This is a genomic window from Brevibacterium litoralis (assembly GCF_040212315.1).
Classification (GTDB): domain Bacteria; phylum Actinomycetota; class Actinomycetes; order Actinomycetales; family Brevibacteriaceae; genus Brevibacterium; species Brevibacterium litoralis.
Window position 1 is genome coordinate 1 of record NZ_JBDIUY010000035.1, and the last position, 115100, is coordinate 115100.

The 115100-nt window shown below is 69.1% G+C and carries 104 protein-coding genes, 3 pseudogenes and 1 riboswitch (1 of these 108 running past the window's edge); of the genes and pseudogenes, 63 read left to right on the forward strand and 44 right to left on the reverse strand.

The window, feature by feature from the left end:
• Window positions 1-112: 112 nt before the first annotated feature.
• From AAD496_RS11995 to AAD496_RS12005, 3 genes and pseudogenes are all read right to left on the reverse strand, one after another.
• Window positions 113-397 (reverse strand): annotated as a pseudogene (locus AAD496_RS11995) (GntR family transcriptional regulator); the annotation flags it as partial.
• 112 nt (window positions 398-509) lie between these two features.
• Window positions 510-830 carry a protealysin inhibitor emfourin gene (locus tag AAD496_RS12000; RefSeq protein WP_349829010.1) on the reverse strand — a complete coding sequence of 107 codons (321 nt, stop codon included), beginning with the start codon at window positions 828-830 and terminating at the stop codon, window positions 510-512.
• Window positions 817-1872 carry a M4 family metallopeptidase gene (locus tag AAD496_RS12005; protein WP_349829012.1) on the reverse strand — a complete coding sequence of 352 codons (1056 nt, stop codon included), beginning with the start codon at window positions 1870-1872 and terminating at the stop codon, window positions 817-819. The genes AAD496_RS12000 and AAD496_RS12005 overlap by 14 nt, the downstream gene beginning before the upstream one ends.
• Before the next feature lie 173 nt (window positions 1873-2045).
• Here AAD496_RS12005 and ectA point away from each other — a divergent pair, with 173 nt between their 5' ends.
• The 5 genes from ectA to AAD496_RS12030 all read left to right on the forward strand — a co-directional run bounded on the left by ectA (window position 2046) and on the right by AAD496_RS12030 (window position 5570).
• Window positions 2046-2564 (forward strand): diaminobutyrate acetyltransferase, encoded by a 519-nt coding sequence (ectA, locus tag AAD496_RS12010; protein WP_349829014.1) that lies wholly within the window; start codon window positions 2046-2048, stop codon window positions 2562-2564.
• A 110-nt stretch (window positions 2565-2674) separates the two neighbouring features.
• The gene (gene ectB, locus AAD496_RS12015; protein WP_349829015.1) at window positions 2675-3952 is read left to right on the forward strand and encodes a diaminobutyrate--2-oxoglutarate transaminase; all 1278 of its coding nucleotides are present in this window, start codon (window positions 2675-2677) and stop codon (window positions 3950-3952) included.
• A gap of 44 nt (window positions 3953-3996) precedes the next feature.
• Complete coding sequence (locus AAD496_RS12020) at window positions 3997-4395, forward strand: ectoine synthase (protein WP_349829016.1); 399 nt, start codon at window positions 3997-3999, stop codon at window positions 4393-4395.
• 250 nt (window positions 4396-4645) lie between these two features.
• Complete coding sequence (locus AAD496_RS12025) at window positions 4646-5173, forward strand: metallophosphoesterase family protein (protein ID WP_349829017.1); 528 nt, start codon at window positions 4646-4648, stop codon at window positions 5171-5173.
• A 103-nt stretch (window positions 5174-5276) separates the two neighbouring features.
• Window positions 5277-5570, forward strand: a complete 294-nt coding sequence (locus AAD496_RS12030) for a hypothetical protein (RefSeq protein ID WP_349829018.1) — start codon at window positions 5277-5279, stop codon at window positions 5568-5570.
• Window positions 5571-5640: 70 nt separating this feature from the next.
• Here AAD496_RS12030 and AAD496_RS12035 read toward each other — a convergent pair whose 3' ends face one another.
• The gene (locus AAD496_RS12035; protein WP_349829019.1) at window positions 5641-6435 is read right to left on the reverse strand and encodes an ATP-grasp domain-containing protein; all 795 of its coding nucleotides are present in this window, start codon (window positions 6433-6435) and stop codon (window positions 5641-5643) included.
• A gap of 188 nt (window positions 6436-6623) precedes the next feature.
• Here AAD496_RS12035 and AAD496_RS12040 point away from each other — a divergent pair, with 188 nt between their 5' ends.
• The 4 genes from AAD496_RS12040 to AAD496_RS12055 all read left to right on the forward strand — a co-directional run bounded on the left by AAD496_RS12040 (window position 6624) and on the right by AAD496_RS12055 (window position 9970).
• On the forward strand, window positions 6624-7484 hold the full coding sequence (locus AAD496_RS12040; RefSeq protein ID WP_349829020.1) for an enoyl-CoA hydratase-related protein: 861 nt from the start codon (window positions 6624-6626) through the stop codon (window positions 7482-7484).
• Window positions 7481-8383, forward strand: coding sequence for an SDR family oxidoreductase (locus AAD496_RS12045; protein WP_349829021.1), 903 nt, complete (start codon window positions 7481-7483; stop codon window positions 8381-8383). The genes AAD496_RS12040 and AAD496_RS12045 overlap by 4 nt, the downstream gene beginning before the upstream one ends.
• A gap of 157 nt (window positions 8384-8540) precedes the next feature.
• Window positions 8541-9167: an RNA polymerase sigma factor gene (locus AAD496_RS12050; RefSeq protein ID WP_349829022.1), complete on the forward strand. Its 627-nt coding sequence runs from the start codon at window positions 8541-8543 to the stop codon at window positions 9165-9167.
• Window positions 9167-9970: a methylated-DNA--[protein]-cysteine S-methyltransferase gene (locus AAD496_RS12055; RefSeq protein ID WP_349829023.1), complete on the forward strand. Its 804-nt coding sequence runs from the start codon at window positions 9167-9169 to the stop codon at window positions 9968-9970. Before AAD496_RS12050 ends, AAD496_RS12055 begins: the two co-directional genes overlap by 1 nt.
• Before the next feature lie 130 nt (window positions 9971-10100).
• On the opposite strand, the gene AAD496_RS12060 is transcribed toward AAD496_RS12055, so the two are convergent.
• Window positions 10101-11330, reverse strand: coding sequence for an alpha-hydroxy acid oxidase (locus AAD496_RS12060; RefSeq protein WP_349829024.1), 1230 nt, complete (start codon window positions 11328-11330; stop codon window positions 10101-10103).
• A 181-nt stretch (window positions 11331-11511) separates the two neighbouring features.
• Between AAD496_RS12060 and AAD496_RS12065 the strand changes: the two genes are divergently transcribed.
• From AAD496_RS12065 to AAD496_RS12075, 3 genes are all read left to right on the forward strand, one after another.
• Window positions 11512-13008 (forward strand): L-lactate MFS transporter, encoded by a 1497-nt coding sequence (locus AAD496_RS12065; protein ID WP_433913767.1) that lies wholly within the window; start codon window positions 11512-11514, stop codon window positions 13006-13008.
• A 141-nt stretch (window positions 13009-13149) separates the two neighbouring features.
• Window positions 13150-15570 (forward strand): FdhF/YdeP family oxidoreductase, encoded by a 2421-nt coding sequence (locus tag AAD496_RS12070; RefSeq protein WP_349829026.1) that lies wholly within the window; start codon window positions 13150-13152, stop codon window positions 15568-15570.
• 331 nt (window positions 15571-15901) lie between these two features.
• Entirely contained in the window at window positions 15902-16207 is a 306-nt protein-coding gene (locus AAD496_RS12075; RefSeq protein ID WP_349829027.1) for a helix-turn-helix domain-containing protein, read from the forward strand.
• Between the two features lie 163 nt (window positions 16208-16370).
• Here AAD496_RS12075 and AAD496_RS12080 read toward each other — a convergent pair whose 3' ends face one another.
• From AAD496_RS12080 to moaC, 5 genes are read right to left on the reverse strand one after another with little or no spacing between them, the layout of a single operon-like run.
• Entirely contained in the window at window positions 16371-16724 is a 354-nt protein-coding gene (locus tag AAD496_RS12080) for a hypothetical protein (RefSeq protein ID WP_349829028.1), read from the reverse strand.
• A gap of 7 nt (window positions 16725-16731) precedes the next feature.
• The gene (locus tag AAD496_RS12085) at window positions 16732-17706 is read right to left on the reverse strand and encodes a formate dehydrogenase accessory sulfurtransferase FdhD (protein ID WP_349829029.1); all 975 of its coding nucleotides are present in this window, start codon (window positions 17704-17706) and stop codon (window positions 16732-16734) included.
• Window positions 17706-18803 (reverse strand): ThiF family adenylyltransferase, encoded by a 1098-nt coding sequence (locus tag AAD496_RS12090; protein WP_349829030.1) that lies wholly within the window; start codon window positions 18801-18803, stop codon window positions 17706-17708. The genes AAD496_RS12085 and AAD496_RS12090 overlap by 1 nt, the downstream gene beginning before the upstream one ends.
• Window positions 18804-18817: 14 nt before the next feature.
• Window positions 18818-19933: a molybdenum cofactor biosynthesis protein MoaE gene (locus AAD496_RS12095; protein ID WP_349829031.1), complete on the reverse strand. Its 1116-nt coding sequence runs from the start codon at window positions 19931-19933 to the stop codon at window positions 18818-18820.
• Window positions 19930-20478 (reverse strand): cyclic pyranopterin monophosphate synthase MoaC, encoded by a 549-nt coding sequence (gene moaC / locus AAD496_RS12100; RefSeq protein ID WP_433913768.1) that lies wholly within the window; start codon window positions 20476-20478, stop codon window positions 19930-19932. The genes AAD496_RS12095 and moaC overlap by 4 nt, the downstream gene beginning before the upstream one ends.
• A gap of 190 nt (window positions 20479-20668) precedes the next feature.
• Here moaC and modA point away from each other — a divergent pair, with 190 nt between their 5' ends.
• From modA to AAD496_RS12145, 9 genes are all read left to right on the forward strand, one after another.
• A complete protein-coding gene (gene modA / locus AAD496_RS12105; protein WP_349829184.1) occupies window positions 20669-21622 on the forward strand; it encodes a molybdate ABC transporter substrate-binding protein in 954 nt (317 codons plus the stop codon).
• Between the two features lie 198 nt (window positions 21623-21820).
• Window positions 21821-22951, forward strand: coding sequence for a GTP 3',8-cyclase MoaA (moaA, locus tag AAD496_RS12110; RefSeq protein ID WP_349829033.1), 1131 nt, complete (start codon window positions 21821-21823; stop codon window positions 22949-22951).
• A 5-nt stretch (window positions 22952-22956) separates the two neighbouring features.
• The gene (locus AAD496_RS12115) at window positions 22957-23253 is read left to right on the forward strand and encodes a MoaD/ThiS family protein (RefSeq protein WP_349829034.1); all 297 of its coding nucleotides are present in this window, start codon (window positions 22957-22959) and stop codon (window positions 23251-23253) included.
• Window positions 23246-25138, forward strand: coding sequence for an NTP transferase domain-containing protein (locus AAD496_RS12120; RefSeq protein ID WP_349829035.1), 1893 nt, complete (start codon window positions 23246-23248; stop codon window positions 25136-25138). Before AAD496_RS12115 ends, AAD496_RS12120 begins: the two co-directional genes overlap by 8 nt.
• Before the next feature lie 85 nt (window positions 25139-25223).
• Complete coding sequence (locus tag AAD496_RS12125) at window positions 25224-26267, forward strand: putative oxygenase MesX (RefSeq protein ID WP_349829036.1); 1044 nt, start codon at window positions 25224-25226, stop codon at window positions 26265-26267.
• A gap of 79 nt (window positions 26268-26346) precedes the next feature.
• Window positions 26347-27375 carry a methionine synthase gene (locus AAD496_RS12130; protein WP_349829037.1) on the forward strand — a complete coding sequence of 343 codons (1029 nt, stop codon included), beginning with the start codon at window positions 26347-26349 and terminating at the stop codon, window positions 27373-27375.
• 242 nt (window positions 27376-27617) lie between these two features.
• Window positions 27618-28262, forward strand: coding sequence for a MogA/MoaB family molybdenum cofactor biosynthesis protein (locus tag AAD496_RS12135; protein ID WP_349829039.1), 645 nt, complete (start codon window positions 27618-27620; stop codon window positions 28260-28262).
• A 154-nt stretch (window positions 28263-28416) separates the two neighbouring features.
• Window positions 28417-29853 (forward strand): molybdopterin molybdotransferase MoeA, encoded by a 1437-nt coding sequence (locus tag AAD496_RS12140; RefSeq protein WP_349829040.1) that lies wholly within the window; start codon window positions 28417-28419, stop codon window positions 29851-29853.
• Entirely contained in the window at window positions 29850-30635 is a 786-nt protein-coding gene (locus AAD496_RS12145; RefSeq protein ID WP_349829041.1) for an ABC transporter permease, read from the forward strand. Before AAD496_RS12140 ends, AAD496_RS12145 begins: the two co-directional genes overlap by 4 nt.
• A 265-nt stretch (window positions 30636-30900) precedes the next feature.
• Here AAD496_RS12145 and AAD496_RS12150 read toward each other — a convergent pair whose 3' ends face one another.
• The 4 genes from AAD496_RS12150 to AAD496_RS12165 form a co-directional block, all read right to left on the reverse strand.
• Window positions 30901-31653: an IclR family transcriptional regulator gene (locus tag AAD496_RS12150; protein ID WP_349829043.1), complete on the reverse strand. Its 753-nt coding sequence runs from the start codon at window positions 31651-31653 to the stop codon at window positions 30901-30903.
• Between the two features lie 203 nt (window positions 31654-31856).
• On the reverse strand, window positions 31857-34040 hold the full coding sequence (locus AAD496_RS12155) for a malate synthase G (RefSeq protein ID WP_349829044.1): 2184 nt from the start codon (window positions 34038-34040) through the stop codon (window positions 31857-31859).
• A gap of 37 nt (window positions 34041-34077) precedes the next feature.
• Window positions 34078-34509 carry a GlcG/HbpS family heme-binding protein gene (locus AAD496_RS12160; RefSeq protein ID WP_349829046.1) on the reverse strand — a complete coding sequence of 144 codons (432 nt, stop codon included), beginning with the start codon at window positions 34507-34509 and terminating at the stop codon, window positions 34078-34080.
• Window positions 34506-35936, reverse strand: coding sequence for an FAD-binding oxidoreductase (locus AAD496_RS12165; protein ID WP_349829047.1), 1431 nt, complete (start codon window positions 35934-35936; stop codon window positions 34506-34508). The genes AAD496_RS12160 and AAD496_RS12165 overlap by 4 nt, the downstream gene beginning before the upstream one ends.
• Before the next feature lie 341 nt (window positions 35937-36277).
• Between AAD496_RS12165 and AAD496_RS12170 the strand changes: the two genes are divergently transcribed.
• The 6 genes from AAD496_RS12170 (at window position 36278) to narI (ending at window position 46693) form a co-directional block, all read left to right on the forward strand.
• Window positions 36278-38080 (forward strand): L-lactate permease, encoded by a 1803-nt coding sequence (locus tag AAD496_RS12170; RefSeq protein ID WP_349829048.1) that lies wholly within the window; start codon window positions 36278-36280, stop codon window positions 38078-38080.
• Window positions 38081-38449: 369 nt separating this feature from the next.
• On the forward strand, window positions 38450-39490 hold the full coding sequence (locus tag AAD496_RS12175) for an MFS transporter (protein WP_349829049.1): 1041 nt from the start codon (window positions 38450-38452) through the stop codon (window positions 39488-39490).
• Window positions 39487-43350 carry a nitrate reductase subunit alpha gene (locus tag AAD496_RS12180; RefSeq protein ID WP_349829050.1) on the forward strand — a complete coding sequence of 1288 codons (3864 nt, stop codon included), beginning with the start codon at window positions 39487-39489 and terminating at the stop codon, window positions 43348-43350. The genes AAD496_RS12175 and AAD496_RS12180 overlap by 4 nt, the downstream gene beginning before the upstream one ends.
• A gap of 95 nt (window positions 43351-43445) precedes the next feature.
• Window positions 43446-45056 (forward strand): nitrate reductase subunit beta, encoded by a 1611-nt coding sequence (gene narH, locus AAD496_RS12185; RefSeq protein ID WP_349829051.1) that lies wholly within the window; start codon window positions 43446-43448, stop codon window positions 45054-45056.
• A 14-nt stretch (window positions 45057-45070) separates the two neighbouring features.
• Complete coding sequence (gene narJ, locus AAD496_RS12190; RefSeq protein WP_349829052.1) at window positions 45071-45922, forward strand: nitrate reductase molybdenum cofactor assembly chaperone; 852 nt, start codon at window positions 45071-45073, stop codon at window positions 45920-45922.
• A gap of 42 nt (window positions 45923-45964) precedes the next feature.
• Complete coding sequence (narI, locus tag AAD496_RS12195) at window positions 45965-46693, forward strand: respiratory nitrate reductase subunit gamma (RefSeq protein WP_349829053.1); 729 nt, start codon at window positions 45965-45967, stop codon at window positions 46691-46693.
• 10 nt (window positions 46694-46703) lie between these two features.
• Here the strand turns inward: narI and AAD496_RS12200 are convergent, their stop codons facing one another.
• Both AAD496_RS12200 and AAD496_RS12205 read right to left on the reverse strand, forming a co-directional pair.
• Window positions 46704-47417, reverse strand: a complete 714-nt coding sequence (locus AAD496_RS12200) for an NUDIX hydrolase (RefSeq protein ID WP_349829054.1) — start codon at window positions 47415-47417, stop codon at window positions 46704-46706.
• Window positions 47418-47597: 180 nt separating this feature from the next.
• Complete coding sequence (locus tag AAD496_RS12205; protein ID WP_349829055.1) at window positions 47598-48542, reverse strand: HpcH/HpaI aldolase/citrate lyase family protein; 945 nt, start codon at window positions 48540-48542, stop codon at window positions 47598-47600.
• 304 nt (window positions 48543-48846) lie between these two features.
• On the opposite strand from AAD496_RS12205, the gene AAD496_RS12210 reads away from it, so the two are divergent.
• From AAD496_RS12210 to AAD496_RS12230, 5 genes are all read left to right on the forward strand, one after another.
• Window positions 48847-49305 (forward strand): MaoC family dehydratase, encoded by a 459-nt coding sequence (locus AAD496_RS12210; RefSeq protein ID WP_349829056.1) that lies wholly within the window; start codon window positions 48847-48849, stop codon window positions 49303-49305.
• Between the two features lie 114 nt (window positions 49306-49419).
• Window positions 49420-50586, forward strand: a complete 1167-nt coding sequence (locus tag AAD496_RS12215) for an acyl-CoA dehydrogenase family protein (RefSeq protein ID WP_349829057.1) — start codon at window positions 49420-49422, stop codon at window positions 50584-50586.
• Between the two features lie 79 nt (window positions 50587-50665).
• Window positions 50666-51412, forward strand: a complete 747-nt coding sequence (gene fabG, locus AAD496_RS12220; RefSeq protein ID WP_349829058.1) for a 3-oxoacyl-ACP reductase FabG — start codon at window positions 50666-50668, stop codon at window positions 51410-51412.
• A 431-nt stretch (window positions 51413-51843) separates the two neighbouring features.
• Window positions 51844-52542 carry a type II CRISPR-associated endonuclease Cas1 gene (gene cas1 / locus AAD496_RS12225; protein ID WP_349829059.1) on the forward strand — a complete coding sequence of 233 codons (699 nt, stop codon included), beginning with the start codon at window positions 51844-51846 and terminating at the stop codon, window positions 52540-52542.
• A gap of 524 nt (window positions 52543-53066) precedes the next feature.
• The gene (locus tag AAD496_RS12230) at window positions 53067-53660 is read left to right on the forward strand and encodes a hypothetical protein (protein WP_349829060.1); all 594 of its coding nucleotides are present in this window, start codon (window positions 53067-53069) and stop codon (window positions 53658-53660) included.
• Window positions 53661-54862: 1202 nt separating this feature from the next.
• On the opposite strand, the gene AAD496_RS12235 is transcribed toward AAD496_RS12230, so the two are convergent.
• The gene (locus tag AAD496_RS12235; protein WP_349829061.1) at window positions 54863-55150 is read right to left on the reverse strand and encodes a DUF4913 domain-containing protein; all 288 of its coding nucleotides are present in this window, start codon (window positions 55148-55150) and stop codon (window positions 54863-54865) included.
• A gap of 115 nt (window positions 55151-55265) precedes the next feature.
• On the opposite strand from AAD496_RS12235, the gene AAD496_RS12240 reads away from it, so the two are divergent.
• The gene (locus AAD496_RS12240; protein ID WP_349829062.1) at window positions 55266-55784 is read left to right on the forward strand and encodes a hypothetical protein; all 519 of its coding nucleotides are present in this window, start codon (window positions 55266-55268) and stop codon (window positions 55782-55784) included.
• 184 nt (window positions 55785-55968) lie between these two features.
• On the opposite strand, the gene AAD496_RS12245 is transcribed toward AAD496_RS12240, so the two are convergent.
• Together AAD496_RS12245 and AAD496_RS12250 are read right to left on the reverse strand one after the other, a co-directional pair.
• Window positions 55969-57081 carry a hypothetical protein gene (locus tag AAD496_RS12245; protein ID WP_349829063.1) on the reverse strand — a complete coding sequence of 371 codons (1113 nt, stop codon included), beginning with the start codon at window positions 57079-57081 and terminating at the stop codon, window positions 55969-55971.
• 198 nt (window positions 57082-57279) lie between these two features.
• Window positions 57280-58227 carry a sulfite exporter TauE/SafE family protein gene (locus AAD496_RS12250; protein WP_349829064.1) on the reverse strand — a complete coding sequence of 316 codons (948 nt, stop codon included), beginning with the start codon at window positions 58225-58227 and terminating at the stop codon, window positions 57280-57282.
• A gap of 304 nt (window positions 58228-58531) precedes the next feature.
• Here AAD496_RS12250 and AAD496_RS12255 point away from each other — a divergent pair.
• Window positions 58532-58687: pseudogene (locus AAD496_RS12255) on the forward strand (DUF1016 N-terminal domain-containing protein); the annotation flags it as partial.
• Between the two features lie 114 nt (window positions 58688-58801).
• Here AAD496_RS12255 and AAD496_RS12260 read toward each other — a convergent pair.
• The 5 genes from AAD496_RS12260 to AAD496_RS12280 all read right to left on the reverse strand — a co-directional run bounded on the left by AAD496_RS12260 (window position 58802) and on the right by AAD496_RS12280 (window position 61645).
• Window positions 58802-59080 carry a CopG family transcriptional regulator gene (locus AAD496_RS12260; protein ID WP_349829065.1) on the reverse strand — a complete coding sequence of 93 codons (279 nt, stop codon included), beginning with the start codon at window positions 59078-59080 and terminating at the stop codon, window positions 58802-58804.
• Window positions 59077-59355: a hypothetical protein gene (locus tag AAD496_RS12265; RefSeq protein ID WP_349829066.1), complete on the reverse strand. Its 279-nt coding sequence runs from the start codon at window positions 59353-59355 to the stop codon at window positions 59077-59079. Before AAD496_RS12265 ends, AAD496_RS12260 begins: the two co-directional genes overlap by 4 nt.
• A 153-nt stretch (window positions 59356-59508) precedes the next feature.
• Window positions 59509-60624, reverse strand: a complete 1116-nt coding sequence (locus tag AAD496_RS12270) for a LuxR C-terminal-related transcriptional regulator (RefSeq protein ID WP_349829067.1) — start codon at window positions 60622-60624, stop codon at window positions 59509-59511.
• Window positions 60625-60736: 112 nt separating this feature from the next.
• A complete protein-coding gene (locus AAD496_RS12275; RefSeq protein ID WP_349829068.1) occupies window positions 60737-61042 on the reverse strand; it encodes a hypothetical protein in 306 nt (101 codons plus the stop codon).
• Between the two features lie 234 nt (window positions 61043-61276).
• The gene (locus AAD496_RS12280) at window positions 61277-61645 is read right to left on the reverse strand and encodes a hypothetical protein (protein WP_349829069.1); all 369 of its coding nucleotides are present in this window, start codon (window positions 61643-61645) and stop codon (window positions 61277-61279) included.
• A 251-nt stretch (window positions 61646-61896) separates the two neighbouring features.
• Here AAD496_RS12280 and AAD496_RS12285 point away from each other — a divergent pair, with 251 nt between their 5' ends.
• The 5 genes from AAD496_RS12285 (at window position 61897) to AAD496_RS12305 (ending at window position 67280) form a co-directional block, all read left to right on the forward strand.
• A complete protein-coding gene (locus AAD496_RS12285) occupies window positions 61897-62601 on the forward strand; it encodes an SDR family NAD(P)-dependent oxidoreductase (protein WP_349829070.1) in 705 nt (234 codons plus the stop codon).
• Between the two features lie 72 nt (window positions 62602-62673).
• Entirely contained in the window at window positions 62674-63534 is an 861-nt protein-coding gene (locus AAD496_RS12290; protein WP_349829071.1) for a CPBP family intramembrane glutamic endopeptidase, read from the forward strand.
• A 122-nt stretch (window positions 63535-63656) separates the two neighbouring features.
• Window positions 63657-64622, forward strand: coding sequence for an ABC transporter ATP-binding protein (locus AAD496_RS12295; RefSeq protein WP_349829072.1), 966 nt, complete (start codon window positions 63657-63659; stop codon window positions 64620-64622).
• Window positions 64619-65809 (forward strand): ABC transporter permease, encoded by a 1191-nt coding sequence (locus AAD496_RS12300; RefSeq protein WP_349829073.1) that lies wholly within the window; start codon window positions 64619-64621, stop codon window positions 65807-65809. The genes AAD496_RS12295 and AAD496_RS12300 overlap by 4 nt, the downstream gene beginning before the upstream one ends.
• A 109-nt stretch (window positions 65810-65918) precedes the next feature.
• A complete protein-coding gene (locus AAD496_RS12305) occupies window positions 65919-67280 on the forward strand; it encodes a hypothetical protein (RefSeq protein ID WP_349829074.1) in 1362 nt (453 codons plus the stop codon).
• 4 nt (window positions 67281-67284) lie between these two features.
• On the opposite strand, the gene AAD496_RS12310 is transcribed toward AAD496_RS12305, so the two are convergent.
• Window positions 67285-69033 carry a hypothetical protein gene (locus tag AAD496_RS12310; protein WP_349829076.1) on the reverse strand — a complete coding sequence of 583 codons (1749 nt, stop codon included), beginning with the start codon at window positions 69031-69033 and terminating at the stop codon, window positions 67285-67287.
• A gap of 205 nt (window positions 69034-69238) precedes the next feature.
• The gene (locus AAD496_RS12315; RefSeq protein ID WP_349829077.1) at window positions 69239-69472 is read right to left on the reverse strand and encodes a putative antibiotic biosynthesis monooxygenase; all 234 of its coding nucleotides are present in this window, start codon (window positions 69470-69472) and stop codon (window positions 69239-69241) included.
• 173 nt (window positions 69473-69645) lie between these two features.
• Between AAD496_RS12315 and AAD496_RS12320 the strand changes: the two genes are divergently transcribed.
• A complete protein-coding gene (locus tag AAD496_RS12320) occupies window positions 69646-69783 on the forward strand; it encodes a hypothetical protein (protein WP_349829078.1) in 138 nt (45 codons plus the stop codon).
• A gap of 31 nt (window positions 69784-69814) precedes the next feature.
• Here AAD496_RS12320 and AAD496_RS12325 read toward each other — a convergent pair whose 3' ends face one another.
• Window positions 69815-71191: a DUF418 domain-containing protein gene (locus tag AAD496_RS12325; protein ID WP_349829080.1), complete on the reverse strand. Its 1377-nt coding sequence runs from the start codon at window positions 71189-71191 to the stop codon at window positions 69815-69817.
• A gap of 365 nt (window positions 71192-71556) precedes the next feature.
• Between AAD496_RS12325 and AAD496_RS12330 the strand changes: the two genes are divergently transcribed.
• From AAD496_RS12330 to cls, 4 genes are all read left to right on the forward strand, one after another.
• Window positions 71557-71916, forward strand: coding sequence for an SdpI family protein (locus tag AAD496_RS12330; protein ID WP_349829081.1), 360 nt, complete (start codon window positions 71557-71559; stop codon window positions 71914-71916).
• 355 nt (window positions 71917-72271) lie between these two features.
• Window positions 72272-73330 (forward strand): molybdopterin-dependent oxidoreductase, encoded by a 1059-nt coding sequence (locus AAD496_RS12335; protein ID WP_349829082.1) that lies wholly within the window; start codon window positions 72272-72274, stop codon window positions 73328-73330.
• A 160-nt stretch (window positions 73331-73490) separates the two neighbouring features.
• Entirely contained in the window at window positions 73491-73703 is a 213-nt protein-coding gene (locus tag AAD496_RS12340; RefSeq protein ID WP_349829083.1) for a hypothetical protein, read from the forward strand.
• Window positions 73704-73787: 84 nt separating this feature from the next.
• Window positions 73788-75281, forward strand: a complete 1494-nt coding sequence (gene cls, locus AAD496_RS12345) for a cardiolipin synthase (RefSeq protein ID WP_349829084.1) — start codon at window positions 73788-73790, stop codon at window positions 75279-75281.
• Here the strand turns inward: cls and AAD496_RS12350 are convergent.
• From AAD496_RS12350 to AAD496_RS12365, 4 genes are all read right to left on the reverse strand, one after another.
• Window positions 75262-76278 (reverse strand): helix-turn-helix transcriptional regulator, encoded by a 1017-nt coding sequence (locus tag AAD496_RS12350; protein WP_349829086.1) that lies wholly within the window; start codon window positions 76276-76278, stop codon window positions 75262-75264. The two genes, cls and AAD496_RS12350, sit on opposite strands and share 20 nt — an antisense overlap.
• A 122-nt stretch (window positions 76279-76400) precedes the next feature.
• Window positions 76401-77555, reverse strand: coding sequence for an acyl-CoA dehydrogenase family protein (locus AAD496_RS12355; RefSeq protein ID WP_349829087.1), 1155 nt, complete (start codon window positions 77553-77555; stop codon window positions 76401-76403).
• A 5-nt stretch (window positions 77556-77560) separates the two neighbouring features.
• The gene (locus tag AAD496_RS12360; protein ID WP_349829088.1) at window positions 77561-78346 is read right to left on the reverse strand and encodes an acyl-CoA dehydrogenase family protein; all 786 of its coding nucleotides are present in this window, start codon (window positions 78344-78346) and stop codon (window positions 77561-77563) included.
• 3 nt (window positions 78347-78349) lie between these two features.
• Window positions 78350-78841, reverse strand: coding sequence for an acyl-CoA dehydrogenase family protein (locus AAD496_RS12365; RefSeq protein WP_349829090.1), 492 nt, complete (start codon window positions 78839-78841; stop codon window positions 78350-78352).
• A gap of 316 nt (window positions 78842-79157) precedes the next feature.
• Between AAD496_RS12365 and AAD496_RS12370 the strand changes: the two genes are divergently transcribed.
• Complete coding sequence (locus AAD496_RS12370) at window positions 79158-79748, forward strand: mycothiol transferase (protein WP_349829091.1); 591 nt, start codon at window positions 79158-79160, stop codon at window positions 79746-79748.
• A gap of 95 nt (window positions 79749-79843) precedes the next feature.
• Window positions 79844-80701, forward strand: a complete 858-nt coding sequence (locus AAD496_RS12375) for a DUF308 domain-containing protein (protein ID WP_349829092.1) — start codon at window positions 79844-79846, stop codon at window positions 80699-80701.
• Window positions 80702-80820: 119 nt separating this feature from the next.
• On the opposite strand, the gene aceB is transcribed toward AAD496_RS12375, so the two are convergent.
• A complete protein-coding gene (gene aceB, locus AAD496_RS12380; RefSeq protein WP_349829093.1) occupies window positions 80821-82488 on the reverse strand; it encodes a malate synthase A in 1668 nt (555 codons plus the stop codon).
• A gap of 432 nt (window positions 82489-82920) precedes the next feature.
• Between aceB and AAD496_RS12385 the strand changes: the two genes are divergently transcribed.
• On the forward strand, window positions 82921-84483 hold the full coding sequence (locus AAD496_RS12385) for a helix-turn-helix domain-containing protein (RefSeq protein ID WP_349829094.1): 1563 nt from the start codon (window positions 82921-82923) through the stop codon (window positions 84481-84483).
• Between the two features lie 19 nt (window positions 84484-84502).
• Here AAD496_RS12385 and AAD496_RS12390 read toward each other — a convergent pair whose 3' ends face one another.
• Window positions 84503-87571: an FAD-binding and (Fe-S)-binding domain-containing protein gene (locus AAD496_RS12390; protein ID WP_349829095.1), complete on the reverse strand. Its 3069-nt coding sequence runs from the start codon at window positions 87569-87571 to the stop codon at window positions 84503-84505.
• Between the two features lie 299 nt (window positions 87572-87870).
• On the opposite strand from AAD496_RS12390, the gene AAD496_RS12395 reads away from it, so the two are divergent.
• Window positions 87871-88179, forward strand: coding sequence for a hypothetical protein (locus AAD496_RS12395; RefSeq protein ID WP_349829097.1), 309 nt, complete (start codon window positions 87871-87873; stop codon window positions 88177-88179).
• 31 nt (window positions 88180-88210) lie between these two features.
• On the opposite strand, the gene AAD496_RS12400 is transcribed toward AAD496_RS12395, so the two are convergent.
• From AAD496_RS12400 to AAD496_RS12420, 5 genes are all read right to left on the reverse strand, one after another.
• A complete protein-coding gene (locus AAD496_RS12400) occupies window positions 88211-89266 on the reverse strand; it encodes an inositol monophosphatase family protein (protein WP_349829098.1) in 1056 nt (351 codons plus the stop codon).
• A 32-nt stretch (window positions 89267-89298) separates the two neighbouring features.
• Complete coding sequence (locus AAD496_RS12405) at window positions 89299-90054, reverse strand: iron ABC transporter ATP-binding protein (protein ID WP_349829100.1); 756 nt, start codon at window positions 90052-90054, stop codon at window positions 89299-89301.
• Window positions 90051-91493, reverse strand: coding sequence for an iron chelate uptake ABC transporter family permease subunit (locus tag AAD496_RS12410; RefSeq protein ID WP_349829101.1), 1443 nt, complete (start codon window positions 91491-91493; stop codon window positions 90051-90053). Before AAD496_RS12410 ends, AAD496_RS12405 begins: the two co-directional genes overlap by 4 nt.
• A complete protein-coding gene (locus AAD496_RS12415) occupies window positions 91486-92493 on the reverse strand; it encodes an ABC transporter permease (protein ID WP_349829102.1) in 1008 nt (335 codons plus the stop codon). The genes AAD496_RS12410 and AAD496_RS12415 overlap by 8 nt, the downstream gene beginning before the upstream one ends.
• Before the next feature lie 158 nt (window positions 92494-92651).
• On the reverse strand, window positions 92652-93689 hold the full coding sequence (locus AAD496_RS12420; protein WP_349829103.1) for a siderophore ABC transporter substrate-binding protein: 1038 nt from the start codon (window positions 93687-93689) through the stop codon (window positions 92652-92654).
• A gap of 276 nt (window positions 93690-93965) precedes the next feature.
• Here AAD496_RS12420 and AAD496_RS12425 point away from each other — a divergent pair, with 276 nt between their 5' ends.
• The 7 genes from AAD496_RS12425 (at window position 93966) to AAD496_RS12455 (ending at window position 105329) form a co-directional block, all read left to right on the forward strand.
• Window positions 93966-95759, forward strand: coding sequence for an amidohydrolase (locus AAD496_RS12425; protein WP_349829104.1), 1794 nt, complete (start codon window positions 93966-93968; stop codon window positions 95757-95759).
• Window positions 95760-95830: 71 nt separating this feature from the next.
• Window positions 95831-97174 carry an NtaA/DmoA family FMN-dependent monooxygenase gene (locus AAD496_RS12430; protein WP_349829106.1) on the forward strand — a complete coding sequence of 448 codons (1344 nt, stop codon included), beginning with the start codon at window positions 95831-95833 and terminating at the stop codon, window positions 97172-97174.
• A gap of 63 nt (window positions 97175-97237) precedes the next feature.
• Window positions 97238-97329: riboswitch (glycine riboswitch) on the forward strand.
• Between the two features lie 162 nt (window positions 97330-97491).
• Window positions 97492-100458, forward strand: a complete 2967-nt coding sequence (gcvP, locus tag AAD496_RS12435; RefSeq protein ID WP_349829107.1) for an aminomethyl-transferring glycine dehydrogenase — start codon at window positions 97492-97494, stop codon at window positions 100456-100458.
• A 1-nt stretch (window position 100459) separates the two neighbouring features.
• Window positions 100460-101635 carry a glycine cleavage system aminomethyltransferase GcvT gene (gene gcvT, locus AAD496_RS12440; protein ID WP_349829109.1) on the forward strand — a complete coding sequence of 392 codons (1176 nt, stop codon included), beginning with the start codon at window positions 100460-100462 and terminating at the stop codon, window positions 101633-101635.
• A 151-nt stretch (window positions 101636-101786) separates the two neighbouring features.
• A complete protein-coding gene (gene gcvH, locus AAD496_RS12445) occupies window positions 101787-102176 on the forward strand; it encodes a glycine cleavage system protein GcvH (protein WP_433913769.1) in 390 nt (129 codons plus the stop codon).
• A 130-nt stretch (window positions 102177-102306) separates the two neighbouring features.
• Window positions 102307-103830: an L-serine ammonia-lyase gene (locus tag AAD496_RS12450; RefSeq protein WP_349829111.1), complete on the forward strand. Its 1524-nt coding sequence runs from the start codon at window positions 102307-102309 to the stop codon at window positions 103828-103830.
• A gap of 296 nt (window positions 103831-104126) precedes the next feature.
• Window positions 104127-105329 (forward strand): serine hydrolase domain-containing protein, encoded by a 1203-nt coding sequence (locus AAD496_RS12455; protein ID WP_349829113.1) that lies wholly within the window; start codon window positions 104127-104129, stop codon window positions 105327-105329.
• A 47-nt stretch (window positions 105330-105376) separates the two neighbouring features.
• On the opposite strand, the pseudogene AAD496_RS12460 reads toward AAD496_RS12455, so the two are convergent.
• Both AAD496_RS12460 and AAD496_RS12465 read right to left on the reverse strand, forming a co-directional pair.
• A pseudogene (locus tag AAD496_RS12460) lies at window positions 105377-105538 on the reverse strand (IS3-like element ISGmo1 family transposase); the annotation flags it as partial.
• A gap of 319 nt (window positions 105539-105857) precedes the next feature.
• Window positions 105858-106256: a hypothetical protein gene (locus AAD496_RS12465; RefSeq protein WP_349829115.1), complete on the reverse strand. Its 399-nt coding sequence runs from the start codon at window positions 106254-106256 to the stop codon at window positions 105858-105860.
• A gap of 150 nt (window positions 106257-106406) precedes the next feature.
• Here AAD496_RS12465 and AAD496_RS12470 point away from each other — a divergent pair, with 150 nt between their 5' ends.
• From AAD496_RS12470 to AAD496_RS12490, 5 genes are all read left to right on the forward strand, one after another.
• Entirely contained in the window at window positions 106407-107816 is a 1410-nt protein-coding gene (locus AAD496_RS12470; protein WP_349829116.1) for an MBL fold metallo-hydrolase, read from the forward strand.
• A 116-nt stretch (window positions 107817-107932) separates the two neighbouring features.
• Window positions 107933-108532 (forward strand): rhodanese-like domain-containing protein, encoded by a 600-nt coding sequence (locus tag AAD496_RS12475; protein WP_349829118.1) that lies wholly within the window; start codon window positions 107933-107935, stop codon window positions 108530-108532.
• A 91-nt stretch (window positions 108533-108623) separates the two neighbouring features.
• Window positions 108624-109520, forward strand: a complete 897-nt coding sequence (locus tag AAD496_RS12480; RefSeq protein WP_349829119.1) for a sulfite exporter TauE/SafE family protein — start codon at window positions 108624-108626, stop codon at window positions 109518-109520.
• A 42-nt stretch (window positions 109521-109562) separates the two neighbouring features.
• The gene (locus AAD496_RS12485; protein WP_349829120.1) at window positions 109563-109940 is read left to right on the forward strand and encodes a thioredoxin family protein; all 378 of its coding nucleotides are present in this window, start codon (window positions 109563-109565) and stop codon (window positions 109938-109940) included.
• Window positions 109941-110095: 155 nt separating this feature from the next.
• Entirely contained in the window at window positions 110096-110371 is a 276-nt protein-coding gene (locus AAD496_RS12490) for a metal-sensitive transcriptional regulator (protein ID WP_349829122.1), read from the forward strand.
• A gap of 80 nt (window positions 110372-110451) precedes the next feature.
• Here the strand turns inward: AAD496_RS12490 and AAD496_RS12495 are convergent, their stop codons facing one another.
• From AAD496_RS12495 to AAD496_RS12510, 4 genes are read right to left on the reverse strand one after another with little or no spacing between them, the layout of a single operon-like run.
• Window positions 110452-110778, reverse strand: a complete 327-nt coding sequence (locus AAD496_RS12495) for a DsrE family protein (protein WP_344310349.1) — start codon at window positions 110776-110778, stop codon at window positions 110452-110454.
• Between the two features lie 37 nt (window positions 110779-110815).
• On the reverse strand, window positions 110816-111793 hold the full coding sequence (locus AAD496_RS12500; RefSeq protein ID WP_349829123.1) for a M56 family metallopeptidase: 978 nt from the start codon (window positions 111791-111793) through the stop codon (window positions 110816-110818).
• On the reverse strand, window positions 111790-112179 hold the full coding sequence (locus tag AAD496_RS12505; RefSeq protein ID WP_344310354.1) for a BlaI/MecI/CopY family transcriptional regulator: 390 nt from the start codon (window positions 112177-112179) through the stop codon (window positions 111790-111792). The genes AAD496_RS12500 and AAD496_RS12505 overlap by 4 nt, the downstream gene beginning before the upstream one ends.
• Window positions 112176-112784 carry a hypothetical protein gene (locus AAD496_RS12510; RefSeq protein ID WP_349829124.1) on the reverse strand — a complete coding sequence of 203 codons (609 nt, stop codon included), beginning with the start codon at window positions 112782-112784 and terminating at the stop codon, window positions 112176-112178. The genes AAD496_RS12505 and AAD496_RS12510 overlap by 4 nt, the downstream gene beginning before the upstream one ends.
• 170 nt (window positions 112785-112954) lie before the next feature.
• On the opposite strand from AAD496_RS12510, the gene AAD496_RS12515 reads away from it, so the two are divergent.
• The 3 genes in view from AAD496_RS12515 to AAD496_RS12525 are tightly spaced (at most 6 nt apart) and all read left to right on the forward strand, a layout consistent with a single transcriptional unit that may run on beyond the window.
• Window positions 112955-113647 (forward strand): DsbA family protein, encoded by a 693-nt coding sequence (locus AAD496_RS12515; RefSeq protein ID WP_344310357.1) that lies wholly within the window; start codon window positions 112955-112957, stop codon window positions 113645-113647.
• Window positions 113648-113653: 6 nt separating this feature from the next.
• Complete coding sequence (locus AAD496_RS12520; RefSeq protein ID WP_349829125.1) at window positions 113654-114538, forward strand: cytochrome c biogenesis CcdA family protein; 885 nt, start codon at window positions 113654-113656, stop codon at window positions 114536-114538.
• Window positions 114535-115100, forward strand: partial view of a hypothetical protein gene (locus tag AAD496_RS12525; protein WP_349829126.1) — the beginning only. It continues 646 nt past the right edge of the window; the window shows 566 of its 1212 coding nt (coding positions 1-566); the start codon lies at window positions 114535-114537; the stop codon falls past the right edge of the window. The genes AAD496_RS12520 and AAD496_RS12525 overlap by 4 nt, the downstream gene beginning before the upstream one ends.

Genomic DNA, 115100 nt, shown 5'->3' on the forward strand with positions numbered 1-115100 from the left:
CGGCTCCGGTGACAACACCCCCCGGATCATGAATGACTGGGGGCAGACATCATGCCGGAGCCGGCTGGCTCCTACCCCTGATCATCGCTGATCAACGGGCCACGAAAAAGGTAACGGGGGCGACGTAGCGCTCGGCGAAGGCCTCGCGACGTCCGGCCAGGACCCGCTCACGGGCGCCGGGTGCGACGAACATGCCGATCCCGCGGCGCTTGTACAGGACGGACCTGTCCACGAGCAGGTTCACTCCCTTCGCGGCGGTCGCGGGGTTGATCCGGTAGAAGGCCGCGAGTTCGTTGGTCGAGGGTGCTTTCGACTCCTCGGCCAGCGTGCCGTCGACGATCTGGTCCTCCACCTGTTCGGCGATCTGCACGAACAGCGGTTTGCCCTCGTCGAACATGCGTGCTCTCCCGGCTGCCGGATCGGTGCTGCTGTATCGGTTAGTTACTCAACTTGGTAACCATTCAAGGCGTGCGGGGGTCAAGGGCGGTCGGCATGATGCTCGACCGGTGTCAGTCCCCGGACTCCTCCTGGACGCGGGTGACGAGTTCTTTCCAGGCGCCGGTGAGCGCGGTCTCGGGCAGTTCCGCCTCCCGCCGGATCGTCGCGATCCGCACCACGATGTGCCAGACGAACCGATCACGACCGGCGGTGTCCTCCGGGCAGTCGTCCCAGGGGCATGCCTCGACGAGGGGGAGCCAACGGTCCTCCTCGTGGTCGACCGCCGCCGTCCAGACGCGCCGGAGCCCCGCGAACCCGCCGGAGCGGACCACCTCGATGAGCGCGGAGTCGTGTCCGTCCTTCCGTGGAGGGTCCTCCTCATGCGGTGGCATCGACGTCCACCCCCACTCCCGTCCAACCGTCCCGGACCGCGGCCACTTCTGGGGAGTCGGGACCGTGGGCCGCCTCGGCGGCGGCGATCGTCGCGGCAGCGAACCCCGCGAAATCCGTGTCCGGGGCGAGCCCCGACACCAGCGCGGCGTACCAGATGCGGCCGGCCCGTTCCCAGGCGTACCCACCGAGAGCCGTGGCGGTCAGGTGGAATGCCCGGTTCGGGATGCCCGAGTTGAGGTGCACGCCGCCGTTGTCCTGGGTCGTCTCGATGAAGTCGTCCATGTACCCGGGCTGGGGGTCGGTGCCGAGCACCGGGTCGTCATAGGCGGTTCCGGGCGCGGACATGGATCGCAGGGCGACACCGTCGACCCGGTCGGTGAACAGCCCCTCGCCCACGAGCCAGCTCGCGCTCTCCACGTCCTGCCGGAGCAGGTACTGCTCGACGAGGACGCCGAACACGTCCGAGACCGACTCGTTGAGGGCTCCCGGCTGATCGCGGTAGACGAGCTCGGCCGTGTGCTCGGTGATGCCGTGTGCCAGTTCGTGCCCGATGACCGACAGCGACGCCGTGAAGCGGCGGAAGATCTCGCCGTCCCCGTCGCCGAACACCATGCGCTCGCCGTTCCAGAACGCGTTCTCGTAGTCCCGGCCGTAGTGCACGGTCGCCAGTAGCGGCATGCCCGCGCCGTCGATCGAGTTCCGCCCGTGGACTTCGGAGAACAATGTGTACGTGGCACCGAGACCGTCGTAGGCCTCGTCGACGGCGGCGTCGCCGGTGGCCGGTTCACCCTCCGTGCGCACGGTGGTGCCGGGCAGGGTCTCGTCCTGTCGTGCATCGCCGATCGTGCGGTGCAGCCCGGTGCGTGGAGCGGACACACCCGCCGAGGCGCCCCGCCGTCCGGTACGCCCCACACGCCCCGCGCGGAAGTCGGGGTCCTGCAGGAGGGTGCGCCGTGCGGCGGTGGCAGCCCGTGCGTAACGGCTGTCGTCGAGACGGGCGATGCGGTCGAGCAGATGCGGGGGAACGATTCCGGTGACCATGCGCCCACGCTACGCCGGGCCTCGGACACCGAATCGTGGTACGGACCCGAGTGGAACCTGTGAGTCCGACCCCGAATCCGTGAATGCGGTTGGAATCAGCCGGTTGTCGATAACACATCACGTGCCTGATCGGAAGGGTTGTCCTCCTCGCTCAGATCGCTATCGTCCGGGGCATGTCGGCCAAGGAGGACCCGGTGGAGGAACACGTGGAGATCCGCGCCCCGCGGATGTCCGATGGCGGCGGGATGTGGCGGGTGGCCCGGGACTCCCGGGTCCTCGACCTCAACTCGTCCTATGCCTACGTCCTCTTCGCCCGTGACTTCGCGGACACCTGCCGGGTCGCCGTCGAGGGCGAACAGGTCGTCGGGTTCGTGCTCGGCTACCTCCGCCCGGACGCACCGGACCGTGTGTTCGTCTGGCAGGTCGCCGTCGACGCGGACCAGCGCGGCCGTGGCCTGTCCGGGCGGCTGCTCGACGATCTCGTCGACGGACTGCGACAGGGCGCCTCGCCCGTGGAGTGGTTGGAGACGACGATCACCGACGACAACGCGGCTTCCCGGCGTCTGTTCGCGTCCTTCGCCCGGCGCCGGCACGCGACCGAGAGGATCGAGCCACTGTTCGCTGCGGACCACTTCCCGGACGGCCACGATCCCGAACCCCTGCACGTGATCGGTCCGCTGAGGACGACCTGAGTCCCGATCGGGCGGACCCGAGCGTGCCCGAGTCCGGAGCCGAGAGCTCCGGCCGCGCGGACGCACCGCGCGACATGCCCCACCAGGGGCGAGACCACGAGGAGACACCGATGTCAGTCACCGACGAAACGTCCATCTCCACCTTCGACTCCCAGGAATCCGGCGTACGCAGCTACTCGCGTTCCTGGCCCGTCGTGTTCGACCGCGCGCAGGGCGCGCACCTGTACGACACGGACGGCAACGCATACCTCGACTTCTTCGCCGGGGCCGGGGTGCTCAACTACGGGCACAACCACCCGGCCTTGAAGAAGGTCCTCATGGACTACGTGGCGGGCGACCACATCATCCACTCGCTCGACATGTTCACCGAGGCCCGCCGCGACTTCCTCGACACCTTCGGCGAGCGGATCCTCGATCCCCGGGACCTCGACTACCGCGTGATCTTCCCCGGTCCCGGCGGGGCGAACGCGGTCGAGGCGGCCCTCAAGCTCGCCCGCAAGGTCACCGGCCGGGAATCGGTCGTGAACTTCACGAACGCCTTCCACGGCATGACGCTCGGGGCGCTGTCGGTCACGGGCAACTCCCTCAAGCGCGGGGGCGCGGGCGTGCCGCTCGTCCACGCGACACCCATGCCCTACGACGACTACTTCGACCGGGACTACCCGGACTTCTTCTACTTCGAGAAACTGCTCACCGACGCGGGCAGCGGGCTCAACAAGCCGGCGGCCGTGATCGTCGAGACGGTGCAGGGCGAGGGCGGCATCAACACCGCCCGCGCGGAGTGGCTGCGCGGCCTGGAGAAGCTGTGCCGCGCCCACGACATCCTCCTCATCCTCGACGACGTGCAGATGGGCTGCGGGCGCACCGGCGAGTTCTTCAGTTTCGAGGAAGCGGGCATCACCCCGGACTTCGTGTGCCTGTCCAAGTCGCTCTCCGGCTACGGCCTGCCCATGGCCATCACCCTCGTGAAGCCCGAGTACGACGTGTGGGAGCCCGGCGAGCACAACGGGACCTTCCGCGGGGTGGCCCCGGCCTTCGTCACCGCCGCCGAGGCGCTCCGCACCTTCTGGGCGGACGATTCCCTGGCGACCTCGACCCGGGAGAAGGGCGCCTACGTCGAGAGTCGGCTCAACGCGCTGGCCGCCGAACACCCGGACGCGGACCTGGTCCCGAAGGGCCGTGGTCTGGCCCGCGGTCTGCAGTTCGCCGACGGGGAGACGGCCGGCCGGGCCGCCGCGGCGGCGTTCGAGCGGGGTCTGCTCGCGGAGACCTCCGGGCCGGAGGACGAGGTCCTCAAACTGCTCCCGCCACTGACCGTCACCGACGAGGAACTGGGCCGCGGGATGGACCTCGTCGCCGAGGCGACCGCCGCGGCACTCGCCGGCTGACCCCACCTGTCCCACGCACCACCCGACGAACCGAGGAGACCCGCATGATCGTGCGCACCCTGGACGAGATCAACGACACCGAGTCCGACATCCGGTCGGAGAACTGGCGCTCCCGGCGCATCGTGCTCGCGAAGGAGGGCGTCGGTTTCTCCCTCCACGAGACGACGCTCTACACCGGTACCGAGAGCTACTTCTGGTACGCCAACCACATCGAGGCCGTGTTCATCACGGAGGGCGAGGGGGAGATCGAGGACCTCGCGACCGGTGAGGTGCACCAGCTGCGCCCCGGCTCCATGTACCTGCTGAACGAGAACGACAAGCACAAGGTGCGCGTGCGCGAGGAGATCCACTGCGTGTGTGTCTTCAACCCGCCGATCACCGGCCGCGAGGTGCACGACGAGAACGGCGTCTACCCCCTCGTGACCGAGGAGCAGGTGGGCTGACCCGCCCCCGAGGCGCCCCGGCCCGAACCCGGATCCGACCGGACCCTCACGGCCCGGTCACCGCGCCGGAGGCGCCCCGCCGCGGGCCGCCGGACCCGGGTGCCGGGCCGGGGCCCGCGGTGGCGGCGACAGCGGGAATTCACGCGTCGTCGGTGGAGTTCACGTCGGGTTCCCCTGTGGGAAGGTTCGGTGACGAACGGGGGCGATTCAGGCCACGTCCGCGTCACCTCGGGTGCCTGGCCTCGGCGCCATGACGAACAATGAGACCCATCCCGACACCACTCCCACCACCGGACTCGGTCGCCGCGGCGTGCTCGCGGGCGCCGGCGCGGCCACCGTGGCCGGCCTTCTCGGCGCGACGATGGCCGCCACCCCGGCAGGCGCCTCGGCGAAGAAGGCGAAGCCGAACACCGCGATGCCCGTGCAGTTCGGCGCCGACGGCAAGCTGCGTATCGTCCAGTTCAACGACACCCAGGACACCCACCTCACCGACAAGCGCACCATCGAGCTCATCGAAAAGACGCTCGACACGGAGGAGCCCGGTTTCGTGGTCCTCAACGGCGACGTCATCAACGGGGTTCCCTCGACCGCGACGCAGGTGAAGCAGGCCTACAACAACGTGCTCGCACCGACGCCCCGAAGCTCTACGGCCACTCCGACGGGCAGCTGCTGTTCAATTCCTCGACGTCGAACGACCCGGCCGTCGGTGTCTGGCTGCTCGACTCCAACCGTTACGCCGACGGCACCATCGGTGGCCAGAGCCGTGACGGGCTCATGAATTACGACTGGATCCACACCGATCAGGTCCAGTGGTACCGGGAGACGTCGATCGCCACCGAGGACCGGTTCGGTCGGAAGATCCCCTCCAGGAGTGTGGTGACGTGCGCGGCGTCTTCGTCGGCCACGACCACATCAACACCTATGTCGGCAACTACTTCGGTGTCGAGGTCGGCAACTACTTCGGTGTCGAGCTCGGCTACGGACCGGGTACCGGCTACGGCACCTACAGGCTCGGTGGAGCCGACCAGCACCGCCTCCGCGGCGCCCGCGTGTTCGAACTCGACGAGAACGTCGAGGGTGTGTACGTCGGGTCCCGCGCCGTGTTCGCCGCGGATCTCGGCATCGACACGACCCCGGGCAACCAGCGCATCACGGAATCTGCGCCCCTTCCCTGATCGGGCACCGCCGTGATCGAGTACGGCACTGATCGAGCATTGACCTGATCGGGTGGTGTCCTGATCTCGTCTACCCGTGCCGGGCGTGGTCGAGGAGGTGGGCGGTCACGAGGGCGGGAGCATCGGCCACGCCCCGGAAGCCGGGAAATGCGTTGACGTCGACGACCACCGGCCCTGTCGGCGTCCTCACGACGTCGACACCCAGGAGGTGCGCGCCCAGCACGCGGCCGACCTCCAGGGCCAGGTCCGTGAGCTCGGTGTCCGGTGCGAACGGGGTGCCGGTCGTGACGTGGGCATGCGTGAGGGTCGACGGCTTGCGCAGGCCACGGACCGCCTCGCCCGCGACGTAGAGCTTGTGGTCGGTGTCCTCGGCCGGCAGCCGGGCCTCGACCTGGTAGGGGCCGGGGAACGGTGCCTGCGCAGGCAAGGTCGCGCCGGTCCCGGCCATGACGCTCGCTCCACGGCCCGGGCCCGCCAGTGCCTTGACGACGGCCTCCTCGCCGCCCGCGTGTGCGAGAACCTCCGGCCAGCCGTCGACCGTGACCGCTTCCGGCACCGTGACTCCGGCGCGGTCCAGGGCCGCGTGCCAGGAGCGTCGGTCCCGCAGAAGGGCATCGGCCGACCACGGGTTGCACAGCGGGATGCCGCGCTCGTGGGCGGCGGTGAGTGTCGGCGCCACGGAGGCGTGCAGGCCACGGTGGACGACCAGGTCCTCCCCGGTGAGGGAGTCGAGGTCGAGGGGCTCCTGGTGCGGTAGGAGGACCGGCGCCGAGGCGCCTCGGGCTGCGAGCGAATCCCGCACCTCGGCGAGCAGCGTGCCCGGCTTCGGTGGTTTGCCGAGGAGGAAGGTCAGTCGCGGGGCCATGGTCCATTCTCGACGGATCGGTCGCGGGAAGACAAGGGGCGGGGCGCCTCGTTCCACGGGTCCCGGTGAGGACGGTCCGGTCGCGTCGGGATTCGGATCCGGTGCCTCGGCGTCCTGAATCGCCCTGAACGATCGTTCGGTGTCCGGTTAGGGTGGGGGAGAAGCGATCCGTCCTGCAAAGGAGCATGATGACCACACGCACCGCCACGAACGGCACGGTCGTCGTCGACATCGACGACGGCCTGGCCCACGTACGGCTCTCCCGACCGGAGAAACTCAACTCCCTCACCCGCGAGGTCTTCGCCGACCTCGTCGAGATCGGCACCTCGCTCGTCGACGCCGGGGACGTGAACGCCGTCGTCCTCACCGGCGAGGGGCGGGCCTTCTGTGCCGGCCTCGACCTCGGCGAGTTCCAGCGCATGAAGTCCGGCGAACGGGTCGGCGGGACCAAGAACCCGGCCGGTCAGGGTGAGCCCCTCGGAGCGGCGAAAGCCGTCGCGCAGAAAGCCGTCCACGTGTGGTCCCTCGTCCCGGTCCCCGTCATCGCGGGCGTCGCCGGGGTCGCGTACGGCGGAGGTCTGCAGGTCGCGCTCGGCGCCGACGTGCGGATCGTCGGCGAGGACGCGCGTCTGTCGATGATGGAGGCGAACTGGGGCCTGGTCCCCGACATGTGCGGCACCCAACTGCTGCCGCGCCTCGTCGGCCCCTCGCAGGCCAAGCTCCTGATCTTCACCGCCGAGGTCATCGACGGGGCGCACGCCGGCCGGATCGGTCTCGCCGACGAGGTGGTCGCCGATCCCGTCGCCCGTGCCCTCGAGATCGGGCGGGACCTCGCAGGGAAGTCCCGGTCGGCCCTCGTGCGGTCGAAGACGCTCGTCGACCTCGCCGCGGACGGTGCGTCCCTGGCCGACGGGTTCGCCCGTGAGCAGGAGTACATCGGGGAGCTCATGGGCAGCCCCGAACAGATCGCCGCGGTCGAGAAGCGCCAGGCGCTCCTCGCGGCACAGCGGGCCGCCAAGGCCGAGAGCGGGAAGGCAGCGAAGGAATGAGTGCACAGGAGTTCAACACCGATCCGCGGAACAAGGTCCGCAGCGACCTCGACTCCGTCGGCGACGGGACGACCCATGATCCGATCGGTCACCTTTCCCCGGACATGCTCACGGGGCAGGTCGCCTTCATCACCGGCGGCGGGTCCGGTATCAACCTGGGTATCGCCAAGGCTTTCGCCCGCTGCGGCGCCGACGTGGCGATCTGCGGCCGGACCGAGTCGAAGCTCGCCGCCGCGGCCGCGGAGATCGAGGCTCTCGGCGCGAAGGTCGCGTACAAGGCCGCGGACGTCCGCGACCCCGAGGCGCTCGCCGCCGCCGTCGACCACGCCGCCGAACAGTTGGGCGACGTGAGCATCGCCGTCGCCGGTGCGGCCGGCAACTTCTTCGCGCAGGCGGAGAAGATGAGCGCGAACGCCTTCGCGACGGTCGTGAACATCGACCTGCTCGGCGCCTACCACACGGCCCGTGCCGCCTTCCCGTACCTGGAACGGACGAAGGGGTCGATCCTCTTCATCTCCGCAGGCCAGGCGTACAAGGCCAACAAGTTCCAGGCGCACGTGGGTGCGGCGAAGGCCGGGATCGAGATGCTCATGAAGGACCTCGCCCTGGAGTGGGGACCCAAGGGCATCCGGTCGAACTCGCTCGTGCCCGGCCCGGTCAACGGTACCGAGGGGATGGCCCGGCTGGCCGGTCCGACCGGTGCGGAGGAATGGCGTCGCGCCGTCCCGTTGGGTCGCTGGGCGGACAAGGAGGAGCTCGGCGCGATGGCCGCGGTGCTGTCCGGACCGCTCGGGGCCTTCGTCACCGGCTCGCAGTTCGTGGTCGACGGGGGTTCCGGCCTGGCCACGAACCCGGCGATCTCCGACGCCGTCGAGCGGGTGCTGCTCTCCGGCGACTGACCTCGATGCCACCCTGCCGCACCGGCATCCCACCGATGCCCGGCTGAAAAAAGTTCGCCGGTGGACCTCACGAATCGGCCTCCTCGAACGTCTACGGGGTGAAGGGGTCGGAACCGACCCCGGTGACCATCGGACGCCCTGAGCACAGGAGAACACCGTGAGCACCTCCCAGGAGGCCGTCGATCCCGACGGCCGGAGCGCACCCGACCACGGACCGGAGGACGACACCCCTGTCGTCGTACCCGGAGACCCCTTCGACGCCGTCGTGCGGGTCCACGGTCCATCGGTGTTGCGCTTCTGCCTGGCGCTGCACACGGTGTGGGCGGACGCGGAGGACTCCTACTCGGAGACGATGCTGCGCGCGCTCCGTGCCTATAGCAGCCTGGATCCGGACACGAACATCGAGGCGTGGCTCATCACGATCGCCCGGAACACGTGTACGGACGCGATGCGGAGACGTGGGCGGCTGCCCGTTCCCACGGAGGACGCCACACTCGCCGACCTCGTGGAGAACGAGTGGGGGTCCGTCGGGGGTCCCTCGGACGAGCCCCTGGTCCGCGTCGTCGAGCTCCTGCGGGACCTCACCGAACGGCAACGCTCCGTCATCGCCCATCGGTACGTGTGGGCGCTGTCGTTCAAGGAGATCGCCGCGGAACTGGGCGGGACGGAGGCCGCGGCCAGGCGCGCCGCGGCGGACGGGATCGCCCGGTTGCGCGCACGATGGTCGGAGTACGAGGACGAGCCGGCGCTGTCGGCCGAGAGCTGGGGAAAGGCACCGTTCTGATGAATACGGAGCAGCGGTACACGGACCCGTGGAGCGCCACGGATCTCGCGTATGCAGAGGAACTGGCATACGCAGACGAAGCTGCGCGAGAACGAGCAGCCGTGGGCGCGGAGGTAGCCGAGGACACCGAGATCACACCTGTCGACGACAGGGAGTTCCTGGGCGAGATCGAGCGGTCGTTGCTGCTCGGCGGGTCGACGGTGGAGCACCAGATCCTGCGGAAGCTGAACTTGCGGCTGGTCGAGCAGGCCGGGTCGGAAGGTCTGGTGGACGCGCGGTATGCGTTCCTCCAGAGCCCGATGGGAAACCTCCTCGTCGTCGCCACGCCCTTCGGGCTGTTGCGGATCGGTTTCGACACCGAGCACTTCACGACGGTGCTCGACGAGGTCGCTGCGGTCGTCGGTCCGGCGGTCGTCGAGGACCCGGTCGGCATCCGGCACCACCTGGACGAACTTGAGCAGTACTTCGCCGGGGAGCGCCGGACCTTCGACCTGCCGCTCGACATGCGGCTCATGAAGACCGGGGGATTCCGGTCGAAGGTGCAGTTGGCACTGCCGGACATCCCGTACGGGGAGACCTACAGCTACACGCAGATGGCCCTGCACGTGGACAACCCGAAGGCCACCCGAGCGGTCGGGACGGCCTGCGCACAGAACCCCCTGCCCATCGTCCTGCCGTGCCACCGCGTGGTCCGGACGGACGGCAGCTTCGGCAACTACCGCGGCGGGCACGACCGCAAGCAGTGGATCCTCACCTTCGAGTCCACCCAGCTGGAGAAGGAGAGGTCCGCCGCCCCCTTCTGATTCCGAGGCGGAGCGAATCAGTTGTTGGATGGGGTGAGGGTTTCCGAGGGAAACCCTCACCCCACCCAGCAGTTGATTTCACTGGCCGGCGGGATTCCAGCAGCTGATGGGCCGGCGGCGGGGCCGGGGGTCAGCCGCGGGTGAAGCGCTTGAGCTGAGTGACGTGGCCCGGCTCCAGCTCCTCGATGGAGTTCACCTGCAGGAGCTTCATGGTGCGGACGATCTCCTCCGTGAGGATCTCGATCGTGCGGTCCACTCCCTCGCGGCCGCCGGCCATGAGTCCGTACAGGTAGGCGCGGCCGATGAGGGTGAACTTCGCCCCCATCGCGATCGAGGCGACGATGTCCGCACCGTTCATGATGCCGGTGTCGACCATGACCTCGACGTCGTCCCCGACCTCCCGGAGGACCTCCGGCAGCAGGTGGAACGGCACGGGCGCGCGGTCGAGCTGGCGGCCACCGTGGTTGGACAGCACGATCGCGTCGACGCCCAGGTCGGTCAGGCGCTTGGAGTCCTCGACGTTCTGGACACCCTTGATGGCGATCTTGCCCGGCCAGATGTCGCGGATCTCCGCGAGCGCCTCGTAATCGATGGACGGGTCCATCGCGGCGTTGAGGAGTTCGCCGACCGTGCCGCCGGTCGAGGACAGGGATGCGAACTCCAGGGTCGGCGTGGTGAGGAAGTCCCACCACCACCAGGGACGGGGGATGGCGTCGAGCACCGTCCCCACGGTGAGCTGCGGCGGGATGGCGAATCCGTTGCGCTTGTCGCGCAGACGGGCGCCCGCCACCGGGGTGTCGACCGTGAAGTGGAGGGTGTCGAAGCCGTTCTCCCAGGCGCGCTGGGCGAGCCCGTAGGACACGTCCCGGTCGTTCATCACGTAGAGCTGGAACCAGTTGCGGCCGTGCGGGTTCGCGGCCTTCACACCCTCGATCGAGGTCGTGCCGAGTGTCGAGAGGGTGAACGGGATGCCTGCCGCACCGGCCGCACCCGCACCGGCCACCTCACCCTCGGTCTGCATGAGACGGGTGAAGCCGGTGGGAGCGATACCGAAGGGCAGGGCCGACTCGCCGCCCAGGATCCGCGTGGTCGTGTCGACGTGGGACACGTCCTTGAGGATCGAGGGGTGGAACTCGACGTCCTTGAACGCCTGGCGCGCACGGGCGAGTCCGATCTCGCCCTCGGCGGCGCCGTCGGTGTAGTCGAAGGCGGCGGCGGGGGTGCGGCGTTTGGCGATCGCCCGCAGGTCGGCGATCGTGAGCGCCTGGGAGAGGCGACGCTTCTTCGCGTCGAGCTCCGGCTTCTTGAACTGCATGAGTTCGAGCAACTCGGAAGGTTTGGGGAACTGGCGTTGCACCACGGAAGGCTCCTCACAGGTCGGGCGGGTGGCCGGGGGGACTCAGGACACCTTATTCCCTCATACGTGAGCCGGTACACACACCACGCAGCGAGATGGTGATCACCAAATTCGTATCCTGTGATCATTCAGGGGATACCCTGTGCGGGTTCTGTACGCTCTCGCCCTCCGCGTGAAGGAAACCGTGTCCGTACTCGATCGTGAAGCCATCGTCGCGCCCAAGGACTTCAACCGCTGGTTGATGCCCGCCGCCGCGCTCGCCATCCACCTGTGCATCGGCCAGGTCTACGCACTCAGCGTGTTCAAGTCCCCGTTCATGGAGAAGTTCGCCGCCGGAGAGGTCGCCATCGGGTGGATCTTCTCCCTGGCGATCCTCATGCTCGGCCTCTCCGCCGCCGTCGCCGGCTCCTGGGTCGAGAAGGCAGGACCTCGGAAGTCCATGGTCGTCGCCGGCCTCTTCTGGGTCGTCGGGTTCTTCGTGTCCACCCTCGGTATCGCCACCGGGCAGCTGTGGCTGCTCTATGTCGGCTACGGCGTCATCGGCGGTATCGGCCTGGGCATCGGCTACATCTCCCCGGTGTCGACCCTCATGAAGTGGTTCCCGGACAAGCCGGGGCTCGCCTCGGGCCTGGCCATCATGGGCTTCGGTGGTGGCGCGCTCATCGCCTCGCCGGTGTCGAACGCCCTCATGGCCGCCTACGGTGGCGGTTCGGAGCTCGCGGACCTCACCGCCGGTCTGACCCCGACCTTCATGACGCTCGCCGTCGCGTACGCGATCGCGATCGCTGCGGGTGCCTATGTCATCCGTCTGCCGCACCCGGAGTGGAAGCCCGCCGGTTACGACCCGGCCGGGGGCGGCACCGTCAAGGACGTCAGCCACATCAACGTCTCCGTCAACCAGGCGATGAAGACCCCGCAGTTCTGGATGCTGTGGATCGTCCTCTTCACCAACGTGACCGCGGGCATCGGAATCCTGGAGAACGCCTCGCCGATGGTCCAGGACTACTTCCCGGAGATCACCGCCGGTGCCGCCGCCGGGTACGTGGGTCTGCTGTCGCTGGCGAACATGGCCGGTCGGTTCGTGTGGTCCTCGGCCTCGGACTACATCGGGCGCAAGAACGTCTACATCGTCTACCTGGGCGTCGGCCTGCTGTTGTACCTGTTCGTCGCGCTGCTCGGTGGCTCGAACCTCGTGCTGTTCATCCTCGCGACCCTCGTCATCCTGTCGTTCTACGGCGGTGGCTTCGCGACGATGCCGTCCTATCTGCGTGACTACTTCGGTGTGCACAACGTCGGCGCCATCCACGGCCGTGTCCTCACGGCCTGGGCCGCCGCCGGTGTCGCCGGACCCCTCATCGTCAACACCGTCGTCGAGTCCCAGACCCACGCCGGCAAGGAGGGTGCGGCCGTCTACACGCTCGGCCTGTCGATCATGGTCGGTGTCCTCGCCGTCGGTTTCGTCGCGAACATCCTCATGCGTCCGGTCGCGAAGAAGCACTACGCGTCGGCCGACGAGATCGCCGAGGCCAAGGCCGTCATCGCGGAGGCGGCCTCCGCCCGTCCGGCCAACTCCGGCCCGATCCACCGCACGGTGGCCTGGGTCCTGCTCGCCGCCGTGACGATCGGACTGGCCTACGGCCTCATCCAGACGATCGTGAAGGCCGTGCAGATCTTCGCCTGATCCACCCCTCGCCGGGTGGATCCCGGCGGGGAGTCGGGCCCGACACGGGCGGCTCGTGCGCGTGTTCGGCCCGCTTCGGACCCTGTCGGGCACGGCCCGGCGAACGTACCCTGGAACCATCCCCCGAACGGAAGAGCGGTCATGTCTCTCTCAGGTTTCATCAACAAGGCCAAGGACTTCCTGGGCAGCCCGGACGTCCCCGACATCGACGAGTCGCAGCTGCGGGTCTCGGAGCCCGAGCGGCAGGCCGTGGGCGTGCCGGCCGTCGCCCACGCCATGGAACACGCGGTGCGGGAGATGGGCCCCGCCCGGACGGTGCCAATCCTCCTGGGACTCAACCAGTCCAAGGGCTTCGACTGCATGAGCTGCGCCTGGGCCGACCCGGATGCCGCCGAGCGCAGCCCCTTCGAGTTCTGTGAGAACGGCGCGAAGGCCGTGGCCGCCGAGGCGACCCGCAAGAAGGTCGGTGCCGACTTCTTCCGGCAGCACTCGATCTCCGACCTGGCCATGCACGACGACTACTGGCTCAACCGCCAGGGCCGCCTCACCACCCCGATGTTCAAGGACGAGGGGTCGGACCACTACGTGCCGGTGAGCTGGAAGGAGGCCTTCCGCCTCGTCGCCGACGAGCTGAAGTCCCTCGACGATCCCGACCAGGCGGCCTTCTACACCTCCGGCCGGGCGAGCAACGAGGCGGCCTTCCTGCTGCAGCTGCTCTCCCGCGGGTTCGGGACCAACAACCTGCCGGACTGCTCGAACATGTGCCACGAGTCCTCCGGCACGGCGCTCACCGACACGATCGGGATCGGCAAGGGTTCGGTGTCGCTGCGGGATCTGGAGGACGCGAAGCTCGTCTTCGTCGTCGGCCAGAACCCCGGCACCAACCACCCGCGCATGCTCTCCGCCCTGGAGAAGGTCAAGGAGAGCGGCGGGACGATCGTCGCGGTCAACCCTCTGCCGGAGGCCGGTCTCATCAAGTACCGGAACCCGCAGACCCCCAAGGGTGTGGCGGGCAAGGGTACCGAGATCTCCGATCACTTCCTGCAGGTCCGCCTGGGCGGCGACATGGCACTGTTCCGCGGCTTCGGCAAGGTGCTGCTCGAAGCCGAACGGGCCGGCGAGCACACCATCGGCATGAAGTCCGTCTTCGACCACGCGTTCATCGAGCGCTACGCCGAGGGCTTCGAGGACTGGACCTCCTCCCTCGACGCCACGAGCTGGGCCGACATCGAGGAGGCGACCGGTCTCCCCGAGGCGCGCATCCGCGAGATCGGCCGCCTGCTCCTCGACTCCGACCGCACCTGCGTGTGCTGGGCCATGGGGCTCACACAGCACGTGCACTCGGTGCCGACGATCAAGGAGGTCGTCAACGTCGTCCTCGCCCAGGGCAACATCGGTCGCCCCGGCGCCGGCCTGGTGCCGGTCCGCGGCCACTCGAACGTGCAGGGCGACCGGACGATGGGGATCTTCGAGAAGATGCCCCCGGCCTTCCACGACGCCCTCGACTCCCACTTCGACTTCGTCAGCCCGCGTGAGCACGGCACGGACTCCGTCGAGACGATCCGCCGCATGCGCGACGGGAAGATCCGGTTCTTCCTCGGCCTGGCCGGCAACTTCGTCAAGGCCGCGCCGGACACCCTCGTCACCGAGGCGGCCCTGCGCAACACGGACATGACCGTCCACATCTCGACGAAGCTCAACCACTCGCACTTCGCCACCGGCAAGCGCGCGCTCATCCTGCCCACCCTCGGCCGGACCGACCTGGACTACCAGCGTTCGGGCCTGCAGAAGGTGACCGTCGAGGACTCGATGAGCATGGTCCACGCCTCGACCGGCAAGTTGCAGCCGCCTGCCAAGGACCTCCACTCGGAGCCGGCGATCATCGCGCACATCGCCGCCGAACTCTTCACCGACGGGGACGGGAACCGCCTGCCGGGCACCCCGGACATCGACTGGACGGCCTGTGTGGACGACTACGCGGTGATCCGCGAGCACATCGAGGCCGTCATCCCCGGTTTCGAGGACTTCGAGCGGCGGATCCAGGAGCCCGGCGGGTTCAAGCTGCCGCACGGCCCGCAGGACTCCCGGACCTTCACGACTCCCTCGGGCAAGGCCGTCTTCACCGACGCCCCGCTCGAGTGGCTGCCGGTCCCCGAGGGCCGGGTCATGCTCCAGACCCTGCGCTCGCACGACCAGTTCAACACGACGATCTACGGCAAGGACGACCGCTACCGCGGCATCCACGGTGGCCGTCGCGTCGTGTTCCTCAACCCGCTCGACGCGCAGAAGGCCGGGGTCGCCGAGGGCGACTACGTCGACCTCCACGCCGAGTGGGACGACGACGTCTCCCGGGTCGCCCCGCGCTTCCGCGTCGTCGAGTACGACACGACCGCCGGCTCCGCCGCCGCCTACTACCCGGAGACGAACGTGCTCGTGCCGCTCGACTCCCAGGCTCGCGAGTCCGGCACGCCGACCTCCAAGTCGGTCGTCGTCCGCGTCGAACGCTCGGAGATCCAGGAACCCCTCACCGACGTCGAGGCGGCGCTCCACGCGGTGAACTGAGCTCGCTGCGTCCACCTCCGCCCGCGCCCCCGAGGCGCCCCGGCCCCCGGCACGTCACGTGCCGGGGGCCGCGTCGTTCCCCACCTCGGCAGCGACGGTGCTCGACGACGTGATCCGGAAGGTGCAGTCACTCCCGACGGCCTGATCCTGAACCGGTCGTCAACGGAGACCTCACGAATTCCGCTTCCCGAACGTCTACATGGTGACGGAGTGGATTTCGCGGGAGGAGTGCGCAGTGAACTCGGTGAGCGTAATATCAGATGTAAGTGATGTTCCGCCATGGACGAGCTGTTCGAACGACATCTGGCACAGCTCAAGAAGGGAATCGACGATGGTGAGGACACTTGAAGACCTCCAGAAGCTGCGGCCGGTTGATCCTGTCGCATTCGCCAAGGAAAAGGCGCGACAGGAGCGGTATCTGCGCGCGTGGCAGCTCAAGGAACTCCGCAGGCGCCGGCGAAAGACCCAGGCGCAGATGGCACGGGAGATGCACGTGGGCCAGAACCGGGTCTCCCAGATCGAGTCCGCGCGGATCGACCGTGCCCGGTTGTCCACCCTGCAGCGGTACGCGGAAGCTCTCGGGGGCGAACTCCACGTGGAGATCGCCATCGGCGACGAGCGCTATCCGGTGTCCTGACACCGCCGGGCCTGTGCCTGACGCAGTCCTGGCCTCGGCGTCCTACCGCCCCGATATCGTCGGCGGCCCTCGGAATGTCACCACATATCGAGGGCCGTGAAGGATATCGGGGCGGTTTACCGGGGTCAGCTGGTGGGGTGCCGGGGATCGGGCGGCAATCGATTCAGCCGAGGAGGAGGCCGATGACGCGGGCGATCGCGGTGCCGGTGATCGGGGCGGTGAGGGCGATGACGGAGGCGATGAGCGAGAGCCTGCGCCCCACGTTCTCGATGATCGGCTGCACGGCGGCGAGGAGCGCTGCGACGGTGACGAGCACTCCGGGGACGAAGGCGATCATGATCCGCATGGAGTCGGTACTCGTGAGCACCTCGCCCTCGGTGCCGCCGGAGTTCTCCATGAAGACGCCCATCACCGCGAAGGCGAGGACGGCGAGGACACCGAGGCCCAGCGCGAGCCGGGGCCGCAGCGGGGTGTTCGACGGCTCGGTGTTCGAGGTTTCCGTGTTCGTCTCCGTCACCGGGTGATCACTCCGCTCCATGGTCGTGTCCGGGGTGGCTGATGCGCTCGGGATGGCTGATGCGTTCCGGGTGGCTGTAGGCGTTGAAGGTCCTGCCGCGGTTGAACCCGAGGACGGTGAGGCCCAGTTCCTTGCCCAGGTCGACGGCGAGTGAACTCGGCGCACTCACGGCCGACAGCACGGGGATGCCCGCCATGGCGGCCTTCTGGACGAGTTCGAAGCTCGCCCGACCGGACACCTGGAGGACCGTGTCACGCAGCGGCAGGGCACCCTCGCGCAGAGCCCAGCCGAGCACCTTGTCGACGGCGTTGTGCCGCCCCACGTCCTCCCGGACGACGAGCAGGTCCCCGGCGTTCCCGTCCTCCTCGACCCGGAAGAGGGCCGCTGCGTGTACTCCGCCGGTCGAGTCGAAGACGGCCTGTTCGGCGCGGAGCCGATCCGGCATTTCCAGGAGCGCGGCGGGGGAGACGAAGGGATGTGGGACCCAGTCGCCGTCCTCGTCGATCGTGCCGAAGGAACCGTCCGAGGCGCCGACTCCGTCCGAGGCGCCGACTCCGTCCGCGTCCGTCCCACGGACGAACGGGAAGGCCGACTGCTTGCGGACCGCTTCGATCGAGGCCGTCCCACAGATCCCGCAGGCACTCGACGTGTAGACCTGGCGTGCCCGGTAGAGCACGGGGTTGAAGACGCCGGGCTTCAACTGCACGTTCGCGACGTTGAGGTTGCGGCTGCCGTCGGGGTCGAGCCCGGAGGAGAAATCGACCTCGTGCACCTGGTCGATGTCGGTGAGCACCCCCTCGGACAGCAGGAACCCGAGCACCATCTCCGTGTCGTGGCCGGGGGTGCGCATGCTCACGGAGAACTGTTCCCCGTCGAGCTGGACCTCCAGCGGCTCCTCGCCGGCGAGTTTGTCGGCGCGCGCGTCGACCAGGCCGGTCGCGTCGAACCGGCGGACGCGGGTGCGGGTCGTGAGACGGACCATCAGTACTCCCTTCCGATCCGCCGGACCCAGGCCTCCCAGCCCCCGGCGGTGTCATGAATGGTGGAGTCGTGGGTCTCGGGACCGGACAGGGCGGGTGCCACCGTGCGGAGCGCCTCGGCGGCGCGGGCCGACCGGACCCCCGTCCGGCAGTAGACCCAGACGGGCCGGGACCCGGCGGCGGCGTGGACCGCCGCTGGGTCCGCCTCGACGGTGGCGACGGGGACGTTGACGGACCCCGGCACGGCACCGGCGGCGAACTCCTCCGGCTCCCGGACGTCGACGACGAGGGCGGTCCCGAGCGCGGCGGCCAGCGCCTCGACGGGGTCGGGCTGGTGGATGTCGCGGCCGATGTCGTCGGGCGTCGTGGGCCGGGCGACCCGCGGGTTCCGGGCGACGGGCACCCGGTCCCACTCGGCCGTGAGCATGTCGTAGACGGCGAGCGTGCCGACGAGTGGGTGGCCGATGCCGAGGATGATCTTGAGCGCCTCGGCGGCCATCGCTGTGCCGAGGATCCCGGGCACCGTCCCGATGACCCCGGCCTGTGCACAGGAGGGCACGGACCCCGCCGGGGGAGCGGACGGGAAGACGTCGCGGTAGACGGGGCCGCGGTCGGGGTCGAAGACGCTCAGCTGCCCACCGGTGGCGAGCACCGAGGCCCACACGTGCGGGATCCCGAGCACGGTCGTCGCGTCGGAGACGACGTACCGGGTGGCGAAGTCGTCGCAACCGTCGAGCACGAGGTCGTGGCCGGACAGGAGATCGAGGGCGTTGTCCCTGGTCACACGGTCACGGACGGTGCGGACCTCGACCTCCGGGTTGAGGTCGTCCAGTGCGGCACGGGCGGAGTCGACCTTGTACTCCCCGGTCCGGGACGTCGTGTGCACGACCTGCCGGTGGAGGTTCGAGACCTCCACGCGGTCGTCGTCGACGAGGGTGAGCGTGCCGACGCCGGCCCCGGCGAGGAACAAGGCGGCCGGTGACCCCAGGCCGCCGGCCCCGACGAGGAGCACCCGCGCCCCGGCGAGCTTCCGCTGCCCCTCCGGCCCGACGCCGGGGGTGGCGACCTGCCGCGCGTACCGGGCGGGATCGGGGGTCACTGCAGCACCCATGTTCACTGCAGGCCCACCCAGGTGTGGTCGCCCTCGGCGAAGTACTGCTGCTTCCAGATCGGCACCTCGGCCTTGATCGCGTCGACGAGGTCGCTGCAGCAGGCGAAGGCGGCCTGCCGGTGGGCGCTCGCACACGCGACGACGAGCGCGTCCTCCCCGATGTCCAGGTGCCCGATCCGGTGGGCGGCGTGGATCCGCACGGAGGGGTGGGCCGCGGCCACCGTCGAGACCGTCCTCTCCAGGATCCGCCCGGCGTCCGGGTGGGCGCTGTAGTCGAGCCCGGTGACGCCGGTGCGGCCCTCGTCGTGGTCGCGGATCGTCCCCCGGAACACGACGGAGGCGCCGGTGTGCGCGGTGGTGACGGACGCCTCGGCGGCGACGTGGTCGAGGGGCTCGGTCCCGACGGAGGTGTGGACGACCGCGCCGACACGGGCCTCCTCCGGGTCACGGGTGGCGTCCGCGGAGCCCTGGTTCGGGGCCGCGCCGGAGGCGGAGGCGATACCGGGGGAGGCGACCCCCGGTGCCGTCGGCGCCATGACGAGTTCCGGCCCACGGTCGGGGCCGGTGCGGTTCTCGCGGTGGTCGCGCAGGTCCTCGATCTGCGCCTGGATGTGGTGGACGATCGTGTCGAGGACGGTGATGCCGTCCTTCACCCCACCGCGGGACCCGGACAGGTTGACGACGAAGGTGCGGTCCCGGACCCCGGCGACCCCGCGGGACATGACGGCGAAGTCGACCTTCTGCAACCCGTACTCCCAGATCGCGTGCATGATGCCGGGCACCTGGTAGTCGAGGCGGGCCGCGGTGAGCTGCGGGGTGCGGTCGTCCGGGTTGAGCCCGGTCCCACCGCTCGTCACGATGATCCGCGGGCGGTCGTCCCAGCCCAGTTCCTGCAGGTAGTGGTCGAGTGCGGCACCCACCGGTTCCCCGTCGGGGACGACGACGGGGGCGGGCACCTCGTACCCGAGGCCACGCAGCCAGTCGACGGCCAGAGGACCGGCGGTGTCGGGGTTGTCGCCGCGGGCCGCCGAGGTCGAGGCGACGAGCACGATCGCACTGCGACCGGCCCCGAACCGGGGATCGCGCCGCGGGGGAGTGGCGCCGGGGGTGTAGGTCACGCCTCGGCCTCCTCGGAGGTGCTCGGGGTGGGGGTGCTCGGGGCAGGCTCGGAACCGTGACCCGGGGCCGCCCAGTCGCCGCTCGTCCCCCCGGTCTTCGTGAGCACGCGGGTCTCCGCGACGACGGCGGCCTTGTCGAGCGCCTTGATCATGTCGAACACGGTGAGCGCCGCGACCGAGGCGGCCGTGAGCGCCTCCATCTCGACCCCGGTGACGCCGCGGGTCCGGACGAGGGAACGGATGTGGATCTCCCCGGTGGCCGGCACCTCGGGAGCGGGGGTCTCCGCGGTGTCGGGAGCGTCGCCGAGGCGCCCGCCCGGGGTGATGTCCACCGTGACCTTCGACAGCGGCAGGGGGTGGCAGAGGGGCACGAGCTCGGGGGTGCGCTTGGCGGCCATGATGCCGGCGATGCGGGCGACGGCGACGGCGTCACCCTTGGGCAGGTCCCCGTCGAAGACCTGCGCGACGACCTCGGGCCGGGTGCGGACGACGGCCACGGCCTCGGCGGTGCGGGTCGAGACCGGCTTGTCGCTCACGTCGACCATGTGGGCCGAGCCGTCCTCGCGGACGTGGGTGAGGCGGCCGGAGGCCCGGGCATCGGTGTGCCCGTCGACCGGCGCGACGTGCGCGGACGAGGTCGGGTCGGGGGTCATCGAGCTCCTTGTCGGTGGGTGCCGGGGTGCGGGGATGCGACTTCCGACCAGTCTAGGTCGCGGTGGCTAGGGTGGGTCCGTGATGAAGCCATCTGCACATGTGATCCTTCCCCGTGTGATCCGTGCCCTGTGGTCACGGGTGCGGAGTCGGGCCCGGGCCCGGGTGAGCGCACGGGCGCGGTCACGGGTGCGGCGTCCGGGTGCGGCGCTGTGCGCGCTCGGTCTCGGTGCGGTCCTCACCGGGGGGCTGTCCGGGTGTGCGGCATCCACGGAACGGGGCGACCGGTCGATCACGGTGTTCGCGGCCGCCTCGCTCGCGGAGTCCTTCGAGGAGATCGGGCGGCAGTTCGAGGAGGAGTACGGGGCCGGTGGCGCCACAAGAGAGGAAGCGGGCCCCGTGGAGGTCTCCTTCAACTTCGCGGGGTCGTCGGCCCTGGCGGAGCAACTGCGCTCCGGGGCTCCCGCGGACGTGCTCGCGACGGCGGACGAACGGACGATGGAGCAGGTGGCCGCGGCCGGTCTCGTCGCGGAGTCGGTGCCCTTCGCGACGAACACCCTCACGATCGTCTCCGCGCCGGGCAACCCCCTGGGGATCGCGGGTCCGGAGGACCTGACACGGGAGGAGACCCAGGTGGTCGTGTGCGCACCGCAGGTGCCCTGTGGGGCTGCGACCACGACCGTCATGGAACCCTACGAGGACGCGTTCTCCCCGGTGAGCGAGGAGAACAATGTGACCGATGTGCTCGGGAAGGTGACGAGCGGCCAGGCGGACGCCGGACTGGTCTACGTGACCGACGCGCTCTCCGCCGGCGACACCGTGGAGACGGTGGAATTCCCCTCCGCCGCCGAGGCGGTCAACACCTATCCCATCGCGACCCTCCTCCCGTACGTCGCGGGCGCGGGTCCGGCGGGTGCCGACGGCTCGGAGGATGACGACGCCCAGGAGGTCGACCCGCTCGCGCAGGCCTTCGTCGATTTCGTCCGGGGTCCCGCGGGCCAGACGGTCCTGGAGGATGCCGGGTTCCAGGAACCCTGAACGGACCCGTGAAAGTGAGATGCGGGAAACGCCTCGAGATGACGTCCGCGCGGCGTGCGTCCCGAGGCGATTCCGACATCTCACTTCTCGACCGGCGGTAGGGCCTGAACCGGCGGGTGACGTCACACCCCATGAGATCGGTCGCGATGTGGTGGAACGCCCAGCTACCGTTCCACCTGCGTTGTTAGACTCCCCGGCATGTCCGTACAGCTGGGAATCCCGACCCGCAGGATGCCCGACGACCCGGCGGGTGCGGCCGAACGCGTCCGCGTGGGCCTGGAGGAACGCGCCGGGGACGCCCCGGAAGCAGGAGCCCTGCTCGACCGGTTCGGCCGGGCCGGACAGGACCTGCGGATCTCGCTGACCGACAAGTGCAATCTGCGCTGCAGTTACTGCATGCCCGCCGAGGGCATGGACTGGCTGCCGAAGGACACCCTCCTCACCGTCGACGAGGTGGCCCGGCTGGTCCGCATCGGTGTCCGGGACCTGGGCATCCGGGAGCTGCGACTCACCGGCGGTGAGCCGCTCGTGCGCCCGGACCTCGAAGGGATCATCGGGCGGGTCCGCGCGGAGCACCCCGACCTGCCGATCTCCATCACGACGAACGCCATCGGCCTGACCAGACGCGCGGAGAAGCTGCGCGACGCGGGCCTCTCCCGGATCAACGTCTCCCTCGACTCCATCGACGCGGACACCTTCGCGCACATGACCCGGCGCAATCGTCTGCAGGACGTGCTCGACGGGATCGACGCCGCCTACCGTGCCGGACTCCGACCGCTCAAGATCAACGCCGTCCTCATGAAGGGCGAGAACGACGACCAGGCACCGGAACTCCTGCGCTTCTGCCTGCAGCGGGACCTCGAACTGCGGTTCATCGAGCAGATGCCGCTCGACGGCGAGCACGGATGGACCCGCGAGAACATGGTGACCGCCGAGGAGATCCGGGACTCGCTCGAACCCCACTACGACCTGCGTCCCGATGAGGAACCGCGCGGCGGTGCCCCGGCGGAACGGTGGACCGTCCACGACCGGGAGACCGGCGAACGGCTGGGACGTGTGGGCATCATCGCCTCGGTGACCGAACCCTTCTGCTCGGCCTGCACACGCACCCGCATCACCGCCGAGGGCAAGGTGCGCTCCTGCCTGTTCTCCCACGAGGAGTTCGATCTCGCTGCCGTCATGCGGGCCGGACACTCCGACGCCGCCGTCGAGGAGGTGTGGCGCCGCGCCACCTGGCTCAAGCCACGGGCCCACGGCATGGACCACGTGGGCCTCGACAGTGAGGACTACGTACAGCCGGAACGTTCGATGAGCGCGATCGGAGGATGACGGGGATGACGACGGTGACGGTGCGGTACTTCGCCGCTGCCAAGGCCGCGGCCGGGGCCGCGCAGGAGACGCTCGAGGTGCCGGGCGCCTCGGGCGCGTCCGAGGCCGGCGCGGACCTCCCCCAGGCGGACTTCCGGGCTCTGCTCGTCGCGGCACATCCGGACCCGCCCGCCGGCGAACCGCCCCTGGAGACGGTCCTGCCGCAGTGCTCGTTCCTGGTCGACGGCGTGACCCTGCTCGACGGCGACCCCGTGCCGACGGGCGTGACGGTCGACGTGCTCCCGCCCTTCTCCGGTGGCTGAGCCGGTGGGTGGCGCGCGGAGGTTCGGCGCGGTGATCCTCGCCGGTGGCCGCTCCTCCCGGCTCGGTGGCGTCGACAAGGCGACGCTCGCTCTCCCCGTCGACCGGGCAGTTCCTCCCGCTGACCGGGCGGTTCCTGCCGCCGTCGAAGCGCCCCGCACCCTCGTCGCCCACGCCGTCGCGCAAGTGGCCGGGCAGGGTGTGGACCCGGCGCACATCGTCGTCGTCGGCCCCGACTCCCTGCGTGACCACCTGCCGGAGGCCGTCCGCGTGGTCCGGGAATCCCCGCCCTTCGCCGGACCCGCCGCTGCGGTCGCCGCAGGGGCACGGGAGCTGTCGGGCGTCGGCCTCGACCACGTCTACGTCCTCGCCTGCGACATGCCGCAGGTGGATGCGGCCTTGCGTGCACTGCGTGAGGCGGCGGCGGATTCCGCTGCCGACGTCCTGCTCGCCCGCACCGTTGACCAGGACGGTCGTGTGGGGGAGCGAGAGCCGGGTTTCGTCCAGTTCCTCCTCGGTCTCGTGCGCGCGGAGGTACTTGCGGCCCGGGCGGCCACCGACGACTTCGTGAACGCCCCGGCCAAGGCGCTCTACCGCGGACTGGACGTCGCCCACGTCGACGTCGAGCCGGCTGTCGGTGACGACGTGGACACGTGGAGCGCGGCGGCCGGGTTCGGCCTGTCCGCGACACATCCGACCTGGTCACAGGCCATGCACGTGGCCGCCTCGTGCGTCGGGGCGCTCCCGGTCGAGCACGTCTCCCTGCGGGAGGCCGTCGGGCGCGTGACCGGGGAGGAAGTCCTGGCCGTGCGGGCCGTGCCGCACTACGACTCCTCGGCGATGGACGGCTTCGCGGTGTCCGGTCCGGGCCCGTGGGTCCTCGACGACCGTCCGGCCGACACCGCACACGGGGCCGGAGCGTCCTTGGCGCCAGGTTCGGCCCGTCGCATCCTCACCGGGGGAGCGATGCCGGGCTGCGCCACGGGCGTCGTGCGATCGGAGTTCGCCCTGGTGGAGGCGGGTGTCGACGGCGCCGACCCGCTCGTTCGTCCGAGGCCCGACTGCCCCGATTCCGAAATGGAGCCCGGCCGGCACATCCGGCGGGCCGGGCGTGAGGCACAGCCCGGCGACCTGGTCGTTCCACGTGAAACGGTCGTGACGCCGGCCCATGTCGCATATGCCGCGGTCAACGGGTTCGACACGCTGCCGGTCGTGCGGACGCCACGCGTGGCACTCCTCTACACCGGCGATGAGGTGCTCACCTCCGGTGTGCCGGAGGCCGGGCAGGTCCGGGACGCCTTCGGGCCACAGATGTCGTGGACGGTGGGGCGCCTCGGCGGCGCGGTGGTCGCGGAGGAACGGATCGGCGATACCGCAGAGGCGACCCGGGCAGCGCTGGAGCGGTTCGGGGCGCTCGGCGTCGACGTCGTCGTGACGACGGGGGCGACCGGGCGGTCGGACGCCGACCACGTCCGTCGCGTCGTCGAGGCATGGGAGGGGTTCCGCCCGGTGTTCCCCGAGATCGACGTGCGCCCGGGCCATCCGACGATGATCGGGTTCCTGGGCGGCCCCGTGCACGTGGGCCTCCCGGGGAACCCGCTCGCGGCGATGGTGGCGCTCCGGCTGGTGCTCGTGCCCGTGCTGCGGTCCCTGCGGGGGCTGCCCGCGGCCGAGGTGCCCGCCGTTCCGCTCGCCACCGACCACCCGGCGTGGAAGGTGGACAAGATCGTGCCGGGACGTCGCCTCCCGGACGGGGCGTGGGAGCCGGTGGGCGCGGCAGGGTCGAACATGCTCCGCGGGCTTGCCGAGGCCGATGGCCTGCTCGTCCTGCCGAAGGAGGGTGCGGCCCGGGGAGAACGGGTCGGGTTCCTCGATCTTCCCTGGTGAGCGGACATGACGTTTTGCGAGCATCCGTGACGAGTGGATGACGACGGTGGGTCCGTGACGCCCGCCGTGGCCTAGCGTGGGGGTCATGGAGGAATATTTCAGGTTCAGTGTCCGCACCACCCGGTTCGACGAGGACTACACCCCCTCGTCCACGTCCCGGTACACGACGAACTTCGCGAATCTCGCGCGCGGTGAGCGTAGGCAGGAGAACCTGCGTGCGGTCCAGCGGATGATCGACGAACGTTTCAACGCGCTGGCCGGTGCGCTCACCGACGTGGACGATGCGGATGGTGAGCACCCGGATCGGTACTCCGTCGAGCTCGACATCGTCTCGGTGGACATCCACCTCGGTGATGACGACGCCGGGGACGGCGAGGGGTCCGGCTTCCCCCTCATCGAGATGCTCGACGTGCACGTTCTCGATCGGCACACCGGTGTACGGACCCCCGGGATCACGGGGAACAACTTCTCCTCGTACGTCCGCGACTACGACTTCAGCGTGGTCCTGCCGGCGTTCAAGGCCTCCCTCTCCGGTGGGTCGGGAGGCCCCGGCGGGTCCGGTGGTGGTGTCCCGGAGGATTTCGGGGACCTGCACGGACGTCTGTTCCGCGCCTTCCTGCGGTCCGGTGCCTACCGGGAACGGTTCTCGGATTCCCCGGTGGTCTGCATCAGCGTGTCGACGTCTCGGACCTATCGCCGCACCGGGTTCGTCCACCCGGTCCTCGGTGTCGAGTACCGGCAGGACGACTCCTCCCTCACCGACGACTACTTCGGGCGGATGGGGATGGAGGTCCGGTATTTCATGCCCCGCGGGTCCGCCGCCCCCTTGGCGTTCTATCACTGCGGTGACCTGCTCACCGGCCACTCCGACCTGGCCCTCATCGGCACGATCAGCACGATGGAGGCGTTCCAGCGGATCTACCGGCCGGAGATCTACAACTCGACCGTTCCGGCAGGCGAGGTCTTCCGCCCGCGCCTCGACAATCCCGACCATGCGCCGACCGGCATCGTCTACGACCGTGAGGAGCGCAGCCGACTGGGCATGGAGCAGGGTCGGTTCGCCGCGGAGCACTTCATCCGTCCGCACCGGGAGTTCCTCGACCGGTGGATGGCCGGAACGACCGTCTGATACAGCGACCGACCGAACCGCGACCGTCCGAACTGCTCGCGTGAAGAGCCGCGCTCGTGAAGAACAAGGAGAACTCCCGATGAATGCACTTCTGCCCACTGCCGCCCCGGGCAGTCTGCCCAAGCCCGTCTGGCTCGCGGAGCCGGAGCAGCTCTGGTCGCCCTGGAAGCTCGAGGGCGACGCCCTGGCGGAAGGGCGGCGTGACGCGCTGTTCCTCTCCGCCGACGAGCAGCGTGCCGCCGGCATCGACATCGTGACCGACGGGGAACAGACCCGCCAGCACTTCGTCACGACGTTCATCGAGCACCTCGACGGCGTGGATTTCGAGAATCGTAAGACCGTGCGGATCCGTGATCGGTACGACGCGAGTGTGCCGACCGTCGTCGGTCCGGTGCGCCGGGAGCGTCCGGTCTTCGTCGAGGACGCCAAGGCCCTGCGTGCGCGGACCGACCGGCCGATCAAGTGGGCGCTGCCCGGTCCGATGACGATGATCGACACGCTCGCCGACACGTACTACGGCAGTCGGGAGGAGCTCGCCCGGGAGTTCGCCGCGATCCTCAACGAGGAGGCGGAGGAGCTGGAGGCCGCCGGGGTCGACATCATCCAGTTCGACGAACCGGCCTTCAACGTCTTCTTCGACGACGTGAAGGACTGGGGCGTGGAGACGCTCGAGCGCGCGGCCGAGGGTCTGCGCTGCGAGACGCTCGTGCACATCTGCTACGGCTACGGGATCAAGGCGAACACCGACTGGAAGGCCGGTCTGGGCGACGAGTGGCGACAGTACGAGGAATCGTTCCCGCTGTTGCAGCGGTCCTCGATCGACGGGGTCTCGTTGGAGTGCCACAACTCGCACGTCCCTGTCGACCTCGTGGAACTGCTGCGGGGCAAGAAGGTGTGGCTCGGCGCCATCGATGTCGCGAACAGCGCGGTCGAGACACCCGAGGAGGTCGCCGCCACCCTGCGGACGGCTCTGCCCTTCGTCGACGCGGACAAGCTGGTGGCGAGCACCAACTGCGGGATGGCTCCCCTCCCACGCTACGTCGCCGAGGAAAAGCTCCGTGCTCTCGTCGCCGGCGCCGCGATCGTCCGCGCCGAGCTGGAGGCCTGAGGAGCGAAGACGAGTTCCAGTGTGGACGGATTGGCGTCGACGCGGGGGTGAAACGCCAAACGTTCCACACTGGAATGCGGGTCGTACTCATGAACCGCGGTGCCTGTGAGCTGGGAAGATGACGGCGACCTCACCTGGGCGGGTGCGGGGGTGACGCGGCGGGGATACCGTGGCAGCACCACGCCGACCGTGATCCAGGACACGTTCTGTGCCGCGCACCCATATCACCCTGAGGGAGTGACATGCCCGCCGTCCCGACCTCCGAATCCACTCGGCTCCGTATCGCTGAGACACGAGCCGAGGCACGTGCCGAGGCGACCGCCACGGACCGCGTCCCGGTACACCCGCTCCTGGGTGCCGGTCGGTCCGCCGAGGTGGTCGTCGTCTCCGACCGGGTGGCCCGTGGGGACCGGGAACCGTCCGGCGGACGTCTGCTCGTCGAGTGGCTCCGCGGTCTCGGATACGACTGCGGTGGCCCCACGATCGTCGCCGAAGGAGCCGACGGGCAGGCCGCGCGCCCCGTCCTCGAAAGGCTCCTCGCGCCCCGGGGCGTCGGGGACACGGGGGAGTCCCGTGTCGATCCCGAACTCCGTGCACCGCGCCTCGTCGTCACCACCGGTGGCACCGGGATCGCGCCCCGTAACCGCATCCCGGAGATCACCCGCGACCTCGTCGAGTTCGAGGTCCCCGGAATCCAGCAGGCGCTCCTCGACCACGGTCTGCGCAACACTCCCCATGCCGCACTCGGGCGTGGGATCGCAGGGGTTCGCGGTGCCACTCTCCTCGTGAATCTGCCCGGTTCGAACGGCGGTGTACGGGACGGGATCGCGGTCCTCACACCTCTCCTGCCGCAGGTCCAGTCCCAGCTCGAGGACGATTGCGGCTGACCTCTCGTCCTACTCGCCCGATCGCAAGCTGAAGTAGCGGGAGCTACTGCCCGGTCGACGATCGGAACCGGTACGGGAGCGCCCAGTCGATGGTAGGGAGCGCCCACTCGAGGGTTCGGGACGGGGCCGGGACGGCGGCACTAGACTTCCGGCCATGACGGCAGCAGGCGACACCCCGCACACGGACCCCGCCCGGGCACAGGCCGCACCCGCCTCCGCGCCTGTTCCCGTCGACGAGTACCGGCGTCGTGTGGCGGCCCTGGTCGAACCCCTGTTCAGCACGGAGACGGCCACCGTCCTCGCCCTCGCGACAGAGCCCGTCCCCCGGATCGCCGCCGCCGATGTCCACAGTGCCGTCGCAGTCCCGCCCTTCGACAACTCCCAGATGGACGGATTCGCGATCGATGCGGCCGCGCTGCTCTCCCTCCCCGCGGACGACCGCCACACCCTCCTCACCACGGGACTCCCACAGGCCCCGATGATCGCCGCCGGCCAGAGTGCGACCACGCTGGCCCCAGGCCACGTCGCTCCCGTCATGACGGGTGCCCCGCTGCCCGCCGGCGCCGACGCGGTCATCCCCGTCGAACGGGTCACCGGCCCCGGCACCCCCACGACCTTCCCACCCGCCGAGGCGCCCGTGCTCTTCGACCCCGCGGCCGTCCTCGCAGAACTCCGCTCCGCGTTGAACGTCCGCGCCACGGGCTCCGACACCGCACCCGGCGACCGCCTTGTCCGCGCCGGGGATGCGCTTTTCCCGGCTCACCTGGGACTTCTCGCCTCCTGCGGCATCCCCGAGGTCGAGGTGCGCGCACCCCTGCGCGTCCTCGTCCTCACGACCGGCGACGAGGTCGTCCCCCTCTCCGCTGTGAGCACCCACCCGACACCCGCCGCACCCACGCCTACTGACGCCCGCATCCACGATGCCAACGGCCCCGCCGTCTCCGCCGCGCTCGCCGCGGCCGGCGCCGAGGTCGTCGACCTCCTCCACGTCCCCGACGACCCGCAGGCTCTCCTCGACGCTGTGGGTCTGCGCGCCGGCGCCGTCGACCTCGTCGTCTCCATGGGCGGCGTCTCGATGGGGGAGCGCGAGGTCGTGAAGCTCGCGGCCGCCGCTGACCCCGCTTCCGCGATGACCTTCACGAAGGTCGCCCTGCAGCCCGGCGGGCCCCAGGCGCTCGGCACCCTCGCCGGCCTCCCGTGGATCGGTCTGCCCGGTAATCCGGTGTCGTCCCTGGTGAGCATCGAGATGTTCCTCCGCCCGGTACTCCTGCCGGCGAACACCGCTCCCGAGGCGCCCTCCCGTCCCCGTATCCGCGCCGTCCTGCAGCCCGACGACACCCCTGCCGGCACCACTACCGGGCTCCGGACGCCGCTCGCCACCTCCCCTGCCGGGAAACTGCAGGTGAGGCGGGCCGTCCATACCGTCGAACCACGACCCGACGGCACGCACGCCGACGTCGTCCGCCTGGTCTCCGGCCCGAGCTCCCACCTGCTCGGCGCCTATGCGGCCTCGAACGCGCTCGCCCTGGTCCCCGCGGACGTCACCGAGGTGCACGCCGGGGACGTCCTCGACGTCCTGCTCCTCGCATGAGGTTCACCACCGGACGTCTTCCCTGGTGGGTCCTGGCCATCGGGGTCCTGGGCTTCGTCTTCCTCGTCCTGCCGGTCGTCGGTCTGGTCTCGCAGCTCGACCTCGCGCGTGTGCCCGGCCTGCTCACCAGCGAATCCGCGCTCGTGGCGCTCCGTCTCTCCGTCGTCACGGCACTCGCGACGACGGCTCTCTGCCTGCTCCTCGGTGTGCCGCTGGGGCTCGTCCTCGCCCGCGGTCGGTTCCCGGGTCGCCGGATCGCGCGGACCGCGGTGCTCCTCCCGCTCGTCCTCCCGCCGGTCGTCGGCGGCATCGCGCTGCTCCACACCTTCGGTCGGGTGGGCCTGGTGGGGCCGATGCTGGAAGCGGGCGGACTCACGATCGCCTTCTCGACGGTCGCGGTCGTCATCGCCCAGACCTTCGTCGCACTGCCTTTCATGGTGCTCACCGTCGAAGGGGCACTGCGCGGGCGCTCGGACGACCCCGAACGGATGGCCACCGGGCTGGGCGCGGGCCCCACGACCGTGTTCCTCTCGGTGACCCTGCCGATGCTGCGCCCGGCTCTCGTCTCCGGGACGGTCCTGTGCTTCGCCCGTGCGCTCGGGGAGTTCGGCGCGACCATCGCCTTCGCGGGGTCCCTGCAGGGCGTCACCCGCACGCTGCCACTGGAGATCTACCTGCAACGCGAGACGGATCCGGCCGGTGCCGTCGCCCTGTCCTTGCTGCTCGTGGCCGTCGCGACCGTCATCGTCCTCGTCGCCTATCCCACCCGCGCCCGCCGCTGAGCGGACCACGGCCCGGACCCCGGCACCCCGACTGCGGCACCTCACCGCCGCTGCCGAGGCGCCCTGCAGGGCACCTCGGGCGCGGACCCGGCATGGAACCGCCCTGATCCACCATGGAACCACCCCGGCAGTGTTCAACGCCGCCCCAATCCCGGCACCCCGCCCCGATATCGTGCACGGCCCTCGATATGTCGGCACATCTCGAGGGCCGTGCACGATATCGGGGTGGAACTGTATAGGCGGTGGGATGCCGGGGTTGGGGCAATCAGTCCAGCGGGCGCTGGGCGATACGGCGGGCGGTGTCGCGCAGGAGAGGGACGGCCCGGTCGCGGAAGCGGTCGTCCACACGGGTCTCGGGGCCGGACACGGAGATGGCGGTGGGGGTGGGCATGCCCGGGACGGGGACGGCGAAGCAGCGGACCCCGATCTCCTGCTCGTTGTCGTCGACGGCGAATCCGCGGGCGCGGATCCGGGTGAGTTCCTCGCGCAGCGTGCCGAGGGTGCCGATGCTGTGCTCGGTGGCGACCGGCATGCCGGCGGAGGTGACGATCTCCTCGACGTGGCGGTCGGTGAGCTGGGCGAGGATCGCCTTGCCGACACCGGAGGTGTGCGCGTGGACGCGTCGTCCCACCTCGGTGAACATTCGCATCGAGTGGGCGGAGGGGACCTGGGCAACATAGGTGACCCGGTCGTCGTCGAGGATCGCCATGTTGGCCGTCTCCCCGAGTTCCTCGACGAGGCCGGCGAGGTGCGGGCGCGCCCAGGCCCCCAACTGCTGTCCGGCGCTCTCCCCGAGTCGGACGAGGCCCGGGCCCAGGCTGTAGTGCTTGTTCGGCAGCTGCCGGAGGTAGCCGGAGGCCACGAGGGTCCGCAGGAGTCGGTGGATGGTCGGCAGGGGGAGGGACACCTCCTCGGCGAGGTGCGAGATCGTCGTCTCCCCACCGGCGACGGCGATCCGTTCGAGGAGGAGGAAGGCACGGTCGACGGACTTCACACCACCGGTGTTGTTCGCGACCACCCGTGTTCTCCTCGGTTTCGATTCTCGGACTTGACTGTGTCGGACAGCGACAGGACCGTGCGGTACGGACTGCCCGGTCGACGGTAGGGAGCGCCCAGTCGACGGTACGGACAGCAGGTGTCGGATTCCGCCGCCGGTGCCGACCACGCCCGTGAGGGGTGGCCGGCACCGGCGGACCGGGACCGATCGACCGCGCAGCGACATCAACCGCGCTGTGCGGCCTTCTTCTCCCGGCGGATGCGGTGAAGGATCGGCTCCGTGTAGCCGCTGGGCTGCGTGGTGCCCTCGACGATGAGCTCGCGGGCCGCCTGGTAGGCCAGACCGCCGACACCCTCGGGTGCGAGCGTCTCGTAGGCGGCGTCACCGGCGTTCTGCGCATCGACGACGGCGGACAGACGCAGGAGCGCCTCGTCGACCTGCTCGATCGTGATGACCTCGTGGGCCAGCCAGTTGGCGAGCAGCTGGCTGGAGATGCGCAGGGTCGCGCGGTCCTCCATGAGGGCGACGTCGTGGATGTCCGGCACCTTCGAGCAGCCGACACCCTGGTCGATCCAGCGGACCACGTAGCCGAGGATCGACTGGACGTTCTCGTCGATCTCCGACTGCTTCTCCTCGGGCGTGAGCGTCGAGGCGTCGCCGAGCGGCGGCACCAGGACCGCGTCGACCGACCGCGGCGTGCGGGAGGAGATCTCCTGCTGCACGGCGAAGGCGTCGACCTGGTGGTAGTGGAGGGCATGGAGCGTCGCGGCGGTGGGCGAGGGCACCCAGGCGGCGGTGGCGCCGGCCTTCACGTGGCCGATCTTCGCCACCAGCATGTCCGCCATGAGGTCCGGCATGGCCCACATGCCCTTGCCGATCTGGGCGGTCCCGGTGAACCCGGTGGCCAGACCCGTGTCGACGTTGGCGTCCTCGTATGCGGCCAGCCAGCCCTGGGACTTCATGGTGGCCTTGCGGACCATCGGCCCCGCCTGCATGGAGGTGTGGATCTCGTCGCCGGTGCGGTCGAGGAAGCCGGTGTTGATGAACACGACGCGGTCGGAGGCGGCGGCGATGCAGGCCTTGAGGTTGACCGTCGTGCGGCGCTCCTCGTCCATGATGCCGATCTTCAGGGTGCCGGCACCCAGACCGAGCAGGTCCTCGACGCGGGCCAGCGTCTCGACGGCGAAGGCGACCTCGTCGGGGCCGTGCATCTTGGGCTTCACGATGTACATGGAGCCGGTGCGGGAGTTGCCCGAGGCGTCGCGCAGACCCGGCAGTGCGCCGAGCGTCGTGAGGACGGCGTCGAGGATGCCCTCGGGCACCTCGTTGCCCTCGGCGTCGAGCACGGCGTCGGTGGTCATGAGGTGACCGACGTTGCGGACGAACAGGAGCGAGCGGCCCGACAGCGTGAGCGCGGAGCCGTCGGCGGCCGTGTACTCACGGTCGGCGGCGAGGCTGCGGGTGAAGGTCTTCCCGCCCTTCGTCACCTCCTCCGAGAGCTCACCGCAGGCGAGGCCCGCCCAGTTGTGGTAGCACAGCGCCTTGTCCTCGGCGTCGACGGCGGCCACGGAGTCCTCGAGGTCGACGATCGTCGTGACGGCCGACTCGATGACGAGGTCCTGAACACCGGCGGCATCGGTCGAGCCGATGTTTCCCGCGCGATCGATGACGATGTCGAGGTGGAGGCCGTTGTGGCGCAGGAGGACGTCGGTGGGCGCCTCGGCGTCGCCCGCGTGACCACGGAACACGGCCGGGTCGGCCGGGGCGGTGACGGTGCCGTCGGTGAGCTCGACGGCGAGAGCGCCGTCGACGACGCGGTAGGCGGCGGCGTCGACGTGCGAGCCGGTGGCGAGCGGAGCGGCCTCGTCGAGGACCTCCCGGGCCTTCGCGATGACGGCCGCGCCGCGGACCGGGTTGTAGCCCTCACCCGGGGCCAGGTCGCCCTCGGAGGAGATCGCGTCGGTGCCGTAGAGGGCGTCGTAGAGGGAACCCCAGCGGGCGTTGGCGGCGTTGATGGCGAATCGGGCGTTCGTCACCGGCACGACGAGCTGGGGGCCCGCCTGCGAGGTGATCTCCTCGTCGACGCCGGAGGTGGTGATCGTGAAGTCCTCGGGCTCCGGCACGAGGTAGCCGATCTCCGTGAGGAAGGCCTTGTAGGCCTCCGGGTCGGGCTGGCCCGGGTTCGCCCGGTGGTACTCGTCGATCTTCGCCTGGATGTCGTCGCGGACCGCCAGGAGTTCGCGGTTGCGCGGGGCGAGGTCGGCGAGGATCGAGGCGAGGCCGGACCAGAAGGTGTCCGCGTCGATGCCGGCGGCCGGGAGCGCCTCGGACTCGACGTAGGACAGGAGCGGGGCGGCGACCTGCAGGCCGGCGCGCTCCTCGGTGGGCTGCGTGGACGTGGCTGTCATGACTGCTCCGTGGGGTGTCGGTAGTAGGTGGTCGGGATCAGGCGATCGGGTCCGCACCCAGGCGGGTGAGGACGGCGGCGGCGATCTCGGCGTCGACCGGCGGCGGACCACCGGCGACCCCCAGTCCGCCCACGTGCACGCCGTCGAACTGCAGGGGCAGGCCGCCGGCGATGCGGGTGAGAGTGAAGCCCGAACCGTGCTCGAGCGCCTCGGCGAGTTCCGGGACCACGGCGGCGCTGGGCTTGCGGGTCGAGGCCGCGGTCTGGGCCTTGCGGCGGGAGGTCTCGACGGAGTGCGGGGTCGTCCCGTCGGCACGGCCGTAGGCGACCATGCCGAGCGCGGTGTCGACGACGGTCACGGAGACCGGGACACCGACCTTGGCGCCCTCCTCGACGGCGAGGGCGACTGCCTCGGCGGCCTTGGCGTAGGCGATCTGCGGGGTGCTGACGTGGGTGGGGGTGTCGGTCACTGCGGGTCTCCTGTGGCTGTGGGTGCAGGGGATGCGAACTCGGGGCGGGCGGCGAAGACGGACCCGGGATTGAGGATGCCCTGCGGATCGAGGGCGTCCTTGATCCGCTGGTTGAGGTCCATGACGTCCTCGCCGAGCTGGTCGAGCAGCCAGGGCCGCTTCATGCGGCCGATGCCGTGCTCACCGGTGATGGTGCCGCCCAGCGTGATCGCCAGGTCGATGATCTCGCCGTAGGCCTGTTCCGCGCGGGCCTGCATGTCCGCGTCGGTCGGGTCGAACACGACGAGGGGGTGGGTGTTGCCGTCGCCGGCGTGGGCGAGGACGGGCACCGGCACCTCGCGTCGGGCACTGATCTCCGCGATGCCGCTCACCAGGTCACCCAGGCGGGGCACCGGCACGCCCACGTCCTCCAGGAGGATGGTGCCGGTCTTCTCGACGGCGGGGATGGCCATGCGGCGGGCCTGGATGAAGGCCGCGCCCTCGTCCGGGTCGGTCGTCGCGTAGCACTCCGTGGCGCCGTGCTCGTTGCACACCCGTTCGATCTCGCGGATCTCGGAGTGGGCGGCCTCGCCGGCCTCGTCGCACTGGAAGATGAGCATGGCCGCGGCCGATCGGTCCAGGCCCATCCGGGTCTCGTCCTCGACGGCGTTGATGGTCGGCCGGTCCATGAACTCGGCCATGGAGGGGCGCATGGTGCGTGAGACGTCGATGACGGTGGAGGTGGCGGCCTCCAGGGTGGGGAAGGTGGCGACGAGGGTGGTCGGCTGCTTCTGGGCGGGGACCAGGCGGAGGGTCACCTCGGTGATGATGCCGAGCGTGCCCTCGCTGCCGACGAACAGTTTGGTGAGGGAGAGCCCGGCGACGTCCTTGAGCTTCGGTCCGCCGAGCGACACCAGGCGGCCGTCGGCCAGCACGACCTTCATGCCGAGCACGTAGTCGGTGGTGACGCCGTACTTCACGCAGCACAGGCCGCCCGCGTTCGTGGCGATGTTGCCGCCGATCGAGCAGAACTCGAAGGAGGCCGGGTCCGGCGGGTACCACAGGCCGTGGGCGGCCGCGGCCTGCTTCACCTCGTTGTTGATGGCGCCGGGACCGGTGGTGAGGGTGCGGGTCGAGGTGTCGACGGTGATGGTGTTCATCCGGTCGACGGACAGGGTGATCGCGCCGTCGACGGCGGTGCTGCCGCCGGACAGGCTGGAGCCGGCCCCACGAGGGACGATCGAGGTCCCGTTCGCTGCGGCGATCCGCACGACGGTCTGGACCTGTTCGGTCGTCGTGGGCCGGACGACGACCAGTGGCATACCGGGGTTCGGGTCGTTCGCCCGGTCCCGGCGGTAGGCCTCCATGGTGTCGGGATTGGTGGTGAGCACGTCGGCGGGGAGAGCTGCGGTGAGCTCCTCGAGGGTGCGCGCGTCATTGCGTGTCATGCGTGGGAGTGGTCCTTCCGTGGCCGCGGGAACGGAGTGCTCCGGGGTGTGGAGCGCTCCGGGGCGCAGAGAACTGGGTGGGATGAGACTAGCACCACGGATACCGTGAATGGAATTGTGTTTCCATATCGCGGAAATGACCCGTGATGACGAGAGAAAGTCCTGGTCAAGGCCCTTGCCTGGGATCGTGTCGATCCTGTTGTAGGGCTGCTGAGTGCGGTATAGACTTCCGCAGGCAAGAAATCCCGTTCTGTCATGCGGAAAAACTTCTGCGATGCGGAAACCCGGAGGCGACGGCGCCCCCGGAGCGATGCGGCAACGATGCCGCGGATCGGATTCTCATGGACAACCTCGCGGTGGCGGCATTCGTCGCCATATTCCCCATTCTCGTGGCGGGCACCCTCCTCATCGGGTTCCGGATGCCGGCCAAGTACGCCATGCCCATCGGTCTCGTCGTCGCCGCCCTCACGGCGAACGTCTTCTGGCAGATCGGCTGGGTGACCATCGGCGCCTCGGTCGTGCAGGGTCTGCTCGTCGCCATCGGTCTGTTGTGGATCGTCTTCGGTGCTCTCCTGCTCCTGGCCACCGTCACCCGTTCCGGCGCGATCGAGACGATCCGCGCCGGGTTCATCTCGATCTCCCCGGACCGCCGCGTCCAGGTCATCATCATCGCCTGGCTGTTCGGCTCCTTCATCGAGGGTGCCGCCGGTTTCGGTGCGCCCGCCGCGGTCGTGGCACCGCTCCTCCTGGCCCTCGGGTTCCCCGCGCTCGCCGCCGTGATCGCGGGCCTCATCATCCAGTCGACCCCCGTGAGCTTCGGTGCCGTCGGTACCCCGATGCTCACGGGCATCGGCACGGGTCTGGCCCAGGATGACGGCTCGATGTCCCCGGACGTCGCCGCCCGCGCCGCCGAACTCGGTCTCGACCAGGCCGGTTTCGTCGCCCACACGGCCGCCCAGGTGGCACTCATCCACGGGGTCTGCGGTCTCCTCATCCCGCTCGTGCTGTCCTGCCTCATGACGGGCGTCTTCGGCGAACGTCGCCGCCTGGCCGACGGTCTGGCCATCTGGCCCTTCGCGCTCTTCTCCGCGCTCGCCATGGTCGTGCCCTACTACCTCGTCGCCCGGTTCCTCGGCCCCGAGTTCCCCTCGCTCCTCGGCGGCATCATCGGTCTGGCGATCGTCGTGTCCGCGTCGAAGGCGGGCTTCCTCATGCCCAAGGAGTCCTGGGACTTCGCGCCGCGGGAATCATGGCCGAAGGCCTGGATGGGCACCGTCGACCCCGTGGAGGAGGCGGCCCACCTCACCAAGAAGATGTCCCTCGTGCGGGCCTGGGCGCCCTATGCGGTCGTCGTCGTCCTGCTCCTGCTCACCCGCAACATCCCGGCGGTCAAGGACTTCCTCAACGGACCGGTCGTCATCAAGGTGCAGAACATCTTCGGCACCCCGATCTCGCAGGACGTCAATTTCCTGTACTCGCCGGGTGCGCTGTTCATCCTCGCCTGTGGCAGTGCGTACCTGCTCCACCGGATGACGAAGGAGCAGATCGGTTCCTCGTGGAAGATCGCAGGTTCGCAGATCCTCGGTGCGGGCGTGACCCTCATGTGCACGCTCCCGCTGGTCCGCGTGTTCATCAACTCCGGGTCGGACTACAACGATGCCGGTCTCGATTCGATGCCCATCGTCCTCGCCGAGGCGGCCGCCTCGTCCCTCGGTGACTCCTGGCCGATCGTCGCGCCCTTCGTCGGTGCGCTCGGGGCCTTCGTCGCGGGCTCGAACACGGTGTCGAACATTATGTTCTCCCAGTTCCAGTTCTCCACCGGTGTGAACATCGGGGCGTCCTCGCCGGAGACCGTCGTCGCCGCCCAGGCCGTCGGCGGTGCCGCCGGCAACATGGTCTCCGTCCACAACGTCGCCGCGGCCGCCGCGACCGTCGGTCTGCTCGGCCGCGAGGGCGATGTCATCCGCCGCACCGCTCTCCCGATGCTCGGGTACGCGCTGCTCGCCGGTTCCCTCGCCTACATCGGCATCTACGGTCTCGGCGCCAACCCGGGCACGATCGTCCTCGCGATCATCGTCCTCGGTCTCGCCGCCGCACTGTTCGCCATGAAGCGCTCCCAGGGCAAGCCGATCGTCACCGCCTGACGAGGCGCCCAGATGGGATCTCCGACGCAGTCGGATCCTCGGCATCCGGGCCGTGCTCCAGAGGCGCCCGGATGGGATCTCCGACGCAGTCGGACCCCTGGCACCAGGGCCGCGCTCCCGAGGCGCACCGCCGGACCCCGGCCCGCTCCCACCGAGCGGGCCGGGGTCCGGTCTTTCGCACACATTTCCGTGGGCCATTGATGATCGATCCGGTACCAGGTTCCATCACTGGTCGTGCAGGACTCGAAATGAACCTCTGACCTGCGAAGACGTGAGTATTCACCGGTAGGTTCCAGTCGGTGAGGTGAAGTTCTCATCACGGGTGCGTGCTCGACTGAAGTGTGTCCGTCCCTGCCCCTACCGTGTGAGATGTATCCCATCCCCGTGCTCGTCGGCTCGGTCGGGCGCGTGGTCGTCGGGGCGCTCACCGACCGGTTCGGTGGCCGCCTCATGATGCCGACGGTCTCGCTCATCACCATCATCCCGGTCCTGTTCGTCGGGCTCGTGGGGCAATACACCTTCACCACCCTCATCATCGGTGGCTTCTTCCTCGGGGTCGCCGGGACGACCTTCGCGATCGGTGTGCCCTACGTGAACTCCTGGTTCCCACCGGAGTCGCGGGGTTCCGCCGTCGGCATCTACGGCGTCGGCATGGGTGGGACCGCGATCGCCGCCTTCACGACGGTGCCGTTGTTCGAGGTCGGGGACACACTGCCCTTCATCCTCGCGGCCGTCGCGCTCGCGGTGTACGCGGGCCTCGCGTACCTGCTCATGCGCAATGCCCCGGGGTGGCAGCCGGTGCGGAAGAACATCGGTCAGCAGCTGCTCACGGTCGCGGGCATCCCGCTCACCTGGCAGGCCTGCTACCTCTACGCCCTGACCTTCGGGGGATACGTGGCCTTCTCGGTCTACATCCCCACCTATCTCGTGAACGCCTACGAGCTCGACCGGGCCGACGCGGCGCTGCGCATGGCCGGGTTCGTCATCGCCGCCGTCGTCATGCGGCCCATCGGCGGCATCCTCTCCGACCGGATCGGTGCCGCCCGGACGCTCATGGCCAGCCACGCACTCGTCCTCGTCTGCGCGCTCGGTCTGATCCTCGACCCACCCCTCGTCCCGTGGGCGACCGTCCTGTTCCTCGCCATGTCCGTCGGACTCGGCTGTGGCTCCGGCGCCACCTTCGCCCTCATCGCCCAGACCTCGGATCCGGGCCAGGTGGGGTCGATCACCGGCTTCGTCGGCGCCGCCGGTGGCCTGGGCGGGTTCGTCCCACCCCTCCTCCTCGGCTGGTTGTGGCGTGAACAGGGCTCCTACTCCTGGGGTATCACGTTCCTCGCAGTCTTCACCGCCGCCGCCCTGGCGATCGCCTGGTACGTCGGCCACTCCGCACGGAAGCGAGCAGCAGCATGAGCATCGACGAACACACGGCCGCACCCGCCGGCGCCAAGGCGGGTGTCGACAACGCCGCGATGGACGCCCTCATCGGTGTGCGCCGGATCTTTTCGAAGGCGCAGGTCTCCGCCGACAAGCGCGAGGTCCACCACAAGGGTGGGCGCCAGGCCGACGAGTTCTATCGCAACCGCTGGTCGCACGACAAGGTGGTCCGTTCCACCCACGGCGTCAACTGCACGGGCTCGTGCTCGTGGCACGTCTACGTGAAGGACGGACTCATCACCTGGGAGTCCCAGGCCACCGACTACCCGAGCGCCGGCCCCGACATGCCGGAGTACGAACCCCGCGGGTGCCCGCGTGGCGCGAGCTTCAGCTGGTACACCTACTCGCCCACGCGCGTGCGCTACCCCTATGTCCGCGGTGCCCTGCTGCGTCTGTTCCGGCAGGCCAAGCAGGAGGTCGGGGGAGACCCCGTCCGCGCCTGGGAGGCCGTCGTCGAGGACCCCCGGCGCGCCTTCCGGTACAAGGCCTCCCGCGGCAAAGGTGGGCTCGTCCGCGCGACCTGGAACGAGGCGGTCGAGATCGTGGCCGCCGCCTACGTGTACACCGTGAAGACCTACGGACCGGACCGGACCACCGGCTTCTCGCCGATCCCGGCCATGAGCCCGGTGTCCTTCAGCTCCGGTGCCCGGTTCCACCAGCTCATCGGCGGCTCGATGCTGTCCTTCTACGACTGGTACGCGGACCTGCCGCCCAGCTCGCCGCAGGCCTTCGGCGACCAGACCGACGTCCCGGAGTCCGGCGACTGGTTCAACGCCGGGTACCTCATGATGTGGGGTTCGAACATCCCGCTCACCCGCACCCCGGACGCCCACTGGATGACGGAGGCCCGCTACAAGGGCCAGAAGGTCATCGCCGTCTCCCCGGACTACGCGGAGAACGTCAAGTTCGCCGACGAGTGGCTGGCGCCGCACCCCGGCTCGGACGCCGCACTCGCGATGGCCATGGGCCACGTGATCCTCAAGGAGTTCTTCGTCGAGAACACGACGGAGTACTTCGACCACTACGTCAAGCACTACACGGACCTGCCGTTCCTCGTGGAGCTCGCCCCGGCCTCCGAGACGGGCGGGGTCTCCGCCTCGACGCCGGACACCTTCCCAGTCGAGGTAGCGGAGGACGACGCCGCGGGGGCTGCCGGAGGACAGGGCGCCTCGGTGGCGGGGGCCCGGGCGGACGCGGATCCGGACCTGTTGTCCCCGGGCAAGTTCGTCGTCGCGGCGGAACTGCCGGCGGGCATGTCGCCGGAGACGGACACCGAGCACGCCCTGTGGAAGCCGGTCATGTGGGACTCGGTGACCGACGCCCCGGCCGTGCCGAACGGCACGCTCGGGCACCGGTACGCCGAGGACGGCGAGGGCAAGTGGAACCTCGACCTCGGCGACATCCGGCCCACGCTCAGCTTCCTGGAGTCCGCCGACGGGGTACAGGAGATCGAGCTGCCGCGCTTCGACACCGGTGCACAGGGTGAGATCGACACGATCCGGCGCGGGGTGCCCTACCGGGTGCTCGACGGGCGCAGGGTCACGACGGTCTTCGACCTCATGCTCGCCGAGTACGGGGTGGGTCGGCCCGGCCTGCCCGGTGTCTGGGCGGCGGGCAACGACGACGCCACGGTGCCCTACACCCCGGCCTGGCAGGAGCGGATCACCGGTGTGCCGGGGCAGGCGGCCGGGCGGATCGCCCGCGAGTTCGCCGAGAACGCGCGGGACTCGCAGGGCCGGTCGATGATCATCATGGGCGCGGGGACCAACCACTGGTTCCACTCCGACCAGACCTACCGGTCGTTCCTCACCCTCACGACCCTGTGCGGTACGCAGGGGGTCAACGGCGGCGGCTGGGCGCACTACGTCGGGCAGGAGAAGATCCGGCCCTTCACCGGGTGGATCAACATGGCCAACGCGCTCGACTGGTCCCGGCCGCCACGGCAGCAGACACAGACCTCCTACTGGTACATCCACACGGACCAGTGGCGGTACGACCAGTTCGGGGTCGACCGGCTCTCGGCGCGTGCCGGCAAGGGCAAGTTCGCCGGGATGGCGAGTGCCGACGCCGTCGCGCTCTCGGCACGGCTGGGCTGGCAGCCCTTCTACCCGTCCTTCGACCGCAACCCCCTCGACCTCATGGACGAGGCCGAGGCGGCGGGCAAGTCCGGATCCGACCACGTGGTCGACAGCCTGAAGTCCGGGGACCTGAAGTTCGCCGTCGAGGACCCGGACGCGGAGAACAACTATCCGCGCATCTGGTCCATGTGGCGGGCGAACACGCTCGGCTCCTCGGCCAAGGGTGAGCAGTACTTCCTCAAACACCTGCTCGGCGTCGACAACACCGTCACCGCCGAGGAGACCCCGGAGGAGTACCGCCCGCGGGACGTGGCCTGGCGGGACAAGGCCCCGACCGGCAAGATCGACCTGTTGCTCGTCCTCGACTTCCGCATGACCTCCTCGACCCTGCACTCGGACGTCGTGTTGCCGGCGGCCACCTGGTACGAGAAGCACGACCTGTCGACGACGGACATGCACCCCTTCGTCAACGTGTTCAACCCCGCGATCTCCACCCCGTGGCAGTCGCGGACGGACTGGGACACGTGGAAGACGATCGCGCAGAAGTTCTCGGAGTTGGCGCGGGACCACCTGGGGACGCGCAAGGACATCGTCGCCTTCCCGCTCCAGCACGACACCCCCGACGAGGTGAACACCCCGCACGGGAGGGTGCTCGACTGGAAGTACGGGGAGTGCGAACCGATCCCGGGTAAGACGATGCCCAATCTCGTGGAGGTCGAGCGCGACTACACGGCGATCCACGAGAAGTTCACGTCCATCGGCCCGCTGCTGGAGTCGAAGGGCATGACGACCCGGGGCATCACCTACGACGTGAAGCACCACGTCGACCGGCTGCGGAACCTCAACGGGGTGACGACGAAGGGGGCGGGTGCCGGGCAGCCGCGCTTGGAGACGGACCGGCAGGCCGCGGAGTTCATCCTCGGACTGTCGGGCACGACGAACGGGATGATGGCGACGGAGGGCTTCCGCCACCTCGAGAAGCGCACGGGTCAGCAGCTGGCCGACCTGTCGAGCGAGCACGAGGGCAAGCAGATCTCCTTCGCCGACGGCACGGCCGCACCGGTGCCGGTCATCACCTCGCCGGAGTGGTCCGGTTCGGAGACCGGCGGTCGGCGGTACTCGCCGTTCACCATCAACGTCGAGCGGCTCAAGCCCTGGCACACGCTCACCGGGCGCTACCACTTCTATCTCGACCACGACTGGTTCCTGGAGATGGGGGACATGCTCCCGGCCTTCCGACCACCGCTGGACATGAATGCGCTGTTCGGCGAGCCGAAGCCGGGGACCACCGACGGGGAGTCGATCACCGTCCGGTACCTCACGCCGCACAGCAAGTGGTCCATCCACTCGATGTACCAGGAGAACTTCTTCATGATGGCGCTCGGCCGCGGTGGCCAGACCATCTGGATGAGTGTCGAGGACGCCGAGGCCGTCGGCATCGCGGACAACGACTGGATCGAGGCGGTCAACCGCAACGGTGTCGTCGCGGCCCGCGCGATCGTCTCCCACCGCATGCCCAAAGGCACCGCGTTCATGTACCACGCGCAGGAGCGGACCGCGAACGTGCCGATCTCGGAGACGAGCGGCAAACGCGGCGGCATCCACAACTCGCTCACCCGGATCATGATCAAACCGACCCAGTTGGTCGGCGGCTACGGGCAGTTGAGCTTCGCCTTCAACTACTACGGACCCACCGGCAACCAACGCGACGAGGTGACCGTCATCCGACGGCGCCGCGACCAGGACGTCACCTACTGAGGACCCCGACCCCCGTTCCGCCGGCGGAACGGGGAACCGACCCGGCCCTTCGGACGGGCAGGGCGCCTCGGCGACGGGGAGGAAAGGAGAACGACATGCGCGTCATGGCACAGATGGCGATGGTGATGAACCTCGACAAGTGCATCGGCTGCCACACGTGTTCGGTCACCTGCAAGCAGGCGTGGACGAACCGCAAGGGCACCGAGTACGTGTGGTTCAACAACGTGGAGACCCGCCCCGGACAGGGCTACCCGCGCGGTTACGAGGACCAGGAGAAGTGGCGCGGTGGCTGGGCGCTGTCCAAGGGCGGCAAGCTCAAGCTGCGGGACGGCGGCAAGCTGTCCAAGCTCGCCAAGATCTTCTCGAATCCGCGGTTGCCAGGCATCGAGGACTACTACGAGCCGTGGTCCTACGACTACGACAACCTGCTCGGAGCGCCGGAGCAGAAGCACATCCCCACCGCGAAGCCCAAGAGCCTGCTCACCGGCGAGGAGGTGAAGATCGAGTGGTCGGGCAACTGGGACGACGACCTGGGCGGCACCTACGCGCACAAGGCCGACGACCCGATGATCAAGGGCATCGAGGACAAGGTGAAGATGGAGTTCGAGGAGACCTTCATGTTCTACCTGCCGCGCATCTGCGAGCACTGTCTCAACCCGTCCTGTGCGGCCTCCTGTCCCTCGGGTGCGATCTACAAGCGCGAGGAGGACGGGATCGTCCTCGTCGACCAGGAGTCCTGCCGGGGCTGGCGCATGTGCGTCTCCGGCTGCCCGTACAAGAAGATCTACTTCAACCACAAGACGGGCAAGGCCGAGAAGTGCACCTTCTACTACCCCCGGATCGAGAACGGTGAGCCGACGGTCTGTGCGGAGACCTGCGTGGGCCGCCTGCGGTACATCGGTCTGGTGCTCTACGACGCGGACCGGGTGACGGCCGCGGCGAGCGTCGAGGACGAACACGACCTCTACGAGGCGCAGAAGGACCTGATCCTCGACCCGCACGACCCGGAGGTCATGGATGCCGCCGAGGCGGCCGGGATCCCGCACGACTGGATCATGGGCGCGCAGAAGTCGCCGGTGTACAAGATGATCAAGGAGTACGAGATCGCGCTCCCGCTCCATCCGGAGTACCGGACGATGCCGATGGTCTGGTACGTGCCGCCCATGTCGCCGGTCGTCGACGTCGTCAAGGACACCGGCTACGACGCGGAGGACCACGTCAACCTGTTCGCCGCGATCGACGAGCTGCGGATCCCGCTGGAATACCTGGCCAACCTCTTCACCGCCGGGGACGTGGACGTGGTCTCCGACGTGCTCAAGCGGATGGCGGCCATGCGCTCGTACATGCGGGACATCAACCTGGGCAAGGACCCCGACGAATCGATCCCGTTGTCGGTGGGCATGGACCCGGAGGAGATGTACGAGATGTACCGCCTCCTGGCGCTGGCCAAGTACGACGAGCGCTACGTCATCCCGGCGGGACACTCGGAGTCGGCCCACAGCCTCGAGGGGATCGGCGTCGACTGCCCGCTCAACTCCGACGGCGGCCCGGGCATGCAGGACGTCCCCGGGTTCGACGGGGCACCGGTGGAACCCGGTGGCGCGCAGGACCGCGGGGCGCTCAAGGGCCGCGTGAACCTGCTCAACTGGAACGGCGCCGGGCGACCGGACGGACTGTTCCCCACACCCGGACCGGCCGGGGCCTGAGGACCGGGGACGTCATGGCCTTCAACCCGATCGCGTTCTTCTCCAAGTGGAAGAAGCAGGCCGCCGGTCTGCGCGCCGAGGACCTCACCGGCGGCACCCTGTCCACACAGGTGCCGCTCGACGACATGCAGGTCCGCGGGGTGTGGACCGCCGCGTCCTGGCTCATCACCTATCCGGACGAGGGTCTGGACGACGCGTTGCCCGCGGTGCGCCGCCTGGTGTCCGGGCTGCCGGGACCGGTGCGGACCTTGTTCGAGGTGACCCTGTCCGCCATCGACTCGCGGGACCGCTACGACCTGCGCAGCGAGTACGTCGACACCTTCGACACCCGGAAGAAGGGGTGCCTGTACCTCACGTACTTCGCGAACGGGGAGACCCGCCGGCGGGGCATGGCGCTGCTCGACTTCAAGGAGACCTACCGGGCCGGTGGACTGGAGGTCTCGGAGGACGAACTGCCGGACCACCTCGTCACCGTCCTGGAGTTCGGCGCCGGGCACGACCTGGCCGCCGGGGTGGGGCTCGTGCTGAAGAACCGCGCGGGGCTCGAACTGCTGCGCATGCACCTGGACGACATCGACTCGCCCTGGGCACCTGTCGTGCAGGCCGTGTGCCTCACCCTGCCGGCCCTCGACGGGGACGACCGGACGGCCATCGCCCGGCTGGCCTCGGAGGGACCGGCGGAGGAGTCCGTGGGCCTGGCCGACGGGGTGCTCGACATGCCACCGGCCGATCTCACGCCCTATGCCGTCGACGGCTCCGGGTGTGGCGTGCCGGGCATGGACGGTGGCGGTACGGCGTCCGGTGGGCCCGGTGGAGCGGGCACGGCCTTCGTGCCGCTGGAGGAAGTCGGAGTACTCCGACGATGAATGGACTGCGACGATGAACGGACCGAGACGATGAACGAGGCCATGGAACCCACGACCCTGCAGGTCGTCATGTGGTTGATCGTCCCCTACCTGTGCCTGGCGGTGTTCGTGCTCGGACACGTGTGGCGCTGGCGGTACGACAAGTTCGGCTGGACCACCCGGTCGAGCCAGATCTACGAGTCCAAGCTGTTGCGGATCGCCAGCCCCCTGTTCCACTACGGCGTGCTCGCCGTGTTCCTGGGACACGTGGTGGGTCTGGGCATCCCGAAGACGTGGACGGCCGCCGTGGGGATCACGGACGGTGTCTACCACTTCATGGCGATCACGATCGGGCTGGGAGCGGCCGTCGCGACGATCGCGGGCCTGGCGATCCTGGTCTACCGCCGTCGCCTCAACCGACGGGTGTTCGGGTCGACGACGGTGTCCGACAAGATCATGTATTTCATGCTCGCGCTCGTGATCCTGGCCGGGACGTACTCGACGATCGTCGAGAGCGCGATCGGCCACTACGACTACCGCGAGGGGATCAGCATCTGGTTCCGCCAGTTCTGGGCGTTCCAGCCGGACGTGTCCCTCATGGCCGCGGCCCCACCCGGGTTCCAGGTCCACGTGTTCGGCGCGATCCTGCTCTTCGCGTTGTGGCCCTTCACCCGCCTGGTGCACGTGTTCGCGGCCCCGCTGGGCTACGTGTTCCGGCCCTACATCGTCTACCGCTCGAAGGACGAGGTCCGCCAGCCCACCAAGCGTGGCTGGGAACGTATTGATTTCTAGCCCGGCGAGGTCAGCCGACCTTGCCGGGAACCTTGGGGCGGACGGGTTCGATGGTCCGCTCGGCGGCCATGATCGCGTCGACCGACCCGAGCGCGTGGATCTCGTTCATGAGGACGAGGGTGGGGCGCATGAGCTTGAGGTTCCCGGCCTCCTCCTCGGCGAGGACGTACTCCGTGGACAGCCACTCGGAGGTGTGCGCCTCGGTCGTCTGGTGTTTCATGTCGCCGATCTCGGCGCCGCGGGCGACGAAGAAGAAGGTGTCGAACCGCTTGGTGCGGCCCGGGGGCGTGATCCAGTTGGCCCAGGGCTTGAGCTTCTCCGGGGCGAGGACCGCGCCGGTCTCCTCCTGGACCTCCCGCTGGGCGCAGGCGAGGATGACGGACTCGAAGCCCGGGTTCTCCGCCACGGAGCTGAGCTCCCAGGCCTTCGCATGTGCCGCCGCGACCTCCGTGGTGAGTCCGAGGGCCGCTCCGGCCTCGTGGTCCTGCGGGTCGACGCGCCCACCGGGATAGACGACGACGCCGGCGGCGAAGTCCATGGTCGACACACGGTGCTGGACGAAGACCTCCAGACGGCCCGAGGCGGAGTCCGCGCCGTCGCGCAGGACGATGACGCTCACCGCCGGCCGGACCGGGACCTCCTGACCTTCCGGCACGATGTTGCGCGCCACGTCGCTGCCCAGGCGGTCCGAGGGGTCCGTGCCGTCGTCCTTCACTTCACGCATGTGTCCACTCCTGTGTCCGTGGGTGCGCGCACGCCCTTGTCCGCGCACCGGCTGTGGCCTCCACCCTAGACCGAACAATCGTTCAGTGGGAGGGGTGGGCGCCGGACGGGTCGGCAACGAGTGCCCGGTCGACGGTTCTGGAGCGCCCAGTGGACGGGTAGGAAGCGCCCAGTGGACGGTTCAGGCACGGGCGAGGATCCGCTCGGCCCTCTTGAGCACCGGTGCGTCGACCATCTTGCCGTCCACGCTCACCGCCGCACCGTCCGCGTCACCCGCGGCCTCGACGACCCGGCGGGCCCAGTCGACGTCCTCCGCGGAGTCGGCGAACTTCTCCTCGATGACGGGCACTTGCCGCGGGTGGATGGCGAGCTTCCCGGCGAAGCCCAGGTCCCGGCCGCGGGTGGCGGAGGACTCGGTGGCGCCCGGGGTGGAGAAGTCCGCGCAGGGGCCGTCGATCGGACCGGGCATCCCGAAGGCCCTGGCGGCGAGCACCACGCGGGACCGGGCGTGGAGGAGCTCGATCTCCTCGGCCGTGACGCGGGCGTCGAGTTCGAGCGCGAGGTCGTAGTTGCCGAAGGCCAGACGGTCGACCAGGCCGCCCTGTGCGAGCGCCTCGGCGCGCACGATCCCCACGGGGGTCTCCAGTAGCCCGACGAGGTACGGGGTGCCGGCACCCGCCTCGCGGAATGCGGAGCGGATGGCGACGAGCGGAGCGTCCTCGGCGGTCTTCGGCAGCATGACACCGAAGGGGGCATGGTCGTCCTCCGCGGGCGAGGTGCCCTGCCCACCCGTGCCCGCCGTCTCCTTCGCCACCGCGGCCAGGGCCGCGACGTCCTGGGCGAACCAGGGGGAGTCGGACTGGTTGGTGCGCACGAGGACCGCGGCGGGCGCCTCGGCGTCAGAATCCCGGGCGAGGGTGTCGGTGTCGGTGGTCCGGTCGCGGGTCCGCAGCCAGTCGACGATGGCCGTCCGGGCGGTGTCCTTGTCCGCCGGGGCGACGGCGTCCTCGAGGTCGATGACGATCGCGTCGGCACCGGAGGTGAGGGCCTTGTCGAACCGGTCGGGGCGGGCCGCGGGCACGAAGAGCAGGGTGCGGGCGGAGTCGAGTGCGGTGGAGAGGGTCATCGCGGGGTCGTCCTCGTCGTCGGGGAACTGTGGGTGGGCCGCCGAGGGACCACCGGTGGGCCGTCGGGGAACCGTCGGGCGGAGGCCGGTGGCGGGTCGTTCGGTGGCAGAGTATGCGGTGGCGGTGTGGTCCCCACTACCGCCTCAACCGTACTGCGGCTAGACTAATGCCGAAATCACGAATAGTCCTCGGGTCATTACTGTCATTAATGGTATGAATTGCCTGTCTCGATCGTTCGGTGAACGGACGCCCGAGACCAGGACAGTCCCCCGGGACACCGCGACACGAGAAGGAGTACACGCAATGGTGCGCGTCATCAACGGAGCAGCAGAACTCGAGACCCTCGTCGGCCAGGAGCTGGGCGCCAGCGAATGGACCCAGATCACCCAGGAGCAGATCAACCTGTTCGCCGATGCCACGGGCGACCACCAGTGGATCCACATCGACGAGGAGAAGGCGAAGGCGGGTCCCTTCGGCACGACGATCGCCCACGGCTTCCTCACGCTGTCGCTCCTGCCCGCCCTCGGTGCCCAGATCACCGACATCCAGGGCATGAAGATGAAGATCAACTACGGCCTCAACAAGGTGCGGTTCGCCACCCCCGTGCCCGCCGGTTCCAAGGTGCGCGTCGTCTCGACCCTCAAGGAGGTCGTCCGCAAGGAGTCCGGCATCCAGGTCGTCCAGACGAACGTCATCGAGGTCGAGGGCAAGGACCGCCCGGCCTGCGTGGCCGAGGCCGTCACCCTCATGGTCGAGGCCTGAGCCCACACTCATGGTGGCGGGGTCGGTGAACGCCGCGCGCCGGTGAGAACCGGCCCCGCCACCGCAGGTGCACACCCATGCCGGGCACATCCTCCGGCCAGCAGAAAGAGAACAATGGACGATTCCGACCTCACAGAAATCCTCTCCGCCGTCCGCGAGTTCGTCGCCGAGCAGGTGATCCCGCGCGAGCTGGAGATCGAGGACAACGACGCGTTCCCGGAGGACATCATCGAGGCCTCGAAGGAGATGGGCCTGTACGGCTGGGCCATCCCGGAGGAGTTCGGCGGCCTGGGGATGAACGCCTACCAGGACGCACTGCTGGCCATGGAGCTCGGCTACACCACGCCCTCCTTCCGGTCGCTGTTCGGCACGAACAACGGCATCGCCGGTCAGGTCCTCGTCAACTACGGCACCGACGAGCAGAAGGCCGAGTGGCTGCCCAAGATCGCCTCCGGTGAGGTCGTCGCGTCCTTTGCGCTCACCGAGCCCGACGCCGGCTCCGACCCGTCCGGCCTCACCACCAAGGCCGTCAAGGACGGCGACGACTACGTGATCAACGGCGCCAAGCGCTTCATCACGAACGCCGCCATGTCCGACGTCCTCATCACCTTCGCCCGGACGGACCCGAACGCCACGGGCTCCAAGGGCATCTCCGTGTTCCTCGTGCCGACCGCGGCCGAGGGTGTCACCGTGGGCCCGCACGACAAGAAGATGGGCCAGGCCGGTGCCTGGACCTCGGAGATCTTCTTCGACGACGTCCGCGTCGCGGCGTCCGCCCTCATCGGTGGCGAGGAGGAGAAGGGCTTCTACGCCGCGATGGCCTCGCTCAACAAGGGCCGTCTGCACATCGCCTCGATCTGCGTCGGTCAGGCCACCCGGGTGCTCGACGAGATGATCGAGCACTCGAAGGTCGCCAAGCAGGGCGGTCGCCCGATCGGTGACTTCCAGCTCGTCCAGGCCCACATCGCCGAGTCCTACACCGAACTGCGTGCGGCCCGCGCCATGGTCCTCGAGGCCGCGCAGCGTTGGGACGACGGCTCCGACAAGAAGATCGGCCCGTCCTCCTGCAAGCTCTTCGCCTCGGAGATGCTCGGCCGCGTCGCCGACCGTGGCGTCCAGGTGTTCGGCGGCATGGGCTACATGCGCGAGACCACCATCGAACGCTTCTACCGGCACGCACGCCTGTTCCGGATCTACGAGGGCACCTCGGAGATCCAGAAGATCGTCGTCGCACGTCAGCTCAACAAGGGCGCGGGTGCCGCACTCAGGGAGATGCGCTGATCCGACGCGGGTTACCCGCACTCGGACCAGCCTCCGCACATCACCTCCCCACAGGACTGAAGGAACAGGAGTCACGCTCATGGGTCAGCTTCTCGAAGGCCGTACCGCCGTCATCACCGGAGCCGCACAGGGTCTGGGTCTCGCCATCGCCAAGGCCTTCGTCGCCGAGGGCGCCAATGTCGTCCTCGGTGACCTCAACGAGGACGCCGTCAAGGAGGCCGCGGCCTCGCTGGACGTCGGCGACCGCGCCGTCGGCCAGGCCTGCAACGTCGTCGACCTCGGCCAGGTGGAGGCACTCTGCCGGACGGCCGTCGACACCTACGGTTCGCTCGACGTCATGGTGAACAACGCCGGCATCACCCGCGACGCCACCATGCGCAAGATGACCGAGGAGCAGTTCGACCAGGTCATCGCCGTGCACCTCAAGGGCACGTGGAACGGCCTGCGCACCGCCTCGGGCATCATGCGCGACCAGGAGAAGGGCGGCTCGATCATCAACGTGTCGTCGATCTCCGGCAAGGTCGGCATGCTCGGCCAGACCAACTACTCGGCCGCCAAGGCCGGCATCGTCGGCATGACGAAGGCCGCCACCAAGGAGGTCGGCTTCAAGGGTGTCCGCGTCAACGCCGTCCAGCCCGGCTTCATCAACACCGCGATGACCGCCGCCATGCGTCAGGACGTCATCGACGCCAAGCTCGCCGAGATCCCGATGGGCCGCGCCGGCGAGCCGGAGGAGGTCGCCTCGGTCGTCCTCTTCCTCGCCTCCGACATGTCCTCCTACATGTCCGGCACCGTCCTGGAGATCGCCGGCGGCCGCCACATCTGAGTTCCGGTACTCCCGGGTGGCTCCCCGCCGCCCTCCCCGACGCCGAGGCGCCCGCACCGTTCGCATGGAACGGTGCGGGCGCCTCGGCGTTGTTTCGGGGGTGTGGACAGCGGGGGAGCACTGAGTGTTCGTAGCCCGATCGAGTCGTCGCGGAATCCCGAAATCGGGCCGTCCGACCTGTGTTCTGTGAACACAGGATCCGGCTTCGACCACTCGATGGCTCTCGATCCCTGCGTTCGTGGGTCGAGGTGGACGACCTTTTCGTCGTTTCACAGGGCATATGTCTCGCCGTCATGCACGACTACGAGACAAGAGCCCCGTCGAAATGCATCGACCTCGCAGTCCCGGCAGCCGCAGGTGAGTCGACCTGGCCGGACATGTCCGTCCGTTTCGCTCGGTGGCGCGAGTCGTCCGGTGGTGACGACTGAAAGTTGGGCGTCCCGGTTCTCCACGCGGTCGTCGCGTCGCCGTGGGCGGAGAACTCCCGGTTGGCGCACAGGCAGATGATCCAGGCAGCCGTGGACCGGGGAGTCCACGCTCAGGTGTGGCAGGAGATCGTCCGCGCGAAGGTTCGCGGACAAGCGGCAACGCTCTCGGTACGGAAGCCGCGTCTGGGGAAATCCGTCGGTGCCTTGGTAGCGGAAGTCGGGCACGGTGACATGACCAATGTCGAGGGGCGCGCTGCACGAGAGTATTTCGACGGTCTGTGGGGAAAGAAGTTCGTGCGGGACCACGACGGGGGAGACCGCGTGAATGCCCTGTTGAACTATGGATACGCAATCCTCCGGTCCTCGGGAATTCGAGCGGTCAACGCGGCCGGCCTCGTTCCCTCCTTGGGGATCTGGCATCGGCATCGGGCCAATGCATTCAATTTGGTCTCCGATCTGATGGAGCCGTTCCGACCGGTTCTGGACCATGTGGTGCGGAATCTTCCGGGTACTGCGAAAGTGACTCAGGTGGAGACCAAGAAGGCGCTGGCGGGGGTTCTGGAGATTCCCTTCGGTTCCGAGGGAAGAACTGTGGCCGACGAATTACTGGCGCTCGCCCTGCGGTACGCGAGGTTCATCGAGGGGGAGCGGCAAGGATTCCACGTCGACCACTGGGCACCTTTGGAGGGTGGCGATGAGTGACGGACGTTGGCTCCTGGTGAGCTTCGAGCTGCCGACCAGGAGCAAGTCGGATCGGTCGGAACAGAGGCGGTGGGTGAGGTTGCTCCGCGACAGTGGGTATCACCTCGTCCACTCGACGTTGGCAGTGCGGTACGCACGTTCACGAACGAGAGCGACCACGGAGGTGCGTCGGCTACACGAGGAGTTCCCAGACAAAGGTACGATTTATGTGAACACGCTGGGAGATGCAGCTTTCGGGAGGGCTGGGGTGCGCAGCGCGGGCGAGCCCGCTCCGCTCCCAGAGCGGCCTGAGTTGCTTCGTGTCATTATGTGACGAGCAAAACCCCAGGTCAAGACACGTTGACATAAGCGACACTATCGGTGGGGTTGCCACCCACCACCTGGCCGACCACGGTGCAGGAACGGCCTTCAACGGTTACCAGGACGCGATCACGCACGCAGTCGAGAACCGGAAGGGTTACGCCCAGGAGGCAGCGTCGCAGCATTCCGCGCACGGTGTACACGTACGTGAACCCGAGCAGGTCGTGAACCTCGACGCAGCCACCGCGCACGACGCGGAGGCGGACCTCCTGCAAAACGCGGCCGATCAGGAACGCGGATACTCCCAGGAAATCCGAGAGGCCGCGGCTGCCGAGGCTGAGGAAGCGGGGATGCAGCCAGAGGATTACCTCGACCACCTCGACGAAGCGGAACGGGAGTCACTGCTTGACGAATCCCGACGCGGGATCGAGGACTCGATGGACCGTGACGAACGCATCGAGAAGGTTTCGACGGCCGCGGCCGCCGAAGATCGAGCCGAGACCTTTGAACACCGCGCCGATCTGGAACGCGATGCCGCGGCAGACGCTCGGGTCGAAGCGGAGATGGACCGCGGTCACAGCAGCGAGACTCCTGCGGTCTCCGCGGCCCACTCCGCGGAGATGAACCGACACCTGGAGACGGTCGCCGCGACGTCTCCAGAGGCCCAGAACGCGATCGACGCACGCAGGACTGCATTGCTCAACGTGCCCGAGAACGCAAAGGGATCGTTCAAGGACTCCTTGAATGCCAAGACCCAGCCGAAGAAGGGCGTGAACCGTCAACAGAAAGCCGGACGGGAGATGGAACGGACCTGGTAAAGCGTCGACACAACAGGTGCGAGGATGGCTTTCAAAAACTCGCATTACCGATACGACAGATTCCTCAATGACGCCTTTGATTAGGAATGTGGTTGATCCAGATTTTGTAGGTAAGCGTTGTCGGCCTTTCTTCTTCGATGAGAAACGATCATTCCACCGATCACGCCGACGAGTATGAGAGAAATTCCTGCCCAGAAAGGATAGGCAGGGATAATGTCATACGTTGTATGCGTAGATTCCCATCGTCCTTTGATATTGATATCACAAGTGATGGAAGGTGGAATGTATCCCGAGTCTAACGATCCGCCGCCTCCTTGATCCAACTGCATTCCCTTGGGTGGTTTGGGGCAAAAGTCCGTAGAAAGAAATCCGTCTCTTACCGAGGCTGCATACAAAAACTGCAAGGCCCATGAAGACATGACGATGACGACGCCCGATATTATTGTGACGGTGCGCCAGATTTGACGCCCTTGCATCATCCTCACTTCCCACCTCCAATATTATCCGAGGATATCTTGCAAAGCCTTCGGCTGCTTATCTGCAAACTGATCCCATGAAAAATAGGTGGGAGTCTCCCATCGGCGATCTGGGTTAAGCAAGAGCATATTCGTCCCCCCTCCCATAGCGCTATTATCCCACACGTTTCCAATGGGCTCAGTCAGACCCATGCAGTTCGTGTTGGCGCGCCCAATACAGTTGTTTCCAACAAATGATGAGGCTGCTGAAATGTGACTCCACGAATTGTTCCCTTTCGGAGTCCTAATTCGAACGAACATCCGTTGATTCTGAACCTGACCCGCTTCGCCCCCGCCATACTTCGGAATGAGCTTTGGCTTTCCAAGCCCGAAACCAATAGCGCCCTTTCGGCAAGGGTCGCTGAGGTGATTCGTGTCGAGATAGGGCTCGATCTTGCTGTTCTGTGTCGAAGTCAATCCTTCATTGAAGATATACAGGCCAGTGGCTCCTTTCATGGAAGCTTGCGCCCAGTATTTATCGTCCGTGTCGCTCGGACATGCTGGACGCAAGATTGACTTGGAAAGATTGTAGTTCCACTGGTATAGATCTACTTCAAATCCCCACTGGTCGTAGAGTCGAATGAGATTATTTTGATTTATCCATTGTATTTCAAAGGTCAGCTCCCTCTGGTCGTTAACGTCATCTTCTGTCTTTATGACACTCCAATTCTTGTGGCAGATCCTCTGTCACTGGGGGAAGTCGAACAAGCCCGGTGGGGGCGGAGCCGACGGCAGCTGCGGAAGCCGATCCTGCTGCACCCTGCCGGGAGAGTACCGTGCGAACGGTCCGTCCTTCGACAGGATCACGTTCATCATCGGATCGAGGTAGTCGCGGAAGAACGCGACCAGGCCCGGCCCTCCCTCCAGCCGCATCTTCTCCCAGGACAACCACAGTGCCTCGATCCGCTGCACAACCTCGGAGTACTCCCACCAGTTGACATAAGCGACACTATCGGTGGGGTTGCCACCGTACATCGGGCTAGAACTCTTCCGCAGGATGACGGACCGCCCCGACGTTTCCGTGCAGGACCACCTCGACGGGATCCGTGAGGTCATGTGGCGTCCTGTACTCATGCTTCCACGCGGGTTCGTGCTCACCGGTGATTCTTCCTGGCTGAAGGCACTGCGGGAGTACGTGACCAAGGGGTTGGTGGCGCTGGCTCCGGGGACTGAGATCCGCAGTGCCCGGGATCTGTTGGACAACTCCCGCGAGCCAGGGGTGAACGGTGTCTTCTTCATCTCGGGACAACAGTCCGCAGTCGGGCCCAAGGCGGAGGGGTTGATCGCGCACACCGCGGACATCGTCACGCGGCTGGCGCAGAAGGGGTACAACACGCGAATCTTCGTGTGGGAGTCGCGGGTCGCGCCCATCCTGAATCCGGCACGCCGGCACCCTCCTGCCCACCCGCGCTCGCACCGAGCTCTCGACCGGGCTTTCCAGAGCGCCACCGGTGTCGGCCGGGTCATCACCGAAGGCCCGGGGGTACCGAACTTCGTACGGCCGAGCGACGTCGAAGTGTCGCACCCGAAGGGCATGATGCCGACGGTGCACGGGCTGATGAATGTCGTGAAGTTGCTCGGAGGGAACAACCGCTGGGAACCATTGTGACCGCGGGGGCGGTCGTCGTGGGCCGGTCTCACCCGGGCGGATAGCTTGATCCCGCAGTGGTCAGGCAACGTCTTCGGTGACATGAGAAAGTTGACGGCATTGCACGAGCCGGGGCGGCCGCGAGGGCGCCTCGGCTCGTTCGGTTGTGGGACCGGTAACGCTGCGAGTCCTGCTGTTCTGCCGCTCAGCGAAGGTCGGGAAATGGCTCCCACTCGACCGATCCACCCAGCGACCGGTGGAGGGCGATGAGGCCGTCGAGGGTCGGTTGTATCCAGGGCGAGACCTTTTCGATGTCACGGCTCTCGATCGTGGGGAATTCAGGGGCGAATGGACGAAGTGCCGCGTACGGGCCCTGATCGTCCTCGGTGATCTCGCTCCGGCTCCATGGGAAACTCGTGTCCGCTGCCATGACCGCGGCGCGGTCCCACAAGACGACCCGGGAGTCGGGGCATTGCGCGTGCAGGTGATTCACAACGTTGATGAGGGCCTCCACGATATGCGCGTCGGCGGGCGCATTACTGCCGGTCCGCGTGATGTAGCACGCGCGGGTGATGGAAGACGGGATGCGACCCGCGACGATGTCCTTGCTCGTACACAGATGGATGTTCGGCCCGAGTGAGACGATCCCCCTCTGCGCGTACTCCTGCACTGTGCGCAGCCAGTGGGACGTTCCCGAATAGACAGTCGGTTCCGGCGCGTCGAAGACAGGCCGTCCCGAGGTCGCCAGAATGTCGTGGAACACCTCGAGCGCGTCGGCCGCAGGATTCTCGATGAGCGACATGAGAAGACGGAGACCGTACCAGGACGGGTGGCCTCCGGCATCGACGTGGAGGGCACTCGACCAACGGTCGTGCAGGAGCCCCTGCAGGCTGATGGTCGCGTCGCCGCACTCGGCCTCGGTCTCGGCGAGGTTCCATGTGGGGTGCCGATAGGTTCCGTCGACGACGTAACGTCCCTCGCGACGGTTGTGCATCTCTCTGCCGGCGAGGCTCCAGAAGATGAACCGGCATGACGGATTCGCACGGCGGATCGCATGCAGGGCAGACACGCCACGGCCGTACACGGCGCTGTCGGTCTGCGGATCGATGACGCTCTGATCGATGCCCTTGAACGCGAGCGGATGGTCCGGGGCGTGTACCGAACGGTTTCCGATCCGCGGGTCCGGGACGACGAAGACCGCCTTCGTGTCGGTTCGTGCGAAACGGTGCTCGAGGTATGTGGGTGCGAAGACCGCCTCGCCACTGTTGCTGTGCCAGGTCACCTCTACCGCAGGAGCGTCGATCTGTCCGGTTCTCATCGCATTCTCGAGTGAGAGGCAGTGAGAGTTCCCGGCGACTGTGGTGGGAGAGGTGTGCAGTGTTCTTACCTTTGCGTCTGCTTCAGCGGGACATGTGATTCCCGGAATTGTGTTCCGGCTCGAGGTGACCCTATCCGTGTGTTCTGAATGTCCGATCAGACCCCTGGCGCTCTGGGCGGGCTTTCTCATATCGGTCGTTCAGCCGCGGGCCGCTGCCTGCTCGCGCTCCGGCTCGTCACCCGGCGCGGTGTCGGGTGTGTGGGGCGCCTCGGCGTCGGTGTGCTTCTCCCGGAGAACTGCCCGGACGGACCAAACCACTGCGGCAGCCCACACGGCGATGATGAAACCGTAGACCACGTACAACGGAGTGCCGGCGAGGCCGATGAGGTCGCTCGTGAGCAGGGTGCGGGCGTTCGTGAGGATGATGAAACCGCCGACGATCGAGCCGAGGAGTCGCGGCGGGACGACCCGGACGAGGAACGCCGCGATCGGAGCGGCGACGAGGCCGCCGGCGAGCAGGGCGAGCACCCACGTGAGCGAGATGCCCTCCGTGCCGATGCCGATGAGGAAACCGACGGAGGCCGCCACCGCAACGAGGAACTCCGAGGTGTCGATCGAACCGATGACCTTCCGGGGCTCGATCTTCCCGCTCGCCAGCAGCGCGGGAGTGCCGACCGGACCCCAGCCGCCGCCGCCCGTGGCGTCCATGAAGCCGGCGACGACACCGAGGGGCATGAGGAAGCGCCGACGCAGGGGCGTGGTGTCCTTCCGCTGGGGGAGGCCGCGGAGGGTGAAGCGGGTGAGGACGTACGCGCCGAGGCACAGGAGGATGATCGCCATGAGCGGCTCGGCGACCTCGGTGGACAGGTTCGAGAGGACCGTGGCGCCGAGGAATGCGCCGATCGCTCCCGGGATGCCGATCCGGCGGACGACCTTCCAATCGACATTGCCGAACTTCCAGTGCGCGGCACCGGAGGCGAGGGTCGTGCCGATCTCCGCGAGGTGGACGGTCGCCGAGGTCATCGCCGGGCTCAGGCCGACCGTGAGCAGCAGGGTCGTCGACGTGACGCCGTACGCCATGCCGAGGCTGCCGTCGACGAGCTGTGCGCCGAAGCCCACGAGGGCGAGGAGAACGAGTGTGCGCATGGTGGAGTCCTAAGGGTTGGGCGGTCCGGGCGGGTTCGGTGCCGGTGGTGCTGTCGCAAGGCTGAGAGCGGTCGGCGACGCCGTGTTTCCGCCTCAGCCGATCAATTGGATGCATCCGACCGGATAGATAGGAAAAGAGTACGCCCGGGTGTGGTGAAGCGCCAGTACGGCGTGTGGAGGTGAGCGGTGGGGTCTCACGGGGATGTCGGGCGCACCTACGGTTCCGGTCGTGTGGATGAGTGAGTAGTCCCTGGTGAGATCATTACGCGACTTCCACAGGGCGGATTGAAGGGAAGTGCCGCCCGTGCTGCGGGTCCAACACCAGGCGAATCGGGAGTTGCTGACTCTGTGGTGGCGGATCGGAAAGACGATCCTCGAGCGGCAAGCGGAACAGGGGTGGGGTACCAAGGTGCTGGAGCGGCTCGCGGAGGATCTGCGCACAGAGTTCCCTGAGATGAAGGGTTTTTCGGTTGACATAAGCGACACCATCGGTGGGGTTGCCACCTATCGAGGAGATCTGGTCCAGCGCATACCCACACGTAGAAGGCCCGCCCCGGTCGTCGGGGCGGGCGTTCTACATGTGGTGAGTCAGTGGGGGGAGGAGGCTGCGGGTCCGGGCTTCGCGGGTGTATTCGCTGGTGCACATACCTCGGGCTTCGGCCTGGTCCTTGATGAGCTGCCAGAGGCGAGCGGGCACGCGCACGCTATGGGTCTCGATCGGCTCGGTCTTCACCCATGCGGGTGTCTCGCGGGTCAGTGTCGAGTCCGGGAATCCGGCCTCGGCTTCATCGGCCCAGCGCTCTACGTCGGCATCGGTGAATGGGACGCCGTTGGCGTCGGTGTATGTGCTCATCGCGCGTTCCTCATGTCCTGCTCGAAGCCTTTGGTGAGGTAGTTCGCGTGGATGACGAACACCCCTCCGGGGGCATGGACGATGACGAGTTCGATCTGACGGCCCGCCTGGTCGAATCCGATCACGCCCCACCGCTGCGGTTCCGTGCGGGTGTCCGGTTCGCAGATACGTGCGAACCGGACACCGATCTCTACTGCTGTAACGATCTGCTCCTGCGTGAGCTGGTGCTTGAATGCGCGCTGATGGATACCGATTCGCGCGCCCTCATCCCACACGGAACGCAATATGTTGCACGATGCGCAACTGCAACGTCTCGCGCTGAGAGCGGGGCCATGGCTCTTTTCCAGCGTGCCACCGGTGCGCTCCGGATTGCCGGGACGATGCACTCCGGGCCGTCGCGACCGACCGGGTCCCCGGGGAAGGCCTGGTCAGTCGTCCTCGAACCAGCGGGCGGCCATGAGGGCGAGTTGGGTGCGATTGCCCCGGTCGAAACGGCGCATGAGCCGCGAGACGTACTGCTTCACGGTCGCCTCGCTCAGGTACAGACTGCGGGCGATCGAGGCGTTGGATGCCCCGGTCGAGACGTGTCGGAGGATCTCGCGTTCGCGGTCGGGCATGTCCGGCATGGGCTCGGCGGGGCGACGGATGCCGACGGAACCATTCCCAGTTCCTGCGCCGGTTGCCCGCTGAGCGCCGTCCGAGTGCACCTCGATCCGGATCTCCCCCACGTGCTCCTCACTCACCGAGGCGAGGGCACGGCTCGCGACATCACGCACCTCGCGCGCGGATCGACGAACCTCCGGATCGTCCGAGGCGCCGATCAACTCGTCGCTCCGGAGTGCGACGACCGCGAGAGCGCGGCGGGCGGCGTTCGAGGCTCCGGCGGTATCCACCTTCGCGCGGGCCCTCACCGGGGCTGGGCAGGCGCTCTCCGGGACCGCGGCGTCGACCCCGGACGTCGCGGCGCCTCGGCCGGGCGCCGTGCCAGGCCCCGAGGAGGTTTCGCCGGAGTTCGCCTCGGCGAGGACGGAGAGGTGGATCCGGTCGCGTCGGGCGCCACCGAGGTGCAGCACGAGAGCGATGATGATGCCGAGAAGGAACGGGACGCTCGCAGCGAGGACCGCGCTCGTCGGGGGAACGCCGGCCTGCACACTTCCGAGGACGAGAATCGCAGAACTGATGACGAGTGCGACGGTTCCTACGCAGATCGGGGCGCGAGATCGGGCGCGGCGGTAGAGGGTGAAGGTTGCCATCGCAGTGGCCAGGCCTATCCACGGGATCCCACCGAGGTACGCGAGTTCTCTCAGCCGCGCATCGGACACGACCGTGCCGAGGGAGACGGAAGCGATGGCGGCGGCCCACAACGCGGGCCGCCGGTCCGAGAAGACGCCGAACGCGGTCGAGGCAAGCTGTGCGACTGCCATGGCGAGCACGGCGACCCACGCGTGGGGCATCGCGGTGATGCCGATGACGACCCCGAGTGCCGCGAACCCCGCCATCCCCCACAGGGGCCACTTCTGCTCTTTCCGGGCCCGCCATGTCATCCGATCCGCCTCCGCTTACTGCCATGCACTGTGTTGCCTTCACGCGCTGTGGTCGCGCGCATCGGTTGTGCTCACGTGAGCGCCGCCGCCGTGAGGTCCTCCTTGACGGCCTTCACCATCTTGCGGAAACGCGAGCCCAGTTGCACCTGGAACAGGCCGTCACCCGCGGCACTGTATGCGACCCGAAGGTGTTCTGCGTGAGCACCACGCGGTTCTTGGCGAGGTCGACCTCGATCTCGACCTGGAGGCGCTGCGACACCGGGAGTACGGCCACTCCAATCGGTTTGCCATCCTCGTTCGCCACCGCGTGCGAGGCGTCGGAAGCCTCCCAGCCGTAGTCGCGCGATTCGAACGTCGCGCGGATCGTTTCCATCACCTGATCGTGCGAAGCGTTCTCCACGAGAGCGATCTTGGCCATGAGCTTCTCCTTCTCGGTGCGGGTGGTTGCTGTATTTCGAGTCGACCACAGCTCGCCGGCCCGACTCCGACAACTTTCGTCCACACCTTCGTGATACCCGTTTGACCAGGGGGTTCACCAAAGTTTCCTACGTTCGTCGCCGCTCCCGCGAGCACGCGTTCCACGTTCCTCGCCGTTACCGGGCGGCCTGTTGACGTGCGCACCGCCATCGTCGGGGTCGTTGCCTGAACTCCGTCAGTCGAAGATCGATGCGATGAGCCGGAACGGTGCGGACACGAGCCACCAGAGGAGCCGGAGTATGTTCCACCACAGGCGCAGCATCCAGCTGTAGTAGAAGAAGGCGTCGACGAGTTCTCCGGCATCGGATGCCGCGTCGCCGAAGCCGTCGAAGTGCTTCTTGGCTCGCGTCGGAGACACCAGGAACAGCACCCAGGAGATGATCCAGGCGCCGACCGTGGCGAGGACGATCGCGAGGAGGGAACCGCCTGGGAACACGTCGAACAGCATGAGGACGAACACGACCACCGCGACGATCGGCAGCAACGAGGCGGCGATCATGAACGGCCAGAACAGGACGAACGAGATCCAACGGAGAACGTTCACGACTCCGAGGAGAAAAGCCGCGAGTGGGTGCTGTGGCGGCTGTGGGACGTGACGGGAGCCAGGGGTTGTTCGGTGCGTGTTGTCTGTGGAATGCACCGTGTGATTCGACAAGGTGTCTTGAGGTCCTTCGGGGAGTCGGGGCAAGCAGCACAATCGGGAGGGTTGCCACCTCCTGCGGGCTTGGCCTGCGCAACGGCGCGGCCTGCGAGGGCAGGGCACCTCGTGAGCGGTACTGAATGCAGGAAACTGCCATGCGCGCGAGAGAGGACACCCTCATGCAGGTCGCAGGAAAGCTGTTCGTCATCACCGGAGCCGGGAACGGCATGGCACGTGAGACCACCTTGCAGCTGCTCGACGAGGGCGCACGTGTCGCCGGTGTCGACCTGTCGGCGGAAGGGCTCGCGGAGACCGCTGAGCTCGCCGGCGCGAACGCGAGCCGGTTCAGCTCGCATTCGCTGTCGATCACCGACCGGGCCGCCGTCGAGGCGCTGCCCGCCGAGGTCGAGGCCGCACATGGGCGCCCCGCGGACGGACTCATCAACATCGCGGGCATCATCCACCGGTTCGCCAAGGTGCAGGACCTGTCGATCGAGGAGATCGAGAAGGTCATGGACGTCAACTACTGGGGCACCGTGTACACGGTCAAGGCGTTCCTCCCGGTGCTCCTGGGCCGTCCGGAGGCGCTCATCATGAACTTCGCGTCGATGGGTTCGCTCCTGCCGGTCCCCGGACAGGGCGCCTACGGGTCGTCGAAGGGTGTGATCCGCCTGTTCACCGACACCCTGTACGCGGAGCTCGACGGGACGAACGTGCAGGTGAGCCTGGTCTTCCCGGGTGCCGTCGCCACGAACATCACCGCGAACTCGGGCGTCGCGTCGCCCGGCGGCGCCAAGCCGGAGGATGCCGAGAAGTCGAAGATGAAGCCGAAGAAGGTCTCGGAGGCGATGGGGCTGTAATCCTGCGCGGACCGCGCGGTTCTGGAGGCTCCAGGGCCCGATTCCGGGTCGGGGGTCCGTAGGCTGGGCGGCATGCCTGCCGTCACCGAGGCGCCTGCGCGGCCTCTGCTCCCGCTCGCCGTCCTCCCGTCCCTCCTCGTGAGCCTCGCGGCCTTCTGCCTGTTCGCGCTGCAGATCCGGCCGGTGGGATACGCGCTGCTCGTCGTGGGCGTCGGACTTTCCTGGCTGCTGGCCCGGAAGGACCTGGTCGAGACCGGGAAGCCGGGGGAAGGGCCGCACCTCACGCGCGATCTCTCGCTCGTCGCCCTCGGTCTGGTCTGTGCGAGCTCGATCCATCTGGAGGCGAAGCTCGACACGGTGGCGATGATCGCGTTCACGCTCGCCCTCGGCGGCGCCGTCGTGGTGCCGTACGTGCTCTCGCGGTTCGTGTTCCGCGACCACGCGATCCGCTTCCCGTGGCGTGGCGGTACGCGCTGGAGTGTCTGGCAGTGGACGTGGCTCGGGGCCGTGCTCGTCCTCGGTTGGCTGATCCTGCCCTTCTACTTCGTCTCCAGCGAGGTCTATCTCAACTGGCCGGTCGTCGACGACGCGAACCTCATGGTGCGCCTCTTCCTCGGGGTCGGCGCCGTGGGCATCTGGGACGAACTGTTCTTCATCTGCACGTGCTTCGCGCTGCTGCGGCGCCACATGTCCGACATCACCGCGAACGCACTCCAGACGATCATCTTCGTGTCGTTCCTCTGGGAACTCGGCTACCGCGCGTGGGGACCGGTGCTCACCATCCCGTTCGCTCTCCTGCAGGCGGTCATCTTCCTCAAGACGAAGTCGCTGGGCTATGTCGTGACGGTGCACCTGCTGTTCGACGCCGTCGTGTTCCTCGTGCTGGTGCACGGCCACAACCCCGGCCTGCTCGACGCGATCTTCCTCATCTGAGGAGCGTTCCCCCCGGGGGTTTCCGCCCAGTCGGTACGGCGTCGTGCGTTCGCATTGCGAAACGATGACGAATCGTCCCGCGCCCTGTCGCTGCTCGCGTGACGCGGCCTAGCGTCGGCCCCATGAGCGCCCCGCTGCATGCTCCACCCGCCGCCGACGGTGCCCCCGCGCGTGAGGGCATCTCCGTGCAGGGCGTGGCGCGGTCCTTCGGGAAGGTGCACGCCGTCCGGGACGTCACGTTCGAGGCGCCCGCGGGCCGCATCACCGGCCTCGTCGGTCCCAACGGTGCCGGCAAGACGACGCTGTTCCTCATGCTCGCCTCGCTCCTCGCCCCCGACGCGGGCTCGATCCGGGTGGGCGGCGTCGACCCGGTCGCCGACGCGGCGGGCGCGCGGAAGGTGCTCGGCTGGATGCCCGACTCCCTGGGCACCTGGGACAGCCTCACCGTCCGCGAGACGCTCCTCGTCACCGGCCGCCTCCACGGCCTGTCACGGGCCGCGGGGGGGGCCCGCGCCGATCACCTCGTCGCCGAGGTGGGACTGGGCGAGCTCGTGACGGCCCCGGCACGCGTGCTGTCGCGGGGGCAGAAGCAACTCCTCGGTCTCGCCCGTGCGCTCGTGCACGAGCCCGGGGTCCTGCTCCTCGACGAGCCGGCCTCCGGACTCGACCCCGCGGCCAGGATCGCGCTGCGCCGACTCCTCCGGCGCCTCGCCGACGCCGGTGCCGCGGTCCTCGTCTCCAGCCACGTGCTCGCCGAACTCGAGGAGATGGTCGACGCGGCCGTCTTCATGTCCCACGGCACCACCGTGACCCACACCGCCGCCGAGGCGCCCCGCCCGCGGGATTGGCGCGTGCGGGTGGCCGGGGACCCCGATCCGTGGGCCGTCCGGGCCGCCGTCGCGCAGGCGCTCGATCGCTCCGACGTGCGGCTGGAGCGACGCGACCTCGTCGTGGGGTTCGCCGACGAGGCGTCCGCCGCCGCGGCCCTGCGCAGGCTCGTCGACGCCGAGGTGCCCGTCGCGGCCTTCGCCCCCGTCTCCGGCGACCTGGAGAACGCCTTCCTCGATCTCAAGGAGAACCAGGGATGAACGCGGCGCGACTGGGTACCCTGATCTGGCTCGACCTGCGGCAGCGCATGCGGCGGCCGGGCTTCTACGTGCTGGCGGGCATCTTCTTCGTCGTGGTCTGCGCGATCACCTGGCTCGGGTCGCTCGTCTTCACCCCGTCATCGGGCGTGGGGCTCGGCGCGTTCTCCGTCGCGATCTACGGAGTACTGCTCATGGCGGTGCTCGTGACACCGACCTTCACGGGCAACGCGATCAACGGGGAGCGCGACCAGGCGACGCTCGCACCCGTGCAGGTCACCCTCGCGACGACGGCCGAGATCCTCCTCGCCAAGGTGGTGGCCGGGTGGATCACCGGGATCGCGTATCTGGTGGTCGCGGTGCCCGCACTCGTCTTCGCCCTCGTCCAGGGGGCCGTCGTGCCGGAGGATCCGTTGGCCGCCGGCGCTCCGTCTGCCGTGGAGTCCCTCGACCCTCCCCGGCTCGCCCTCACCCTCATGGTCTCGATCCTCGTCCTCGCGGTAGAGATCGGAGTCCTCGCGGCCATCGGCGTCGGGCTCAGTGCGGTCATCGCACGCCCGTTGTTCTCGGTCGCGGCGTCCTATCTGCTCGTCATGTTGCTCACGGTCGGCACGCTCGTGGCCTTCGGGCTCGGGACGCTCGCGTCGAGCACGGACACGGTGCTCCTCACCGAGGACCCGGACGAGTACGCGACGTCCTGGATCAGCGGGGAGCCGGAGCCGATCCCTGCCTGCGACGACACGGGTGAGCCCGAGGCGTACGAGTATTGTCTCGTCCCACGGCCGGACGTCTCCACGCAGTGTGTCGAGATCCGCGGGTGGGGTGAGCAGGTCCGTACCGATCGCGTGTGGTGGATGCTGGCGGCGAACCCGTTCGTGGTCGTGGCCGACGCGACGCCGTCCGTGTACGACCGGTCGGGCTACCCGGTCGACGCGTTCGGCGCCATCAAGTCGGGCATGCGGACGGCACAGCTGCCGACCGAGTCCGAGCAGCACGACTGGCACCGTCCCTGTGTCGACCGGTCGGAGACGGACCCGCCGACCGCGGCCGAGATCGAGGACCGTACCGTGCCGAGCTGGTTCGCGGGGCTCGGGCTCCAGGTGCTCCTCGCGGCCGGTCTGGTGGCCTGGGGCGCGGCACGCACCCGCACCCCGGCCCGTCGGACCCCGCCTGGCAGCCGCATCGCGTGAGGCGACCGCCGGGTGAGGGCGCCGGCGGACCAGGACGGGACGGTGCCTGCGGACAGGCGCCTCGGCGGCCTTCGGGTGGCTGTGAGTCGGGTCCTGTACCGTGCCCCGGATGAAGATCGGCAGCACGGACCGTGCATGGCGGCAGGGATACCGGACGGGTAAGCGTGAGGGCGCTCGGATCTCCGCACAGTTCGGCCCCGTCTCCGCGCAGGAGCGTTCCGAGTGCGGAGCTCTCCAAAAGGAGCTCCTCGGGCTCCTGGTCCGTGGTGAGGACGGCCCGCCGAGCGCCGACGCCATCGCCCGGGTGCGTGCACTGGCGACCTCGTTCAAACCGGACCCGGACTCCTCACGGACCCTGGCGGTCGGCGTCCTGGCCGAGCAGTTCGGAGACGCGGCGTCGCGTGCCTGGCTCGCGCCCATGCTCGCCCATCGGGGTCGCCTGGACGAGGCACTGAAGATCGACGTCCCGTGGGACGCGGAGGGTCGCCCGGGACCGAACTGGTACACGGTCCTCGTGAATGCCGCCGCGCTCCTGGGACGCATGGAGGACGCCCGGGCGCTCGCCGCTCGGATCGGAGAGGTGTTCCCCCGGTGGCACGAGGACGTCGTCACCGTCTGGGACGACTCCCCGCAGGGCCGGGCGTACCGGGCGCTCGCAGAGCGCGATCGCGACCCGGCGACGGTGCCGAACTTCTACCACCTGCCGTTCTGCGGCGGCACGAGCATGGCGATCGCGATGAGCACGAGTGTGCCGCGCGACCTCACGATCGAGATCACCCGGCGGGGCGGCCTCCACCAGGTCGAGCGGACCCTCGACATGACCGGCGCCGAGGCCGCGCGCCTCCTCCTGGTCAACCAGCACCACCCGTACGTGCTCGACGTCCCCGGCCGGGAGATGCGGTACTTCACCGTGCTGCGGGATCCGGTCTCGCAGATCGCCTCGGGCTACCACAAGAGGTCGGAGAGCTCGCGGGTGCTCGGCACACTCGACGAGTCGACGACCTTCGAGCGCCACGTCGAGTACACGCTCCGTCGGGGTCTCACGAACACCCTCGCCCGCCAGATCGCGATCCTGCACCCCGACATCGCGAAGGGGCAGCCCAAGGCCTTCGGCCATCGCGCGCACTACCGGAACGTGGCCTCCGAGGAGGACATGTACTGGGTCGGGGCCACCGCGCGTCTGAGCCCCAAGAATCTTCTGGAACTCGCGCGCGAGGTGCTCGCCACCCGGTTCGACGTCGTCGGCTCCATGGCGCACCTGCAGGCATCCCACCTCGCCTGCGCGGCGCAGCTCGGCCTGCCGGCGATGCGGGCCATCGTCCACGCCGGGAAGTCCCGACGTTCACGGACCGAGCCGATCCCGCTGGCCGACGACCTGCGTGCCGCGAACGCGGTGGACCAGCAGCTTTTCGAGGAACACACCGAGGCGTTCGGGAGCGAGTACGCCGACCTCGTCGACGCGGTTGTGTGAAGACTTACGTCGACGTCCAGTAATCGTCAGAAGCGTGGACGAGGACCTCGTAGTCGAGGTTCTCCTCGGCCACAGGGCCCATGTCGACGGTGAAATCGTTCTGGTCGGGCAGCAGCAGGAGGTCGTAGTCGAATGTGACGATGGTGCCGTCCTCGTCTCGTCCCACCACATAGACGGTTGCACCGGGGTGTTCATCGGCTCCGGGGAAGGTGACCGGTCCCGTGAGGACCACGTGCTCGTCCTCGTCGACCGAGAGGTCGAGTGTGCCGACCTCCGCCTCGGGCAGGTCTGCGGTCGGGAGAACGGGATCGATCTGACCGAACCCGACGATGACCCGGGTGTCGCCGTGGCCGTCGGATGCACGTGGGACGGTCAGATAGTTGGACCCCGGACGTGGTGCGATCGCCCGGGACCAGAAGTCCAGGCGTGTCCCGCGTTCGTCCTGGAGCTCGATGTCGAGGTAGATGAGCGGGTAGTAGGTATCGGTCGAGGAGTTCTCGATGATGAGCAACGAATCACTGCTGGTCTCGAGGTTGGACCGTGTGATCGTGAGGTCGGCGGGTGCGTCGAGGACTGCGAGTCCGTTGACGAAGTCCTCGGCGTCCACGTCAACGGGGGCGGGTTCTCCCGGCTGGGTCAGTTCGCGGGCGGCGGGGCCGTCCGGTGTGACGAAGACTTCGTCGATCGTCGACGAGCTCGGGTACGTGTAGCGATCGATATTGCCGCTGAATGACGCGGTTCCGCCGGACGGGAAAGGATGGGCATTTGCCGCGACGCTCTTCTGCCCGATGAGGTTCCCCTTCGCATCACGGATGAAGCCGGTGACCCATACGTACTCGAACTCCACCGGTGCGTCGTTCGTGACAACTCCACTGAAATCCGCGTGAGGGTCGGTCCCACCTGTCGATGTGCTCGTCTGCAGGTCCGTGACTGAGACCGAGTCGAATACCGAGGCCTCGAAGGTCGGGCCGATCGACGCGCCATCCCGTACGGACAGCTCCGCCTGTGCGATCGTCGCGGGGTCGAGGCCCGGAGCATCCGTGAAGTAGTATTCCGCGGCCGTGCGTTGGCCGGGGACCAGGGTGAGCATGGTGGAGTCCTCCACCAGTGTGCGACCGCCGTCGTCGAACAGTGTGATTTCCACCCACAGGTCCACGTACACGCCTTCGTCCGGGGCTCCCGCGAGGACGAGTAGGCCCCGGAGGCCGTCGGCTTCACTGCTCGAGAAGCCCTGGTCGACGACCGTGGCGATCTTCCTGTCCTCCCCGGCCACGAGCGTCCGGCCGACCATGTCGACGGCGACCTCCTGGGCGTGGAACTTCTGAGCCTGTCGGTCCGCGGCCGCGTCCATGGACGGCGCCACGACGAACAGTGCGACGAGGCAGAGGAGTACGACGTGCGGGAGCAGGCCGATCACACCGATGGTGATAGCGGTCCGCGCCCTTGGACGAGATCGATGTGGCAATGCCACGACGAGACTGCCGACCGAGAACAAGCCGGCAGGAACGAGGAACAGAATCCCGCCGGTGATGAGGGCGATGAATCCCCAGCCGCCGTAGACCGCGAAGGCGATCACGACGGTGAGGTAGGTGCCGGTCGCGCCGATGATCGCGAAACGGAGTGCTCGGGTCGCCTCGCGACGAGCGATGTTCCCGGTTCCGTCCTCGGGTTCGACCGGCTCGGTGGGTTCGACTCCCGACCCGGCGGGGTCTGCGGATGCCGTCGACGGGGGTCGTTCCTCGCTGATGTCCACTGTTCTCCTCGTGCGGTGACTGCGGGTGTCGTCGTGATGGCGACGGACCGTAGGAGAAGAACCCTAAGCGTCTTCGACACCGGTGAAATGCCAGGTGAGTGGCGATCTCGATACGACAGCGCCCCTCGGCACGACAGCGCCTTTCGGTACGGCAGGGCGCCTCGGCAACGGTGGGGGACGGTGCCCCGTGCGGCGGCGCCGGATCTCAGGAACGTGGTCGGGTGAGGGCGGTCCAGGCACGGAGCAACTGCGGGACGACCAGGTAGACAGCGAGCGGCCCGGCGATCAGTGTGAGCACGAGGGACCGCAGGACCGGTGACCAGTGGGCGGAGAACGGCTCGATCGCGTAGAAACCGAGTGTGACGAGCGGGAAGATCGCCACCCAGGTGATCGCGGCGCGGACGTGCACGGAGGGCGGGGCGGCAGGGGCCTGCGGCATGGGGCGGATCCTTTCGGGTCGATCGACGGGATCGAGTCAAGCACAGGCCGGGTCCTGGTGCAGGTTCCGCGGTACGGGGCGCAGCTCCACCCGTCAGTCGGTGTGGGGGCCGGTGGGGCGCCTGGGCTCGGGACGGATGTGACGGATCCGGCGCGGGCTGGGCGGTCGGGAACGTGGCGGAGCCGATGGCGCAGGTGGGCGCCTCGGCCGCGGCCGGTGCGCAGGCGGGCGCACACATCAACGCCGACCTCGCACTCGCGGAGGCGGACGCCGCCGTGGCAGGTCTTCACGTCTCGGCGCGCAGTCGGTGAGATCGGGCGTTATCCGCCGACTCGTGCGACCTCAGTGGGTGAGTGTGTCGTTCTTCCCGTAGGTCATCCGGCGCAGGAGGGCCTCGGCGGGGCCGCGGCGGCCGGTCGATCCCAACCAGGCGGCGATCGGTAGCGAGACCAGCCACACGAGGAAGGCGATGCCGACCGCGGGTGCCGTGCTCAGTGTCCCGCCGAGACCGAAGCCCCAGGCGGCCATGAGCGGGGCGAGCAGGACCGACTGGAACAGGTAGAAGGTGAGCGAGCGCTCGCCCACCGCGCTCAGGGCCCGTGCCACGGGGCCCGGGCGGGCCGCGGCAACGGGCGGGGCGGGGTCGGCGGGGACGCCGTAGGAGGGGTCGTCGGGTGGTCGGGGCGCCTCGGCGGCGGGGGTGGTGTCGGCGGGCCCCGGGGGAGCGGACTCCGGGGGAGTGGTCCGACGTTCGAGCCGCAGGGCGAGGAGGGCGAAGGCGGCGGCGTAGCCGACCCCGCAGGCGATCCCGGTGACCGGGGTGAGCCCGGAGAACGCCCAGGACACGGACGAGGGCAGGGGGAGCGCCCCCAGGTACATGAGCGCGGCGGGGAGCCCACCCACCCAGCCGATCGCGATCCCGCCGAGGGCGATCCGGCGCAGGGTCTTCACGTGACGCCAGGGCTCGTCGAGCAGACGGTGGCGTGCTGCGATCCAGCCGAGGAGGATCGGGACGGGAGTGGTGAGGAGGGACATCGGGACGGCGCCCACGAGCCAGGTCCCGATCCGCGCGAGCATGCCCACGAGATAGGGCTGGCCGTAGGCCCATTCGCGGGACATGCCGAGGCCGCCGGCGGCCATGCCGGCCTCCATCTGTGCGAACGCCTCGGGCGGGGCGAAGGCGACCATCATGACCGCTCCGAGAATGGCGAAGAGGGCGCCGACGACCATGAGGCCGGCGATCACGCTCGCCCAGACGACGAGGGTGCGGGTGCTCCGACCGAAGAAGATCCACACGAGGAGCAGGCCGCCGACCGCGTAGGCGCCGAGGATGTCGCCGTGGAACAGGAGGGCGGCGTGGAGGAACCCGAGGAGGAACATCGCCCAGTGGCGCCGGCGCAGCATGACCCGGACGATGCGGGGTGCGATGCCGCGGTCGATCCGGGACCGGTAGAACTGCACCATGCCGTAGCCGAAGAGGAAGGCGAACATCGGGAGGGCGCGGGAGTCGACGGCGATCGTCATGACGGTCTGGACGACCGAGTCGAGGGCCGTCGTCGCCGGGATGTGCGGGCTCGTCCCCACGGACTCGGTGGTGCCCCAGAGGTACCACGAGACGTTGGCGATCGCGATGAGCGCGAGCATGAGGCCGCGGGAGAGGTCCGGGGCGAGGGAGCGGGTGGGTGCGGGCGTCGGGTCGGTGGGCTCGGTGGTGGTCACGGCGGGGCCCTTTGTGTCGTCGGAACGGGCGGGAGACCGGGGACGTCGTGGCCCACGTTAGATCCTACCGGTGGGTATCGTGAGAGGTATTCTGGGCCGCTTCCATCCGGAGCGAGATTCTGAACCGTCCTCGTCCCGGCAGCCGTCGAAGGAGCGGATCGCGATGCACGGAGATCCACGGGGTCCCGCGGGTGACCCGATGCTCGGTACCCACCGGTCCGGGGTCGGAACCGTCCGCATGTGGACCGGGCCGGTGGCGGCAACAGTGGCACCACTCCTGAGTACGGGGAAACTCCGGGACCTGGATCGAAGATGAGCGCGTGTGCCCGGATGATCGTGCCCGCGGCTCGGGAAGGAACGTGGTGATGGACGGTGAGGTGGTCGGACGGGCCGTCGTGCTCGTCGTCATGGTGGCGTCCGGGGTGCTCCTGATCTGGCAGGCCCGTGCGACAGCTTGCGGGCGGCTGGGGCGGAACCAGGTCGCCGGGATCCGGCTCCCGAGCACGTTGGAGAGTGACGCGGCCTGGCGGGCAGCACATGTGCGGGCCGAACGGCCCACGACGCTGGCCGGCGTCGTCTCGATCCTCAGCGGACTCGGTGCTCTCCTCCCGATCCCGCTCGGCCCCGCGTGCCTCGTGGTGTTCGCGGGGGCGGTGATCATGCTCGGCATCATCCTGTATGCAGCCCGGGTCGCTTCACGCGCCGCGGAAGACGCCGGCACGTAATTTTTCCCTGAGGAGTGCCGGGGATCGAGTGTGGAAGGAATGGCGTTTGACCGGGTGTCGGACGCCATTCCTTCCACACTCGATCCCCGCCGGGCCAGGCCTCCCGCCGGGACGCAGCTGCTTCTCAGCCCTTCTCGACCGCGGCGGCGAGCGCGTCGAGGGATCGGCCGAGGAACTCCTCGGGGAACACGGGGAACCCGCCGAACTCCTGGAGCACCACCTCGGGGACGTCCGTCCAGTCGTAGGTGAGGGTGACCCGAATGCCGCCTTCACCGTCACCGCCGTCGCCGGTCGGGTGGCTCGGGCGTTCTCCCTGCCGGCCCCCGCCTCGCCCGCACCGCCGGTGCCCGCCGGTATGGAGGTGGACGTCGCGGGGATGCCCGCCTGGCGGACGCCTCGGGAGGAGTTCTACCGGATCGACACCGCGCTCGCGGTGCCCCGGGTCGACCCGGCGGACTGGCGACTGCGGATCCACGGGCTCGTCGACACGGAGACGGAGATCGACCTCGCCCAGTTGCTCGACATGCCGATGGTCGAGGCGCACGTGACGCTCACCTGCGTGTCGAACCGGATCGGGGGCGACCTGGTGGGCAACGCGACGTGGCTCGGGGTGCCCGTCCGCGACCTGTTGGCACGGGTGGGTGTCGCAGCGCACGCGGACATGGTGCTCTCGACCTCGGTCGACGGATTCACCGCGGGGACCCCACTGCGGGCCCTCACCGACGACCGGAACGCGCTCGTCGAATCGCTCGACGGTGTGGAACCTCCGCCGGAGTTGTGGGAGCGGATCGAGGCGGGCCTCGGACCGCAGGGCACATCGGGCGTGGTGGGAGGGACGAAGCCACCCACCGACACCGGGGCGGGCCCGGGCACCTCGCCGGTGGTCCCGTTGTCGGCGAGACGGCCCCGACGGCACCGGGTCGTGGGTCTCGCCGCGGGCTGTGTGCTCGCGGTCGTCATCGGTGTGGGCCTGTTCATCGGGACTTCAGGGTCCGGGAACCCGGGTGGGAGTGGGACGGGGGAGGACGGTGTCCCGGTCGCGGAGCACACGCCGGGCCCTGCCGTCACCGGAACCCCGGCGCCGGACCTTCGGGCGCTGCAGAGCGCTCCCGACGCGGAGTCCGTGAGCACCCCGGTCGAGGGAGGAGATCTCGTCCTCCTGTGGTCGAAGGCACAGGACACCGCGGTGGTCCTCGTCCCCGCGGGATCGGGTCCGCCGGAGGGGATGGGACTCCAGGTGTGGACCGGTCCGGGTCCCGACGACATGGACAGCGACGGGATGGTCGTCGACGGGACGACCCACGTGTTGGAGGAGATCCCGGCGCCGGGCATCCACGTGATGGTCACGGTCGAACCGATGGCTGGGTCCGCGGAGCCGACGGGGGACATGGTCGGCGAGGTCGTGATGCCCTGACCTGACCGGTCGGGATCCTCCGACCGTGCGTACCCATCCGCACCGCGAACGGATCCGAACCCCTGGTGACCGTCCGGTGCGGACGGCGGGCATCCGGTCCCGCACGCGGTGGACGACCGGTACCCGGCCCACGGGTGCCACGACACGTGAGGAGCACGACATGCGTACATCCACCCCCTTCCGTACGACCACTCCCTTCCGTACGACCCTGCGACTGGTCGCCGCCGGCGTGATCGCGCTCGGCGCGACGCTCGGCGGCTGCTTCGGCAGCGGCGAGGAGGACGCCGGCGACGACGGGATGTCCGAGGAACAGCCGTTGGACGACTCGGACGACATGGACGACTCCGAGGACGACATGGACGACGAGGGCTGACGGAACCCCGGTGGGACCTCCGCCGCAGGTGGATATGCTGAGCGCGACCAGCTGACCACCTGCGGCGGAAGGCAGTGAACCCACGTGGACTCCCCGTTCCTCTTCCTGTTCCCCGTGCCCTCGGGCTGGCCGCAGGGAGTGGTCTGGACCCTCATCGCGGTCGACTTCGTCATCCGCATCGTCGCGCTGGGCGTCGTCCCGTACCGGCGCAAGCCCTCGGTCGCGCTCGGGTGGCTGCTCGCGATCTTCCTCATCCCCTACGCCGGGATCCTCGCCTACCTGGTGTTCGGGTCCTCCAAGCTCTCGGCCGGGCGCCGGAAGAAGCAGCGGGAGCTCAACGAGATCATCAAGACCCGGACGGGAGCACGGGCGATCGTGGGCGACGACTCCCACCTGTCCGAACCCCTGGTGACCTCGGCACAACTCAACTACTCGCTCGGTGCCCTGCCGATGACGCACGGCAACGACGTCGAACTGCTCACGGACAACCACGAGGCGATGCTCCGCATGGCACGGGAGGTCGAGCATGCCAAGCACTACGTCCATTTCGAGTTCTACATCGTCGCGATCGACACGGCCACGAAACCGCTGCTCGACGCCCTGCTCGCCGCACACGAGCGCGGGGTGACCGTGCGGATCCTCATCGACCACGTGGGATCCCTGGGATACCCGGGGTACGCCGAGCTCGTGAAGACCCTGGACCGCTCGGGGGTGCCCTGGCAGCGTGCACTCCCCGTCCGTCCGTGGAAGGGCGAGTACCAGCGGCCCGATCTGCGCAATCACCGGAAGATCCTGGTCGTCGACGGGAAGGTGGCCTACACGGGATCGCAGAACGTCATCCATCGTTCGTACAACAAGAAGCGCAACCTCCGGAAGGGGTTCGAGTGGAAGGACCTCACGGTCCGTCTCACCGGCCCCGTCGTCGACGAACTCAACGGTGTGTTCGCCTCCGACTGGTACTCCGAGACCGACCACGTGATCCAGGGTGAGCTGGTCGAGGAAATGCGTGCGCCCGTGCGGGGCGGGATCATGGCGCAGGTGGTGCCGAGCGGGCCGGGTTTCGACCTGGAGAACAACCTCCGTCTCTTCAACCACCTCATCTACAACGCCAACCACACGATCGTCATCTGCTCGCCGTACTTCGTCCCGGACGAGTCGCTCATGCACGCCCTCGTCACCGAGGCGCACTCCGGGGTCGACGTCAGGCTGTACGTCGGCGCCACGAGCGACCACGGCATCACCCAGAAGGCGCAGGAGAGCTACTACGAGGACCTCATCGAGGCGGGGGTGCGGATCTTCCAGTACCACGAGCCGACGGTCCTCCACTCCAAGTTCCTCCTCATCGACGACGAGGTGACGATCATCGGGTCCTCGAACATGGACGAACGCTCCTTCTCCATGAACCTCGAGGTCAGCCTGTTCGTCGTCGACGAGGGCCTCACCCGCACCATGTACCGGCTGGAGCGGGAGGACTACGCGGCGAACTCCGTGGAACTCGACGTCGAGGCGTGGAAGGCACGCGGCTGGCCGAAGAAGTACCTGGAGAACGCCGCGCGCCTCACGAGCTCACTCCTCTGACCTGTTCCGGACCGTCGAGAGCCCGGCCCAGCCGTCGGTGGACATCGCCCAGGACCGACCGCACCTCCGGCGGGGCGTCGAGCACGGTGAAATCGCACCCGAGGACGAGCAGGTGGGCGACGAGCCAGGCGGGTTCGTCCGCGGCGAGTTCGAGCGTGCACGTGGTCTCCGACTCCGGCCGTACCGTGCCCGCTCGTGCCGGGACCTGCGGTGACATCCGGTGCGCCGGTGCGTGCAGGCGGACGACGAGCGAGTGCGGGGCGTCCCGGCGGGTGACCGCCCGGCGGACGTGGTCGACGGGGTCCGGGTGCGCCCGCGGTGGGAAGGTGAAGGTCGTCGTGTGGACCTCCCCGAACCTGTCGAGCCGGAAGGTCCGCCAGTCGTCCCGGTCGAGATCCCAGGCGAGCAGGTACCAGTGCGCCCCGAACAGGACGAGCCGGTAGGGCTCCAGGTGACGGGTCGTCGTCCGGGCGGCCGCCGCGGCGTCCTCCGGTGGTCCTTCCTGCCCGAACCGGGGCGGACGGGTGTACTCCGCGTCGATCCGCAGACAGCCGTCGACGGCCGTTGCGAGGGTGAGGAACAGGTCGAGGTCGACCTGCGGCTCGTTCCCCGGCACGGCGTCGACCGTCGTCGAGGCGCGGTCGACGTTCGCGACGACGGAGTGCGGCAGGATCGACCGGAGTTTGGTGAGCGCGGTGTCCCCGGCGCCCTCGATCATGTCCCGCATCCCGGCCGCCGTGAGATTGCGCAGCGCCAGCGTGAGGAGGAAGGCCTCCTCCGCGCTGAAGCGCAGGGGTGGGAGCATGGACGACCCCCGCATCACGTACCCGCCGCCGGCGCCACGGGAGGCCTCGATCCGGTGCCCCTCGGCGCGGAGTGCGGCGATGTGACGGCGCACCGACCGCACGTGCTGCCCCGTGCACTCCGCGATCTGTGGTGCGGTGATCGGACGGCCGGAGGCGAGCACGGTGAGGACGTCGAGAGCGGCGGAGTTCACGAAGGGCTCCTTCCTGCCGGACCACCGGGCGGTCACGCTGCCTCTCGATCATCCTCCTCGAACAGGACAGTGGCTGTCCTGTTGGTTCTCCCGGATCCAGGTTCCCTCGGATCCGGGTTCCCTCAGATCCCCAGCACGTCCGCGAGCCGACGGGTCCTCTCACCCGGCGTGCCGAGCAGCAGGCGGACCGTCGCCGCCTGTTTCTGGTAAAGGTGCGCGTCGTGTTCCCAGGTGAAACCGATGCCGCCGAGGGTCGTCACCATCCGGATGGCACCCTCCAGCGCGATCCCCTGCATCTTCACGAGTGCCGTGTGTGCGTCGACGGCCAGGTCGTCCGTGCCCGCCCCGGCATCGTCCCCGGCGGGCGCCTCGGCGGACGGATGGTCCGCGGTCCACGTGGCCCGGCGCAGCAGTGACAGTGCGAGCTCCTGCTCGGTCGCGAGGTCCGCGAGCGGGTACTTGACCCCCTCGAACGACCCGATCGGGCGACCGAACTGGTACCGGTCCTTCGCGTACTGCACGGCCACGTCGAGCGCGGCGGAGAACCCGCCGTAGAGGTGCGCGGCGACGAACACGGAGGCCAGGGCGTCGACCCGGGCCACGTGCGCCTCGGCGTCGGTGAGGAGGTGGGCGGGCGCCTCGGCGAACTCCACCCGGGCCGCGGACATGCTGCGGTCGAGGACGTCGAGCGGCGTCCGGGTGAGGCCCGGCGCCGTGCCGTCGACGAGGAACAGACCGTGCCCCTCCGGGGTCGCGGCGAGCACGAGGACGTGATCGGCCGCCTCCCCGTCGAGCACGAAGGACTTGGTACCGGAGACCCGCCATCCGGCGGCACCGGACCCTCCCTCTGCCGGGACAGCCACGGTCCGGACTCCGTCCGGGATCCACGTGCCCGAGTCCTCGGGGAAGGCGCAGGTGACGAGCGCCTCGCCCGCGGCGATCCGGGCGAGAAGGTCCGGCGCGAGGGGCCCGCCCCCGGCGTCGAGCAGCGCGGAGGTGGCGATCGCCAGCGACAGGTACGGCGCGGGAGCGATGCGTCGCCCCACCTCCTCCAGGACGAGGGAGGCCTCCGTGACGCCGAGGCCCAGGCCACCGTGCGCCTCGGGGACGAGGACGGCGGGGACGCCGAGGTCGACGAGGGCCGCCCAGAGTGTGGGGTCGTGGCCGGCGCGGGCGTCCTGGACCTCGCGGACCCGGGAACTGTCGGCCCGGGCGTCGAGGACGGCGGCGACGGCGGCACGGAACTCCTGCTGGTCACGGTCGAGGATCGAGGTCATGGCGGTCACACTCCGGTCCGGATGTCTTCGAAGGGCACGCCACGGTCGACCTGGGGATCCTTATCCAGGCCGAGGACGCGTTCGGCGATGATGCCGCGCTGGATCTCCATCGTGCCGCCGGCCGTCCACGAGGCGGCGCTGCCGGTGAACGCGGCGGTCACCGGTGGGTAGAGGCCGTCTCCCTCGGGCGTGAAGTCGCTCCACGCGACGAGGTCGGTGCCGAGGATCTCGCTCACGAGTTCGGCGGTGCGGCGGTTGGCGGCGGCGCCGGCGAGTTTGGCGACGGACCCGCGGGCTCCGAGGGCGACGCCGACCGCCGCCTCCTCACGCATGCGCAGGGACAGTTCGGTGGTGCCGCGTTCCAGGACGTGGAGCTCGACGAGCGCGGCGCGGACGGCCGGATCGGTGGCGCGGCCCGCCTGCCGGGCCTTCCGTAGGACCGTCGCGTAGGAATAGGGCCCGGCGGCGCGGGTGGCGCCGGTGCCGATCGAGATCCGCTCGAACCGCAGCATCGCGACGGCTGCCTGCCAACCGGTGCCCGGTTCGCCCAGTACGTCGGCGTCGGGGACGAACACCTGGTCGAAGAAGATCTCGTTGAAGGGCCGCTCCCCGGTGGCCACGCGCAGGGGCCGGACGTCGACGCCGGGGTCCTGCATGTCGATGAGGAACATCGTGAGGCCCTGGTGCTTGGGGACGGTCGGGTCGGTCCGCGCGAGGATGACACCGCGTTCGCAGTACTGCGCGTTCGTCGTCCACACCTTCTGCCCGGTGATCCGCCAACCGCCGTCCACCCGTTAGGCACGCGAGCGCAGACCGGCGACGTCGGACCCGGCGGCCGGCTCCGAGAACAGCTGGCACCACAGGTCGTCACCGCGCCACAGCCGCGGTAGGAACCGCTCCTTCTGGTCCTCCGTGCCGAGCAGATCGATGATCGGCCCGCACATCCCGTGGCTCACGGCGTAGGTGGCATAGGGCGTGGCGAACCCCGCCGTCGCGCGTTCCCAGGCCTGACGGTGCTCCTCGCCCAGCCCCCGGCCGCCCTGTTCGACGGGGCGGGTGATGCCGACACCGAACCCGGCGTCGTGGATCCGGGCCTGCAGGTCCCGTTCGTAGGCGACGAGGTCCGCACCCCGCCGCCGAGGCGCCCTGTCCGTGGCATCCACGTGTGCGGTGAGCCAGGCCCGGGCCTGCTCCTCGAAGTCCGTGGGCGAGGGTGGGGAGGCGTCGGTGGGCGGGCCGGTGAGATCGGGTGGAGTGGTGTCGGGGCGATCGTAGTCGATCGGCATGGGTCTCCTCGGGAGTCCGTGGCGGTCGGGCGCCGTTGCCCGGCCTGTTCTGCACCCTAGCCCGGTGATGTCCCTCGTCACAGGGGTGGAGGGGAGAAAACCGTCAGGACTGACTCCCGGAGTGGGACGGATCGGCGCGACCTTCGGGACAGTGTTCCTTCAGGACGGTGCTCTTACAGTGCCGTGATCTTTCCGGACAGTGCCCATTCAGGACAGTGTCCTTTCCGGACAGTGACTGTCCTGTTCGGGGTGGAGGCTGGTCGTGTTCCCGGCGGACCGGCTGCCGGGACGACCGACCGGTCACCAGGAGGCCGCCATGCCGTTCTTCGCACCGTCCGCCCATGGGAACGAGCCCGCGGAGCTCACCTCGTTCCTCGAACAGCAGTGTGCGCAGCTGCGCACCACGGTCCACGGGCTCACCGACGAGCAGGTCCGTGCCACACCGACCGCGAGCGGACTGTCACTCGCGGGACTGCTCGCCCACGTCGCTCAGGTCGTCCACGGGTGGCTGTCCGGTGTGGCGGTGGCACCACGTGCACTCGCACCGGCCGACTACGTGGAGATCAACTCCAGGATCGGGCTCGACGGGATCCTCGAGGCTCACGAGGTCCCGGACATGTCGGTCCACGACCTCCTGGGTGTCTACGACCGTGCCGTCGACTTCATCCGGGATCCAGGGGTGCAGGCGGTCGGACTCGACACCGAGGTCCCGGTCCCGCCGTGGTTCCCCGCCGGCTTCCACGCCGACGCACGGTGGGTGTGGCTGCACCTGAGTGCGGAGGTCGCACGGCACGTCGGGCACGCGGACATCATCCGGGAGTCGATCGACGGGGCGACCTCCTTCGACCTCAACGACGCGGTCGACGTGGGGACTGCCGACGTGAAGAGCGGAGTGCGTGCGCGATGAGAATTCCCTGTGCATCGGGGCGTGACCCACCACCAGCGGATGACCAGGGCGGTGTGGGACCGTTGTGTGGAGGAACCCCTCGTGGAAGGAACCCCATGCCCGTCTTCTTCTCGTCCGGTCCGTCCGGAGCCGGTCCCTTCGGGGCGGCCGCGGCAGGCGCCGGTGGTTTCGACGCCCGGCAGGCCGTGGCGTCCCGATTCATGCGGCGCCTGTGGTGGACGACCCTGCTCCGCGGCCTCGCGCTCGCCCTCCTCGGCCTCGGTGCGCTCCTGTGGCCGGGAGCCGCGACCACGGTGCTCGTCACGCTCGTCGGGGTCTACCTCCTGCTGGAGGCGGTGTTCTCGGTCTTCCGGGCGGTGGTCGCGGCACGGACCGGCACCGATCTCGTCCGGGCCGAGGACGCCGCGGCCGGGGCCGCACCCGGGACCCGGGCGGACGCGGCAGGCGTGTTCGGTGTCGGCGCGTACGGTCCGGACAGCGGGCCGGTCGGTCCGGCACCGCACCGTTGGCACGGACATGCCTGGCGGGCGCTCGGCCTCGCGCTCCTCGGTGTGGTGCTCGTGCTGCTCCCGGGACTCGTGGGCACCGTGGCGGTCCTCGGCTTCCTCTACGTCGTGACCTTCGGGCTCGGTGCCCTCGGTCTCGTGACGATCGCGCTCACCCGCGCCGTCCGCCGGGCCGGGGCGTCCGGGACCGGCCTGTTCCTGGCCGGCGGGGCGCTGGCCGTCGTCCTCGCCGTGGCACTGTTCCTCACGATCCTCCTGGCCCCCACGACGACCGCCCTCGTGGTCGTGCAGATCGTGAGTGTGCTCGTCCTCGCCCTCGGTGTCACCCTCGCGGTCGTCGCGCTCAAGGTCCGTACTACCGTCCGCCGTGCCGAGAAGGACGCCGACGGCCGAGGAAGGAGCAGTGGAGGCCCCGACTCCGGTCCCGCCGTGATCACCGAACTCTGACCGGACCGACACCGTCACCTGTTCTGGCCCGTTGAATCCGTTTGGCCCCCTGAGATGCGCATCTCAGGGGGCCAAACCGATTCACGGGGCCACGATCGACCGGGGAGCTGACCCGGCGGTCAGGCGGCGAGGAGGTGGTCGAGGCGGCGGGTGTACCGCTCGACCATGAACTTCGCGTAGGCCGTCGTCGTGAAGAAGGGCGGCAGGTCGTCGCCCAGGGTGGTCTCGCGGAAGACCTCCATCGCGTCGCAGTAGTGGTCGGCGGGGTGGCGTTCGATCTGGGCGAGCTCCTCCGCCATGCACCGCTCGACGATCGGACGGGTGATCGTCCGGCCGTCGGACAGCTGCACGCCGTGGTGGATCCACTGCCAGATCTGTGCCCGGCTGATCTCCGCGGTCGCGGCGTCCTCCATGAGGTCGTCGAGCGCCACGGCACCGACACCGGACAGCCAGGAGTTCAGGTAGTTGAGACCCACCCGGATGTTGGTCCGCAGACCCTCCTCGGTGACCCGCGCCTCGCGGCCGCCGATTCCCGTCATGTCGATGAGGTCGGCCGCCTTCACCGTGGCGTCGACGTCCTCCCGCAGCACGTCGAGCTGGTGCGGACGGTCGCCGAGCACCGCGTCGAAGGGCTCCTGGGCGGTCGCGATGAGGTCCGGGTGCGCCACCCAGGACCCGTCGAACCCGTCGGCGACGTCCCGTTCCTTGTCGGAGCGGACCTCCGCGAAGGCACGCTCGGCGACCTCCGGGTCGTTCCGGTCGGGCACGAAGGCGTTCATCCCGCCGATCGCGTGGGCGCCGCGCTTGTGGCAGGTGCGCACGAGCAGTTCGGTGTAGGCCCGCATGAACGGCACCGTCATCGTCACCTCGGACCGGTCCGGCAGGACGAAGTCCGCATGGGTCCGGAAGTTCTTGATGACCGAGAAGATGTAATCCCAGCGGCCGGCGTTGAGACCGGCGGCGTGGTCACGCAGCTCCCAGAGGATCTCCTCCATCTGGAAGGCGGCGGTGATCGTCTCGATGAGCACCGTCGCACGGATGGTGCCGTGGGCCATGCCGATCCGCTCCTGGGCGAACGTGAACACGTCGTTCCACAGCTTCGCCTCGCGGGAGGCCTCCAGCTTGGCGAGGTAGAAGTACGGTCCCCGCCCGCGTTCGACGAGTTCCCGGGCGTTGTGGAAGAAGTACAGACCGAAGTCGACGAGCGAACCACTGGCCACGTGCTCGGCGCCGTGCTCGTCGATCCACACGAGGTGGCGCTCGGGCAGGTGCCAGCTGCGGGGCCGGACCACGATCGTGGGAGGCGTCGCCTTCTTCATCGAGTAGTGACGCACGACCTCACCGTCGTCGTCGAGCACCGTGTGCTCCAGCTCGCCCCGCACCGCACGCCGCAGGTTGTCCTGCCCGGAGACGATGTTCTCCCAGGTGGGACTCGTGGCGTCCTCGAGATCGGCCAGCCAGACCTTCGCATCGGAGTTGAGAGCGGTGATCGCCATGCGGGCGGAGACGGGGCCCGCGATCTCGACGCGGCGGTCCTCCAGGCCGGGCGCGCCGACGTGGCCGGCGACCTGCCAGTCGGTGTCCTCACGGATCGCCCGCGTCTCCTCCTTGAAGGTCGGGAAGGTGCCGCGGAGGATCCCCTCGGTGCGCATCTGGCGGGCGGAGAGGACCTCCAGTCGGCGGAGGTGGAACTCCTCGTGCAGGGCCGCCAGGAAGTCGAGCGCCGCGGGCGTGAGGACGTCCTCGAAGCCCGGCTGCAGGGACCCGGTGATCTTCATGCGTGACATGGCTGCTCCTGGGGAATGGGAAGGTGTGGCGAGTTGGAAAGGTGTAGGCGCCTCGGGCGCGGGACGAAACCCCCGAAACGTCCGCGACCGAGGCGCCTGGTACTGGGTCCGCCCACCGGTCCGGTGGGCGGGAGTCCCGAGGAGGTGTGGTCCGTGGAGTGGGTCCGGGTTCGTCGCGGGTTCTCGGCGAGGTCCCGGGTCGGTGTGCCGGCATCGTGCCGTGCACCGACCCTCGTCCGTTCGTCGAGGCGCCCGCTCGGTTCCGTTTCCCGTCCGTCGGTCACGTCCCCTCGGGGTGTCGTGGAACCAGTTTTGACCCTGCACAACCCTCTGTGCCCACTTTTTTCGACAGAAGAATCCGGGATTTTCTACGCGTGCGAAAAGTGAACGTTCTGTGCGCGCCTCTGTGATCGGGACTATCATCCTGTGACCATGACGAGGAGCACACGGGCCACGGGCCGCACCACCACCGGGTCGACCGCCACGACCGACGGCGTCGGCACGGGGGCGTCCGGTGACGCGGCCGTCGAACAGACCCCCGACGCCCTGTCGATCGGGCGGCGCATCCGCCACTTCCGCAAGCAGGCGGGCATGACCCTCCAACAGTTGGGTGAGGCCGTCGACCGTGCTCCCTCGCAGATCAGCGCCTTCGAGAACGGGCGGCGGGAGCCCGCCCTGTCGATGCTGCACGCGATCGCGCAGGCGCTGGGCGCCTCGGCGGCGGACCTGCTCGACCCGAGCCCCGTCGACAAGCGCCAGGCCCTGGAGATGGAACTCGAGCGTGTGCAGTCGAGCCCGCTGTACACCTCGCTCGGACTGCCGCAGGTGCGGGTGAAGTCACTGCCGCAGGACGCCCTGGAATCGATCGTCGGTCTGCAGCGCCAGTTGTCCGGCATGGTGCGGACCCGGGCGGCGACGCCGGAGGAGGCCCGCCGTGCCAATCGACGTCTGCGGGAGCGGATGCGCGAGCAGAACAACTGGTTCCCGGACCTCGAGGCGGCCGCCGACGAGGTCCTCGACATGACCGGCTACGAGTCGGGCCCGCTCTCCCAGCGGCAGGCCGCGCGGATCGCCGAACACATGGGATTCAGCCTCCACTACGTGCCGGACCTGCCGCGGTCCACCCGGTCGGTCTCGGACACGTTGAACAAGCGTCTGTACCTCTCCAGCGCCGAGGCGACGGGGCACGACCCCCGTTCGAACCTGCTCACGGCACTCGCCTCGCACATCCTCGACCACCGACCGCCGGAGGACTACACGGAGTTCCTCACCCAGCGGGTCGAGACGAACTACCTGGCCGCCGCGCTCCTCGTGCCGGCGCGGACCGCGGTGCCCTACCTGCAGGAGGCGAAGAAGGACCGGCGTCTGTCCGTCGAGGAACTGCGCGACGTGTTCGGCGTCGGCTACGAGACCGCCGCCCACCGGTTCACGAACCTCGCGACCGAACACCTGGGTCTGCCGGTGCACTTCATGAAGGTGCACATCTCCGGGACGATCCACAAGGCCTACTCGAACGACGGGCTGCTGTTCCCCACCGACCCGCTCGGTGCGATCGAGGGGCAGTACGCCTGCAAGCAGTTCACCAGCCGCACGGTGTTCGGCGTCGCCGACCGGTTCAGCCCCTTCCACCACTACACGGACACCCCGACCGGGACCTACTGGTGCACTGCCCGCGTCCTGCCCGGTGGCGCCCGCGGCGGAGCACTCGGCGGACCCGGGGCCGGCGGAGAATTCAGCGTGAGCATGGGCGTGCCCTTCGCCCACGTGAAGTGGTTCGAGGGGCGCGAGACGCAGAACCGGTCGGAATCACGCTGTCCTGACCCCTCGTGCTGCCGCAGTGCGCCCGAGGAGCTCGCCGCCCGGTGGGAGGACAACTCGTGGCCGGCGGCGCGCACCCACGCGAGCCTGCTCGCGGCGGTCCCACCGGGTGTCTTCCCCGGCGTCGACACGACCGAGGTCTACTCGTTCCTCGACCGCCACGCGCCCGGCGCATGAGCCGCCGCCGGAGGGTGGGTCAGACCAGGTCCTTGCCCCAGGCCAGCAGCTCGGCCAGGTGGACGCCCTTCTTCCCGCCGAGGTCGTCCACCTGGGTCCGGCACGAGTAACCGTCGGCGAGGACCACCGTGTGCTCCTCGGCCTCCCGCAGAGCCGGGAGCAGCGCGAGGTCCGCGACCCCGACCGAGGTCTCGTAGTGACCCTCGACGACGCCGAAGTTCCCCGCCAACCCACAGCACCCGCCGAGCACGGTCGAGGTCACACCGGACTTGGCGAGCACCTCGGCGTCGGGCGCGAAGCCCATGACCGCGCTGTGGTGGCAGTGCGGCTGGACGATCGCCTCGACCCCGCGCAGGTCGGGGAACTCGTAGCCGACCGACAGGAGGAACTCCGCGAGCGTGCGCGTGCGCCCGGCCACCCGCTCGGCGGCCGCCGTGCCCAGCAGCTTCGTGGCGTCGTCCCGCAGGGTCGCGGTGCACGAGGGCTCCACGCCGATGATCGGGACGTCGCCGGTCGCGTCGAGCGCCTCGACCGCGGACCCGAGGAAGTGGCGGGCCGTATCCAGCTGTCCCGTCGAGATCCACGTGAGCCCGCAGCACTCGGTGCCCGGTAGTACACGTACGTCGACGCCGGAGTCGCGGAGCACCTCGACCGCGGCGCGCAGTACTCGCGGGGCGAAGAAGTTGGACCACGTGTCCGCGAACAGGACGACCTCCGCGGGCTTCCGCACGGATCCCGCCGCCGAGGCGCCCTGGTTCGATCCCCGACGCAATCGGTCCCTCTGTGCCCGGACTGCCCTCGAGGCGTCCTGGCCCTCCGGTGACCCCGCCGTTCCGGCGGACTCCGCCCGGTTCCCGTACTCGCGACCGAACCAGCGGGTGAAGGTCCGGGAGGTGAAGGTCGGGATCGAGCGGCGGGCGTCGATCCGTGCGGCCTTCTTCGCGACCTTCGCCAGGGCCGGGAGCCGCCCGACCAGGTTGGCCAGGCCCGCCACGGGCGCGGCGGCCCGGCTGAGCACGGGCAACCAGCCGAGGACGTAGTGGTCGTTCGGGCGCTTGCGTCCCTTGTAGGCCTGGTACAACACTTCGGACTTGTAGGTCGCCATGTCCGTGCCCGTCGGACACTCGGACCCGCAGGCCTTGCAGCTCAGACACAGGTCGAGCGCCTCGTGGACCTCCGGGGCGCGCCAGTCGGTGTCGACGAGGTCACCGGTCACCATCTCCTGGAGGACCCGGGCGCGGCCGCGGGTCGAGTGCACCTCGTCGCGGGTGGCCTGGAAGGACGGGCACATGACGCCGCCGGAGAGGGCGGAGTCCGCGCGGCACTTGCCCACACCGGTGCACCGGTGGACGGCGGTGCCGAAGTCCCCACCGTCCTCGGTGAACCCGAAACCCGGCCCGGCACGACCCTCGCGGACCGGAAGCAGCTGCCCCGGCCGATTGACGGCCAGGCGGATGTTGGCGTCGAGCGCCTCGGGGTCGACGATGACGCCGGGGTTCATGATGCCCAGGGGGTCGAAGAGTGCCTTGACCTCGGCGAACAGTGCCAGCGCCTCCCGGGAGTACATGCGGGCCAGCAGCTCGCCGCGGGCCCTGCCGTCGCCGTGCTCGCCGGAGACCGAGCCGCCGTGGCGGGCCACGAGATCCGCGGCGGCGAACATGAAGGCGCGCATGCGGGCGCGTCCGTCCGGTGCGTCGAGGGGGAAGTCGACGCGCATGTGCAGGCAGCCGTCGCCGAAGTGGCCGTAGGGCAGCGCCCACATCCCGTGCTCGTCGAGGAGCGCCATGAGTTCGCGCAGGTAGTCGCCCAGCCGCTCGGGCGGGACGGCGGAGTCCTCCCAACCGGCATGGCAGTCGCGGCCGTCGGGGGTGCGGGAGACGAGCCCGGCCCCGTCCGCGCGGATCTTCCACATCGGTGCGCTCGTGTCGCCGGGCATGACCATCGAGTCGATCGCCGCGGAGGCCGCGACGAGTGCCTCCGCCTGTGCGACCAGGGCGTCCGCGTCCTCCCCGGCGAGTTCGACGAGCATCCACCCGCCGCCGGCCGGCAGCGTGGGCACGGCGTCCGGACCCTTCTGCGCGATCAGGCGGTCGAGCATCCGGCGTTCCATGCCCTCGCAGGCGGTGACGGGGAAGTCGCGGAGGGCGGGGACGTCGTCGGCGGCACTCGGCATGTCCGGGTACCCGAGGACGACCGTCGTCACGTGGGCGGGGTCGCGGACCAGGCGCATCTTCGCGCGCAGGATGACGCCCCAGGTGCCCTCGGACCCGGCGAAGGCGCGGCGCAGGTCGAAGCCGTTCTCCGGCAGCAGCGACTCCAGGCCGTACCCGGAGACCTGCCGTCCGAAGGTGCCGAGCTCGGTGCGGATGGTCCCGAGGTGGCGGCCGATCAGCTCCTGCAGTCGGGGGAAGAACCGGGCGTCGTCCTGCCCGTCGAGGAGCACCACCTGACCGTCGGGCAGCATGACCTCGAGTTCCAGCACGTTGTCACTCGTCCGGCCGTAGCCGAGCGCCCGGGGCCCGCAGGCGTTGTTGCCGATCATCCCGCCGATCGTGCACCGCGAGTTCGTCGAGGGGTCCGGGCCGAACCGCAGGCCGTGCGGACGGGCGTGGCGCTGCAGCGTCGCGTGGACGACGCCGGGTTCCACCCAGGCCGCCTGTTCCTCCGGCAGGATCTCCAGGACCCGGTCCATGTGCCGGGAGAAGTCGAGGACTATCCCCGTCCCGATCGCGTTCCCGGCGAGCGTGGTGCCCGCCCCGCGCGAGGTGATCGGGACCCCGAGCCTGCGGGCCACCCCGAGCACGGCGTACACCTCCTGCGCGTCGTGCGGGAAGACGACGGCGCGGGGCACCAGACGGAACAGTGAACCGTCGGAGGAGTAGGCACCGCGGTCCGCCACCTCGACCGTGAAGTCCCGCAGGCCCGCTCCCGCGAGACCCGCCCTGACCGCCTCGACGGCGTGCGGGTCCGGGGCCGGGGTCTCGAAGAGCCGCTGGGCCTCCCGGACGGATCCAGCCGCCGAGGCGCCCGCGGGCGGGGCAGCGGTCGGGGCGGTCGGGGGAGTGAGGGTACGAGAGGGAAGGGTCATGGGTCACATGATCCTCCGGGGGTGGGGTACCGGACAATTCCCCCTGCCGGAGAGTCCGCGGGGCCTCCTCCGGGCCCCGGGGGAGCGTAGGAACACGTAGACGGACCCGCTCGCCGGGGGCTGTCGGATAACTGTTCGGTAACCCTCTCGTCTGCGAGTTGTGGGTCACGAGCGGCGCTCCCTAGGGTGGACGACACAACCCCGCCCGGGGTACCGGACCGGCAACATCCCATGCCGCAATCCGGCCCTGTCCCGGTTGTGCAGAGCTCCATTTCGCAACAACCCCGAAAGTAGTTGGCATGTCGCGTCGCCCCCGTGAACTCACCGCTGAACAGAAGTCCGCGACGGGTGTGGTCAAGCGCATCGCGCGTCAACGGGCCAAGGCGAACCAGAACTACGTCTCCTCGATCCTCCGCGCCCGTGAACAGGGCGTCACCTACGCCGCCATCGCCGAGGCCGCCGGGACCTCCTCACAGGCCGTGCAGGAGATCGTGCGCCGCCACGACGACAAGGTCCGTGCCGACCAGGAGGCCCGGGTCACCGAGCTCGGTGACCCGGTGGCCGGTGCCGCGGCACGGTACGACCTCGACGCGCGTCAGGCCTGCTGAGTCCCATTCCCACTCCCTGAGCGGAACTCGCTCAGGCGAATTTCCGGATCCAGGTGAAAAGCTCGGCGTCCGTCGCGGCGATCGCGACGTCGCCCTTCTCCTCCGGGCGGTACACCGTGAGCCCTGCTTCTTCCGCGATGAGCGCGCCGGCCGCCCAGTCGTAGGTGCCGAGACCTCGCTCGAAGTAGGCGTCCACCCGTCCCTCTGCGGCCAGGCACAGGTCGATGGCGGCCGCACCGCAGCGGCGCACGTCGTCGAACTTCTCCATCACCTGCAACAGCGCCGGGAACTGCTGCGCGCGGCGTTCCGGTGAGTATCCGAAGCCCGTGGCGACCACCTGGCCGCTGCGCTCGGCGGGAGCCCCGTGCAGGCGGGTGCCCAGTCTCTTCGGGCGGAACGGACGCGGTTCACCCTCGGAGTGGTCGACGCCGTCGACGATCTGCGTGCCGAGTGGGTCGACGTACGAGTGAGGTTGCGGGAGTCGGGGTGACTTCCAGGCGCCCTTCCCCTTCCGGGCGAACCACGTGGTGGCGAGTGCCGGGGAGGCGACCAGGCCCACCAGCCATTCACCGGTGCGTGCGTCCCGGCCGCCGATCGAGAAGCAGTGGTGCTCCATCCGGCGGACGAAGTTCACGGTCCCGTCGATCGGGTCGACGTGCCACTCGATGGGATCGGGATGGTCGATCGGTGCGGTGACGTGGTCCGGAGGTACAGGGCCCCAGGCGTCGTCCTGCAGGTGGAGCACCCCACCGCCCTCTTCGCCGACCATGGTGTCCTGCGGGCGGATCTTCTGCAGGAACCCGCGGATGAGCGCCTCGATCTCCCCGTCGGCGACGGTGACGAGGTCGTTGGCGTCGCCCTTGTGGTCGACGAGAGAGGTGGCGTTCCGGGCCGCCGCCTCCGACTCGGTGATCACCCCGGTGGCATCGGCCGACAGCGGGTGATCGTCCGGGACGATGTTCAGCCCGTCGGCGGTCCAGTGTCCGTCGAGGACCCCACCCCAGTGCTCGATGCGGGACCACGCGATGGCCGCGGCGTTCCGGGCGATGACGAGCAGGGGATCGGCGAAGAAGTCGCGGGAGTCCATGCCCCCGAGCCTATCCCTGTCGGAGGTGGCCGTCAGTAGTACACCGCGAGCTTGCCGCGGGGGCCGTCGATCACCTCGACGGGGGTCTCGAAGACCTCGGAGAGCACCTGGTCGGTCATGATCTCCTCGGGGGTGCCGAACTCGACGACCTTGCCGTGTTTGACCGCGCAGATCCGGTCGCCGTAGTGCCCGGCGAAGTTGATGTCGTGGATGACGATGACGACGGTCCGGCCGAGTTCCCGGGCGGCCCGCTGCAGGTGCTGCATCATCTGCACCGAGTGCTGCATGTCGAGGTTGTTGAGCGGCTCGTCGAGGAGCACGTAGTCGGTGTCCTGCGCGAGGACCATCGCCACGTAGGCCCGCTGCCGCTGCCCCCCGGACAGTTCGTCCAGGTACCGGTTCTCCAACTCCTCGAGACCGAGGAAGTCGATGGACCGGCTGATGATCTCCTCGTCGTGGCGGTTGAGGCGCCCCTTGGAGTGCGGGAACCGGCCGAAGCCCACGAGCTGGCGGATGGTGAGCCGGGTGACGAAGTGGTTCTCCTGGCGCAGGATCGACACGATCTTGGCCAGGTCCTTCGAGTGGGTGCTCGCCACGTCGTACCCGGCGATCTCGATCGCACCCTCGTCCATGCCCAGCAGCCGGCCGATCATGGTGAGCAGCGTCGACTTGCCGGCGCCGTTGGGCCCGACGAGCGCGGTGATCCCGCCCTCGGGGATGGTGAGGTCGACGGGACCGATCGACACCTCGTCGGTGTAGGACTTCTTGACTCCGGTCAGGGTGATCACAGGCGCCCCTTTCGCAGGACGTAGACGAGGAAGAAGGTACCGCCGACGAGCTCGATGATGATGCCCACCGAGCCCTCCGCGTAGAACACGTGCTTGAGGACGAAGTACGACCCGGCGAGCAGGACGACGCCGACGGCCCAGGCCATCGGGAACACGTACCGGTGGTCGTGGGTGTCCGCGAGCTGGTAGGCGATCATCGCGACGAGGAACCCGAGGAAGGTCATGGGACCCACGAGCGAGGTCGAGATCGCCATGAGCACGGAGACGCACAGCAGCACGAGCATGGTCTGCCGGCGGTAGTTCACGCCCAGGTTCATGGCGGTGTCCCGGCCGAGCGCGAGCACGTTGAGGCGCGTGGACGAGATCCACAGGGCGCCACCGGCCAGCGCCACGAAGGGCAGCCCGATGAACAGGTAGGTCGAGTCCGCGTTCGCGATCGAGCCGATGAGCCGCGCGGTGAGGACGTCGAAGTCACTGGGCGTGAGCAGCCGCTGCATGAAGGTGGTGATCGAGCCGAGTCCACCGCCGATGACGATGCCGACCAGCAGCATCACCTGGATGTTCCCCCTCTTCCCGGTGAGCAGCCACCCGTAGAGCAGCGCCGAGGCGCCGACCATGAGGAACACTTGGAACACGAACTGTACCGGCCCCTGCGCGAGCACCACACCGGTCGCGCCGAAGACGAACACCGCCGCCGTCTGGACGAGGGAGTACAGGGACTCGAAGCCCATGATCGAGGGCGTGATGATCCGGTTGTTCGTCGCCGTCTGGAAGGCCACCGTCGCCACCCCCTGACAGAAGGCGACGACCACGACGATGACCACGTTCTCGGCCCGCAACTGCGCGATCTTCCAGAAGCCCTCGCTGCCGACGGGCATCGGGTTGTCCCAGGCGAGATTGAGCCACGAGAACAGGAGCCCGGCGAGCACCAGGCCGCCGAGCGTGAACCAGTACCGGCGGTGCCCGGTCCGGGTCGGGATGGGACCGGCGTGCCGCACGGGCTTGTGCACCGGCCGGTTCGACAGCGGCGTCGTCGTCCGCGTGGGGGTGGTCAGCCGGCCCGTCGCGCGAGTACCGGTCGTCGCCGGTCGCCCGGTCGGCAGCGGTTCCCGCCCGGTCGAGGTCGACGGGGCCGCCGCCGAGGCGCCCTGATCCGATCCCCGACGCAACCGGTCCTTCTGTGCCCGGGCCGCGGTCGAGGCGCCCTGATCCGATCCCCGACGCAACCGGTCCTTCTGTGCCCGGGCTGCGGTCGAGGCGCCCTGGGCTCCAGCGCGCTCCTGCACCGCGCCACCCCTACGGTCGGTGGTGCCCGCGGCGGGGGTGCCGGGGGTGGAGGGCGCCTCGGGAGCGGGGGTGTCGCCGGCGCCGGTGGCGACGACGGTGGGCTCGTCGGGGGATCCTGCGTGCACGGGGGTGTCCTCCTTGCGCTCAGCCACGTCGGGTCCTCACGAGGAGGACGACGAAGACGACCGAGCCGACGATGCCGAGGATCGTGGAGACGGGGATCTCGAACGGCATGATGACGATGCGGGCGACGAGGTCGCAGACGGCGACGATCCAGATGCCGGCCATGCAGACCCAGGGCAGGTTGGAGCGCAGGTCGTCGCCGCGGATCATCGAGACGATGTTCGGCACGATGAGGCCGATGAAGGGCAGGTTGCCGACGATGACGGTGATGACGCCGGTGGCGACGGCGATGAGGCCGGTGCCCAAGTACATGACGGTGCGGTAGTTGAGACCGACGTTCGTGGCGATCTCCTCGCCGAGGCCCGCGACGGTGAACCGGTCGGCGGTGACGAAGACGGCGATCACGACGAGGACCGTGACGAGCAGCGGCTCCCACTGGCCCTCGATGACCGAGGTGAAGGAGCCGGCGAACCAGATGCCGAGAGACTGCAGCATGTCGGTCGAGAGCGCGACGAAGCTGGAGACCGCGCCGATGATCGCGCCCATCATGAGGCCCACGATCGGGACGATGACCGAGGAGCGCAGGCGTACGCGCTGGAGGAACGCGAAGAAGATGATGGTGCCGATGAATGAGGCGATGACCGCGACGACCATCTTCGACAGCAGCGAGCCCTGCGGGAAGAGGATCATGGCGCACAGGAGGCCCAGACCCGCCCACTCGGTGGTGCCGGCGGTCGAGGGGGAGACGAAGCGGTTCTGCGTGAGCAGCTGCATGACGAGGCCGCACATGGCCAGGGCGGCACCCGCGAGCACGAGGGCGACGGTGCGCGGGACGCGGGTGATGAGGAACATCTGCCAGCCGTCGGGCTGGTTCCAGATGTCGTAGACGCCCACGAACAGACTCGTCACGACCAGGGCGATCGTGAACACGAGGCCCAGGAGGAGCTGCCACGTGAACAGGCGCCCGCGGGTGCGGTGCCGGGTGTCACGCTCCTCCTTGGGCGGCGGGGCGATGTCGGTGCTCGTCATGTCTCTTCGTTCTGCGTCGGTGTCGGTCGGTGTCGGTCGGTGGGGTGCCGGGGTGCGGGCGGTGTCGGGCACTGCGGGCCTGGAACGCGACGAGGGGTCCGACGACGGGAAGTCGTCGGACCCTTCGGTCACGTGCGGGGTTCAGGAGTCAGTCGGACTCACTCCTCGAAGGCGTCAGCCAGCTGGTTGATGTACTCGGTGTACGTCTGGATGGACTCGTTCGTGTAGGTGTCCTGCGGCATGTAGTAGATGGCCTCGTCCTGGACCGCGGTGACGTTCTGCAGCGCGGAGGAGTCGGCGAGCAGCTGGTTGGCCGGGGTGTAGTCCTCGCCCTCGACGTTGGCGCCGATCCCGGCGTCGCGGTCCATCACCATGATGATGTCGGGATTCGACTGGGCGATCGCCTCGACGGAGATGTCGTCACCGTGGGACTGATCGTTCGAGCCCTCCTGCTCCAGGGCGGGGGTGAGGCCGAGCATGTCGTAGATCGGGCCGAGGGTACGACCGGTCGACGGGGCGGTGTAGGAGATCTCGCCACCGGAGGTGAGAACGGCCATGACCGTGTCCTCCGGGTCGTAGGCGGCCTTCGCGCGCTCGATGGCGGCGTCGAGGTCGGAGACGAGGGCCCCGGCCTCCTCCTCCATCCCGAAGATGGTGCCCATCGCCTCGGTCTGGCGGACCATCGAGTCGTACTTCGACTCGTCGCCGACCTGGCCGAGATTCACGCTGTCGGCATCGGGGACGAGCTCGGCGAAGTCGTCGGCGAACTGCGCGAAGCGGCCACCGCTGATGATGAGGCCCGGCTCGACGGCCACGATCGACTCGAGGTCCGGTTCGCGGTGGGAACCGAGGTCGACGATCTCCTCATCCTCCCGCATCGGGTTGGTGCTCGGCATGAGCGAGCGCGGCGCGGCGACGAGCTCGATATCCCAGTCGGTCACCGTCTGGAAGAGGTTGTTGTCGGTGACGACGACATTGGTGGGCGGAGTGGTCACCTCGACCTCGGTGGTCGTGGTGGCGTCGTCCGTGAGCTCCAGCGACTCGACGGTGACCGTGCCGGTCTCCCCGGATGCCGCGGCGTCGTCGGTGGAGTCCGCTGCGGTGTCGGTGGAGCCCGATCCGCAGGCGGTGAGGCCGAGGGTGAGGGCGGCGGTCGCGGCGACGGCGCCGGCGAGGCGGCGATGGGTACGAAGCATCGTGCGGGTTCTCCTGACTACGGCGGCCCGGGGGCCGTCGGTGGATGTCTGACGGGGACGACGTGTCCGGGGTGTGCGCCGGACTATGACCCGAGATTTACCGAAGACGACACTATCCTAAACCGATTTAGGGAAGGCTAACTTTCGTCATTTCCGTTATGAAGTCGTGACTGATATCCGACAAGTATCGGAGTGGGCGCGGGGGAGACTGCATGATCCTTCCGCCTGCCGGACCTGCTCGTGGGCGGCGTGTGGCGCTGTGATGAAATACCGCCCATGCGCTTGTTCCTCGACGCCCTCGTGTACCCGCTCGACCCGGCCGCCCCCACGCCGACGAGCGCGGCCGACATCCCCGCGGCCTCCGCCCTCCTCGTCGGTGACGACGGCACGGTCGTCGCGACGGGCGAGCCCGACGAGCTGCGCGCGCTCGCCACCGCTCCCGAGGCGCCGGCCACTCTCGAGGAGATCTCCCTCGGGGGCCGAGTGGTCCTGCCCGGGCCGGTGGACGGCCATCTCCACGCGATGTCGCACGCGGAGTCGCTCGCCGAGGTCGACCTGCGGGCCACGACCTCCCTGGAGGAGGCGATCGAGGTCCTCCGGGACTACGCCGTGGACCTCCCGGCCGACCGGTGGATCACGGGTGGGCGCTGGGACTACAACAAATGGGGGCTCGACGAGCAGCCGGACCGGGCCGCACTCGACGCCGCCTTCCCGGACCGGCCGGTCGCGTTGTCCTCCATCGACTTCCACACGCTGTGGGCCAACGGGGCGGCACTCGCCGCGGCCGGGATCACGGATGCGAGCCCCGACCCCGCCGGTGGGCAGATCGTCCGCGACGGGACCGGACGGGCGACCGGGATCCTCCGCGAGGGGCCGGCCATGAAGCCCGTCTTCGCGGCGATCCCGGAACTGCCCGTCGAGGTGCGCGCCGACCTGCTGGCCCGCGCTCAGGAGCAGTGGGTGGCCGAGGGGCTCGTGGGTGTCCACTGCATCGACGGCCCCGACGCCCGGGAGGCCTGGGAGGTGCTCCACGAGTCGGGGCGCCTGGACCTGCGCATCGTCAAGTACCTCACGACGGCGGACCTCCCCTATGCCCGCGGTGCCGAATGGCACACCGGGGACGGTGACGCGAAGCTGCGTCGCGGTGGACTCAAGCTGTTCAGCGACGGGGCGCTCGGTTCGCAGTCCTCCCACATGTCGAGCCCCTACCCGCACTCGCATGCCCGCGGTGCGGATGGGGTGGCCGAGGAGATCGCCGAGGAGAACTACGGCATCCAGATCGCCACCGAGGACCAGTTGGTCGCCGGCATCCGGGAGGCGCTGGAACTCGACATCGCGCTGGCCATCCACGCGATCGGAGACCAGGCCAACCATCATGTCCTCAATGCCTACGAGCGCACCCACGCCGAGAGCGAAACCGCCCGGAAGCGCTCCGGCCGTCCCCTGCGGCACCGGATCGAGCACGCCCAGTTCGTGCAGCCGGACGACGTGGCGCGGTTCGCCGCGATGGGCATCGTGGCGTCCATGCAGCCGCGCCACTGCATCTCCGACCTCCACCTGCTCGACAAGCTGCGTCCGGACCCGGAGCTCGCGGCCTATGCGTGGACCGACCTCGAGGGCGTCGGGGCCGTCGTGTCCTTCGGGTCCGACGGGCCCGTCGAGCCGACCAACCCCTTCGTCGCGATCTACGCCGCGATGACCCGGGCCGATGCGAACGGTGATCCGCTCACCACCTACCAGCCGGAGCGCCGGATGAGCGCCTACCGCGCCTGGGTCGCCCACACCCGCGGGCCCGCCCATGCCGCCGGGTGGGAGGACCGGGCCGGCGCGCTCGCCCCGGGCATGTTCGCCGACTTCGTGGTCCTCGACGTCGACCCCTTCGTGCCCGGCACGCTCGGTGCGCAGGTGCAGGGCGCCTCGGCGGCGGAGGCCTACCGCGTCGAGGGCGACGGCGTGACCGGCGAGTACCCCGACGAGGCGTCCCTCTTCGCCCATGCCCGGGCGATCCGTGACACCCGCCCCGTCATGACGGTGATCGGCGGGGAGATCGTGTACCGCGCGGAGGGCTGAGGCCACTGACGGTCGTACCCGACCCCATCACCTTTTGCTCATTTCCGCGTGAAATGTGGGAGAGTGCCCCTGTGACCACTCGATCCCCGCAGTCCCCGTCCACGAGGCTCACCGCGCCGCGCCGCATGCACCTCATCGCCTACATGAAGACGGGGCCCACGGCCCTGCACTCCGGTGGATGGCGGCACCCCGGTTCCCCGTTGAACTTCCTCGACCCCGCCTGGTACGAGGAGGCCGCCGTCGAGTTCGAGCGGGCCCGGCTCGACGGCACCTTCTTCGCGGACCTCTTCGGGATCGCGGACACGTACAAGGGCCTGGCCCCCTTCCTCGAGATGGGCGGCCAGAACAGCTACCTCGACCCCATGACGGTCCTGCCGCTCATGGCGCGCGTGACCTCTCACCTGGGGCTCGGTGCCACCGTCTCGACGAGCTTCCACTCCGCCTTCCACCTGGCCCGGTCGCTCCAGTCCGTCGACGTGCTCAGCGGCGGCCGGGTCGCCTGGAACGTCGTGACGTCCGCGACGGAGACGGAGGCCGCGAACTTCGGGGCCGGCGGCCTGCCCCCGCACGACGAGCGCTACGACCGCGCCGACGAGGTGCTCGAAGCTGTCACCTCTCTGTGGGACTCCTGGCAGCCGGACGCGTTCGTGTTCGACCGGGAACTCGGTCGGTTCGCCGACTCCTCGAAGGTCTCCTACGTCGACTACGAAGGCCGTTGGACCCGCACCCGGGGACCGCTGCCGACCCCGCGGAGCGCCCAGGGGCACCCCGTGCTCATGCAGGCGGGCTCCTCGGGTCGGGGTCGCGAGTTCGCCGCACGGTGGGCGGAGGTCGTCTTCGCGCGCGAGGCGCCCGTGCCCGAACTCCTCGACTTCCGGTCCGACATGCGGGAGCGGACCGCGGCGGCCGGGCGGGACCCGGAGGCCGTGAAGATCCTGCCGGGCGTCACGGTCGTCGTCGCGGAGACGGACGCGATCGCCCGCGAGAAGGCGGAGTACCTGGCCTCCCTGGAGCACAACGAGTACGCGAGCGCCTACCAGTCGATGCTCACCGGGGCGGACCTCAGCACCCACGCGACGACCGCGGAGGTCGAGGCCGCCCGCGGGAACGCCGGGATCCACGGCATCGCCGAGGCCTACGCCCGCAAGGCGGCGGCCGAGGGGACGGACTTCGCCCGGGCAGTGCGCACGACCCTGCTCGACCACGCCGTCATCGGATCACCGAGCACGGTCGCGGACGTCCTCCAGGAGCGCTTCGAGGCGGGTGTCGGGGACGGTTTCGTCCTCATGCCCACCACCCTGCCCACCAGCCACGTCGAGTTCTGCCGCCTCGTCGTCCCCGAACTGCAGCGCCGCGGGCTGTTCCGCACGGAGTACGCGGCGACGACCCTCCGGGAGAACCTGCGTCGGCCCTGACGCCGCCCGAGCCCCGGCACCCCGCCTCCGGCCCTGAACCGTTACACTTGCGCACAGCCGTCATGACGCGCGGTGGGAGAGCCGGGTGCACGCCCGGCGCCGTAGGTGCAATTCCCTCCCCGGGAAACTCTCAGGCCCAGTACCGCCGCGCGCAGGCACCTCTGAAGGAGGTCCGGCACTCCGGCATGCGTGGGTGATGACCCACGGGCGCCTCGGGTGCGGGTCCCACCGACAGAGCGGGGAGGAACACCGGAACCCGACCGTGTTCGTCGCCCGCTCACCGGCAGCGGCGGACCGTACCCGTGGAGGATCACCCCATGACCGGCAGCCTGGCCCACACCTCGGCGACCACCGGGGATGCGCCGCGCCCCTTCTCCGACCGCCACATCGGCCCCCGCGCGGACGACGTCGCGCAGATGCTCGACGTGCTCGGACACGACTCCCTGGAGTCCCTGTCCGCCGCCGCGGTGCCCGCGAACATCCAGCAGGAGACCCCGCTCGACCTCGGCACGCCGCTGTCCGAGGCCGCGACGCTCACCCGCCTGCGGGAGATCGCCGGGCAGAACGTCATGCGCACGCAGATGATCGGCCAGGGCTTCCACGACACGCTCACCCCGGCGACCATCCGCCGCAACATCGTCGAGAACCCGGGCTGGTACACCGCCTACACGCCGTACCAGCCGGAGATCTCGCAGGGCCGCCTCGAGGCGTTGCTGAACTTCCAGACCGCCGTGCAGGACCTCACGGGTCTGCCGGTCGCCAACGCCTCCCTGCTCGACGAGGCGACCGCCGTCGCCGAGGCCGTCCTCCTCATGCGCCGGGCCACCCGGAAGGGGTCCGTCGTCGTCCTCGACGCCGAACTCCACCCGCAGGTCATCGCCGTCGTCCGCTCCCGGGCGCAGGCCATGGACTTCCGCGTGCAGGTCGCCGACCTGGCCGAGGGCCTGGTCGGAGAGGACGTGTTCGGCATCGTGTGTGCCCAGCCCGGCACCTCGGGCGCGGTCCGGTCCTTCGAGGACGCGGTCCGCGGTGCCAAGGAGCGCGGCGCGCTCGTCACCTTCGCCGCCGATCTCCTGGCGCTCACCCTCCTGCAGACCCCGGGCGCCCAGGGTGCGGACATCGCCGTCGGGTCCGCCCAGCGTTTCGGCGTCCCGCTGTTCTTCGGCGGCCCGCACGCCGGGTTCATCGCCGTGACCGAGAAGCTCAAGCGGCAGATGCCCGGTCGCCTCGTCGGCGTGTCCAAGGACGTGGACGGCAAGCCCGCCTACCGCCTGGCCCTGCAGACCCGTGAGCAGCACATCCGCCGCGAGAAGGCGACCTCGAACATCTGCACCGCGCAGGCGCTGCTGGCCGTCGTCGCCTCGATGTACGCCGTCTACCACGGCCCCGTCGGCCTCACCCGGATCGCCTCCCGCATCCACCGTCTGGCCCACTCCTTCGCCGAGGCGCTCGCCGCTTCCGAGGCCTTCACCGTGACGACGGAGTCCTTCTTCGACACCCTCACCCTCCGGGTGCCCGACGCCGCTGCGGCCGTGGCCGCTGCTGACGCCGCCGGGATCAACATCCGCAACGTCGACGCCGAGCACGTGGGTGTGAGCTTCGGCGAACCGCACGGTGTCGCCGAGGCGAACGCGCTGCTCGCGGCGCTCGCCTCCGCCGTCGGCGAAGACACCCCCGTCATCGACGCGGACGCCTTCGAGGCCGCCGGGACCGGCACCTTCGGACCCGGCGCGGTCGCCGCACCGCAGCTGCCCGCGGGCCTGGTGCGCGATTCCGAGTTCCTCACCCACCCGGTGTTCAACACCCACGGGTCCGAGACCCAGATGATGCGCTACATGCGCATGCTCTCCGACCGGGACCTCGCACTCGACCGGACGATGATCCCGCTGGGCTCGTGCACGATGAAGCTCAACGCGGCGGCGGAGATGGAGGCCATCACGTGGCCGGAGTTCGCCTCGATCCACCCCTACGCCCCGGCCGCGCAGACCGCCGGTTGGCGCACGCTCATCTCCGAGCTCGAGGACATGCTCGTGGGTGTCACCGGATACGACCGGGTGTCCCTGCAGCCGAACGCCGGTTCCCAGGGTGAGCTCTCCGGACTGCTGGCGATCCGCGGCTACCACGTGGCGGGCGGTGAGGAGGACCGTCGGATCGTCCTCATTCCGCAGTCGGCCCACGGCACGAACGCCTCGTCGGCGGTCCTCGCGGGGCTCGAGGTCGTCGTGGTCGGCACGGCCGAGGACGGCTCGATCGACATGACCGACCTCGACGCGAAGATCTCCACGCACGCCCACGCACTCGCGGGCATCATGATCACCTACCCGTCGACGCACGGCGTCTACGAGTCCCAGGTGCGCGAGGTCTGCTCGAAGGTCCACGCGGCCGGCGGTCAGGTCTACGTCGACGGTGCGAACCTCAACGCCCTCGTCGGTCTCGCACAGCCCGGTGAGTTCGGTGGCGACGTCTCGCACCTCAACCTCCACAAGACCTTCTGCATCCCGCACGGAGGTGGCGGCCCCGGCGTGGGCCCGGTCGCCCTGCGCGAGCACCTGGCGCCCTTCCTGCCCGGCGACCCGACCGACCCGGAGCTCGTGGCCGGGAACGGGGCGAACCTGCCGGTGAGCGGCACCCTCTTCGGTTCCGCCGGCGTCCTGCCGATCAGCTGGGCCTACCTGCGCATGATGGGCGGCGAGGGCCTCACCGAGGCGACCCGCTCCGCGCTGCTGGGCGCCAACTACGTGGCCGCCGCGCTCCACGCGGACTACCCGGTCCTCTACTCCGGGGAGAACGGTCTGGTCGCCCACGAGACGATCCTCGACCTCCGGGAGATCACCGCCCGCACGGGGGTGACCGCCGAGGACGTCACCAAGCGCCTGATCGACTACGGCTTCCACGCACCCACGCTCGCCTTCCCCGTCGCCGGCACCCTCATGGTGGAACCGACCGAGTCCGAGGACAAGGGCGAGCTCGACCGCTTCATCACCGCGATGAAGCAGATCAAGCGGGAGATCGACGCCGTGGGTACCGACTACTCTTACGAGGAGTCGCCGCTGCACGCCGCACCCCACACCGCCATGAGTGCGCTCGACGACTGGGACCGGCCGTACTCGCGGAAGACCGCGCTGTTCCCCGTCCCGACCCTGGAGCACACCAAGTACTTCCCGCCGGTCCGCCGGATCGACCAGGCCTGGGGCGACCGCAACTTCGTCTGCTCGTGCCCGCCGCCGGAGGCCTTCGAGTCGACGCCGGAGGAACTGGCCGGCACCACCGGAGAGGACGCCTGACATGACTGATCCGAAGCACACCGCGCTGCGCGCGGTCCACGCGGAGCTCGGTGCGAACTTCACCGACTTCGGCGGCTGGGACATGCCGCTGAAGTACGGGTCCGAGCTCGCCGAGCACCGCGCCGTCCGCTCCACCGCCGGTCTCTTCGACCTCTCCCACATGGGTGAGGTGCGGGTGACCGGTGCGGACGCCGCCGCCTTCCTCGACCACGCCCTCGTGACGGTCTACTCCGCCATGAAGGTCGGCAAGGCCAAGTACGGCGTCATCGTCGATCGCACCGGCCACGTGCTCGACGACCTCATCACATACCGGATCTCCGACGACGAGTTCCTGGTCGTGCCCAACGCCGGTAACGCCGCGGTCGTCGCCGCGGCACTCACCGAGCGGGCCGAGGAGTTCCGCACGGGCGCCTCGGGAGCGGGGACCGCCACCGAGGCGCCCTCCACCCCGGGTGCCGACGTGACGGTGCGTGACGAGTCCGCGGGCACCTCGCTCGTGGCCGTGCAGGGTCCCGCCTCCGAGGCGATCGTGCTCGCCGCCCTCGACGCGGGCGTCGACCCGGAGCGCGTCACGGGGCTGGGGTACTACGCGTGGGCGCCCGTGGTGATCGCCGGAGTCGATGTGATGCTCGCCCGCACCGGGTACACCGGGGAGGACGGGTTCGAGCTCTACGTGCCGAACGAGGCCGCCGTGACGCTCTGGCAGGCACTCGTCGCCGCAGGTGAGGGCCACGAGCTCGTGCCCTGTGGCCTCGCCGCCCGGGACTCGCTGCGCCTGGAGGCCGGCATGCCGCTCTACGGCCACGAGCTGACCGTGGAGACCAGCCCGGTCGACGCGGGACTCGGGAAGATGGTCGAGCGTGCACTCGAGAAGAAGGGCGACTTCTTCGCCCGTGAGGCGTTGGAGTCCTTCGCGGGTTCGACGCCCGCGCGCGTTCTCGTCGGACTGTCCTCGGAGGGCCGCCGCGCCGCTCGCGAGGGTGCCGCCGTGATGATCGACGGGGCCGAGGTCGGCGTCGTCACGTCCGGTCAGCCCTCGCCGACGCTCGGCCACCCGATCGCGCTCGCCTACCTCGACACCGCGCACGCGGAGGCCGGGACCGCGGTGAGCGTCGACATCCGCGGCAAGGCGCACGACTTCCGCGTCGTGGATCTGCCCTTCTATCGTCGTTCCTGAAGTCCGGGACCTCCCGGCTTCGCCGCTCTGCTGACGTAACCCGATACTCCGGATCCGATACCTCCGTACCAGAAACTTCCGAACCCGGCCCGGGTGGTGACGAATCCACACCACCGAGGGGCCACCGCCGAAAGGACACACCATGGCCGACATGCCCGCACTGCCCCAGGACTTCGCCTACTCCGCCGAGCACGAGTGGATCAACACGACCGCCGAGGCGGCTGCCGGCGCGACCGTCCGCGTGGGCATCACCGCCGTCGCGACCGATGCACTCGGTGAGGTCGTCTACGTCGACCTGCCCGCCGTGGGCGACACCGTCACCGCCGGGGAGACCTGCGGCGAGGTCGAGTCGACCAAGTCCGTCTCGGACCTGTACTCGCCGGTCACCGGTGAGGTCGTGGCCGTGAACGAGGCCGCCGACGACGACCCCTCGGTCGTCAACAACGACCCCTACGGTGAGGGATGGCTGTTCGAGGTCGCGGTCACGGAGACCGGCGAGCTCATGGACGCGGCCGGCTACGCCGCGGCCAACAAGCTCTGAGACGGAGCACCCCGCTCCCTCCCGGACGGGCCGCTGCTCACCAGGTGAGTGGTCGGCCCGTCCGTCATATCCGCACCGGCCGGGCCGCGATGAGGCCCTCCGGTCGACTGCACGTCAGGGAGGTACCCCCGTGATCAGCGTCTTCGATCTCTTCACCGTCGGCATCGGGCCGTCGAGTTCCCACACCGTCGGGCCCATGCGTGCCGGGGTCACCTTCGTGCAGACCCTGCGTGACCGGGAGTTGCTGGACCACGTGGCCGACGTCCGGGTGGACGTCTACGGGTCGCTCGCGGCGACGGGCCGGGGTCACGGCACCTTCGACGCGATCCTCCTCGGCCTCGAGGGCTGCCGCCCCGAGGTGGTGGAGGCCGACGACCTGGACCGCCGCCGTGCCCGGATGGCGGAGACCGGCACGATCCTGCTCGGCGATGCCCTGGAGCCGTCGACTGGGCACTCCCTCCCGTCCATCGGGCAGTCCCTGCCGTCGACCGGGCGGTCCGTGCCGGAGATCCGCCTGAGCGAGGCGGAGATGACCCAGCGGCCGCTCACCGTCCTGCCCCGTCACACGAACGGCCTGAAGCTCGCCGCCCTCGACGCCGACGGGCAGGTGCTCTTCGAGGACACCTACTTCTCCGTCGGCGGCGGGTTCGTGGTGAGTGAGTCCGAGGAGGCCGAGGAAGCGGCCGCGGCCGGCGCGGGGGAGTCGGAAGGCCAGGGCACCTCGGGAGCGGAGGAGCACGTGGCCGTCCCTTACCCCTTCTCCAGTGCCGAGGAACTGCTTCGGATGGCGGCCGAGGCGGAGCAGCCGATCTGGCGGCTCATGCTCGCGAACGAGGTGGCAGGCTGCCCGGGGCAGGCACCGCGGACGGAAGCGCAGGTGAGGGAGGAGCTGCTGCATGTGTACTCCGTGATGGAGGAGTGCGCGCAGGCCTCGCTCGACCGGTCGGGGTACCTGCCCGGCGGGCTCAAGGTGCGCAGGCGGGCGCACGACTGGGCGATCCGGCTCAAGGCGGAGGACCCCAACCGGGACCCGCGGTTCTACCAGGAATGGGTCAACCTCATCGCCCTCGCGGTCAACGAGGAGAACGCGAGCGGCGGGCGGGTGGTGACCGCGCCGACGAACGGGGCGGCGGGGATCATCCCGGCGGTGCTCTACTACGCGCTCAACTACGTGGACTCCGTCGTCGACGGAGGTGAGAGCGGTCGCGAGGACGCGATCGTGCGGTTCATGCTCACAGCGGCGGCCGTCGGGGTGCTGTACAAGGAGCGGGCCTCGATCAGCGGCGCCGAGGTGGGCTGTCAGGGCGAGGTCGGTTCGGCCAGCTCGATGGCGGCGGCGGGGCTCGCCGAGGTGTTCGGCTGCGATCCGGCCCAGGTGGAGAACGCCGCGGAGATCGCGATGGAGCACAACCTGGGGCTCACCTGCGATCCGATCGCAGGGCTCGTGCAGGTGCCGTGCATCGAACGGAACGCGATCGCGTCGGGCAAGGCGATCAACGCGGCCCGGATGGCGCTGTGGGGCGACGGGAAGCACCACGTGACGCTCGACGACGTCATCGAGACGATGCGGTCGACCGGCGAGGACATGAGCCACAAGTACAAGGAGACCGCGATGGGCGGCATGGCCGTGACGGTGAACGTCGTCGAGTGCTGAAGTCCCATCCGCGGTCGAGTGCGAGCTCAGTGGCGGATCTCCGTGAGTGCCACTCACCTCGCACTCGACGCCCGGGGCGTCCTCACGTCCCTGCCCTGCGCGAACGGACCGGGTAACGAAGAGGTCACCCCGCGGGAAAAGGGGACGTCCCGAGGAGTACGGTGGGAGTGCTACCGGGAGGAGACGGCGATGGGTCGACCACTACGGACAGTGGCGTCGGTAGGGGTCGAACCACGCATTCTCCCGCCCCTGCTCTTCCCGAGAATCCCCTGATCCCCGATCTCCCAGGAGTTCCCGTGTCCGAATCCCCACGCCCTGCACCGGCGACACCGGCCGCATCCGCGGCAGACCCGACCGCACAGCCCGTCACCGACCTCCGGCTCTACTCCGGAGCGCCCCAGGTCGAGAACTTCTGCCGGATGGACTCCTTCGGCTACCCGGTCAGTCGCCTGCGCGCCTCGCCGGAGCCACAGCCCTTCCCTGCGGGCGAGCCCTACACCCTTCCGGACACCTACGAGTTCGAGGGCACCACCCGGTCGACGGAGGACTTCCTCTCCGAGACCGGCACGGTCGCTCTCCTCGTCCTCCAGGACGGGCGGCTGCGGCACGAGTCCTACCGGCTGACCGGCGGTCTCGAGGTGCCCTGGCTGTCCTTCTCGGTCGCGAAGAGCTTCGTCGCCACCCTCGTCGGGATTGCGATCGACGAGGGGCACATCCGCTCGGTCGAGGACCCGATCAGCGACTACGTGCCGGTGGAGCCGGGTTCCGCCTATGACAGGGTGCGGATCGTCGACGTCCTCCACATGTCGTCCGGCGCCCGCTGGCAGGAGGACTACAGCGACCCGGACTCCGACATCCACGCGGTCGCCCTGTCCAGTCCCCGTAGCTATGCGGACTTCGTCGCGCACATGGTCAAGGACCGGGAGCCGGACACACTGTGCCGGTACGCCTCCGGGGACACCCTGGCGCTCGGTCTGCTCGTCGCGGCGGCGACGGGGACCTCGCTCACCGACTACATGCAGCGGACGTTGTGCGACCCGCTGGGTTTCGAGTCCCCGGGCTTCTGGATCACGGATCCGTACGGTGTCGAGCGGGCCTTCGGCAGTCTCAACCTCGTGGCACGGGACTACGCGAAGCTCGGTGAGCTCTACCGCCGCCGAGGCGTCGCGGCTGACGGCACCCGCATCGTCTCCGAGGCGTGGGTGGAGGCGGCGACCCACGTGGATTCCCCGATCCGTCTCCCGGGTCGCCCCGAACTGTCGGGGAACCCGACCGCGATGGGCTACGGGTACCAGTGGTGGATCCCGGAGGGGGACCGGGATGAGTTCGCGGCCGTCGGTGTCTACAACCAGGGTGTGAACGTCGACCCGGTCTCCCGGACCACGATCGTCAAACTCTCCGCGAACCCCCGCTTCGGTCTGTCCACGAAGGAGGAGGACAACCGGGGCGACGAACAGCAGGCCTTCCTGCGGACTCTCGCCCGCGACCATTCGGACTGATGGGCTGTGTCAATTTTTGTGGACCGTGAAACTGAACTTTCTGACTCTCAGGCCGCCACCGCAGGCAACTCGGGCGCGGTCCGGTCGAAGAACGCGGCCATCGCCTCCGCCGGCGTCTGATAACCGATCGTCGAGTGCGGACGCTTCCGGTTGTAGAACACCTCGATGTATTCCCCGACCGCCAACCGGGCACGACCCCGCGTGGCGAACGATTCCTGACTCGTCCCGAGAATCACCGCGTCACCGACACGGACCGGCTTCTGTCCGAACTCGCTGAACAGAATCGCCGAACCCGACCTGACAACAACCAAATTCACGCAGTCGTAGGCGAACGGGCCCACCGGCCGTTCGACAACTCGCGTGCGAGCGAGAATCGGTGCAAACGGCCGGCGACCGCAGAACACCTTGGCGGGCTGCGGTGTGGGGTGCTCAGACTCAGCGTTCACACAGTTTCCATCACAGAACCCGGCAAGAGTCTGTCCGTCAGGGCTAGGCTCCTGCGATCGCTAGCGCGATCCATCCACCCCCTCACGGCTCCACGGGTTCGAGCCCCACGAACTTCATCCGGTCCTCGCCGTAGAAGCATGTCTGCAGCGCGAGCGATCCACCGAGCCCGAGGAGGTCATCGGTCGTCGCCCATGTCTTGGGCGTGTGGCGGATATCCGTGACCTCGTATACCTGATCGCTGCCCTCGATCTGCACGCGTTGGCCCACCTCCCACGCAAGCAGCACGTCGCCGTGGCAGTTGTTATGCGCCGCCCACACTGGCGGAACCCCGTCGCGCTCGTACGAACTCATCTCGGTGAAGGTGCCATCGCGCCCGTCGAGCTCACGCACGCCACCGGTCGCGCCCAGATTCACCGTGGGCAGATCGCCGAATAGGTCCTCCCGCGCCGCATCAACGCTCCCTGTCAGTGCGGTCTTCATCGATCACTGCCGACCGCACAGCTCGCCGTCCCGACGGCGCAGCCGATGCGGCTCGAGGGGCGGCCATCACCCGTATTTGAAATACGGGTGGGGGTATGGCAACCTAGAAATACCCCCAGGGGTATCTACCCAATCGATGGAAGGACGCGCATGCTTCTCGAACGGATCTACGACGAGGACCTGGCCCAGGCCGGATACTTCATCGGCTGCCAGGCCAAGGGTGAGGCGGTCGTCATCGACGCCCGCCGCGACATCGCGGACTATCTGGCGCTCGCCGCCAAGCACGGCATGCGGATCGTCGCGGTCACCGAGACCCACATCCACGCCGACTACTTGTCCGGGACGCGCGAGCTGGCCGCAGCCACCGGCGCAGAGGTCTACGTCTCTGGCGAGGGCGGAGCCGACTGGCAGTACGGCTTCGACGCCCGACGCCTCCATGACACCGACACGGTCTCGATCGGCAACATCACGATCCAGGCACGACACACACCCGGTCACACCCCTGAGCACCTGGTCTTCCTGGTCACCGACGGCGCCTTCGCCGACGAGCCGGGCTACCTGATCTCCGGCGACTTCGTGTTCGCCGGCGACCTGGGCCGCCCCGATCTGCTGGATGAGGCCGCCGGGGGCGTGGATACCCGTTTCGAGGGCGCCCGGCAGTTGTTCAGCAGTCTGCGGAGCGTGTTCTTGACGCTGCCCGATCACGTCCAGGTCTATCCCGGCCACGGCGCCGGCAGCGCCTGCGGCAAGGCGCTCGGTGCGCTGCCGTCGACCACGGTCGGGTACGAGCGGACCAACGCCTGGTGGAGCCGGCACCTCGCGGCCGACGACGAGCAGGGGTTCATCGATGAGCTGCTGGACGGTCAGCCTGACGCGCACTCCTACTTCGCCCGGATGAAGAAGCAGAACCGCGAGGGTCCCACCGTCCTCGGAGACCGCACTCCCGTTCCGGAGCTGGCGATCGAGGACGTGGCTGCTCGGCTGGGTCGTGACGAGATCACCTTCGTCGACACCCGCCCACCTGCTCGCGCCCACGAGGGCACGGTCGCCGGCTCGCTGAATATCCCTGACGGCCCCAAGTCCGCCACCTACGCCGCCTGGGCCTACGACCCCGAGACCGACTCCCGCCCGCTCGTGGTCCTGGTCGACGACCACGACGCGGCGCAGTGGTTCGCGGACCGGCTGCTACGGGTCGGGATCGACCAGACCGCCGGCTACGTCACCACGATCGAGGGACTGCCCCACTTCGTGCCACCGCTCATGGACCCCGCCGAGCTGGCCGGCTTCGATGCCGCGCTACTGCTGGACGTGCGCCAGCGCGGCGAGTACGCCGATGGTCACATCCCCGGCGCGACCCAGCTCAGCGCCGCCCGCGTGCTGTGGCATCAGGACGAACTTCCCGGTTCGGGGACGATCGTGACCTACTGCCAGTCCGGGATGCGCAACACGGTCGCTGCCAGCGCGCTGCGGCGCGCCGGTCACGACGTCGTGGAGCTGGACGGCAGCTATAACGCCTGGAACGCCTGGCGCCAGACCCAGGCCGTGCCCGCCCGGTCCTGACCCTTACCGACCCGGCCTCCCTCAACCGACCGCGCCGCGCCGTCTCTCGCGGGAGCGCGCTCGCGCCTAGTCATGCCGACAGGCACTGTCTCCGACCTGAAAGGAACCCCCTGCTCATGGACGATCACTCCGCTGCGCTGAAGACGATCTCTGCTGAGGAGCTCGCCCAGTGGTGCGAGCTGCACAACGACCTGACCATCATCGATGTCCGCTCGCCTGCCGAGTTCGAGGCCATGCACATCCACGGCTCCTACAACGTGCCGCTGCCGTTGCTGACCGAGCACACCGCCGACCTGGCCGACCGCCTCGGGCACCGCGCGGTGTTGGTGTGTCAGACCGGCAACCGCGCCACCCAGGCCCAGCAGCGACTGGCCGGGATCGGCGTACAGACCGCGACCGTGCTCACCGGCGGTGTGCCCGCATTCGAGGCCGCGGGAGGGCAGGTCGTGCACGGCACGGCCCGATGGAGCATCGAACGGCAAGTGCGGTTCACCGCGGGGCTGATCGTGCTGGCCAGTCTGCTGCTGGCCGAGTTCCTGTGGCCCGGCGCACGGTTCGTCGCGTACGCGATCAGCGCTGGACTCGTCGTCGCCGCTCTCACCGACTCGTGCCTGATGGGGCAAGTCCTGTCCAGGATGCCGTGGAACAAGGTCAAGGCGAGCCCCACCGCTCAGAGCGTGATCAGGTCCATCCCGGTCGCGCCCCAGCAGCTGTGAACCGGGTCCGCGTTCACGCATCGACCTGCCGAGTCGTCACTTTGCTCGGGGCCGCGGGTGCGGCCCCGAGCACCGGGTGGGGTGAGCGGCGGTGAGCGGGGCACTGATCCTCACGCTCGTGCTCGCTGCGCTGGTCGGGCTGGCCCTGGGAGCGCTCGGCGGGGGTGGGTCGATCCTCACCGTCCCGTTGTTCACCTACGTCGCAGGCATGCCACCGAAAGAGGCGATCGCCGCCTCACTGCTGGTCGTCGGCGTCACCTCCATCGCCAGCCTCGTCGTTCACGCCCGCGGAGGCCGAGTCAGATGGCGCACCGGACTGATCTTCGGTGCCGCGGGCATGATCGGTGCCTTCGCAGGAGGACTCCTCGGTGGCCAGCTACCGGGCACGGTGCTGATGATCGCGTTCGCACTCATGATGATCGCCACCGCGACCGCGATGATCCTCAAACGACCCGGACGCGGCGACACCCCGCCCGCCACCGAGGACGCCGCACCTGACGGGGGTCACCGCCTGCCGCTGGTGCGGACCGTGGTCGATGGCGTCGTGGTGGGCCTGATCACTGGTGTCGTCGGGGCCGGCGGTGGCTTCCTGATTGTGCCGGCACTGGTGCTGCTGGGCGGGCTCAGCATGCCGGTGGCCGTCGGGACCTCGCTGCTGGTGATCTCCATGAAGTCCTTCGCCGGGCTCGCCGGCTACCTCACCACGGTCACCCTGGACTGGCCTGTCGTCGCCGCGGTCACCGCGATCGCGGTCATCGGAGCCCTCCTGGGTGCGAAGCTGTCCGGGCGCATCCCGGCCGGCTCTTTGCAGAAGGGCTTCGGTGTCTTCGTGCTGCTCGCCGGTGCCCTGGTCCTCGGAATCGAGCTGCCACCGATCGGGACCACGGTGGTCGCCGCCCTGGCCGTGCTGGTCACGACCGCGTTCCTGGTGTGCCGGTTCACCGCGATCAACTGCCCCTTCCGGCTCGGGAAATCCACCCCGAGCTGACTTCCCACACAGAACACAGAACACAGACCGGAGCCTGTACCTATGAGCACCATCGATCTCACCGAAGACGCATTCTCGGCCGCCATCAACGATCACCCCATCGTCCTGATCGACTTCTGGGCGGCCTGGTGCGGCCCGTGCCGCAGCTTCGCCCCCATCTTTGAGGCCGCCTCGGGCGAGCACACCGACATCCTGTTCGCCAAGGTCGACACCGAAGCCCAACCCTCCCTGGCCGCCGCCGCCCAGATCACCTCGATCCCCACCCTGATGGGCTTCCGCGACGGCGTGCTGGTCTTCTCCCAACCCGGAGCACTCCCCGCCACCGGGCTGCACACGCTGATCGGCAAGATCCGCGATCTCGACATGGACCACGTGCGCGAGCAGCTGCGCAGCTCACAACCGCGCTATCGAGAGCCCTGACCCGCTGGGTTCGAATCCGCGAGTTCACGATCGCATGGGCAGCAGTCGATACCCCCAAGGGTATATTGGGTATCGGGCAGGGAACCTGGAACTCCTGGCTTGCTCCATGCCTGCCGCCACCCATCGTGTGACCGTTCCGATCAATAGGAGTTCTCATGGCCACCAGTGATCTCGACGCCCAGCGCCGCATCCTCAACCGTCTGCGGCGCGCCCGCGGGCAACTCGACGCGGTCATCACTGCGGCTGAGAGTGGCGGCTCCTGCCGGGGCGTCGTCACCCAGCTGGCCGCGGTGTCCTCGGCTCTTGATCGTGCCGGGTTCGCGATCATCTCGACCGCGATGAAGGACTGCATCGCCGATCCCGAAGGAACCAACCGCAAGGACGACATCACCGCCGAGGAACTCGAGAAGCTGTTCCTGACCCTCGCCTGAGCGCCGCGCAGACCAGGTGACGGTCCACGCGCAGCGAGACCCGGGCGATCTCCCGTGGCCCGCTCGTTGGTCTCGTCGAGTCAGATCCGGATGTAGGCGGCGCCGTCGAGCTGGGCTTGGACGATCGTGGTCACGGCGGAGGGGACGGTCTGGACTTCGGGTCGCAGTTCGTCGGGGTCGATGCCGCGCCGTTCGAGCCCGATGTTGCAGGCGGCGACCTGGGTGTGTTCGGGCATCTCGATGGCGTCGGTCCCGGTCAGGCCCGCCAAGGCGGGGCCGTTGACGATTACCCGCACGCGCACGCCGAGGTCGGTGGCCTGGAGTCCGGCCGCGGCGTCGAGCGCGCGCTGGAGGTCGTCGGGGTCGTCGGAGACGTGCAGGATGACTTCGCGGCGGCTCTGGTCCATGTTCGTGCTTCCTCTGGCGCTGTGCTTTTGGCGTTGTTCAGCAGCCGGTCAGGGCTGCCGAGGCGTAGGGCAGGTGGACGGCCGCGCTGAGGGCGGCCAAGGCAAGCAGGTAGGTGCCGATCGCTACCGCGGGGAGGGCGCCGGCCAGGCCGGCGCTGGGGCGGACGAGCTGGCTGATGCGTTCGGGGCCCGCGGCGTGGAGTGCGACCGGGCAGGGGTGGTGCGGTAGGGCGGGTTGGGTGCGTTCGCCGAGTTTGACCAGTGCGCTCACCAGCGCGGGTGTCCCGGCTTCGCGGCGGGCCTGGTTGTCGGCGGCGATCTCCAGGTAGTGCGGCATGGCGTCCGCGGCGGCGCGCACCAGGGGCACCCATCGCAGGTATGCGGCGATGGCCTCGATGACTGCGGAGATCAGGTGGTGGCGCTGACGCAGGTGCGCGTGCTCGTGGGCGAGGACGGCAGCAAGCTCGTCGTCCTCCAGCGCATGCGCGGCGCCGGTGGACAGGACGATCCCGCCGTGGCGGGCGGGGAAGTTCAGTGCGAACGGATGCTCGGTGTCGACCAGCGACAAGTGGTGTCCGTGCAGACGCGCCGGGCACGCGCCGGAGAGCAGTGCCCGTGCTGCACGCTGGGAATGGAAGCTGCGGCGGATCAGCTGACGGGTCATCCCGATCCCGAGAGCCAGGGCCAGCACGGCAGGCAGGGCCAGCAGGAGGATGGCGGGGATCATGGTCACCGACGCGTCGGCCGAGAACGGGTTAGCAGCGGTCAGACACCGCTGACAGAACTCCGCCGCACGCTCCGGCAGCAGTGCGGGGCCGGACCCGGCCCAGGCCAGTACCGGCCCGATCGCCAGCAGCGTGCCCAGCCAGACCGCGATGCCGCCGGTCACGATGAGGATCGCGAGCCGGGGGACGCGCACCAGCATCGGTGCCGCGTGACGCAGCAGCCACGGGCCGAAGACCGCCAAGGCCACCAGCCCGGCGATCAACGCGACGGTGAGCATGGTCACGGTCATGAGCGACCGTCCCGGTCGCGGCGTTGCAGGTAGTCGCGCAGCAGGTCTAGGTCGTTCTCGGGCATCGAGTCCACGAACTGCAGGATCGAGGCGGCGCGGTCGCGGCTGGCGTCGAGGATCTGCTCCATCAGACCGGCGTCCCACTCGCCTCGGCTGATCTTGGCGCCGTACCGGGTGGACCGGTTCTGCCGAGTGATGGTCACCAGGTGCTTGCGGTCCAGGTTGGCCAGCACCGTCGCGATGGTGGTATAGGCGGGGTCGGAGGGCAGGTGGTCGATCACTTCGCGGACGGTGGCCGGGCCGTGGTCCCACAGCACGTCCATCACCCGCGCCTCCAGCGCCCCCAGGCGCAGCAGCTCACCCGAGCGGCCGTCGGCGGCGCTCATGAGGCGGCCGTGACCGGCTCGGGCCGTACCGGGCAGGCGACCTGGCCGCGCAGCCGCCACACCAGGGCGACTCCGGTCAGGATCAGGGCACCGAGCGCGAGGAACGGCTGGACCGGGGTGAACCAGGTGATCGCCCCGGAGTACCCCAACGCGAGCAGGGCGAGCTTGTTGCACACCGGGCACCCCACCGCGAACCAGGCCAGGATGCCGCCGGCCAGCCCCAACCGGCTGCTGCGCCGAGCCTGCACCTCATCGCCGGAATCTGCGCTCACAGCTGCGTCTGCGGCGGTGGCCCCGTCATCGCCTGATGTCATCGCCGGCGCGCCGGCGGTAGCGCGCAGCGGGCGGACATAGGTGGCGACCAGCATGCCCGAGAGCGCCGAGGTGACCAGCCACACCGGGTAGTTCCACCACACGGGTGGGATCTCCCGACCGAAGATTGGGTTGGGGATCAGCACTGTGGCCACCCCGATCACCACCGCGACGACCACGGCGGCGATGACCGCAGCCAGCACCTGCCTGCCCGTCCACAGTCTGAGCGCCTGCCCGGCCAACTGGAAGCTCTCGCCGATGCCCTGGCGCGATCGAGTGGGAGGAGTGGTCATGCATCCCATTCTGCCACGACTCGACTACCACGCATAGTCGACTATCTGAGATAGTAGAGGCCGGTGACCGCCACACGTACAGGAGACCACTCATGCCCGCCGAGACTACGAACCGCCCGAAATCCTCGAATCGCTCTAGGTCGTTGAATCGCTCGAGGTCGTCTTGGGTCGTGCCGGCCGCGGTGCTGACGGTGGCCGCGGTGTTGATCGCGGTGATCGTATGGGTGAACTGGAGCGGCACCTCACCCGAGGACGGTGCCTCGCCGTCCGGTGAGGGGGCGCCGACCGAGGTGCAGAACCCCGAGCAGCCGGACCTGACCGAGATCGAGGCCCGCGACGAGGAGGACCTGCTGGCGGCCGGCCCGGTCGACGCACCGGTGGTGCTAGTGGTGTTCTCCGACTACCAGTGCCCGTTCTGCGCCCAATGGAGCGAGCTGACGCTGCCGTCGATGATGGAGCACGTCGAGGCCGGGGACCTGCGCATCGAGTGGCGTGACGTGAACGTGTTCGGACCCGCCTCCGAGCTGGCGGCACAGGCGTCGTATGCCGCCGCGTTGCAGGGGGCGTTCTGGGAGTACCACGACGAGCTGTTCCCCGGCGGGGAGCACCGCTCCGCGGACGAGCTGAGCGAGGACGCGCTGATCGACCTCGCTGGTGAGCTGGGTCTGGACACCGAGCAGTTCGCCACTGACCTGACCTCTGAGGAGACAGTCGAGGTGATCGCGACCAACCAGCAGTTCGGTCTCGACCTCGGGGCGAGCTCCACTCCGGCGTTCGTCCTGGGTGGGCAACCGATCATGGGGGCGCAGCCGACCGAGGTGTTCGAGGACGCCTTCCAGACCGCGCTCGATACGGCGGAGTGAGCCGGGATGGATATCGGGCTGCTAGCCGCGTTCGCCGGTGGCACGTTGGCGCTGTTGAGCCCGTGCGCAGCGCTGTTGATGCCGGCGTTCTTCGCCTCCACGATCGGTGCCGGGCCCCGGCTGCTGCTGCACGGGGCGGTGTTCTATCTCGGGCTGCTGATCGTGGTGGTCCCTGTCGGGGTCGGCGCTGGAGCGCTGGGGACGCTTTTCGCCACGCACCGGCAGGCAATCGTGCTGATCGCCTCGATCGTGCTGGTCGTCCTCGGCACGGCTCAGGCTCTCGGGTTCGGGTTCGACCCCGCCCGGCTGCTGCCCGCCGGTGCTGACCTGCACTCCCGGGCCGCGTCCAAGACTGGGATCGTCAAGACGCTGCTGCTCGGGGCGGCCAGCGGGATAGCCGGATTCTGCGCCGGCCCGATCCTGGGCGCCGTCCTCACCCTGGCCGCCGCCCGCGGCGACACCCTCGCCGCCGCTGTCCTGCTTGCGGTCTACGGCGCCGGGATGGTGCTGCCGCTGCTGCTGATCGCCGCGCTCTGGCAGCGCCTCGGTGCCCGCGGGCGTCGGATGCTGCGCGGCCGCGCCTTCACCGTCCTGGGCCGGCAGCTGCACACCACCTCGGTGATCACCGGCCTGCTGATCATCGGTGTGGGCGTGCTGTTCTGGATCACCAACGGCTTGGTCGGAGCCCCCGCACTCCTCCCGCTGGACGCCCAGGCCTGGCTCCAGGAGAACACCGCAATCTTGGCCAATCCGATCCTGGACATCCTCGCCGTCCTCGGGATTGCCGGGATCGTGCTGCTGGTGTGGGCCAGGCGCCGCCGTACCCGCGTCGACGCCCACGACACCCAGGCAGCCGAGCCACACCCCGAGCAGCACGTGGAGCGGGGATGAGCCTCCGCCTCCGTGCGCGCTCGCGCCTGTCCCTGCCCGGTCTGGCGATCCTGGCGATCGCCACCCTGCTCGTCGCCGGGTGCGCGGCGTTCGAACCGGAGCCCGTCCGCGAGCCGTCCGGGGTCGACGACCCCCTCCCGGTGGTCGACACCACCGGCATGCGGCTGCCGTACCCGTACGAAGAGCTGGAGATCGTGGATCCGGGCTGGGAGATTGCGCCGCAGCACGCGGACGGCGTCTACCTCTCCGCGGGCGAGCGCGACGGTGTGCTGGAGTTCACGGCCGTGGACGTGCACGGTGACGTGCTATGGGCAGCGCAACGCCCCGCGAGCTGCACCGGGTTCGCCGTCACCACCGACCAGCAGGGACGAGCCCTGGCGATCTTGAGCGATGTGCAGACCACTGCTGATGCCCTGACCGCGACCACCGCGACTGCGTACGACCTGAACACCGGAGAGCAGGTGTGGGGGCCGGTCGAGGTGCCCGGCCCCTACCAGGGTCCCGGCCTGGTCTTCGCCGCACCCCCGGAGGGATACATGGGTGAGACCGGACCACGGGTCGC

Coding starts and splice junctions, on each gene's coding strand:
- AAD496_RS12000 (WP_349829010.1), bottom strand. CDS start 830: ATGCCACCGCATGAGGAGGACCCTCCACGGAAGGACGGACACGACTCC.
- AAD496_RS12005 (WP_349829012.1), bottom strand. CDS start 1,872: ATGGTCACCGGAATCGTTCCCCCGCATCTGCTCGACCGCATCGCCCGT.
- ectA (WP_349829014.1), top strand. CDS start 2,046: ATGTCGGCCAAGGAGGACCCGGTGGAGGAACACGTGGAGATCCGCGCC.
- ectB (WP_349829015.1), top strand. CDS start 2,675: ATGTCAGTCACCGACGAAACGTCCATCTCCACCTTCGACTCCCAGGAA.
- AAD496_RS12020 (WP_349829016.1), top strand. CDS start 3,997: ATGATCGTGCGCACCCTGGACGAGATCAACGACACCGAGTCCGACATC.
- AAD496_RS12025 (WP_349829017.1), top strand. CDS start 4,646: ATGACGAACAATGAGACCCATCCCGACACCACTCCCACCACCGGACTC.
- AAD496_RS12035 (WP_349829019.1), bottom strand. CDS start 6,435: ATGGCCCCGCGACTGACCTTCCTCCTCGGCAAACCACCGAAGCCGGGC.
- AAD496_RS12040 (WP_349829020.1), top strand. CDS start 6,624: ATGACCACACGCACCGCCACGAACGGCACGGTCGTCGTCGACATCGAC.
- AAD496_RS12045 (WP_349829021.1), top strand. CDS start 7,481: ATGAGTGCACAGGAGTTCAACACCGATCCGCGGAACAAGGTCCGCAGC.
- AAD496_RS12055 (WP_349829023.1), top strand. CDS start 9,167: ATGAATACGGAGCAGCGGTACACGGACCCGTGGAGCGCCACGGATCTC.
- AAD496_RS12070 (WP_349829026.1), top strand. CDS start 13,150: ATGTCTCTCTCAGGTTTCATCAACAAGGCCAAGGACTTCCTGGGCAGC.
- AAD496_RS12075 (WP_349829027.1), top strand. CDS start 15,902: ATGGTGAGGACACTTGAAGACCTCCAGAAGCTGCGGCCGGTTGATCCT.
- AAD496_RS12085 (WP_349829029.1), bottom strand. CDS start 17,706: ATGGTCCGTCTCACGACCCGCACCCGCGTCCGCCGGTTCGACGCGACC.
- moaC (WP_433913768.1), bottom strand. CDS start 20,478: ATGGTCGACGTGAGCGACAAGCCGGTCTCGACCCGCACCGCCGAGGCC.
- modA (WP_349829184.1), top strand. CDS start 20,669: ATGAAGCCATCTGCACATGTGATCCTTCCCCGTGTGATCCGTGCCCTG.
- moaA (WP_349829033.1), top strand. CDS start 21,821: ATGTCCGTACAGCTGGGAATCCCGACCCGCAGGATGCCCGACGACCCG.
- AAD496_RS12115 (WP_349829034.1), top strand. CDS start 22,957: ATGACGACGGTGACGGTGCGGTACTTCGCCGCTGCCAAGGCCGCGGCC.
- AAD496_RS12125 (WP_349829036.1), top strand. CDS start 25,224: ATGGAGGAATATTTCAGGTTCAGTGTCCGCACCACCCGGTTCGACGAG.
- AAD496_RS12130 (WP_349829037.1), top strand. CDS start 26,347: ATGAATGCACTTCTGCCCACTGCCGCCCCGGGCAGTCTGCCCAAGCCC.
- AAD496_RS12135 (WP_349829039.1), top strand. CDS start 27,618: ATGCCCGCCGTCCCGACCTCCGAATCCACTCGGCTCCGTATCGCTGAG.
- AAD496_RS12140 (WP_349829040.1), top strand. CDS start 28,417: ATGACGGCAGCAGGCGACACCCCGCACACGGACCCCGCCCGGGCACAG.
- AAD496_RS12145 (WP_349829041.1), top strand. CDS start 29,850: ATGAGGTTCACCACCGGACGTCTTCCCTGGTGGGTCCTGGCCATCGGG.
- AAD496_RS12155 (WP_349829044.1), bottom strand. CDS start 34,040: ATGACAGCCACGTCCACGCAGCCCACCGAGGAGCGCGCCGGCCTGCAG.
- AAD496_RS12165 (WP_349829047.1), bottom strand. CDS start 35,936: ATGACACGCAATGACGCGCGCACCCTCGAGGAGCTCACCGCAGCTCTC.
- AAD496_RS12170 (WP_349829048.1), top strand. CDS start 36,278: ATGGACAACCTCGCGGTGGCGGCATTCGTCGCCATATTCCCCATTCTC.
- AAD496_RS12175 (WP_349829049.1), top strand. CDS start 38,450: ATGTATCCCATCCCCGTGCTCGTCGGCTCGGTCGGGCGCGTGGTCGTC.
- AAD496_RS12180 (WP_349829050.1), top strand. CDS start 39,487: ATGAGCATCGACGAACACACGGCCGCACCCGCCGGCGCCAAGGCGGGT.
- narH (WP_349829051.1), top strand. CDS start 43,446: ATGCGCGTCATGGCACAGATGGCGATGGTGATGAACCTCGACAAGTGC.
- narJ (WP_349829052.1), top strand. CDS start 45,071: ATGGCCTTCAACCCGATCGCGTTCTTCTCCAAGTGGAAGAAGCAGGCC.
- narI (WP_349829053.1), top strand. CDS start 45,965: ATGGAACCCACGACCCTGCAGGTCGTCATGTGGTTGATCGTCCCCTAC.
- AAD496_RS12200 (WP_349829054.1), bottom strand. CDS start 47,417: ATGCGTGAAGTGAAGGACGACGGCACGGACCCCTCGGACCGCCTGGGC.
- AAD496_RS12205 (WP_349829055.1), bottom strand. CDS start 48,542: ATGACCCTCTCCACCGCACTCGACTCCGCCCGCACCCTGCTCTTCGTG.
- AAD496_RS12210 (WP_349829056.1), top strand. CDS start 48,847: ATGGTGCGCGTCATCAACGGAGCAGCAGAACTCGAGACCCTCGTCGGC.
- AAD496_RS12215 (WP_349829057.1), top strand. CDS start 49,420: ATGGACGATTCCGACCTCACAGAAATCCTCTCCGCCGTCCGCGAGTTC.
- fabG (WP_349829058.1), top strand. CDS start 50,666: ATGGGTCAGCTTCTCGAAGGCCGTACCGCCGTCATCACCGGAGCCGCA.
- AAD496_RS12235 (WP_349829061.1), bottom strand. CDS start 55,150: ATGTACGGTGGCAACCCCACCGATAGTGTCGCTTATGTCAACTGGTGG.
- AAD496_RS12245 (WP_349829063.1), bottom strand. CDS start 57,081: ATGAGAACCGGACAGATCGACGCTCCTGCGGTAGAGGTGACCTGGCAC.
- AAD496_RS12250 (WP_349829064.1), bottom strand. CDS start 58,227: ATGCGCACACTCGTTCTCCTCGCCCTCGTGGGCTTCGGCGCACAGCTC.
- AAD496_RS12260 (WP_349829065.1), bottom strand. CDS start 59,080: ATGAGCACATACACCGACGCCAACGGCGTCCCATTCACCGATGCCGAC.
- AAD496_RS12270 (WP_349829067.1), bottom strand. CDS start 60,624: ATGACATGGCGGGCCCGGAAAGAGCAGAAGTGGCCCCTGTGGGGGATG.
- AAD496_RS12275 (WP_349829068.1), bottom strand. CDS start 61,042: ATGGCCAAGATCGCTCTCGTGGAGAACGCTTCGCACGATCAGGTGATG.
- AAD496_RS12285 (WP_349829070.1), top strand. CDS start 61,897: ATGCGCGCGAGAGAGGACACCCTCATGCAGGTCGCAGGAAAGCTGTTC.
- AAD496_RS12290 (WP_349829071.1), top strand. CDS start 62,674: ATGCCTGCCGTCACCGAGGCGCCTGCGCGGCCTCTGCTCCCGCTCGCC.
- AAD496_RS12295 (WP_349829072.1), top strand. CDS start 63,657: ATGAGCGCCCCGCTGCATGCTCCACCCGCCGCCGACGGTGCCCCCGCG.
- AAD496_RS12300 (WP_349829073.1), top strand. CDS start 64,619: ATGAACGCGGCGCGACTGGGTACCCTGATCTGGCTCGACCTGCGGCAG.
- AAD496_RS12305 (WP_349829074.1), top strand. CDS start 65,919: ATGAAGATCGGCAGCACGGACCGTGCATGGCGGCAGGGATACCGGACG.
- AAD496_RS12315 (WP_349829077.1), bottom strand. CDS start 69,472: ATGCCGCAGGCCCCTGCCGCCCCGCCCTCCGTGCACGTCCGCGCCGCG.
- AAD496_RS12330 (WP_349829081.1), top strand. CDS start 71,557: ATGGACGGTGAGGTGGTCGGACGGGCCGTCGTGCTCGTCGTCATGGTG.
- AAD496_RS12335 (WP_349829082.1), top strand. CDS start 72,272: ATGGAGGTGGACGTCGCGGGGATGCCCGCCTGGCGGACGCCTCGGGAG.
- AAD496_RS12340 (WP_349829083.1), top strand. CDS start 73,491: ATGCGTACATCCACCCCCTTCCGTACGACCACTCCCTTCCGTACGACC.
- AAD496_RS12355 (WP_349829087.1), bottom strand. CDS start 77,555: ATGACCTCGATCCTCGACCGTGACCAGCAGGAGTTCCGTGCCGCCGTC.
- AAD496_RS12365 (WP_349829090.1), bottom strand. CDS start 78,841: ATGCCGATCGACTACGATCGCCCCGACACCACTCCACCCGATCTCACC.
- AAD496_RS12370 (WP_349829091.1), top strand. CDS start 79,158: ATGCCGTTCTTCGCACCGTCCGCCCATGGGAACGAGCCCGCGGAGCTC.
- AAD496_RS12375 (WP_349829092.1), top strand. CDS start 79,844: ATGCCCGTCTTCTTCTCGTCCGGTCCGTCCGGAGCCGGTCCCTTCGGG.
- aceB (WP_349829093.1), bottom strand. CDS start 82,488: ATGTCACGCATGAAGATCACCGGGTCCCTGCAGCCGGGCTTCGAGGAC.
- AAD496_RS12385 (WP_349829094.1), top strand. CDS start 82,921: ATGACGAGGAGCACACGGGCCACGGGCCGCACCACCACCGGGTCGACC.
- AAD496_RS12390 (WP_349829095.1), bottom strand. CDS start 87,571: ATGACCCTTCCCTCTCGTACCCTCACTCCCCCGACCGCCCCGACCGCT.
- AAD496_RS12395 (WP_349829097.1), top strand. CDS start 87,871: ATGTCGCGTCGCCCCCGTGAACTCACCGCTGAACAGAAGTCCGCGACG.
- AAD496_RS12400 (WP_349829098.1), bottom strand. CDS start 89,266: ATGGACTCCCGCGACTTCTTCGCCGATCCCCTGCTCGTCATCGCCCGG.
- AAD496_RS12415 (WP_349829102.1), bottom strand. CDS start 92,493: ATGACGAGCACCGACATCGCCCCGCCGCCCAAGGAGGAGCGTGACACC.
- AAD496_RS12420 (WP_349829103.1), bottom strand. CDS start 93,689: ATGCTTCGTACCCATCGCCGCCTCGCCGGCGCCGTCGCCGCGACCGCC.
- AAD496_RS12425 (WP_349829104.1), top strand. CDS start 93,966: ATGCGCTTGTTCCTCGACGCCCTCGTGTACCCGCTCGACCCGGCCGCC.
- gcvP (WP_349829107.1), top strand. CDS start 97,492: ATGACCGGCAGCCTGGCCCACACCTCGGCGACCACCGGGGATGCGCCG.
- gcvT (WP_349829109.1), top strand. CDS start 100,460: ATGACTGATCCGAAGCACACCGCGCTGCGCGCGGTCCACGCGGAGCTC.
- gcvH (WP_433913769.1), top strand. CDS start 101,787: ATGCCCGCACTGCCCCAGGACTTCGCCTACTCCGCCGAGCACGAGTGG.
- AAD496_RS12465 (WP_349829115.1), bottom strand. CDS start 106,256: ATGAAGACCGCACTGACAGGGAGCGTTGATGCGGCGCGGGAGGACCTA.
- AAD496_RS12470 (WP_349829116.1), top strand. CDS start 106,407: ATGCTTCTCGAACGGATCTACGACGAGGACCTGGCCCAGGCCGGATAC.
- AAD496_RS12475 (WP_349829118.1), top strand. CDS start 107,933: ATGGACGATCACTCCGCTGCGCTGAAGACGATCTCTGCTGAGGAGCTC.
- AAD496_RS12485 (WP_349829120.1), top strand. CDS start 109,563: ATGAGCACCATCGATCTCACCGAAGACGCATTCTCGGCCGCCATCAAC.
- AAD496_RS12490 (WP_349829122.1), top strand. CDS start 110,096: ATGGCCACCAGTGATCTCGACGCCCAGCGCCGCATCCTCAACCGTCTG.
- AAD496_RS12495 (WP_344310349.1), bottom strand. CDS start 110,778: ATGGACCAGAGCCGCCGCGAAGTCATCCTGCACGTCTCCGACGACCCC.
- AAD496_RS12500 (WP_349829123.1), bottom strand. CDS start 111,793: ATGACCGTGACCATGCTCACCGTCGCGTTGATCGCCGGGCTGGTGGCC.
- AAD496_RS12505 (WP_344310354.1), bottom strand. CDS start 112,179: ATGAGCGCCGCCGACGGCCGCTCGGGTGAGCTGCTGCGCCTGGGGGCG.
- AAD496_RS12510 (WP_349829124.1), bottom strand. CDS start 112,784: ATGACCACTCCTCCCACTCGATCGCGCCAGGGCATCGGCGAGAGCTTC.
- AAD496_RS12520 (WP_349829125.1), top strand. CDS start 113,654: ATGGATATCGGGCTGCTAGCCGCGTTCGCCGGTGGCACGTTGGCGCTG.